This is a genomic window from Streptomyces sp. NPDC006174 (assembly GCF_040614075.1).
In the GTDB taxonomy this organism is placed as follows: Bacteria; Actinomycetota; Actinomycetes; order Streptomycetales; family Streptomycetaceae; genus Streptomyces.
Genome location: NZ_JBEXTJ010000007.1, coordinates 389,649 through 485,750, shown reverse-complemented (window position 1 = coordinate 485,750; position 96,102 = coordinate 389,649). Strand labels below are relative to the sequence as shown.

91 protein-coding genes, 1 rRNA gene and 5 pseudogenes (1 of these 97 cut by a window edge) are annotated in these 96,102 nt (G+C 70.8%); 61 read left to right on the top strand and 36 right to left on the bottom strand.

Annotated features, from left to right (window positions below; genetic code table 11):
• Window positions 1-151 precede the first annotated feature (151 nt).
• From rrf to ABZ267_RS19370, 9 genes and pseudogenes are all read left to right on the top strand, one after another.
• Window positions 152-268: ribosomal RNA gene (gene rrf / locus ABZ267_RS19410) — 5S ribosomal RNA — on the top strand.
• Between the two features lie 71 nt (window positions 269-339).
• Window positions 340-984, top strand: coding sequence for an HAD family hydrolase (locus ABZ267_RS19405; RefSeq protein WP_356746722.1), 645 nt, complete (start codon window positions 340-342; stop codon window positions 982-984).
• A 57-nt stretch (window positions 985-1,041) separates the two neighbouring features.
• Window positions 1,042-1,837, top strand: a pseudogene (locus tag ABZ267_RS19400) (hypothetical protein).
• The gene (locus ABZ267_RS19395; protein ID WP_356746721.1) at window positions 1,806-2,978 is read left to right on the top strand and encodes an acetoin utilization protein AcuC; all 1,173 of its coding nucleotides are present in this window, start codon (window positions 1,806-1,808) and stop codon (window positions 2,976-2,978) included. The pseudogene ABZ267_RS19400 and the gene ABZ267_RS19395 overlap by 32 nt, the downstream one beginning before the upstream one ends.
• Before the next feature lie 104 nt (window positions 2,979-3,082).
• Window positions 3,083-3,898 (top strand): phosphatase, encoded by an 816-nt coding sequence (locus ABZ267_RS19390; RefSeq protein WP_356746720.1) that lies wholly within the window; start codon window positions 3,083-3,085, stop codon window positions 3,896-3,898.
• A gap of 129 nt (window positions 3,899-4,027) precedes the next feature.
• Complete coding sequence (locus ABZ267_RS19385) at window positions 4,028-4,240, top strand: helix-turn-helix domain-containing protein (protein WP_015609302.1); 213 nt, start codon at window positions 4,028-4,030, stop codon at window positions 4,238-4,240.
• Between the two features lie 153 nt (window positions 4,241-4,393).
• Window positions 4,394-4,492 carry an AURKAIP1/COX24 domain-containing protein gene (locus ABZ267_RS19380; protein ID WP_003948845.1) on the top strand — a complete coding sequence of 33 codons (99 nt, stop codon included), beginning with the start codon at window positions 4,394-4,396 and terminating at the stop codon, window positions 4,490-4,492.
• Window positions 4,493-4,654: 162 nt separating this feature from the next.
• On the top strand, window positions 4,655-5,743 hold the full coding sequence (locus tag ABZ267_RS19375) for an NAD-dependent epimerase/dehydratase family protein (protein ID WP_356746719.1): 1,089 nt from the start codon (window positions 4,655-4,657) through the stop codon (window positions 5,741-5,743).
• A 15-nt stretch (window positions 5,744-5,758) separates the two neighbouring features.
• Window positions 5,759-6,835: a lysophospholipid acyltransferase family protein gene (locus ABZ267_RS19370; RefSeq protein ID WP_356746718.1), complete on the top strand. Its 1,077-nt coding sequence runs from the start codon at window positions 5,759-5,761 to the stop codon at window positions 6,833-6,835.
• A 64-nt stretch (window positions 6,836-6,899) separates the two neighbouring features.
• On the opposite strand, the gene ABZ267_RS19365 is transcribed toward ABZ267_RS19370, so the two are convergent.
• The 3 genes from ABZ267_RS19365 to ABZ267_RS19355 all read right to left on the bottom strand — a co-directional run bounded on the left by ABZ267_RS19365 (window position 6,900) and on the right by ABZ267_RS19355 (window position 10,374).
• Entirely contained in the window at window positions 6,900-8,129 is a 1,230-nt protein-coding gene (locus ABZ267_RS19365; RefSeq protein ID WP_356746717.1) for a DUF5667 domain-containing protein, read from the bottom strand.
• Between the two features lie 227 nt (window positions 8,130-8,356).
• Entirely contained in the window at window positions 8,357-9,133 is a 777-nt protein-coding gene (locus tag ABZ267_RS19360) for an ECF subfamily RNA polymerase sigma factor, BldN family (protein ID WP_356746716.1), read from the bottom strand.
• A gap of 296 nt (window positions 9,134-9,429) precedes the next feature.
• The gene (locus ABZ267_RS19355) at window positions 9,430-10,374 is read right to left on the bottom strand and encodes an HAD-IB family hydrolase (protein ID WP_356746715.1); all 945 of its coding nucleotides are present in this window, start codon (window positions 10,372-10,374) and stop codon (window positions 9,430-9,432) included.
• A gap of 136 nt (window positions 10,375-10,510) precedes the next feature.
• On the opposite strand from ABZ267_RS19355, the gene ABZ267_RS19350 reads away from it, so the two are divergent.
• The 6 genes from ABZ267_RS19350 (at window position 10,511) to hemB (ending at window position 17,093) form a co-directional block, all read left to right on the top strand.
• Window positions 10,511-10,801: a glutaredoxin family protein gene (locus ABZ267_RS19350; protein ID WP_356746714.1), complete on the top strand. Its 291-nt coding sequence runs from the start codon at window positions 10,511-10,513 to the stop codon at window positions 10,799-10,801.
• Between the two features lie 257 nt (window positions 10,802-11,058).
• The gene (locus ABZ267_RS19345; RefSeq protein WP_356746713.1) at window positions 11,059-11,826 is read left to right on the top strand and encodes a redox-sensing transcriptional repressor Rex; all 768 of its coding nucleotides are present in this window, start codon (window positions 11,059-11,061) and stop codon (window positions 11,824-11,826) included.
• A complete protein-coding gene (locus ABZ267_RS19340; protein ID WP_356746712.1) occupies window positions 11,823-13,310 on the top strand; it encodes a glutamyl-tRNA reductase in 1,488 nt (495 codons plus the stop codon). The genes ABZ267_RS19345 and ABZ267_RS19340 overlap by 4 nt, the downstream gene beginning before the upstream one ends.
• The gene (hemC, locus tag ABZ267_RS19335; RefSeq protein ID WP_356746711.1) at window positions 13,307-14,293 is read left to right on the top strand and encodes a hydroxymethylbilane synthase; all 987 of its coding nucleotides are present in this window, start codon (window positions 13,307-13,309) and stop codon (window positions 14,291-14,293) included. The genes ABZ267_RS19340 and hemC overlap by 4 nt, the downstream gene beginning before the upstream one ends.
• Window positions 14,290-15,960 carry a bifunctional uroporphyrinogen-III C-methyltransferase/uroporphyrinogen-III synthase gene (locus ABZ267_RS19330; RefSeq protein WP_356746710.1) on the top strand — a complete coding sequence of 557 codons (1,671 nt, stop codon included), beginning with the start codon at window positions 14,290-14,292 and terminating at the stop codon, window positions 15,958-15,960. The genes hemC and ABZ267_RS19330 overlap by 4 nt, the downstream gene beginning before the upstream one ends.
• A 119-nt stretch (window positions 15,961-16,079) precedes the next feature.
• Window positions 16,080-17,093, top strand: a complete 1,014-nt coding sequence (gene hemB / locus ABZ267_RS19325; RefSeq protein WP_356746709.1) for a porphobilinogen synthase — start codon at window positions 16,080-16,082, stop codon at window positions 17,091-17,093.
• 12 nt (window positions 17,094-17,105) lie between these two features.
• On the opposite strand, the gene ABZ267_RS19320 is transcribed toward hemB, so the two are convergent.
• The 3 genes from ABZ267_RS19320 to ABZ267_RS19310 form a co-directional block, all read right to left on the bottom strand.
• Entirely contained in the window at window positions 17,106-17,582 is a 477-nt protein-coding gene (locus tag ABZ267_RS19320) for a hypothetical protein (protein WP_161265336.1), read from the bottom strand.
• Between the two features lie 18 nt (window positions 17,583-17,600).
• Window positions 17,601-17,942 (bottom strand): hypothetical protein, encoded by a 342-nt coding sequence (locus ABZ267_RS19315; RefSeq protein WP_356746708.1) that lies wholly within the window; start codon window positions 17,940-17,942, stop codon window positions 17,601-17,603.
• Window positions 17,943-18,131: 189 nt separating this feature from the next.
• Complete coding sequence (locus ABZ267_RS19310; protein WP_356746707.1) at window positions 18,132-18,935, bottom strand: DUF4253 domain-containing protein; 804 nt, start codon at window positions 18,933-18,935, stop codon at window positions 18,132-18,134.
• Between the two features lie 116 nt (window positions 18,936-19,051).
• On the opposite strand from ABZ267_RS19310, the gene ABZ267_RS19305 reads away from it, so the two are divergent.
• On the top strand, window positions 19,052-19,630 hold the full coding sequence (locus ABZ267_RS19305) for a dihydrofolate reductase family protein (RefSeq protein WP_356746706.1): 579 nt from the start codon (window positions 19,052-19,054) through the stop codon (window positions 19,628-19,630).
• Window positions 19,631-19,674: 44 nt separating this feature from the next.
• Here the strand turns inward: ABZ267_RS19305 and ABZ267_RS19300 are convergent, their stop codons facing one another.
• Complete coding sequence (locus ABZ267_RS19300; protein ID WP_356746705.1) at window positions 19,675-20,379, bottom strand: DUF4232 domain-containing protein; 705 nt, start codon at window positions 20,377-20,379, stop codon at window positions 19,675-19,677.
• A 213-nt stretch (window positions 20,380-20,592) separates the two neighbouring features.
• Between ABZ267_RS19300 and ABZ267_RS19295 the strand changes: the two genes are divergently transcribed.
• The gene (locus ABZ267_RS19295) at window positions 20,593-21,927 is read left to right on the top strand and encodes a helix-turn-helix transcriptional regulator (protein WP_356746704.1); all 1,335 of its coding nucleotides are present in this window, start codon (window positions 20,593-20,595) and stop codon (window positions 21,925-21,927) included.
• A 43-nt stretch (window positions 21,928-21,970) separates the two neighbouring features.
• Here ABZ267_RS19295 and ABZ267_RS19290 read toward each other — a convergent pair whose 3' ends face one another.
• Complete coding sequence (locus ABZ267_RS19290; protein ID WP_356746703.1) at window positions 21,971-22,816, bottom strand: acyl-CoA dehydrogenase; 846 nt, start codon at window positions 22,814-22,816, stop codon at window positions 21,971-21,973.
• Between the two features lie 865 nt (window positions 22,817-23,681).
• On the opposite strand from ABZ267_RS19290, the gene ABZ267_RS19285 reads away from it, so the two are divergent.
• Window positions 23,682-24,932: a phospholipase D-like domain-containing protein gene (locus tag ABZ267_RS19285; RefSeq protein WP_356746702.1), complete on the top strand. Its 1,251-nt coding sequence runs from the start codon at window positions 23,682-23,684 to the stop codon at window positions 24,930-24,932.
• Between the two features lie 94 nt (window positions 24,933-25,026).
• Entirely contained in the window at window positions 25,027-25,467 is a 441-nt protein-coding gene (locus ABZ267_RS19280; RefSeq protein WP_356746701.1) for a hypothetical protein, read from the top strand.
• Window positions 25,468-25,539: 72 nt separating this feature from the next.
• Here the strand turns inward: ABZ267_RS19280 and argS are convergent, their stop codons facing one another.
• Window positions 25,540-27,312, bottom strand: a complete 1,773-nt coding sequence (gene argS / locus ABZ267_RS19275; RefSeq protein ID WP_356746700.1) for an arginine--tRNA ligase — start codon at window positions 27,310-27,312, stop codon at window positions 25,540-25,542.
• A 135-nt stretch (window positions 27,313-27,447) separates the two neighbouring features.
• On the opposite strand from argS, the gene lysS reads away from it, so the two are divergent.
• Window positions 27,448-29,211, top strand: coding sequence for a lysine--tRNA ligase (gene lysS / locus ABZ267_RS19270; protein ID WP_356746699.1), 1,764 nt, complete (start codon window positions 27,448-27,450; stop codon window positions 29,209-29,211).
• A gap of 76 nt (window positions 29,212-29,287) precedes the next feature.
• Here lysS and ABZ267_RS19265 read toward each other — a convergent pair whose 3' ends face one another.
• The 3 genes from ABZ267_RS19265 to ABZ267_RS19255 form a co-directional block, all read right to left on the bottom strand.
• The gene (locus ABZ267_RS19265) at window positions 29,288-30,802 is read right to left on the bottom strand and encodes a DUF2637 domain-containing protein (protein ID WP_356746698.1); all 1,515 of its coding nucleotides are present in this window, start codon (window positions 30,800-30,802) and stop codon (window positions 29,288-29,290) included.
• A gap of 181 nt (window positions 30,803-30,983) precedes the next feature.
• Window positions 30,984-31,814, bottom strand: coding sequence for a DUF3558 domain-containing protein (locus ABZ267_RS19260; RefSeq protein ID WP_356746697.1), 831 nt, complete (start codon window positions 31,812-31,814; stop codon window positions 30,984-30,986).
• Window positions 31,815-31,945: 131 nt separating this feature from the next.
• A complete protein-coding gene (locus tag ABZ267_RS19255; RefSeq protein ID WP_356746696.1) occupies window positions 31,946-32,758 on the bottom strand; it encodes a DUF3558 domain-containing protein in 813 nt (270 codons plus the stop codon).
• Window positions 32,759-32,941: 183 nt separating this feature from the next.
• Between ABZ267_RS19255 and ABZ267_RS19250 the strand changes: the two genes are divergently transcribed.
• Window positions 32,942-34,135, top strand: coding sequence for an RtcB family protein (locus tag ABZ267_RS19250; RefSeq protein ID WP_356746695.1), 1,194 nt, complete (start codon window positions 32,942-32,944; stop codon window positions 34,133-34,135).
• Between the two features lie 62 nt (window positions 34,136-34,197).
• Here ABZ267_RS19250 and ABZ267_RS19245 read toward each other — a convergent pair whose 3' ends face one another.
• Together ABZ267_RS19245 and ABZ267_RS19240 are read right to left on the bottom strand one after the other, a co-directional pair.
• The gene (locus ABZ267_RS19245; RefSeq protein ID WP_356746694.1) at window positions 34,198-34,380 is read right to left on the bottom strand and encodes a hypothetical protein; all 183 of its coding nucleotides are present in this window, start codon (window positions 34,378-34,380) and stop codon (window positions 34,198-34,200) included.
• A gap of 186 nt (window positions 34,381-34,566) precedes the next feature.
• A complete protein-coding gene (locus tag ABZ267_RS19240) occupies window positions 34,567-35,325 on the bottom strand; it encodes an SDR family oxidoreductase (RefSeq protein ID WP_356746693.1) in 759 nt (252 codons plus the stop codon).
• Between the two features lie 212 nt (window positions 35,326-35,537).
• On the opposite strand from ABZ267_RS19240, the gene ABZ267_RS19235 reads away from it, so the two are divergent.
• Complete coding sequence (locus ABZ267_RS19235; RefSeq protein WP_356746742.1) at window positions 35,538-36,023, top strand: hypothetical protein; 486 nt, start codon at window positions 35,538-35,540, stop codon at window positions 36,021-36,023.
• Between the two features lie 16 nt (window positions 36,024-36,039).
• Here the strand turns inward: ABZ267_RS19235 and ABZ267_RS19230 are convergent, their stop codons facing one another.
• Both ABZ267_RS19230 and ABZ267_RS19225 read right to left on the bottom strand, forming a co-directional pair.
• Window positions 36,040-36,774 carry a Mut7-C RNAse domain-containing protein gene (locus ABZ267_RS19230; protein WP_356746692.1) on the bottom strand — a complete coding sequence of 245 codons (735 nt, stop codon included), beginning with the start codon at window positions 36,772-36,774 and terminating at the stop codon, window positions 36,040-36,042.
• Between the two features lie 48 nt (window positions 36,775-36,822).
• Complete coding sequence (locus ABZ267_RS19225) at window positions 36,823-37,650, bottom strand: helix-turn-helix domain-containing protein (RefSeq protein WP_356746691.1); 828 nt, start codon at window positions 37,648-37,650, stop codon at window positions 36,823-36,825.
• A gap of 80 nt (window positions 37,651-37,730) precedes the next feature.
• On the opposite strand from ABZ267_RS19225, the gene ABZ267_RS19220 reads away from it, so the two are divergent.
• Entirely contained in the window at window positions 37,731-38,309 is a 579-nt protein-coding gene (locus ABZ267_RS19220) for a TIGR03086 family metal-binding protein (protein WP_356746690.1), read from the top strand.
• A gap of 123 nt (window positions 38,310-38,432) precedes the next feature.
• On the opposite strand, the gene ABZ267_RS19215 is transcribed toward ABZ267_RS19220, so the two are convergent.
• Complete coding sequence (locus ABZ267_RS19215) at window positions 38,433-38,870, bottom strand: hypothetical protein (protein ID WP_003968390.1); 438 nt, start codon at window positions 38,868-38,870, stop codon at window positions 38,433-38,435.
• A gap of 445 nt (window positions 38,871-39,315) precedes the next feature.
• Here ABZ267_RS19215 and hemL point away from each other — a divergent pair, with 445 nt between their 5' ends.
• The 8 genes and pseudogenes from hemL to ccsB all read left to right on the top strand — a co-directional run bounded on the left by hemL (window position 39,316) and on the right by ccsB (window position 48,479).
• The gene (gene hemL / locus ABZ267_RS19210) at window positions 39,316-40,623 is read left to right on the top strand and encodes a glutamate-1-semialdehyde 2,1-aminomutase (RefSeq protein WP_356746689.1); all 1,308 of its coding nucleotides are present in this window, start codon (window positions 39,316-39,318) and stop codon (window positions 40,621-40,623) included.
• Entirely contained in the window at window positions 40,620-41,312 is a 693-nt protein-coding gene (locus ABZ267_RS19205) for a histidine phosphatase family protein (RefSeq protein ID WP_356746688.1), read from the top strand. The genes hemL and ABZ267_RS19205 overlap by 4 nt, the downstream gene beginning before the upstream one ends.
• A 106-nt stretch (window positions 41,313-41,418) precedes the next feature.
• Window positions 41,419-42,735, top strand: a pseudogene (gene fes, locus ABZ267_RS19200) (enterochelin esterase); the annotation flags it as partial.
• A 108-nt stretch (window positions 42,736-42,843) separates the two neighbouring features.
• Window positions 42,844-44,118 carry a hypothetical protein gene (locus ABZ267_RS19195; RefSeq protein ID WP_356746687.1) on the top strand — a complete coding sequence of 425 codons (1,275 nt, stop codon included), beginning with the start codon at window positions 42,844-42,846 and terminating at the stop codon, window positions 44,116-44,118.
• A gap of 67 nt (window positions 44,119-44,185) precedes the next feature.
• Complete coding sequence (locus tag ABZ267_RS19190) at window positions 44,186-44,788, top strand: TlpA disulfide reductase family protein (protein ID WP_356746686.1); 603 nt, start codon at window positions 44,186-44,188, stop codon at window positions 44,786-44,788.
• A gap of 4 nt (window positions 44,789-44,792) precedes the next feature.
• Window positions 44,793-45,575: a cytochrome c biogenesis protein CcdA gene (locus ABZ267_RS19185; protein WP_356746685.1), complete on the top strand. Its 783-nt coding sequence runs from the start codon at window positions 44,793-44,795 to the stop codon at window positions 45,573-45,575.
• Window positions 45,576-45,579: 4 nt separating this feature from the next.
• A complete protein-coding gene (locus tag ABZ267_RS19180; protein WP_356746684.1) occupies window positions 45,580-47,406 on the top strand; it encodes a cytochrome c biogenesis protein ResB in 1,827 nt (608 codons plus the stop codon).
• Window positions 47,403-48,479 carry a c-type cytochrome biogenesis protein CcsB gene (gene ccsB / locus ABZ267_RS19175; protein ID WP_356746683.1) on the top strand — a complete coding sequence of 359 codons (1,077 nt, stop codon included), beginning with the start codon at window positions 47,403-47,405 and terminating at the stop codon, window positions 48,477-48,479. The genes ABZ267_RS19180 and ccsB overlap by 4 nt, the downstream gene beginning before the upstream one ends.
• Window positions 48,480-48,535: 56 nt before the next feature.
• Here the strand turns inward: ccsB and ABZ267_RS19170 are convergent, their stop codons facing one another.
• Both ABZ267_RS19170 and ABZ267_RS19165 read right to left on the bottom strand, forming a co-directional pair.
• Complete coding sequence (locus tag ABZ267_RS19170) at window positions 48,536-49,861, bottom strand: aldehyde dehydrogenase family protein (RefSeq protein ID WP_356746682.1); 1,326 nt, start codon at window positions 49,859-49,861, stop codon at window positions 48,536-48,538.
• A 139-nt stretch (window positions 49,862-50,000) separates the two neighbouring features.
• The gene (locus ABZ267_RS19165; protein ID WP_356746741.1) at window positions 50,001-50,396 is read right to left on the bottom strand and encodes a PLD nuclease N-terminal domain-containing protein; all 396 of its coding nucleotides are present in this window, start codon (window positions 50,394-50,396) and stop codon (window positions 50,001-50,003) included.
• Between the two features lie 158 nt (window positions 50,397-50,554).
• Here ABZ267_RS19165 and ABZ267_RS19160 point away from each other — a divergent pair, with 158 nt between their 5' ends.
• Both ABZ267_RS19160 and mqnP read left to right on the top strand, forming a co-directional pair.
• Window positions 50,555-52,012, top strand: a complete 1,458-nt coding sequence (locus tag ABZ267_RS19160; protein ID WP_356746681.1) for a menaquinone biosynthesis decarboxylase — start codon at window positions 50,555-50,557, stop codon at window positions 52,010-52,012.
• Window positions 52,009-52,932 carry a menaquinone biosynthesis prenyltransferase MqnP gene (gene mqnP, locus ABZ267_RS19155; protein ID WP_356746680.1) on the top strand — a complete coding sequence of 308 codons (924 nt, stop codon included), beginning with the start codon at window positions 52,009-52,011 and terminating at the stop codon, window positions 52,930-52,932. The genes ABZ267_RS19160 and mqnP overlap by 4 nt, the downstream gene beginning before the upstream one ends.
• Before the next feature lie 37 nt (window positions 52,933-52,969).
• On the opposite strand, the gene ABZ267_RS19150 is transcribed toward mqnP, so the two are convergent.
• On the bottom strand, window positions 52,970-53,602 hold the full coding sequence (locus ABZ267_RS19150) for a rhomboid family intramembrane serine protease (protein ID WP_356746679.1): 633 nt from the start codon (window positions 53,600-53,602) through the stop codon (window positions 52,970-52,972).
• A 121-nt stretch (window positions 53,603-53,723) separates the two neighbouring features.
• Between ABZ267_RS19150 and ABZ267_RS19145 the strand changes: the two genes are divergently transcribed.
• Window positions 53,724-54,407 (top strand): UbiX family flavin prenyltransferase, encoded by a 684-nt coding sequence (locus ABZ267_RS19145; protein WP_356746678.1) that lies wholly within the window; start codon window positions 53,724-53,726, stop codon window positions 54,405-54,407.
• Between the two features lie 19 nt (window positions 54,408-54,426).
• Here ABZ267_RS19145 and ABZ267_RS19140 read toward each other — a convergent pair whose 3' ends face one another.
• A complete protein-coding gene (locus ABZ267_RS19140) occupies window positions 54,427-54,573 on the bottom strand; it encodes a hypothetical protein (RefSeq protein ID WP_356746744.1) in 147 nt (48 codons plus the stop codon).
• A gap of 121 nt (window positions 54,574-54,694) precedes the next feature.
• Here ABZ267_RS19140 and ABZ267_RS19135 point away from each other — a divergent pair, with 121 nt between their 5' ends.
• The 6 genes from ABZ267_RS19135 to ABZ267_RS19110 all read left to right on the top strand — a co-directional run bounded on the left by ABZ267_RS19135 (window position 54,695) and on the right by ABZ267_RS19110 (window position 60,068).
• Window positions 54,695-55,150 carry an Lrp/AsnC family transcriptional regulator gene (locus tag ABZ267_RS19135; RefSeq protein ID WP_030803885.1) on the top strand — a complete coding sequence of 152 codons (456 nt, stop codon included), beginning with the start codon at window positions 54,695-54,697 and terminating at the stop codon, window positions 55,148-55,150.
• A 93-nt stretch (window positions 55,151-55,243) separates the two neighbouring features.
• The gene (gene mqnE, locus ABZ267_RS19130) at window positions 55,244-56,407 is read left to right on the top strand and encodes an aminofutalosine synthase MqnE (protein ID WP_356746677.1); all 1,164 of its coding nucleotides are present in this window, start codon (window positions 55,244-55,246) and stop codon (window positions 56,405-56,407) included.
• A 106-nt stretch (window positions 56,408-56,513) separates the two neighbouring features.
• Window positions 56,514-57,035 carry a GNAT family N-acetyltransferase gene (locus ABZ267_RS19125; RefSeq protein WP_356746676.1) on the top strand — a complete coding sequence of 174 codons (522 nt, stop codon included), beginning with the start codon at window positions 56,514-56,516 and terminating at the stop codon, window positions 57,033-57,035.
• A gap of 123 nt (window positions 57,036-57,158) precedes the next feature.
• On the top strand, window positions 57,159-57,452 hold the full coding sequence (locus ABZ267_RS19120; RefSeq protein ID WP_356746675.1) for a DUF4229 domain-containing protein: 294 nt from the start codon (window positions 57,159-57,161) through the stop codon (window positions 57,450-57,452).
• Between the two features lie 403 nt (window positions 57,453-57,855).
• Window positions 57,856-59,247 carry a dicarboxylate/amino acid:cation symporter gene (locus tag ABZ267_RS19115; protein ID WP_356746674.1) on the top strand — a complete coding sequence of 464 codons (1,392 nt, stop codon included), beginning with the start codon at window positions 57,856-57,858 and terminating at the stop codon, window positions 59,245-59,247.
• A 194-nt stretch (window positions 59,248-59,441) separates the two neighbouring features.
• Window positions 59,442-60,068, top strand: a complete 627-nt coding sequence (locus tag ABZ267_RS19110; RefSeq protein ID WP_356746673.1) for a TetR/AcrR family transcriptional regulator — start codon at window positions 59,442-59,444, stop codon at window positions 60,066-60,068.
• A gap of 15 nt (window positions 60,069-60,083) precedes the next feature.
• Here ABZ267_RS19110 and ABZ267_RS19105 read toward each other — a convergent pair whose 3' ends face one another.
• From ABZ267_RS19105 to ABZ267_RS19095, 3 genes are read right to left on the bottom strand one after another with little or no spacing between them, the layout of a single operon-like run.
• Entirely contained in the window at window positions 60,084-60,467 is a 384-nt protein-coding gene (locus ABZ267_RS19105; protein WP_356746672.1) for a VOC family protein, read from the bottom strand.
• A gap of 50 nt (window positions 60,468-60,517) precedes the next feature.
• Window positions 60,518-61,360 (bottom strand): MaoC/PaaZ C-terminal domain-containing protein, encoded by an 843-nt coding sequence (locus tag ABZ267_RS19100; RefSeq protein WP_356746671.1) that lies wholly within the window; start codon window positions 61,358-61,360, stop codon window positions 60,518-60,520.
• A 5-nt stretch (window positions 61,361-61,365) separates the two neighbouring features.
• On the bottom strand, window positions 61,366-62,700 hold the full coding sequence (locus tag ABZ267_RS19095) for a 3-oxoacyl-ACP reductase (RefSeq protein ID WP_356746670.1): 1,335 nt from the start codon (window positions 62,698-62,700) through the stop codon (window positions 61,366-61,368).
• A 169-nt stretch (window positions 62,701-62,869) separates the two neighbouring features.
• Between ABZ267_RS19095 and ABZ267_RS19090 the strand changes: the two genes are divergently transcribed.
• From ABZ267_RS19090 to ABZ267_RS19060, 7 genes are all read left to right on the top strand, one after another.
• A complete protein-coding gene (locus ABZ267_RS19090; RefSeq protein WP_356746669.1) occupies window positions 62,870-64,129 on the top strand; it encodes an acetyl-CoA C-acetyltransferase in 1,260 nt (419 codons plus the stop codon).
• A gap of 115 nt (window positions 64,130-64,244) precedes the next feature.
• On the top strand, window positions 64,245-66,152 hold the full coding sequence (locus ABZ267_RS19085) for an AMP-dependent synthetase/ligase (RefSeq protein ID WP_356746668.1): 1,908 nt from the start codon (window positions 64,245-64,247) through the stop codon (window positions 66,150-66,152).
• Between the two features lie 193 nt (window positions 66,153-66,345).
• Window positions 66,346-67,026 (top strand): hypothetical protein, encoded by a 681-nt coding sequence (locus tag ABZ267_RS19080; protein WP_356746667.1) that lies wholly within the window; start codon window positions 66,346-66,348, stop codon window positions 67,024-67,026.
• Window positions 67,027-67,041: 15 nt separating this feature from the next.
• A complete protein-coding gene (locus ABZ267_RS19075; RefSeq protein ID WP_356746666.1) occupies window positions 67,042-67,494 on the top strand; it encodes a phage holin family protein in 453 nt (150 codons plus the stop codon).
• Window positions 67,470-68,111 carry a DUF3618 domain-containing protein gene (locus ABZ267_RS19070; protein ID WP_356746665.1) on the top strand — a complete coding sequence of 214 codons (642 nt, stop codon included), beginning with the start codon at window positions 67,470-67,472 and terminating at the stop codon, window positions 68,109-68,111. The genes ABZ267_RS19075 and ABZ267_RS19070 overlap by 25 nt, the downstream gene beginning before the upstream one ends.
• 170 nt (window positions 68,112-68,281) lie before the next feature.
• Entirely contained in the window at window positions 68,282-69,343 is a 1,062-nt protein-coding gene (locus tag ABZ267_RS19065) for a YihY/virulence factor BrkB family protein (protein ID WP_356746664.1), read from the top strand.
• Window positions 69,344-69,794: 451 nt separating this feature from the next.
• Window positions 69,795-70,823: a MarR family transcriptional regulator gene (locus tag ABZ267_RS19060; RefSeq protein WP_356746740.1), complete on the top strand. Its 1,029-nt coding sequence runs from the start codon at window positions 69,795-69,797 to the stop codon at window positions 70,821-70,823.
• A 187-nt stretch (window positions 70,824-71,010) separates the two neighbouring features.
• On the opposite strand, the gene ABZ267_RS19055 is transcribed toward ABZ267_RS19060, so the two are convergent.
• Entirely contained in the window at window positions 71,011-71,829 is an 819-nt protein-coding gene (locus tag ABZ267_RS19055; protein ID WP_356746663.1) for a methyltransferase domain-containing protein, read from the bottom strand.
• A gap of 96 nt (window positions 71,830-71,925) precedes the next feature.
• Between ABZ267_RS19055 and ABZ267_RS19050 the strand changes: the two are divergent.
• Window positions 71,926-72,219: pseudogene (locus tag ABZ267_RS19050) on the top strand (TOPRIM nucleotidyl transferase/hydrolase domain-containing protein); the annotation flags it as partial.
• Here the strand turns inward: ABZ267_RS19050 and ABZ267_RS19045 are convergent.
• Window positions 72,144-72,515: pseudogene (locus ABZ267_RS19045) on the bottom strand (hypothetical protein); the annotation flags it as partial. The pseudogenes ABZ267_RS19050 and ABZ267_RS19045 sit on opposite strands and share 76 nt — an antisense overlap.
• A 167-nt stretch (window positions 72,516-72,682) precedes the next feature.
• Between ABZ267_RS19045 and ABZ267_RS19040 the strand changes: the two are divergent.
• On the top strand, window positions 72,683-73,525 hold the full coding sequence (locus ABZ267_RS19040) for a M23 family metallopeptidase (RefSeq protein WP_356746662.1): 843 nt from the start codon (window positions 72,683-72,685) through the stop codon (window positions 73,523-73,525).
• Window positions 73,526-73,613: 88 nt separating this feature from the next.
• On the opposite strand, the gene ABZ267_RS19035 is transcribed toward ABZ267_RS19040, so the two are convergent.
• Genes ABZ267_RS19035 through ABZ267_RS19025 form a run of 3 tightly spaced genes read right to left on the bottom strand, consistent with a single transcriptional unit; the run spans window position 73,614 to window position 74,790 of the window.
• Complete coding sequence (locus tag ABZ267_RS19035) at window positions 73,614-74,126, bottom strand: hypothetical protein (protein WP_356746661.1); 513 nt, start codon at window positions 74,124-74,126, stop codon at window positions 73,614-73,616.
• Window positions 74,123-74,377, bottom strand: coding sequence for a hypothetical protein (locus ABZ267_RS19030; protein ID WP_356746660.1), 255 nt, complete (start codon window positions 74,375-74,377; stop codon window positions 74,123-74,125). The genes ABZ267_RS19035 and ABZ267_RS19030 overlap by 4 nt, the downstream gene beginning before the upstream one ends.
• Complete coding sequence (locus ABZ267_RS19025) at window positions 74,374-74,790, bottom strand: ATP-binding protein (protein WP_356746659.1); 417 nt, start codon at window positions 74,788-74,790, stop codon at window positions 74,374-74,376. Before ABZ267_RS19025 ends, ABZ267_RS19030 begins: the two co-directional genes overlap by 4 nt.
• A 194-nt stretch (window positions 74,791-74,984) precedes the next feature.
• Between ABZ267_RS19025 and ABZ267_RS19020 the strand changes: the two genes are divergently transcribed.
• Together ABZ267_RS19020 and ABZ267_RS19015 are read left to right on the top strand one after the other, a co-directional pair.
• A complete protein-coding gene (locus ABZ267_RS19020) occupies window positions 74,985-75,839 on the top strand; it encodes a helix-turn-helix transcriptional regulator (RefSeq protein WP_356899716.1) in 855 nt (284 codons plus the stop codon).
• On the top strand, window positions 75,836-76,060 hold the full coding sequence (locus ABZ267_RS19015; RefSeq protein WP_356363510.1) for a DUF397 domain-containing protein: 225 nt from the start codon (window positions 75,836-75,838) through the stop codon (window positions 76,058-76,060). The genes ABZ267_RS19020 and ABZ267_RS19015 overlap by 4 nt, the downstream gene beginning before the upstream one ends.
• 29 nt (window positions 76,061-76,089) lie before the next feature.
• Here the strand turns inward: ABZ267_RS19015 and ABZ267_RS19010 are convergent, their stop codons facing one another.
• Window positions 76,090-76,836: an aminoglycoside phosphotransferase family protein gene (locus tag ABZ267_RS19010; protein ID WP_356746658.1), complete on the bottom strand. Its 747-nt coding sequence runs from the start codon at window positions 76,834-76,836 to the stop codon at window positions 76,090-76,092.
• Window positions 76,837-77,060: 224 nt separating this feature from the next.
• Window positions 77,061-77,363 carry a DUF6087 family protein gene (locus ABZ267_RS19005; RefSeq protein WP_356746657.1) on the bottom strand — a complete coding sequence of 101 codons (303 nt, stop codon included), beginning with the start codon at window positions 77,361-77,363 and terminating at the stop codon, window positions 77,061-77,063.
• A 204-nt stretch (window positions 77,364-77,567) separates the two neighbouring features.
• On the opposite strand from ABZ267_RS19005, the gene ABZ267_RS19000 reads away from it, so the two are divergent.
• The gene (locus tag ABZ267_RS19000; protein WP_356746656.1) at window positions 77,568-78,440 is read left to right on the top strand and encodes an AraC family transcriptional regulator; all 873 of its coding nucleotides are present in this window, start codon (window positions 77,568-77,570) and stop codon (window positions 78,438-78,440) included.
• Between the two features lie 92 nt (window positions 78,441-78,532).
• Here the strand turns inward: ABZ267_RS19000 and ABZ267_RS18995 are convergent, their stop codons facing one another.
• From ABZ267_RS18995 to ABZ267_RS18985, 3 genes and pseudogenes are all read right to left on the bottom strand, one after another.
• Window positions 78,533-79,660: a glycoside hydrolase family 43 protein gene (locus tag ABZ267_RS18995; RefSeq protein WP_356746655.1), complete on the bottom strand. Its 1,128-nt coding sequence runs from the start codon at window positions 79,658-79,660 to the stop codon at window positions 78,533-78,535.
• Between the two features lie 207 nt (window positions 79,661-79,867).
• A pseudogene (locus tag ABZ267_RS18990) lies at window positions 79,868-80,674 on the bottom strand (NAD(P)-dependent oxidoreductase); the annotation flags it as partial.
• A 243-nt stretch (window positions 80,675-80,917) separates the two neighbouring features.
• A complete protein-coding gene (locus ABZ267_RS18985) occupies window positions 80,918-82,231 on the bottom strand; it encodes an LPXTG cell wall anchor domain-containing protein (RefSeq protein ID WP_356746654.1) in 1,314 nt (437 codons plus the stop codon).
• A 386-nt stretch (window positions 82,232-82,617) separates the two neighbouring features.
• Between ABZ267_RS18985 and ABZ267_RS18980 the strand changes: the two genes are divergently transcribed.
• From ABZ267_RS18980 to ABZ267_RS18955, 6 genes are all read left to right on the top strand, one after another.
• On the top strand, window positions 82,618-83,565 hold the full coding sequence (locus ABZ267_RS18980; protein WP_356746739.1) for a TIGR03619 family F420-dependent LLM class oxidoreductase: 948 nt from the start codon (window positions 82,618-82,620) through the stop codon (window positions 83,563-83,565).
• A gap of 9 nt (window positions 83,566-83,574) precedes the next feature.
• A complete protein-coding gene (locus tag ABZ267_RS18975; RefSeq protein WP_356746653.1) occupies window positions 83,575-84,360 on the top strand; it encodes an SDR family NAD(P)-dependent oxidoreductase in 786 nt (261 codons plus the stop codon).
• Between the two features lie 122 nt (window positions 84,361-84,482).
• Entirely contained in the window at window positions 84,483-85,616 is a 1,134-nt protein-coding gene (locus ABZ267_RS18970; RefSeq protein WP_356746652.1) for an LLM class flavin-dependent oxidoreductase, read from the top strand.
• Window positions 85,617-85,970: 354 nt separating this feature from the next.
• Window positions 85,971-87,710: a D-aminoacylase gene (locus ABZ267_RS18965; protein ID WP_356746651.1), complete on the top strand. Its 1,740-nt coding sequence runs from the start codon at window positions 85,971-85,973 to the stop codon at window positions 87,708-87,710.
• Window positions 87,707-89,173 carry an aldehyde dehydrogenase family protein gene (locus ABZ267_RS18960; protein ID WP_356746650.1) on the top strand — a complete coding sequence of 489 codons (1,467 nt, stop codon included), beginning with the start codon at window positions 87,707-87,709 and terminating at the stop codon, window positions 89,171-89,173. The genes ABZ267_RS18965 and ABZ267_RS18960 overlap by 4 nt, the downstream gene beginning before the upstream one ends.
• Window positions 89,174-89,400: 227 nt before the next feature.
• Entirely contained in the window at window positions 89,401-90,981 is a 1,581-nt protein-coding gene (locus ABZ267_RS18955; protein WP_356746649.1) for an APC family permease, read from the top strand.
• 27 nt (window positions 90,982-91,008) lie between these two features.
• Here the strand turns inward: ABZ267_RS18955 and ABZ267_RS18950 are convergent, their stop codons facing one another.
• On the bottom strand, window positions 91,009-91,737 hold the full coding sequence (locus ABZ267_RS18950; protein WP_356746738.1) for a siderophore-interacting protein: 729 nt from the start codon (window positions 91,735-91,737) through the stop codon (window positions 91,009-91,011).
• 124 nt (window positions 91,738-91,861) lie between these two features.
• On the opposite strand from ABZ267_RS18950, the gene ABZ267_RS18945 reads away from it, so the two are divergent.
• Window positions 91,862-94,750: a GNAT family N-acetyltransferase gene (locus ABZ267_RS18945; protein WP_356746648.1), complete on the top strand. Its 2,889-nt coding sequence runs from the start codon at window positions 91,862-91,864 to the stop codon at window positions 94,748-94,750.
• 82 nt (window positions 94,751-94,832) lie between these two features.
• Complete coding sequence (locus tag ABZ267_RS18940) at window positions 94,833-95,093, top strand: hypothetical protein (RefSeq protein ID WP_356746647.1); 261 nt, start codon at window positions 94,833-94,835, stop codon at window positions 95,091-95,093.
• A 10-nt stretch (window positions 95,094-95,103) separates the two neighbouring features.
• On the opposite strand, the gene ABZ267_RS18935 is transcribed toward ABZ267_RS18940, so the two are convergent.
• A complete protein-coding gene (locus tag ABZ267_RS18935) occupies window positions 95,104-95,559 on the bottom strand; it encodes a tetratricopeptide repeat protein (protein ID WP_356746646.1) in 456 nt (151 codons plus the stop codon).
• A gap of 124 nt (window positions 95,560-95,683) precedes the next feature.
• Here ABZ267_RS18935 and ABZ267_RS18930 point away from each other — a divergent pair, with 124 nt between their 5' ends.
• Window positions 95,684-96,102 carry the start of an LLM class F420-dependent oxidoreductase gene (locus ABZ267_RS18930; protein WP_356746645.1) on the top strand. 427 nt of this gene lie beyond the right edge of the window, so only the first 419 of its 846 coding nucleotides appear in the window; it begins with the start codon at window positions 95,684-95,686; the stop codon falls past the right edge of the window.

The following is a 96,102-nucleotide window of genomic DNA, read 5'->3' as shown; positions in this document are numbered from 1 at the left end:
GTTGATAGGCCAGATGTGGAAGCCCTGTAAGGGGTGGAGCTGACTGGTACTAATAGGCCGAGGGCTTGTCCTCAGTTGCTCGCGTCCACTGTGTTAGTTCTGAAATAACGAACAGCCGTGATTATGCCCGGTGTTCACAGTTTCATAGTGTTTCGGTGGTCATTGCGTTAGGGAAACGCCCGGTTACATTCCGAACCCGGAAGCTAAGCCTTTCAGCGCCGATGGTACTGCAGGGGGGACCCTGTGGGAGAGTAGGACGCCGCCGAACAATTTTTCCGGGAAAGCCCCGCACCGTATGGTGCGGGGCTTTTCTGCGTTCTGAGCGTCTAGGGTCGAACCATGCGCTACGAACTGGTCATCTTCGACAACGATGGTGTGCTCGTCGACAGTGAGCCGATCTCCAACACCATCCTCGCCGGCTACCTCACCGAACTCGGTCACCCCACCTCGTACGAGGAGTCGCTCCGCGACTACATGGGGGCCGCCATCCACCGGGTGCACGACCTCGTCGAGGAGCGGGGCGGTGAGAAGCTCCCGGCGGACTTCGAGACCACGCTCTACGCCCGTACCTTTGCTGCTTTCCAGCAGGAGCTGGTGGCGGTGGACGGGGTCCAGGACGTGCTCGGCAAGCTCGTCGCCGACGGGGTCGACTACTGCGTCGCCTCGTCCGGGAGCCACGAGAAGATCCGGGTCGGGCACCGTAGGACCGGGATCGACCAGTGGTTCGAGGAGGAGTGGATCTTCAGCTCGGAGGACGTCGGGCGGGGCAAGCCGGCGCCGGACCTGTTCCTGCACGCCGCCGAGCGGATGGGCGTCGCGCCGGAGCGGTGCGTCGTCATCGAGGACAGCCCGCTCGGCGTCGAGGCGGCCCGGGCCGCCGGGATGGACGTGTACGGGTTCACGTCGATGATGCCCGCCGACCGGCTGACCGGAGTGACCGGCTACTTCTCGGACATGGCCCAACTTCCGGAACTGCTCGCCTGATCCATCTACCCATGGGTAGACCGTGGGCCTACGCTCGCGGCCATGACAGACGCGGGCATGACACGTCCGGGCGCGGTCGACCCGGGCTTGCGGCACGGCAGGATCTCACTGGCGTTGAGCTTCGGTGTCCAGGGGGTGGCGTTCGCGCTCCTCGTGACGCGTATCCCCGCCCTCCAGGACCAGTACGGGATATCCGACGGGCTGCTGCCCGTCTTCCTCGCCGCCGTCCCCATCCTGGCGGGCGTCGGCAGCGTACTCACCGAGAAGGTGGTCGCGCGGGTGCGGCCCGGAGTCGTCCTGCGGTGGGCGCAGCCGCTCGTCCTGCTCTCCCTGCTCGGCGTGGGGGCCGGCCGTCAGCTCTGGCACATCGCCGTGGCGCTCGGGGTCTTCGGGCTGGCGGTCGGGGCGCTGGACGCCTCGATGAACATGATGGGCGTCAGCCTCCAGCGGGCGTACGGGCGCTCCATCATGCTCGGCTTCCACGCCGCGTACAGCCTCGGTGGGATCGCCGGGGCGTCGCTGGCGTGGGCCGGTGCGCGGTGGGATCTGTCGCTGTTCGTGTCGTATCTGCCGGTCGTGGCGGTGCTGCTGCCGGCCGCTCTGGTGGGCAGCCGGTGGTACACGGAGGGGCGAAGTCCGGAGGGCGCCGGTGAAGAAGACCCGAAGGCTCCCGGCGGGGCCGTCTCGTTCAAGCTGCTGCTGCCGCTCTGCCGATGCGTGGAGCTACCGGGGTGCCATGCTCGTACCGATGGTTCTGGTGCTGGCGACGCTGGTGTATGCCCGCTCGTTCGCGCCGGAGTCCGACCGATACGGTGGCGGGCATGAGCGGGCGCGCACAGCTGATGTGGGATGACGCGGTTACGGGATACGACTTCGGGGAGAGCCACCCCATGGACCCGGTCCGGCTGGCCCTGACGATGGGGCTGGTGCGGGCGTTCGGGCTCGATGAGGCGGTGGACCTGCGGTCGGCGAAGCCGGTCGGGGACTCGACCCTGCGGCTCGTGCACCGGCAGGACTACGTGTCCGCCGTACGGGCCGCCTCGGCCGATCCGCGGGCCGCCGACCAGGAGTACGGGCTGGGTACGGTGGATGATCCGGCGTTCTCCGGGATGCATGAGGCGTCCGCGCTGATCGCCGGGCTGTCCGTCGGTGCCGCCGAGGCCGTGTGGCGCGGCGAGACCGCGCACGCGGTGAACTTCACCGGCGGGCTGCACCACGCCATGCCGGGCGCGGCCGCCGGGTTCTGCATCTACAACGATCCGGCCCTCGCCATCGCCCGTCTGCTGGAGCTCGGCGCCGAGCGCGTCGCGTACGTCGATGTGGACGTGCACCACGGGGACGGCGTCCAGGCCGCGTTCTGGGAGGACCCGCGCGTCCTGACGATCTCGCTGCACGAGCACCCGCGCACGCTCTTCCCGCAGACCGGATGGCCGGAGGAGACCGGGGCCGGGGCCGGTGAGGGCTCTGCCGTGAATCTGGCGCTGCCGGCCGGGACCGGGGACGCCGGGTGGCTGCGGGCGTTCCATGCCGTCGTGCCCGAGCTGCTGGCCGATTTCCGGCCCCAGGTGCTCGTCACGCAGCACGGGGCCGACACGCACTTCGAGGACCCGCTGGCCCACCTCGCGGTCTCGCTGGACGCGCAGCGGGCGGTGATGGAGTCCTGTCACGAGCTGGCGCACCAGTACGCGGAAGGCGGGCGGTGGGTGGCGCTCGGCGGCGGCGGGTACGCGGTGGTGGATGTCGTACCGCGGTCGTGGACGCATCTGGTCGGGATCGCGGCGCACGCGTCCGTCGACCCGGAGTCGGTGGTGCCGCCGTCGTGGCGTGATCTTGTCTACGCCCGTACGCGGCAGTTGGGGCCTGGCCGGATGACTGACGGGCGTACGCCGTCCTGGCCGTCCTGGGAGGACGGTTACGATCCGGCGGACCGGCTGGATCAGGCCGTCCTCGCGACCCGTAAGGCGGCGTTCCCGCTGCGAGGGCTGCTCGCCTGATCCGTGGCGTACCGGATGGGCATTGTGCCGTGCGGTTACGCCAACGGTGGGGTGTACGGCGAATCCGGCCCGCCCGGGTGGGCCGATGCGGCAGCATCCCGAGGGTGTTGAGCACCGGGGCGTTGCGCGCCCATCTGCTGGCGGCCCGGCTGGCCGGGCCTGTCGCCACGTCGCGTGAGAACAGTCTGCGCAGCTACCGGCTGTTCGCCGCGCGCGATCCGCGGGTGATGCTGGGGCTGACGCCCGAGCGGGCCTGGGGTGAGCCGGAGGTGTTGCGGCTGATGGCGGAGCGGTGCGGGGTCTCGGCCGATCCGGCGCATGTGTCGGGTCCGGACGCGATCGATCCGGAGCGGACGGTGGCCGGACTTGACGCGTTCGCGGAGCGGCTGGGACGGGTGGCGTCGCTGCGGGCTCCGGTGCTGCTGGGGACCGGGCATCCGCACCGGCTGCTGGGTTTCTACGCCGGGCTGGCAGACGCCTTGTCGGCGGCGGGATGTCCTGTCCTCACCCCGGCGCAGGGGAGATGTATCGACATGACGACCCGGTTCGGCGTACGCACGTACCACCTGGACTACGTACGGGGGGTCGCGCTGGTACGTGAGCCCGGGGGGCGGCCCTCGGGTGGTGAAACCGGCGCACACACGCATTCGCCGTTACCGGTCCGGGTGGCCCTCCAGGACGCGGCCGAGCGGTACGGGGTGCTTCCGGAGCTGGTGATCGGTGATCACGGCTGGGTCTGCGGCGCAGGTCAGCTCGGTATCGAGGCGATCGGGCCGGCGGATACGGACGATCCCGCGCTCTTCGTCGGCGAGGCCGAGGGGCGGGTTTCGGTCGCCGTGCCGCTCGACGACGGAGTCCGTTCGCACTACTACCGGCCACTGACGCGCTATGTGCTCCACCGGGCGGGCCTGCCCTCGTAAGTGGCCTGGTCGTCCCTCCTCTTCCCCACTCGCACCACCCGCCCCTAACCTGGGGAGTGAGCGCACAGCGACGAAGAGTCACCGGAGGGGAAGCCGGTGCGCGTCCGGTGCGGAAGGTACAGGTGGGTCATGGCTGCTGACAACGAAAGGCCTCTCAACGAGGTCAGGTTTCTGACCGTGGCGGAAGTCGCCTCGGTCATGCGAGTGTCGAAGATGACCGTGTACCGCTTGGTGCACAGCGGTCATCTGCCGGCGATCCGGGTGGGAAGGTCCTTCCGGGTGCCGGAGCAAGCGGTTCACGCGTATCTCCGCGAGTCCTTTGTGGGGGTGGAATCAGCCTGAGGCCGGCCTCCGAACCCTGAGGAAGGCCTCCGGGCCGCCTGGGGTTTGCCCTCGGATTACGTCCCTCACGCGGTGGCGGGTAGGCTAGGCCGACGTAGGTCGTGTGGGCCCAGACGCCCCGCACCAGTGAAGAAGAAGTGAGCGAGGGTAGTCGTGGGCTCTGTTATCAAGAAGCGGCGCAAGCGGATGGCCAAGAAGAAGCACCGCAAGCTGCTCAAGCGCACGCGCGTTCAGCGTCGCAACAAGAAGTAAGCGAACGCAGTTCGTGAGATCCGCAGCCCTCCCGCCGTCCTGGCGGGAGGGCTGCGGTGCGTTACACGGCAACCGTTCAACCGCTACGGTGACGGCCAGGGAAGTTACCGCGGGAAGCAGGGGAGCCGGGTCCGGCTTCCCGGGCCGACGGAAGGCGCTGTCTTGGGGAAGGTCGTCCTCGTCACAGGAGTGGCCCGGCAGCTGGGGGGCCGCTTCGTCCGGCGCGTCCAGCGGGATCCCGGGGTGGACCGGGTGATCGCCGTGGACACGGTCACGCCCGCGCATCCGCTGGGCGACGCGGAGTTCGTCCGGGCGGACATCCGGCAGTCCGCGCTGGCGCGGATCCTCGCCGAGTACGCCGTCGACACGGTGGTGCACCTGGACGTCTCCGGCAAGGCGCTCGGCACCGCCGGCCGGACGGCGATCAAGGAGACCAACGTCATCGGCACCATGCAGCTGCTCGGTGCCTGCCAGAAGTCGCCGACCGTGCAGCGGCTCGTGGTGAAGTCGAGCACGAGCGTGTACGGGTCGGCGTCCCGCGATCCGGCGGTGTTCACCGAGACCACTCCGCCGAAGTCGCTGCCGAGCGGCGGGTTCGCGAAGGACGCGGTGGAGGTCGAGGGGTACGTACGGGGCTTCGCCCGGCGGCGGCCGGACGTCGCGGTGTGCGTGCTGCGGTTCGCCAACATCCTGGGGCCGCGGCCGGACTCGCCGCTGGCGGACTATCTGTCGCTGCCGGTCCTGCCGACGGTCTTCGGCTACGACCCGCGGCTCCAGTTCGTGCACGAGGACGATGTGGTCGACGTCCTCCAGGTCGCCGCGCGCGAGCCCCGGCGCGGGACGCTGAACAGCGGGACGTTCAACATCGCCGGCGACGGGGTGCTGTTGCTCTCGCAGTGTTCGCGGCGGCTGGGCAAGCCGACGGTGCCGGTGCTGCTGCCTGCCGTCACGTGGGTCGGCTCGGCGCTCCGTACGATCGGCATGAGCGACTTCTCACCGGAGCAGATCCGGCTGCTGACCCACGGCAGGGTGGTCTCGACCGTGCAGATGCGCGACACGCTCGGTTTCCGGCCGGAGTTCAGCACGGCCGAGACCTTCGCGGAGTTCGCGCGGAGCCTGGGCCCGGGGCTGCTGCCGCCGGAGACGGTGGGCAGGGCGGTGGACCGGCTGGCGGAGCTGCCGCTGCCGGGTGGTGCCGGACCGCGGGAGCGCGGGACCGGTGCGGTACAGACGACTCACGGCGGCAGGTAGAGGAGCGCGGTCACGATGGCGGACGCCAAGGTCATTCCGTTCGACGACGACCGTTCGCGGTCCGGTGGCGGCTCGCGTCCGGCCCGGCGCCGGACCGGGAGCGGCAGCGGCGGGCGGAGCGACGGCTCCACGGCGCCGGTGAGCGCTCTGCCGGGCGGCCGGCTGCCCGATCCCTCCGAGGAGGCCGCGGCGGGGGCTCAGGAGCCTCAGGAGGCCCTGGAGTCGCCGGTGGGCGAGGCGCGTGAGGCCGGTGGCGGCTGGGACCGGCGGATCGCGGGCGGGCTGGCGTTCCTGCGGCGGCGGGTCACCGGCGACTACGAGGTCGACGAGTTCGGTTACGACAAGGAGCTCACCGACCAGGTCCTGATGTCGGCGCTCCGGCCGCTGGCGGAGAAGTACTTCCGGGTCGAGGTGAAGGGCATCGAGAACATCCCGTCGGACGGCGGGGCGCTCATCGTGGCCAACCACTCCGGGACGCTGCCGCTGGACGGGCTGATGCTCCAGGTCGCGGTGCACGACAACCACCCGGCCGGGCGCCATCTGCGGCTGCTCGCCGCCGATCTGGTCTTCCAGCTGCCGGTCGTCAACGAGCTGGCGCGGAAGGCCGGGCACACGCTGGCCTGTGCGGAGGACGCGCAGCGGCTGCTGGAGACGGGCGAGATCGTCGGCGTGATGCCGGAAGGGTTCAAGGGGATCGGGAAGCCGTTCGGTGACCGGTACAAGCTGCAGCGGTTCGGCCGGGGCGGGTTCGTGTCGACGGCGCTGCGGGCGGGGACGCCGATCGTGCCGTGCTCGATCGTCGGGGCCGAGGAGATCTACCCGATGATCGGCAACGCGAAGACGCTGGCCCGGCTGCTGGGCTTCCCGTACTTCCCGCTCACGCCGACGTTCCCGTGGCTGGGGCCGCTGGGCGCGGTGCCGCTGCCGACGAAGTGGACGATCCAGTTCGGTGAGCCGATCCCGACGGACGGCTATCCGCCGGAGGCGGCGGAGGATCCGATGCTGATGTTCAACCTGACGGACCAGGTGCGGGAGCAGATCCAGCACACGCTGTACAAGCTGCTGGTGCAGCGGCGGTCGGTCTTCTTCTGAGCGCCCGGCATACGGAGAGGGGGCCGGTACGCGGATCGCGTGCCGGCCCCCTCTCGCGTACGCCCTACGGCTTGGGCTTGAGGTTCTCTCCGTCGATCCCGAGGCCGGGGAGGAGCCCGGGGAGCAGCGGAGGGAGGGTGACGTCCGGGGCGGGACGGGGCGGGGTGCTGGGGCGGTCCTCCGGGGTCGGCTGGGTGAGCCCGTCGGTCGGGAGGTCGTCGAGCAGGCCGTCCGTACCGCCGTCGAGGAGGCCGTCGTCCGGGGTGGCGCCGGAGGAGCCGGGGGAGCGCGGTGCGTCCGACGGCTTCGGTGCGGTGGTGGAGTCGGGGCGGTCCTCGGAGGGGGCCGGGGGCGCGGGTGCGGGGCCGTCGGTCCGGGGGGATCCGGTCTCCGGGGTGGTGGTGCCGGTGCGTTTGGTGTCCTCGCTGCCGCCCGGCGGACGGGGGAGGAGTGACTGGAGCGGGGCGACGTCGTCCTCCATGGCTTGGAAGACGGAGCTGACCTGGTCGCGGATGTCGGTGAGCTGGACGGGGAGGCGGTCGCGGAGGCTGCTCCAGGTGGCGCGGTGCGAGCGGGAGAAGGTGTCCAGGGTCTGGATGGGGCCGATGGAGCCGTCGCGCTGGTAGGCGGAGTGGAGCAGGCGGTGTCCCTCGGAGGCGTCGTGGGACATGCCGTTGAGCGCGCGTCTGACCGCGCCGAGGGATTCGTGGTCCAGCTCGCCGGCGCGGCCGCGCTCCATGAGTCTGCGGGCCTCGCTGAGCCGGGTGGAGGCCTGGTCGAGGTAGGCCTCGCCGCGGTCGGCGTCGCCCTTGGCCATGCCGAGGCTGATGTCCTCCATCCCGCGCTTCAGCCCGTACAGCGAGTCACCGGGCAGGGCGTCGGAGCTGGCAGCGGCCACGCCGCCGAACGCTCCGGCTGCCACACCCACGGTGAGCCCACCGGCGGTGAGCCCCTTCGCCCAGCGGGAGCGGGGACGCAGTCTGCGCAGTGGAGAGGCCCGGTGGGCCCCCTTGCCCCGTTGCACGGGCACCGTAGGGCCCGTCGATGCGCCGCCCTCGGCGAACATGGCCTCCATGGCGGCGACGAGCTGGGCTCGCTGCACCACTTTGACCTCGGGGTCCAACTGCGGCTTCGGTAGCTCACCGAGGCCGTTCGCCAAGGCCAACAGCGGTCCGCGGTCGGCCTGGTCGGCCGGCTCCTCGGGCTGTACGGCCGCCGCACCCTGGGGGGTCTGCTCCTCCAGGGCCTGGGCGAAGGCGTTCGCCCGCCGGTGTGCCGAAACGTTTGCGATCACTGGCGGCACCTCCTCTCGTCATGACGGTCGACTCCCCTGGCGGTCCGGAAGGTTGCCCACCTTGAGCGCTTCCACTCGATGGAGTGAGTGGCGACGGTCAGGGCGTGACGACAGGGGGCCTGCAACCGGCACAACGAGCGCCTCGGCACTTGGGTTACGCACGAAAGATGATCGGACCAGTGCGTGAGGGGACGGTCACTTTCCGGCGTCGTACGCGCCGGTTCCGGTCAGCGGGCGTCGTCCGGCAGGAGCCGTGCGAGCGTCCGGACGGCGCGGTACTGCAAGGTCTTGATCGCGCCTTCGTTCTTTCCCATCACCCGGGCCGTCTCGGCGACCGAGAGGCCTTGCAGGAAGCGCAGCGTGACGCACTCCTGCTGCTGTGGATTGAGTCGGCGCACGGCCTGGAGCAGTGCGGCGTTGGAGAGGGACTCCAGGACGGAGTCCTCGGGTGAGCGCGCCACCTCGTTGGCGTCGAGCATCTCGCCGGTGGTCACTTCCAGTCGGAACCGGCTGGATTTGAAGTGGTCGGCGACCAGGTTGCGGGCGATCGTGACCAGCCAGGCACCGAAGTCGCGACCCTGCCAGGTGAACGTGGAGATACGGCGCAGCGCGCGGAGGAAGGTCTCACTGGTGAGGTCCTCCGCGGTCGCCTTGCCGCCCACGCGGTAGTAGATGTACCGGTACACGGTGTCGCTGTACTGGTCGTACAGGCGGCCGAATGCGTCGGCCTCGCCGGCCTGCGCGCGCTCGACGAGGTCCATCATGCGCGCGCTGTCGCTGTCCGCCGTGGGACGGCGGACGGTCGACGTGGTCGAGGCGGCGCGGGTGCTGCGTCTTCCGACCGCCGCACTGCGTTCGGCCATGGCGTAGCACGGGCCGACGGGTGCGGGGGTGGCGAAGGCGGGGACGGTGTACGCGGTGGGGACGAAGCCGCGCAGGCGGTCGATGACCGATGCACGCAGCGTAGCCAGGCCCGAGGCGTCAACCCCGACGTGTGGGTACACGGGACTCCCAGAGGCAGAGCTTCCATCACGAGCAGTTCGAAAAACGTCACTCGTCGTAGCGAGCGGCGGCCTTCGTGATGCGTCTGAGGAGAATAACGCTTCGTGCAGGCGGCGCTACACCCAGTTGTCTAAATCACCGATTACGTCGTTTCTTGTATCGCTAAGTGACGCATCGAGCAGCACATCGTGACCACTTATTGATCGGATTGCTTCGTGATCTGTCACTCTCCCGCTCGGGCGCCCGGTTGACCGGCACAGCGGGTGTTGACGTACGCGGCGGATCGCGCGGGCCGCGGTCAGCGGCGGCGGCGGTGCAGCGCGAGGGCGGCGGCGGTGCCGCCCGCCAGTGCGCCGACGCCGGCCGCGGCCGGGATGCCTACCTTGGCCGCCTTGCGGCCGGTGCGGTAGTCGCGCAGCCGCCAGTCCAGGGACCTGGCGTGCTTGCGGAGCTTGGTGTCCGGGTTGATCGCGTACGGGTGGCCGACCAGCGAGAGCATCGGGATGTCGTTGTGCGAGTCGCTGTAGGCGGCGCACCGCTCCAGGTCCAGGCTCTCGGCCGCCGCCAGCGCGCGGACGGCTTCGGCCTTGGCGGGGCCGTGCAGCGGCTCGCCCACCAGGCGGCCGGTGTAGACGCCGTCGACCGATTCCGCGACGGTGCCGAGCGCGCCGGTCAGGCCGAGGCGTCGGGCGATGATGGTGGCGGTCTCCACCGGCGCGGCGGTGACCAGCCAGACGCGCTGGCCGGCGTCGAGGTGGGCCTGGGCCAGGGCGCGGGTGCCGGGCCAGATGCGGTCGGCCATGTACTCGTCGTAGATCTCCTCGCCGATGGACATCAGCTCGGAGACGCGGTGGCCCTTGACGATGGAGAGCGCGCTGTCGCGGGCGTCCTGCATGTGCTCGGGGTCCTCGACGCCGGCCAGCCGGAACCAGGCCTGCTGCCAGGCGAAGCGGGTGAGCTCGCGGCGCTCGAAGAACCTCCGCTTGTACAGGCCCCGGCCGAAGTGGAAGATCGCGGCACCCTGCATGACGGTGTTGTCGAGGTCGAAGAAGGCGGCGGCGCGGTCGTCCCCGGCGACCGGGAACGCGGGCTCCTCGGGGGCATGGTCGGGGGCTCCGGTCAGGAGGGCGGACTCGTCCTCGGCCGAGGTCTTGCGTGCGGCCTCGGCCGCGGCCTCGCCTGCCAGGACGCTCCGTGCGGTTGCGGAACGCCTACGGGGTGTGAGCCATCCAAGTGCGGCCATGCGGTGAGCATAGCCAGTCCCTCCGTACGTGCCCGACCTGCCGGGATGCGGTGGCGTGAACTCTGCGGGGCCGCATCGTTAATCGGGTGATTCCGGGCGGTCCGCCGGTGCTGTGGACGGGCGCAGAATGAGAGGCATGAGTCCGCTGCTGCGTCGTACGAAGAAGAAGCCCGCCGAGCGGGTGGTGACCCTGGTCGGGAAACCGGGGTGCCATCTGTGTGAGGACGCGCGGGCGGTGGTGAGCGCGGTCTGTGAGGAGACCGGTGCGTCGTGGGTGGAGAAGGACATCACCGAGGACGAGGAGCTGTACAAGGAGTACTGGGAGCAGATTCCGGTGGTGCTGATCGATGGCGAACAGCACACGTTCTGGCGGGTGGACCCGGCGAGACTGCGCAAGGCACTGGGTGCGGACGTGAAACTCGGTTAACATCGTGGGCGTTTTGAGTGGTCTCGGGGGCGTAGACATGAGGAGTGTGTACCGCTTTGCCCCCTTCGAGGCTGCAACGGGCTGATGCGGTCCCTGGTTCCGGGATCGCGCGGGCAATGTGCGTGACCCCGGTCACTTTGACCGGACAAAACGGACACCATCTTTGTGCACGCGTTCACAAAGACATAGCCTGCATTCGACGGGGCGGTCTTGGGACATACGGCCGCCTGCAGCCCCGCTCATCCCGCAGGAGCACCGTGGCAACTGGCCGAACTCACCGACCGGCGACCCGTAGCCGAGGAATTCCCGAGGCCACCGTCGCCCGACTTCCGCTGTACCTGCGCGCCCTCACCGCGCTCTCCGAGCGATCCGTACCCACGGTCTCCTCCGAGGAACTGGCCACCGCGGCCGGCGTCAACTCCGCGAAGCTGCGCAAGGACTTCAGCTACCTGGGGTCCTACGGCACCCGCGGTGTCGGGTACGACGTCGAGTACCTCGTCTACCAGATCTCCCGTGAGCTCGGCCTCACGCAGGACTGGCCGGTCGCCATTGTCGGCATCGGTAACCTCGGCGCGGCCCTCGCCAACTACGGCGGCTTCGCCTCGCGCGGCTTCCGGGTCGCGGCGCTGATCGACGCCGACCCGGCCATGGCCGGTACGCCGGTGGCCGGGATCGCCGTCCAGCACACGGACGACCTGGACCGGATCATCAGCGACAACGGTGTGTCCATCGGCGTGATCACCACTCCGCCCGGCGCCGCCCAGCAGGTCTGCGACCGGCTCGTGGCCGCCGGTGTGACCTCCATCCTCAACTTCGCGCCGACCGTGCTCTCGGTGCCCGAAGGCGTCGACGTACGCAAGGTCGACCTCTCCATCGAGCTGCAGATCCTGGCCTTCCACGAGCAGCGCAAGGCCGGCGAGGACGCGTCCGCCGACGCCGAGGACCCCGAGGCGCCGCCGATGCGTGCCACGCCCGCGAGCCGGAAGGGACCCGACGGGGACATGCCCGCCGTGATGCCGGCATGAGCCTCCTCGTCGTCGGGCTGAGCCACCGCAGCGCCCCCGTGTCCGTACTGGAACGGGCCTCCCTCGCTGCCGACACCCAGGCCAAGCTGCTCCAGGACACCCTCGCCGCGGAACCCGCGACCGAGGCCGCCGTGCTGGCCACCTGCAACCGCATCGAGCTGTACGCGGACGTGGACAAGTTCCACGCGGGCGTCGCCGAGCTCTCCACGCTGCTCGCCCAGCACAGCGGCGTCGGACTGGACGAGCTCACTCCGTATCTCTATGTGCACTACGAGGACCGCGCCGTCCACCACCTCTTCTCGGTGGCCTGCGGCCTGGACTCGATGGTCGTCGGCGAGGGGCAGATCCTCGGCCAGATCAAGGACGCGCTCGCGCGCGGCCAGGAGCTGCACACCGCCGGACGGCTGCTCAACGACCTCTTCCAGCAGGCCCTGCGGGTCGGCAAGCGCGCCCACAGCGAGACCGGGATCGACCGGGCCGGGCAGTCGCTCGTCTCCTTCGGGCTCCAGCAGCTCGCCGCCGGCGCGGACCCGGGCCTCTGGGCCCAGGGCAAGCGCGCGCTGGTGATCGGCGCCGGTTCGATGTCCTCGCTGGCCGCCGCGACCCTGGCGCGTACCGGCGTCGCCGAGATCGTCGTCGCCAACCGGACCCGCTCCCGCGCGGACCGGCTGGTGGAGATCCTCCAGCGGGGCGACGACACCACCGTGCGCGCGCACGCCGTCGAGATGTCCGCGGTAGCCGACGAACTGACACGTGCCGACGTCGTCGTCTCCTGCACCGGTGCCACCGGCCTCGTCCTCACCGCCGACGCCCTGGCCGACGCGCTCGGCACCACCCTGGACGCACCGGCCGAGCCGGAGCCGCTCACGGCCGTCCCGGCCCCGGCCGACGTCGACCAGCACGCCGCCTGGGTGGAGAACGGCTCCGCGCCCGACGCCGCACCGCGCCGCGTCGCGCTGCCCGCGCAGTCCACCGGACCGGTGAAGCTCGCACTGCTCGACCTCGCCATGCCACGCGACATCGACGGCGCAGCCCACCGCATCGACGGTGTCCGCCTCGTCGACATCGAGTCGCTCGCCAACGCCTCCGCCGACGCGCCGATGGCCGCCGACGTGGACCAGGTCCGCACGATCGTCGCCGACGAGGTGGCCGCCTTCGGCGCCGCCCAGCGCGCCGCCCATGTCGCGCCGACCGTGGTCGCGCTGCGCACCATGGCCGCCGACGTGGTCGCCGGCGAGATCGCCCGGCTGGACGGCCGCCTTCCCGACCTGGACGAGAAGCAGCGCGCCGAGATCACCCAGACCGTGCGCCGCGTCGTCGACAAACTCCTGCACGCGCCCACCGTGCGGGTCAAACAGCTGGCCAGCGAGCCCGGCGGCGCCGGGTACGCGGACGCGCTGCGCGAACTCTTCGACCTCGACCCGCAGACGGTGGCCGCCGTCTCCCGGGCCGACCTGAACGACCCGAATAGAGGGCGGTCATGACCGACAACTCATCGCCGGGCGCGGGCAACGCCGCGCCGCTCCGGCTGGGCACCCGGCGCTCCAAGCTCGCCATGGCCCAGTCCGGCCTCGTGGCCGAGGCGGTCCGCGAGGTGACCGGGCGCGCCGTCGAGCTCGTCGAGATCACCACGTACGGCGACACCTCCCGTGAGCACCTGGCGCAGATCGGCGGCACCGGTGTGTTCGTCGCGGCCCTGCGCGAGGCGCTGCTGCGGGGCGAGGTGGACTTCGCGGTCCACTCGCTCAAGGACCTGCCGACCTCGCAGCCGGACGAGCTGGTGCTGGCGGCCGTGCCGCAGCGCGAGGACCCGCGCGACGCGCTGGTGGCTCGTGACGGGCTGACCTTCGAGCAGCTGCCCGACGGCGCCCGCATCGGCACCGGTTCGCCGCGCCGCATGGCGCAGCTGAACGCGTACGCCCGCTCGCACGGCCTGCGGATCGAGACCGTCCCGATCCGGGGCAACGTCGACACGCGGATCGGGTTCGTGCGCGACGGTGAGCTCGACGCGGTGGTCCTCGCCGCCGCCGGGCTCAGCCGCCTCGGCCGGACCGGCGAGGTCACCGACTTCCTGCCGGTCGACACCGTTCTGCCCGCTCCCGGCCAGGGAGCACTGGCGATCGAGTGCGCTGCGACCAGCGCCGACCTCGCCGCCGCGCTCGCCGAGCTCGACGACCCGTACACCCGGGCCGCCGTGACCGCCGAACGTGCCCTGCTCGCCGCCCTGGAGGCCGGCTGCTCCGCACCTGTGGGTGCGCTGGCCGACCTCCTGGTCGACGGACAGGTTGTCAACGAACTGCGCCTGCGCGGAGTCGTCGGTTCCACCGACGGTTCCTCGCTGGTACAGCTGTCCACCACCGGTCCCGTCCCCACGTCGCACGACGACGCGGCGGCCCTCGGTCGCGAACTCGCGGCCGAGATGCTCGCCAAGGGTGCGGCCGGTCTTATGGGGGAGCGAGCACTTTGAGCCCCACCGGCCCCGCCGCATCCGACTTTCCTGCCCTGTCCCCACGAGGTCAGGTCACCTTCCTCGGCGCCGGTCCCGGCGACCCGGGACTGCTGACGCTCCGCGCCGTCGAGGCGCTGGCGAGCGCGGACGTCCTGGTCGCCGAACCGGACGTTCTCGACGTCGTTCGCGGCCATGCGCGGGCAGGCGTGAGCACGCCTGAGCTGACGGTTGTTGACGTGGCGTCAACAGCCGCCGGAGTACCCGTTCTCAGGGACGCGGCCAATCTTGTCATGGAGGCCGCGAAGGGCGGCAGGCGGGTGGTCCGTGCTGTGGCGGGCGACCCGGGCCTGGACGGCGACGCGGGCGCGGAGATGCTCGCCTGCGCCGCCGCCGGAGTGCCCTTCGAGGTCGTCCCCGGTGTCGCGAACGCCGTTGGCGTGCCCGCGTACGCCGGAGTGCCGCTGCGGGACGCGCAAGGCGCCGACGTGCGCTTCGTCGATGCCCGTACCGCCTCCGACCGGTGCTGGAGCGAGGTCGGCGCGAGCGACGCGACCGCCGTCGTCTCCACCACGCTGGACGCGGTCGCGGCCGCCGCCGGTGAGCTGGTCTCGGCCGGCCGCAAGCCCGACACCCCGCTCACCGTGACGATCGCGGGCACCACCACCCGCCAGCGCACCTGGACGGCGACCCTCGGGACGATCGCCCAGGTCTTCAAGCAGGCCAAGGTGCTCCCGTCGCCGGAGGGACACCGGCCGGTCATAGCCGTGGTCGGTGAGCGCAGTGCCGCCGCCCAGCGCGACCAGCTCGCGTGGTTCGAGTCCAAGCCGCTGTTCGGCTGGAGGGTGCTCGTCCCGCGCACGAAGGAGCAGGCCGCGTCGCTCTCCGACCAGCTGCGTTCGTACGGTGCCGTCCCGCACGAGGTTCCGACGATCGCCGTCGAGCCGCCGCGTACGCCCCAGCAGATGGAGCGCGCGGTCAAGGGCCTGGTCACCGGACGCTACGAGTGGATCGCCTTCACCAGCGTGAACGCGGTCAAGGCGGTCCGGGAGAAGTTCGAGGAGTACGGGCTCGATGCCCGGGCCTTCGCCGGGATCAAGGTCGCGGCCGTCGGCGAGCAGACCGCCGCCGCGCTGGTCGACTTCGGTGTGAAGCCGGACCTGGTGCCTTCCGGTGAGCAGTCCGCCGCCGGACTGCTGGAGGACTGGCCGCCGTACGACCCGGTCTTCGACCCGATCGACCGGGTGTTCCTGCCGCGCGCCGACATCGCCACCGAGACGCTGGTGGCCGGGCTGATCGAGCTGGGCTGGGAGGTCGACGACGTCACCGCGTACCGCACGGTCCGCGCCTCGCCGCCGCCGGCCGACACCCGCGAGGCGATCAAGGGCGGCGGCTTCGACGCGGTCCTGTTCACCTCGTCCTCGACCGTCCGGAACCTGGTCGGCATCGCCGGCAAGCCGCACAACGTGACCGTCATCGCGTGTATCGGCCCGGCCACCGCGAAGACCGCCGAGGAGCACGGCCTGCGCGTGGACGTCCTGTCCCCGGAGCCGTCCGTGCACAAGCTCGCCGAGGCGCTCGCCGCCTTCGGTGCGCAGCGGCGGGACGCGGCGAAGGAGGCCGGCGACCCGGTGACCCGGCCGAGCGAGCGCCGCCCGGGCGCGCGCAGGCGCCGGACGACGACGTAGCGGCAGTACGACGGTGAGTGGGCCCGGTCGCTTCGGCGGCCGGGCCCGCCGCCGTTTTTGGGTCTTTTCCGGCGCCGGTGTCGGTAAGCGGGTGGTGGGGCCGGGTCTATCGTCGAAGGATGACTGCGTACGGAAACTTCCCCGGCTCCCGCCCCCGGCGGCTGCGGACGACCCCGGCGATGCGGCGGATGGTCGCCGAGACCCGGCTCGACCCGGCGAACCTGATCCTGCCCGCGTTCGTACGGGAGGGCATCGACGCCCCGGTCGCCATCTCGGCCATGCCCGGCGTGCACCAGCACACCTTGGACACGCTGCGGAAGGCGACCGTCGAGGCGGCGGTGGCGGGGGTCTCGGGGATCATGCTCTTCGGGGTTCCGGAGGACGCGAAGAAGGACGGCCGGGGCACGGCGGGCACCGACCCGGACGGCATCCTCCAGCTCGGGCTGCGGGCGGTGCGCGAGGAGGTCGGTGACGACCTGGTGGTCATGTCGGACCTGTGCCTGGACGAGTACACCGACCACGGCCACTGCGGAGTCCTGGACGCCGACGGCCGCGTGGACAACGACGCGACGCTGGAGCGGTACGCGGAGATGGCCCAGGTCCAGGCGGACGCCGGAGCCCATGTGGTCGGTCCCAGCGGGATGATGGACGGCCAGGTCGGCGTGGTCCGCGACGCGCTGGACCAGACCGGCTACGAGGACGTGTCGATCCTCGCCTACACCGCGAAGTACTCCTCCGCCTTCTACGGCCCGTTCCGCGAGGCCGTCGGCTCCTCGCTCACCGGCGACCGCAAGACCTACCAGCAGGACCCGGCCAACGCCCGGGAGTCGCTGCGGGAGCTGGCGCTCGACCTGGAGGAGGGCGCCGACATGGTCATGGTGAAGCCCGCCGGACCGTATCTGGACATTCTCGCCAAGGTCGCGGAGTCGGTGGACGTGCCGGTGGCCGCGTACCAGATCAGCGGCGAGTACGCGATGATCGAGGCCGCCGCCGAGAAGGGCTGGATCGACCGGGACAAGGCGATCCTGGAGAGCCTGACCGGGATCCGGCGGGCCGGGGCGCAGATGATCCTGACCTACTGGGCGACCGAGGTCGCCCAGTGGCTCGCAGGACGGGACGCCGGGCGGGGCTGAGCCCCCGCGTGATCACGGCCCACCCGCTCCGGTCTCCTGGAGCCGGTGGGCCTCCTTGATGGAGAAGCGGGCGCTGTCCCGTACGAGCGGGTCCTGGTCCGCGCGCGCCGTGGAGTCCAGGGCCATCGCGACGAGCGGGTCGGACGTGTACGGCGCCAGGGACATCGCCGCGTACTGGCGGACCAGGTCCTCCTCCGGCTCCCGCAGCGCGGTGAGCAGCGCGCGGCCCGCGCGGCGGCGGAGGTCGGGGTCGTCCGGCGGCCAGACGCGCAGGACGGTGGCGCTCTCGACGCGGGCGAGGCCGTACTCCTCCGCGTCGGCGACCACCGAGACGAGGAACGGCAGCGCCTGCGCGTTGGCGTCCAGCTCGGTGATGATCTCGCGCTTGCGGTCGCTTCCCGGAGGCAGTGCGCGGTACTCGGCTATCAGGCGTTCGGCGGCTTCGGCCGCTGCCGCAGCTGCCGTGGTCGGGGGGTGCGTGTCGTTCATGGGGGTGGACACTTTCTGTCAGGGCCAGTCGACCAGTGCCATGAATGCTACGAAAGTGACCATCGCGGTGGCAGGTGCGGCCAGTGCCAGGCCCACGCGCCGGGCCATGTTGCGCACCTGCCAGGGCACGGTCCAGCTGGCGACCAGCACCATCACGGCCAGCAGCAGGCCCACGCACAGGACGGTCCACGCCGGCGCGAAGCTCGCGTCGAAGCGGGCGGCTTCGGTGCCGTCGCAGGAGTCGCAGGCCATCGGAGCGAGCCCGCCGACGAAGAGGGCGGCGAGTCCCATCGGCAGGGTCACGAGCGTGCAGACCAGCGGGGCGATCCAGGCGCGGTGGTCGCGTGTGGTGTCGGGCATGGGGACGAGTCAACCTCGGAGGTCGGTCGCCCGCATGAGTACCAGGGCTCAGTCGGCCGCCGGTATGTCGGTCGGTCCGCCTGTCCTCGCGGCGCCACCAGATGTGGCTGCGCGGGGTCGGCCACGCCGATCAGGACCCGGTGCCGTCCCGTGCCGTGATCCGGGAGAGGTCGGAGTGCCGCCGCGCTTTCAGTCCCACCAGAACGACCACGCTTCCTGGTTCAGGATCGCCTTCTCCGCGTAGACGTCCAGGTCGTACGGCGGTGACTGGTCGATGTTGTCCGGGCAGAACGCGTAGTGCTCGGCGGCCAGCGCGCGGGCCTCGGCCAAGGTGGTCGGCGGGCGGCCCACGGAGACGGTCAGGGTGTCGAAGCCGAGCACCACCACCCGTACGTCGTACCGGTCCTCCCAGGAGCGGAGCACCGCGCAGAGCCGGGCCACGTCGTTCTCGTGGTTCACCGGGCCGGACCAGCCGATGGCCGCCGGTATGTCGGCGCTGCGGCGGGCCGGGACGAGGGCCATCCGGGTGCCGCCGAGCCAGCTGTCCGGGTCGGCCGTGATCACGCCCGCCAGTCCGGCGGCCGCCTCGTCCGGGTCCGCACCGGACCCCTGGGCCGGCGTCGGCGCGAGACCGGGCCGGCCACCGGTGGCGTCCTCCGCGCCGCCCACCTCGTCGGCCGCGTGATCCGTCCAGTACCCCGCCAGCACCTCGTCGGCGTCGTGGTCGCCCGGATACGTCGTCGCGTCCGGGCACAGGTCCCACTCGCCGGGCCACTGCTCACGCGAGCCTCCGCTGACCAGCACCGGCAACAGCCCGACCCGCCGCCCGGCCGTCCGCAGGGCCGTCCAGTCCCGGGGCGCGGCGGGCCCGTCCGCGTACCAGAGCAGCGGTTCGTGCCAGGGGCCGTCCAGCGTGGCGTCCACGAGGGAGCCTGGCGGAAGGTCCAGGCCGGAGGAGGCCAGGTCGGGCAGAGGATTCGGGAGCGTCGCCATGGTGGTGAGCCTAGGGGGCACCACTGACAACGGGCGGTGCGCCGACGGCCGCTGAACGGGCCTCGGAGGCGTATCGTCGCGGTGGCCTGTTCCCGGCGACCTCTGTGGGTGGTTCCATGAACAAGATCGTCTCGTCCATCTCGGTCTCCCTCGACGGTTTCTTCGAAGGGACCGACGGCGACATCGACTGGCATTTCGTCGACGAGGAACTCCACCAGCACTTCAACGACAGCCTCCGGACGGCCGGCGCGTTCGTCGAAGGACGCGTGACCTACCAGCTGATGGAGGAGTTCTGGCCGACCGCCGACCAGGATCCCGCCAACGCCGGGCCGATGGCCGAATTCGCCGGTATCTGGCGGGACATGCCGAAGTACGTCTGCTCCCGGACGCTGGAGAGCGTGGGGCCCGGAGCGACCCTGCTGCGCGAGGTGGAGCGGGACGAGATGTGCGCGGTGCGGGACGCGGTGGCCGGGGACCTGATCGTCGGCGGGGCGGATCTGGTGGAGACGTTCCGGCGGCTGGACCTCGTGGACGAGTACCGCCTCTACGTCCACCCGGTCCTCCTCGGCCGGGGCCGTCCCTTCTTCGGCGAAGCGGCGGACCGGCAGGGGCTGCGGCTCCTGGAGACCCGGACCTTCGGCACGGGCGTGGTGCTCCTGCGGTACGAGACGGCTCCGGCGAAGGCCGATGCGTGAACCGTACGTACGGTTCACGCATCGGCCTGTAGGGCGACGCGGCGTCAGTACATGAGCGCGTTCGCCCGGTCCGACTGCCAGTAGGTGACGAAGCCGTTGTCGTCCCAGTAGGTCTCGGCCGGGAGCTTCAGCTTGGCGGGCGTGTCGTACGTCGAGCCGTTCTTCTCGGCGAAGAAGACCGACAGGTTCTTGCTCTTGTGGAGCTTGCTCTGGCCCGGCTCGCCGCTGAGGCCGATGCCCGCGTACGCCTCCTCGCCGGGTGCCAGCGTGACCACGGCCTGCGGCTTGCTGTCCTCCAGGATCGGGAAGACGGACTGGGCGCCGTCGAAGCCGAGGTGCGGCGCGTAGTAGGCGTCGCAGAGGCCGGAGCCGGTGTTCTTGAGCGTCAGCAGCAGGTGGTTGATCGGGCGGTTCACCTTGGTGACCGTCACCTTGGTGTTCGCGGTCGTGCAGGTGGTGCGGGCGGTGGACGCGGCCTGCGTCGCCGTCTCGGTGCCGCTGTGCGTGCGCTGCCCGCCGTTGCCGCCCGCGTGCTTGCCCTGGGCCGGCGTGGAGGCGGTCTCGGCGGGCGGCGCGGTGGTCTGGGGCGTCTGGGGTGTCTGCGGTGCGGTGGACTCCGTCGTGGCGGCCGGAGCCGGAGCCGGGCCCGCGCTCTTCGTGCCTTCGTTCCCGCCGCAGGCGGTCAGCGAGAGGGCGGCCACCAGTGCGGTGGCGGCGAGCGCGGTGGTGCGGATGCGGTTGGTGCGCATGGCGGTGGTACTCCCCGTGTTCGGTACATCGGTCGGCACGTTGGTACGTCGGTCCGTGCCGCGGTCTGGTCCGAGCTTGTGGGGTGGCTGATTCCGGCCGCAACGCCCGGCGAACCATTGGGGATGCCGGAACGTCTACGCATACGGTGACCTGCGGGAATTCCGCGTCCCTGGAACGCCGTTCCGGGACGGACCAGGGAGGGGAACGCCGTCGTGGCGACGCCGGAGGCCGAGCATTTCGCGGCCCTGCTGAAGGAACTGAAGGACCGTTCGGGGCGGAGCTACGGCGTGCTGGCCGGGAGACTGCACGTCAGTACGTCGACGCTGCACCGGTACTGCAACGGTGACGCGGTGCCCAACGAGTACGCCCCCGTCGAGCGGTTCGCCCGGCTGTGCGGGGCGTCGGGCGACGAGCTGGTGGAGGTGCACCGGCGGTGGATCGTGGCGGACGCGGCCCGGCGGCGGCCGGCGGCGGGGCCGGAGCCGGTAGCTCCGGTTCCGGTCAAGGTCGCGCCCGCGCCTGTGCCCGAACCTCCAACCGCCGCCACGGAGATGCCCGCCGGAGCCCCAGCCTCCTCCTGGACCCGGCTCTCCCGGCGTACGCGGGTGCTCATCGCCGCCGTCGGCGCCGCCGCTCTCCTCGTGCCGACCACCGTCGTCGCCGCCGACCTCGTCGGGTCGCGGGCGGAGGACGGCGCCAGCGCACCGAGCCAAGGGGCCCGGGCGGACGACGACACCTTCACGCCGCCCACCTCCACCGACCTCCGGCCCTCACCGACACCTCCCTCCGCCTCTCCGCAGCCCTCCGCGTCCTCCGGCACGCCCTTCACCGCGCCCTCGGCCGAGCCGGCCGCACCCGGCGCACCCGGCGCACCCGCCGGTTTCGCTGAGAAGCAGCCCCAAGGCAGCCCCAGTACCGGCCTCGGCGCGCCGCCCGCCGTCACCATCTCCTCGTACAACTGGGACGAGCCCTGCGGGCAGTTCTACCTGCTGGACCGAGAGCCGGAAGGGGTGGCTCCGCCGCCTCCGCCGCAGGACCGGCGCGGCTGGGCCCGGTCGTACGGCGGGGTCGACGCCGGGAACATGCTGCTCCAGCTGACCGTCCAGGGCACCTCGCGCGAGGCGGTCGTCCTGAAGGGCCTGTACGTGCGGGTGCTCTCCCGCAAGGCGCCGCTGCCCTGGTCGGCGTACCTCATGGGCAACGGCTGCGGCAGCGGCATCGCGCCGCGGACCTTCGCCTCCGACCTGGACACCGGGCACCCGATCATCACGCCCGTACCGGGATCGCAGGGCGACCGTACGATCCCGGCCAAGCCGTTCCCGTACAAGGTGTCGTCCGAGGACGTGGAGGTCTTCAACCTCGACATGAAGGCGCAGGGGTACGACGTGACCTGGTACCTGGAGCTCAGGTGGAGCAGCGGCGGGCGTGAGGGGATGCTGCGGATCGACGACCACGGGAAGCCGTTCCGGACGAGCGGGATGCGCGGGCGGCCGATGTACACGTACGGCAACGACGAGGTGAAGTGGGAGCCGTACCAGGCGGGTTGAGGAAGGGGCCGGCCGCTGTCCGTGGCAGCGGCCGGCCCCCGTTTCAGGAGGGCGTCGCGCCCCGGCGGCGGAGGTCGAACGCCGGGTGCTGCGCGGCGGCGTTGGCGTCGCGCCAGATGCGCTGGACCGGCGCGTCGTCATAGATCACGGCCGAACCGGACGCCTCGTACACCGCGTTGACGTCCTCCCGGCACCGCGTCCCGGCGTACGCGATGTCCCGGCGGCATCCGGGCCCGCTCCTCGGCCGTGCCGCCCGGCGTGGAGGAGGCGGCGAGCCTGTCCAGGCCGGCCAGGAGCAGCGCCCGCGCGGTGTCGACGGTGGCGGTGTGCGCGGACACGTCGAGCCCGGAGCCGCGCGTTCCGGAGCCCGCGTACGTGTCCAGCGCGGCCCGCGCCGCGCCCAGCAGGACGCCCGCGAGCGCCACCGGCCGACGGCCGCGAACGCCATGCGGTACGGGGTTGTCCTCGGGCGGCCGTGCGGCGCCGGGTGGGCCGGGTCGAGCGCGGTGAGCGGGAGCACGCGGTGGTCGGGGACGAGGAGTTCGGGGACCGTGAACGAGCGGCTGCCCGTACCGCGCAGGCCGCTGGTGTACCAGTCGTCGATGGAGACCGCCCGCTCCCGCGGGAGGAGGACGAGGTGGGGTTTTGGTTCGGCGCCGGGTGCGGGCGGGGCGCTGACTCCGGCGACGATCCAGTCGGCGTGGTCGATGCCCGAGCAGAAGCGGCCCCACGTCCCGCGCAGCAGATGGCCGCCCGGGACGCGCTGGGCGGGCGGGCCGGAGAGGCCAAGTTGCTGGGCGATGCGGCTGGAGGGCGCGGCGAAGACCTCTTGGCGCGCCTCCAAGGGGAACTGTGCGACGGTCCAGGTGTTGCCGGTCGCGGCGGCCACGTACGGCCCGAGCGGGAAAAGAGCGCCGCCTTTGCCACGCTGACCCGGGCCGAGCGGACCGGTACGCCGCGCAGGCCGGAGAGGGCGGCGGCCAGCAGGGCCTGGGTGGCGACGGTCCCGGCGAGGGCGCCCAGGAAATCGGTGCCGAGCGGGCGCGGGCCGCCGTTGGCCCGGCCGTGCAGCGCCATGAGCCCAATCGCGGCCTGCGCGGTGGTCTCGTCGGACGGCGTCGGGTCTCCGGCCGGCCAGCCCCGCAGCGTCAGGTCCGTGCCGCGCGCCCGGTGCGGGCCGCCGAGGCCGATGACGGTCTCCGGACCGGCCGTGGCGTACCGGTCCCGCGCCACTCCCGCGCTCCCGCCCGGGTGCCAGGGCCCCGTGCCGGGTCCGAACCGGGCGCCGAGCCGGGTGAGGTGGTCGCGGACGACCTCGGTCGCCGTGGCGAGGCCGGCGGGGCGGGGCGGGGTCCAGGTGGAGCTGGTGGCCGTCGAGTGGGAGGGCTTCGCTGGTGGTGAGCTGCGGGAGCGGTGGCGCGGATGTCAACGGGTCCTCCGGGGTGGTCCGGTGGTGGGCGGCCCGGCGGGCGTGCGGTGTGCGGTCGGCCGGAGCGGGCGGCGCGTTTCGGACGACCGGAGACGAGCCGTTAGTTAGGTAGGCTAACCATAATCGCATCGAGCCCGACGGTGGAGGATCTCAGCCGGATCGGGCCGCACGGCAAGGGAGTTGAGTCCAGGAGCGGCGGAAGGGTGGAGCTGGGAGGAGTCATGCGCGTACTGGGGGGTACAGTCTCCGACGCCCTGGCAGCCCGCGCCGGTGCGGCCGTGCGCCAGGTCGCGGGCCGCCTCACCCCCGTACCCCCAGGTGACCGATGTCCGGCATAGCCGAAGCCTCCGAACGAGCCGAGCAGGACCCGACCGACCCCAGGCGGAGCGATACGCGGGAAGACCTTGACCTGGATGTCTGCGAGAAGCGCTCCCATCGGCTCAGACGCCGACTGGAGCGGCTGATCGGGATCGCCGCCACCGAAGGCAATTCCCTGATCCCCCTCCGCAACGGTGACCAGATCTTCGGTGCGATGCTGAAGTCGATCCGTGAGGCGGAGCACACCATCGACATGATGACCTTCGTCTACTGGCGAGGGGACATCGCGAAGGACTTCGCCGAGGCGCTCGCCGAGAGGGCCCGGTCCGGAGTCCGGGTCCGGCTGCTGCTCGACGGCTTCGGCTCCCGGCTGATCGAGAAGGGCCAGCTGGACATGATGGACGAGGCCGGCGTGACGGTGGCCTGGTTCCGGAAGCCGCTCTACCTCTCGCCGCTCAAGCAGAACCACCGATGCCACCGCAAGGTCCTCATCACCGACGAGTCCACCGCGTTCACCGGCGGCGTCGGGATCGCCGAAGAGTGGTGCGGCGACGCGCGCAACGAGCACGAGTGGCGGGACACCCATGTGCAGGTCCGCGGGCCCGCCGTCGACGGGCTGGCCGCCGCCTTCGCGCAGAACTGGGCCGAGTGCCAGGACGAGCTCTTCGACGAGCGCGACCGGTTCGTGGCGGGCGACCAGCACGGTGACGCGGTCGTCCAGGTCGTGCGCGGTTCGTCATCGTTCGGCTGGCAGGACATGCAGACCCTGATACGGGTCGTCCTCCAATCCGCCGAGGAGCGCATCCGCCTCACCACCGCCTACTTCGCGCCCGACGACTACTTCACCGGCCTGCTCTGCGCCGCGGCCCGGCGCGGCGTGGAGGTCGAGATCCTGCTGCCGGGCCCGCACACCGACAAGCGGGTCTGCCAGCTCGCCGGTCAGCGCTATTACGAGGAGCTGACGGCGTGCGGGGTGAAGATCTACCAGTACCAGCCGACGATGATGCACACCAAGACCCTCACCATCGACCGGGTCGCCTCGCTCATCGGCTCCACCAACTTCAACCGGCGCTCGCTCGACCACGACGAGGAGGTCATGCTCGCGGTCATGGACTGCGACTTCACCGACGCGCTCGACGCCCACTTCGACGAGGACCGCGAGAAGAGCGTGCTGATCGAGCGCGGCCGGTGGAAGCGGCGCGACGTCCTCCAGCGGGTGCGGGAAGCGGCCGTGGTGCCGATCCGCCGGTATCTCTGAGGCCGGACCCCTCGTCGGCCGGATTCGCGTGTGTGGCCGGAGGCTGACCGGGCAGGCGGGGAGAGCAGCGTCCGTCATGTGAAGGGAAGGGCCCATGAGCGTCTCAGCCGACACCTCGTCCGCACCGGCAGCCGCGGTGATCACCGAGCCCCTGCCCGACCTCCAGCTCCAGCTGCTCATCCAGCTGCTGGACGAGGATCCGCGCTCCAGCCTGCCCCTCACCCTCACCCACCCCGGCGGTCTGCTGCACGGTGATGTGATCGGCCACGAGCAGTGGAAGGCCGAGTGGTCCAGGAGCCTGCGCCAGGTGGAAGGCGAGGGCGCCAACCTGCTGGCCGAGTTTCCGGAGACCGTCGACCAGGGCGTACGGGAGATGCAGGGCCAGGAGTACGGCGCGGAGACGGCCCGGCTGCCGCGCTGGATCCATCTGCGGGACGTGACGCTCCTCGCCGGGTCCATGAGCGCGGTCTCGCTGCCGCTGTGGCGCGGACGGCTCTCGGACGTGTCGGGCTGGGCGCTGGGCCGCCCGCAGTGACCTGATTGCTTACGTGATCGGCCCCGGCACCTGTGAAGGTGCCGGGGCCGACGTACGTACGGCGGAGCGCGGTCAGAGGCGGCCGGGCGTCCGGATGCCGAGCAGCTCCATGCCCTGGTGCAGGGTCCGGGCGGTGAGGTCCACCAGGAAGAGCCGGTTCTCGACGGTCTCCGGCGCGTTGTCCGGGCTGAGGACCTGGCACTGGTCGTAGAACGTGGTCAGGTGCGAGGCCAGCTGGTAGAGGTACGCGGCCAGCTTGTGCGGCTCGTAGCCGGACGCGACCTCGGAGAGCACCTCGCCGAACTGGTCCAGGTGCAGGCCGAGCGCACGCTCCGCCGGGGCCAGCGCCAGCTCCGGATGGGCGGCCGGGACCGCGTCGCCGGCCTTGCGCAGGATCGACTGGATGCGCGCGTACGCGTACTGGAGGTACACCGACGTGTCGCCGTTCAGCGACACCATCTGGTCCAGGTCGAACTTGTAGTCGCGCACGGCCGAGGTCGACAGGTCGGCGTACTTCACGGCGCCGATGCCGACGTACCGGCCGTTCTCCACGATCTCGTCCTCGCCGAGGCCCACCTTGTCGGCCTTCTCGCGGACGACCGCCGTGGCCCGCGAGACCGCCTCGTCCAGGAGGTCCTCCAGCCGCACGGTCTCGCCCTCACGGGTCTTGAACGGCTTGCCGTCCTTGCCGAGGACCGTGCCGAAGGCGAGCTGCACGGCCTTGACGTCCTCGTTCAGCCAGCCGGCCCGGCGGGCCGTCTCGAAGACCATCTTGAAGTGCAGCGACTGCCGGGCGTCGACCACGTACAGCAGGGTGTCGGCCTTGAGGTCCTGGACCCGGTTCCGGATGGCGGAGAGGTCGGTGGCCGCGTAGCCGTAACCGCCGTTGGTCTTCTTCACGATGAGCGGGACCTTGTTGCCGTCCGGGCCCTTCACATCGTCGAAGAACACACAGAGCGCACCCTCGGAGCGGACGGCGACACCCGTCTCCTCCAGGATCCGGCAGGTCTCCTCCAGCATGGCGTTGTAGCCGGACTCACCGACGATGTCGGGGTCGCGGACCTCCATGTCGAGCTTGTCGAAGACCGAGTGGAAGTAGATCTTCGACTCGTCGACGAAGCCCTGCCACAGCTCCAGCGTCTGCGGGTCGCCGGCCTGGAGGGCCACCACCCGGTCCCGCGAGCGTGCCTTGAACTCCTCGTCCGAGTCGAACAGCGCACGCGAGGCCTTGTAGACGCGGTTCAGCGTCGACATGGCCGCCTCACCGTCGCTCGCGCCGCCCTCGTGCTTCAGCGCGTCCGGGTGCTCGATCAGATACTGGATGAGCATGCCGAACTGCGTGCCCCAGTCGCCGATGTGGTGGCGCCGGACGACGTCCTCACCGGTGAACTCCAGGATCCGGACCATCGCGTCACCGATGACCGCCGACCGCAGGTGGCCGACGTGCATCTCCTTGGCCACGTTCGGCTGCGCGTAGTCGATGACCGTCCTTCCGGCGTCCGCCGCCACCGGCACGCCGAGGCGGCCCTCGGTGTCGGCGGCCCGGGCGGCGAGCGTCTCGGCGATCGCCCGGTCGGTGAGCGTGATGTTGAGGAAGCCGGGTCCGGAGACCTCGATCTCCTGGATCAGCTCACCGGCCGGAAGAGCGGCGGTGACCTGGCCGGCCAGCTCACGCGGGTTGCCCTTGAGCTTCTTGGCGAGCGCCAGGATGCCGTTGGCCTGGAAGTCGGCCCGGTCGCTTCGGCGCAGCAGCGGGTCCGCGGTGCCGGCATCCGGCAGAGCTGCCGTCAGGGCGTCCGCCAGCTGCTGCTGGAGCGTGGAAGCGAGGGAAGGGACCGAGGCCATGGCTGGCTGCCGTTTCCGTAGGGGTACAAGGGATCTGCCCAGTATCCCACGGTGCGTAAAGCCGTTTTCGCGCTACGGCGGGTAGCTGGGAGAATGGTCGGTGACCCACCGGGAATCGACAGACGAGAGAAGGACGTGCCGACCGTGGCCGAGAGTCAGACCAGCACCGAGACCGACTGGGTCTCCCGCTTCGCGGACGATGTCATCGCCGAATCGGAGCGTCGTGCGCCTGGCAAACCGGTCGTCGTCGCCTCCGGCCTGTCACCGTCCGGCCCGATCCACCTCGGCAACCTCCGCGAGGTCATGACCCCGCACCTGGTCGCCGACGAGATCCGCCGCCGCGGGTACACCGTGCGCCACCTGATCTCCTGGGACGACTACGACCGCTACCGCAAGGTCCCGAACGGCGTCCCGGGCGTGGACGCGTCCTGGGCCGAGCACATCGGCAAGCCGCTGACCTCGGTGCCCGCACCGGCCGGCTCCGCGTACGCGAACTGGGCCGAGCACTTCAAGGCCGCCATGACCGCGGCCCTGGACGAGCTCGGCGTCGAGTACGACGGGATCAGCCAGACGGAGCGGTACACCGCCGGGACCTACCGCGAGCAGATCCTGCACGCGATGAAGCACCGTGCCGGCATCGACGCCGTACTGGACCGCTACCGGACGAAGAAGGACCCGGCGGCCGCTGCCAAGGCCGGTAAGAAGCCGCAGCAGCAGAAGAAGGTCGACGAGGCCGAGCTGGAGGCCGCCGAAGGCTCCGGTGCCGCCGACGAGGACGACGGCAGCGGCAACACCGCCGGCTACTTTCCGTACAAGCCGTACTGCGGCAACTGCGAGAAGGACCTCACCGTCGTCACCTCCTACGACGACGACACCACCGAGCTGAACTACACCTGCTCGGCGTGCGGCTTCGCCGAAACGGTCCGGCTGGGCGAGTTCAACCGCGGCAAGCTGGTCTGGAAGGTCGACTGGCCGATGCGCTGGGCGTACGAGGGTGTGATCTTCGAGCCCAGCGGAGTCGACCACTCATCGCCCGGCTCCTCCTTCGTCGTCGGCGGCCAAATCGTCCGCGAGGTCTTCGACGGCGTGCAGCCCATCGGGCCCATGTACGCCTTCGTCGGCATCTCCGGCATGGCCAAGATGTCCTCCAGCAAGGGCGGTGTGCCGACTCCGGCCGACGCGCTGGAGATCATGGAGGCGCCGCTGCTGCGCTGGCTCTACGCGCGCCGCAAGCCCAACCAGTCGTTCAAGATCGCCTTCGACCAGGAGATCCAGCGGCTGTACGACGAGTGGGACTCGCTGGGCCGCAAGGTCGCCGACGGCACGGTGCTGCCCGCAGACGCCGCCGCGTACGCGCGTGCCGTCCGCACGGCGGCCGGAGAGCTTCCGAGCACCCCGCGCCCGCTCCCGTACCGGACGCTCGCCTCGGTCGCCGACATCACCGCCGGCGCCGAGGACCAGACCCTGCGCATCCTCGGCGAGCTCGACCCGGAGAACCCGCTGACCTCGCTGGACGAGGCGCGCCCGCGCCTGGACCGCGCCGAGAACTGGATCACCACCCAGGTCCCGGCCGAGGCCCGCACCATCGTCCGCGACGAGCCCGACAAGGAGCTCCTCGGCTCGCTCGACGACCAGGGCCGCGAGTCGCTGCGCCTCCTCCTCGAAGGGCTGGACACGCACTGGTCGCTGGACGGGCTCACCACGCTCGTCTACGGCGTGCCGAAGGTGCTGGCGGGCCTGGAGCCGGACGCCAGGCCGACGCCCGAGCTGAAGGCCGCGCAGCGCTCCTTCTTCGCGCTGCTCTACCGCCTCCTCGTCAGCCGCGACACGGGCCCGCGTCTGCCCACGCTGCTGCTCGCGGTGGGTGCGGACCGGGTGCGGAGGCTGCTGGGCGCGTAGCCTCGTACGTACGGATGAGGGCCGCCGCCCGGGAACTCCTCCCGGGCGGCGGCCCTCTCGTCGGTACGGGGCCGGCTCAGGCGCTCTGGTCGGCCGTGGCCCGCTGCATGTAGTGGTTCCGGAACTGCGGCATCAGCTGCTGGAGCAGCTCGGTCGAGCGCGGGTGGTGCACATCGCGCCGGTCGGCCAGGTGGATGTCGAGGGTCTCGATGTTCGGGTACTGGCCCACCTCGTCCGTGTACGCGCTGAACTCCTCGTACGCGCGGTCGGCGAAGTCGTTGTCCTCCTGGGACCACTCCTCCAGCTGCGGCGCGTCCTCGGGGCCGGGTGCGGGCACGGCGGGCGGCTCCTCGTCGGCGGCCTGCTGGACGGGCTGTACGGGCTGTGCCGCCTGCTGGACGGGCTGCGCCTGCTGGACCGGCTCCGGCGTCTCCTGAGGCTCCTCGCGGCGAGGGTGCGGGACCGCGCCGATCGTGCCGACGTTGCCGAGCGGCCGGGTCCGGCCGGGGCCCAGCGGGACGGCGGCGGGCGTCGGCTCCAGGCCGTCGACGTGCTGCGGGTCGTACGCGCTCGCCTGCGGGCCCTCCGGAAGCTTCTGCGCGGCGAACCAGGGGCTGTCGTGCGTGGGCGGGACCTGCGGGTTCTCCAGCGCCTGCTGCTGGTCGAGTTGGGGCTGCTGCCGCGGTGCCGGCTGCTTCTGGAGCGACATCGGCCGAGGCTGTGGCTGGTGTTGCTGCTGCTGCGGGTGCTGCTGAGCCTGTTCCTGCTGCGGTCCCTGCGGCCCGCGCCCCTGCTCGTAGCCGTGCTCCTGCTCCTGCGCGTGTCCCTGGCTCGGCTCGCGGTCCTGCTCCCGCCGCGGTTCGTACGGCAGTTCGGGCTTCGGGGCGGGCGGCAGGAGGGCCGGCTCGATACCGGCGGCGGCGAGTCCGGCCGGCGCGGTCTCGGCGAGCGGGACGCCGTACTTCGCCAGCCGCAGCGGCATCATCGACTCGACCGGCGCCTTGCGACGCCAGTTGCGGCCGAACCGGGCCTGCAGGCGCGCCTGGTAGATCAGCCGCTCCTGTTCGAGCTTGATGACCTGTTCGTAACTGCGCAGCTCCCAGAGCTTCATGCGCCGCCACAGCTTGAACGTCGGTACGGGAGAGAGCAGCCAGCGGGTGAGGCGTACGCCCTCCATGTGCTTGTCGGCCGTGATGTCCGCGATCCGGCCCACCGCGTGGCGGGCGGCCTCCACGGAGACGACGAACAGGACCGGGATCACCGCGTGCATCGCGGTGCCGAGCGGATCGGGCCAGGAGGCGGCGCCGTTGAACGCGATGGTCGCGGCGGTCAGCAGCCACGCCGTCTGACGCAGCAACGGGAACGGGATCCGCATCCACGTCAGCAGCAGGTCCAGGGCCAGCAGCACGCAGATGCCCGCGTCGATGCCGATCGGGAAGACCAGGGAGAACTGGCCGAACCCCTTGGCCTCGGCCAGCTCGCGCACGGCCGCGTAGGAGCCCGCGAACCCGATCGCGGCGATGATCACCGCACCGGCGACGACGATCCCGATGAGTATCCGGTGCGTGCGTGTCAGCGGTATGGCGGCCACCGGCGCTCCCCTCCCCGACTTCTTCTCTCCGTCCGGCATCCGACGTCCGGCGCTGGCACAGCCTGGCACATGTGTACGAGTCGTGTTGCGCGGGGAGGGGCGGAGCCCGGCCCTCGGCGGAGGGTCGGGCTCCGGAAAACGGTGTGCGGCCTGGGAGTTCGGGGCTCCGGGCCGGCTCAGGTCACGACTTGGGCGAGGCCTCGGACTCGGGCTTGGCGCTGCCCTTCCTGTCGTCGTCCTTCGCGTCCTTCGTGGCGCCACCGGCCGACGGAGAGGCCTTCGCACTGCCGGAACCGGCGGTGGCCTCGACCTTGCCCGCCGCCTCCTCAGCCGCCTTCCGGGCGCCCTTGAGGATGTCCGCCGCGGCCGGGGTCTTCGCGCCCGCGTAGCCGGCGCCGTTGTACGTCAGGGAGAGGACGACATTGCCGGTACGTGCCACGACCGTGGCGTACTCGAAGTCCTCGTCCGTCTTGTTGACCTTGTACGTGATCGCCGTGGCCTCGTCGCCGATGCCGGGAGCGGCGGCCGCGGCGACCTTCTGCGCGCCCTCGCTCCCCTTCTCCTTGGTGACCTGCTTCGCGTAGTCCTCGGCGGCGCGCGCGGCGCCGCTGCCGAGCGACTGGTCCGAGTCGAAGCGGGTGAAGGAGACGGAGAGCCAGCGGTACTGCGAGCCCTTGACACCCTTGTCGTCCAGGCCGTTCCACGAGCAGCTGCCGCGCACCGAGAGGTCGCTGGAGCGGCCCGCCGTGCCGCCCTTCTTCTTGGCGTCGGGCACCAGGTCCTCGATCGTCTTCTTCGCGACCGAGGAGCAGGCGTCGGGCAGGTCGGTGAACTTCGCCGGCTCGACCGCGGGCTTCGTCGGCTCGGCAGCGGCGTCGGACGAGGCGGAGCCCGCGTTCTTCTTGGCGTCGGAGCCGGAGCCGGAGTCCGACGAGCAGCCGGCGGCTACGAGCATCACCGGTACGGCGGCGCAGGCGAGTATGCGGGACAGTCGCGGAGCTGATCGGTGCATGGTTCCTTCACTCGGACGGCACGGAGGTCTCGTTCGTGGTGCCACGGTACGACGGGCGGCGCCTTCGCTGCGCCTCGGTCACGGACCCGGACGACCGGCGGACCAGCCGTCCGGAGAGCCCGTACCCGGTCCTACTCGCTGATCACCTCGGCCAGCTTCTGGGCCAGTGCCTGGGCCTTGTCCTGCAGTTCCTTGCTGTCGGGCACCTTGGTGACGAGGGCCGGCTGCTCGCCGTACCGGACGGTCACGATGACGTTCGATGTGCGGAATACCACGCTCACGGTGCGGTGCTGTGCGGTGGAACCTGCCCGGGTGAGGAGATCGTCCAGAAACGCGGCGTCTCCGAGCTTGTCGAGCACGCGCGGCCGGAGGTCCTCGTCGCTGCCGCCGGACGTGCCGGGCGTGCCGGAGGGCGAGGGGCTCGCCGGACTCCGGCTGCCGTCGGGCTCCTCCGCCTCCGGGCCGGCCGGGCTCTGAGGAGTGCCCTTCTCCGGCGCCGTCCCCGGAGTGGTCCTCCCGGACAGGTCGGCCGCGTTCTCCTTCTTCACGTACAGCGCGCGGGCGCGGTCGTCGTCGCTCACGGCGGGGTCGTACGACACCACGCGCTCGAAGTCGATCGAGAGGTTCCGGGAGGAGTCCGGGGCGTCGGCCTTCCAGCTGCAGCCGACCTTGCGGTCGGTGTCGTACGTGACGGTCGGCGACCCGCGCAACGCCTTCTCCTGCTGCCGCCGGGACAGCTCGGCGACGCCCGGGAGCAGGTCCTTGAGCGTGGAGCCCGGCACGGCACGGCAGGGTGCGGGCAGGGTCCGGTACTTGCCCGGGGCGGCGGTGGTGACGGTGGGGCCGCCCGGCTTGCTGTCGGCGTCGCTCGCGCTGCCGTCGGAGCCGGCACTGCAGCCGACGGCGAGCGCTGCGAGGAGCGCGACGCCGGGTACGTACGCCATGTGTCGCACCGTCCCAGGCTCCCTTCGGTACGGAAAACATGTTGCCGCTCGGAGGCGGCCGATGGACACAATGTGTATCGCACGCGCCGCTGTGAATGCCGGTCGGCCGACCTGTTCGCCGACCTTGGCACCGGTTTTGCGCTTTCCGTCTTTTCGGGGGAATCTCGGGGGAATCGAGGAGTTATGTCGTACGTAGAGGTGCCGGGGGCGAAGGTCCCGATCCGGATGTGGACGGATCCCGCGTCCGTCGAGGACGTGGCGATGCAGCAGCTGCGGAACGTGTCCACGCTGCCGTGGATCAAGGGTCTGGCCGTCATGCCGGACGTCCACTTCGGCAAGGGCGCGACGGTCGGTTCGGTGATCGCGATGCAGGGCGCGGTCTGCCCGGCCGCGGTGGGGGTCGACATCGGCTGCGGGATGTCCGCGGTCCGGACGTCCCTGACGGCGAACGATCTTCCCGGTGACCTGTCACGGCTGCGCTCCAAGATCGAACAAGCCATTCCGGTGGGCCGCGGGATGCACGACGAGACGGTGGATCCGGGCCGGCTGCACGGGTTTCCGACGTCCGGGTGGGACGACTTCTGGGGGCGGTTCGACGGGATCGCGGAAGCGGTCAAGTTCCGTCAGGAACGTGCCACGAAGCAGATGGGAACGCTCGGATCGGGCAACCATATGATCGAGTTCTGCCTGGACAGTGACGGGAGTGTGTGGCTGATGCTGCACTCCGGCTCCCGGAACATCGGCAAGGAGCTGGCCGAGCACCACATCGGGATCGCCCAGAAGCTGCCCCACAACCAGGGAATCATCGACCGGGACCTGGCGGTGTTCATCTCGGACACTCCGCAGATGGCCGCCTACCGGAACGATCTGTACTGGGCGCAGGAGTACGCCAGGTACAACCGCGCGATCATGATGGGGCTCTTCAAGGACGTGGTCCGCAAGGAGTTCAAGAAGGCGAAGCCGGTCTTCGAGCAGGAGATCTCCTGCCACCACAACTACGTGGCGGAGGAGCGGTACGACGGAGCCGACCTGCTGGTCACCCGCAAGGGAGCGATCCGCGCCGGCTCCGGTGAGTACGGGATCATCCCCGGCTCGATGGGCACCAGCTCGTACATCGTGAAGGGCCTCGGCAACGAGAAGGCGTTCAACTCGGCCTCCCACGGCGCCGGTCGCCGGATGAGCCGGAACGCCGCCAAGCGCCGCTTCACGGTGCGCGACCTGGAGGAGCAGACGCGGGGCGTGGAGTGCCGCAAGGACTCCGGGGTCCTGGACGAGATCCCGGCCGCGTACAAGCCGATCGAGCAGGTCATGGAGCAGCAGCGGGACCTGGTCGAGGTCGTCGCGAAGCTCAAGCAGGTCATCTGCATCAAGGGCTGAGCGGCTGAGGTGAGGGACCCGTCGTCGTGGGTGGCGACGGGTCCTCACCGCTTTCCGGGCCTCTACGGGAGGGGCGGAACGTCCTCGGGGCGCCGCACCTGTCCGGTCTTCAGCCGCCAGAGCCGTACCGAGCAGGAGGCTTCGCTGCGGCCCAGCTCGGCGGCCGACGCGGTGGCGTCGTCCAGGGGCAGCAGGACGCGGTCCTCCCACGGTTTCCAGCGGCGACCGGGCGGACGGATGCTCATGGTCGCGGGACGCTCCCAGGATGCGAGGGCTGCGGCCGCCGTCCTCTTGCGGGCGAGGGAGAGGCAGCCCGGGTAGGAGAGGTGCTCGGCCAGTTGTGAACGACCCTAGGCAGCGCTTTCGGTGACCGGGCGGGTGATCGGCGCTGATCACCCGTACGAGTGGCCGACAGGGGCGGGGCGTTGCGCTCAGAGCACCCGGTGCACCTTCGTGTTGGAGGCCTGGGCCCGGGGCCGGACCACCAGGAGGTCGATGTTGACGTGGCTCGGGCGGGTGACGGCCCAGCCGATCGTGTCGGCCACGTCCTCGGCGGTCAGCGGGGCGTCGACGCCGGCGTAGACCTTGGCGGCCTTCTCGGTGTCGCCGCGGAAGCGGGTGGTGGCGAACTCGTCGGTCTTGACCATGCCGGGGGCCACCTCGATCACGCGGACCGGGGTGCCGACGATCTCCAGGCGCAGGGTCTCGGCTAGGACGTGTTCGCCGTGCTTGGCGGCCACGTAGCCGCCGCCGCCCTCGTAGGAGGAGAGCGCGGCGGTCGAGGAGATGATCACGATGGTGCCGTCGCCGCTCGCGGTGAGGGCGGGGAGCAGGGCCTGGGTGACGTTGAGGGTGCCGATGACGTTCGTCTCGTACATCTGGCGCCAGTCGGCCGGGTCGCCGGTCGCCACCGGGTCGGCGCCGAGTGCGCCGCCGGCGTTGTTGACGAGGAGGGCCAGGGAGCGGAACGCGGTGGCGAACTCGTCGACGGCCACGCGGTCGGTGACGTCCAGCGCGTACGCCGTCGCCTGGTGGCCCGCCTCGGTGAGCTCGGCGGCGAGCGCCTCGATCCGGTCCTTGCGGCGCGCGGTGAGCACGACCCGGAAGCCGGCGGCGGCCAGCGTACGGGCGGTCGCGGCGCCGATGCCGCTGCTCGCACCGGTGACGACGGCGATGGGGATGGCGGTCATGGCGGGTCTCCTCGGGCAGCTGATCGGTAACGGGGAAAGGATAGGCAGCCGTTGCCGACCCGGTACGGGTGTCCCGGGTCGGTGATACGTGAACTACATGAGCCGCGTGGGCTGTGCGGGTGGGCCAGAGCGCGTCGACTTCTTCTGTTGGTCGCTTTAGCTGTTTATGTCAGTATCTTCCGGTCATGGGACTGACGCTTAGAGGACCGCTGATGCCGCTGTCCGCCGTCGCGGCGATCGCGGCGACGACCGTACTGGTGGCGGCCGGACCGGCCGCCTCGGGCACCACCGCCACCCCGCTGCCCGCCCCCGCGCCCCGGGCCGACCTCTCCCACCACGGGTACGTCTCCCTCTGGGACGACCGCGTCGAGATCCGGATCCGGAGCGAGAACCGCGGACCCTCCGATGTGACCGCCTCGACCGTGCGGCTGCGCTTCTCCACGCCGCCGGCCGTGAACCAGGAGCTGCCGTACGGCTGTCTGCGGGCCGGAAAGGCCACCGTGCTCTGCGAGACGGGCGGGCTGCGCTCCGGTGGCGGGGCCCTGCAGACCGCGCTCGACCTGACGCTGGCGGACGGCCCGGACGAGGTCGTCGTACGGCTGGACACCGTCTGGAACGGCGGGGCGCGGGACACCGACCGCAAGAACGACGCGCACGAGGTGCTCGCGCCCGCCACCGGGGACGCGTACGCCTTCTGAGCCGGTGCGCCTCCGGCTACGCCGCCGCGTCGCCGAACTCCCGTACCGCATCGGCGACGATCGTCTCCAGGTGGCCGTGGTGCGCGCCGCGCCAGTACACCCGGGCGCACGCCGTGCACTGCGCGAACACGTCGTACGCCTGCTGCGTACCGTGCTCCAGCCGGTCGCTCACCGCGTGCTTGTCCGCGTCCGCCAGCGTGCCGTTGCAGGCGGTGCAGCGGGTCCACGGGGCGAGGGCCGGAGCGAAGCGGCCGAGGATGTCGCGGAGCTGCTCCTGCGGCCGGTCGCTGTAGACGTACGCCCCGGCCCAGATCTCCCGACGGCGCAGCAGTCCGCGGTCCCGCGAGAGCAGGACGCGCCGCTCGCGCGCGGAGAGGGCGGCGAGCGCGGGGTCGCCGATGTCCTCGCTCTCGTACGCCGCGTCCACGCCGAGGAGCCGCAACCTGCGCGCCAGCGTGCCGAGATGGACGTCGAGGAGGAAGCGGAGAGGTGCGCCGGGGACCTGTTGAGGGCGCTCTACGGCCTGTACGTGGATGTGTTCGTCCGGGCCCGGGATGTGCGAGCGGCCCGCCGGAGCGCCGTTCACCAGGAGCGTGCCGGCCTCGGTGAGCGGGATGCCGAGGGATTCGATGACATGGCCGAGCGTGGAGACGCCGTCGGTGGTGAGCGGTGTGCGGCCTTGCCGGCGCTCGTGCGGGACGAAGAGCCGCAGCTCAGGCGCTACTTCGAGGGTGATCTCGGGTCCGTTCACCCGGTCAGGATGCCACCGGTGCGGTGCGGGCTGCCAGGGAATTGGGGCTTACGGAGGTGGCGCGGCGAACGCCGTCGGCGGCACGCCCACCGTGGCGGTGAAGTCCCGTACGAGGTGGGCCTGGTCGCTGTAGCCGAGGTCGGCCGCCAGCCGCGCCCAGTCCACCGCCGGATCGGACTCGGCGCGCTCCAGGGCCTCGTGGACGCGGTAGCGGAGGATGACCCACTTCGGGCCCACGCCGACGTACGCGGAGAAGAGCCGCTGCAAGGAGCGCGGCGAGAGGCCCGCGTCCCGGGCGAGTGCTCCGGCCCGGCGCACCGAGCGGTCCGTACGCACCCGGTCGACCAGCTCCATCGCCAGCGTGGCCTGCGGGTCCGGCCGCGGCTCCAGAGCGAGCAGACAGGCGTCCAGCGCGGCGACCCGGTCGTCCTCGTCGGCCGGGTCCAGGACCGCGCCGACGGACGGTGGCGTACGGAGCACCTCGGCGGCGGCGGTCCGGCGTCCGGTCAGGTCGCTCAGGGCGTGCTCCGGCGCGAACGGGCGGAATCCGCCGGGCCGGAACTGCACTCCGCAGACCCGGCCGCGCCCGGTCAGCTTCTGCGTGAAGAGCCCGAGGCCGATGCCCGCCACCTCGGCGTACCCGGCGCGCTCGCGGGCGCTCTCGCCGTCCTCGTACCGCTGCACGACGAGGTTGACCGACGGGTGCGGGACGACGTGGGCGGCGTACGGCTGGTCGAGGTCCCAGTCGATGAGCCAGTAGTGCTCCAGGTACGGGCGGAGCGCGGCGGCGGGCTCGCGGCGGCGGAAGTGGACGCGCGTGAACAGGTCCGGGGCGTCGACGATGCCCCGGGTGTCGCGGCGAGGTCCGGCGGCCATGACATCGATCCTAGGTACGCCGTGGCGGGCTGTCGCGTTTGTTCAAGACGCGGGCGGTCCGGAGGAGGAGCGTGGGACGCATGACACAGAAGATCAGTGAACTGCTGGAAGCCGCCGCGGGCCGGGCCCTGCCCGTCGTGCGGAACATTGACGACGCGCAGCTGGACCTCCGTACGCCGTGCGCGGAGTACGACGTACGGGCGCTGCTGAACCACCTGTTCCTGGTGGTCGTGAACTTCCAGGCTCTCGCGGCCCGCAAGGAGGCGGATTTCGGCCATCAGCCGGAGTTCGTGACGGGTGACTGGCGGGCCAGGTTCGGTGCGGAGACCGCCCGGCTGGTGGCGGCGTGGGACGCGCCGGGTGCCGAGGAGGGCACGGCCGGACAGATGGGCTTGCCGGCCCGGACGGTGGGGCTGATGGTGCTGGGCGATCTGACCGTGCACGCGTGGGACCTGGCGCGGGCGACGGGCGGTGCGTTCGTGCCGGACCCGGCCGTGGTCGAGGAGGTGGGACCGGGCCTGGCGGCCCTGGCGCCGCAGGCCCGGCAGATGAAGGTGTTCGGCGAGCCGTTCCCGGTGGGGGCGGGGGCTACGGCTTTCGACCGGGTGCTGGCGGTGACGGGGCGGAATCCGGGGTGGCGGCCGGGGGCCGAGGCGTAGACGGGTGCGGTGGGCGGTGGGCGGTCGATCAGGCTTCGGCCACATCTTTGGCGCGAATCGACCGTCTGTCCGCCACATCGCCGGCGCGAATCGACCGTCCGTCCGTCGGGAGACCGGGCGCTGTCAAGGCCACACCAGGCAGTACGCCTGGTGTCCCGCGTCATGGAGCCGGTGCGAGAAGTCCTGCCACTCGTGGAGCAGCTGGTAGACGTTGAACGCGTCGCGCGGGCCGCCGCGGTCGGGGACCGTGGACCAGATGAAGGCCGCCGCGCCGACGGACTCCTCGCCGACGCCGCGCAGCGGGTCGACGACGGTCATGGGGAGCTTGACGACCGCGTAGTCGGGGTGGAGGACGACCAGCTCCAGCGGCGGGACCTTGTGCAGGGGTATGCCCTGGATTCCGGTCAGGACCATGGCGGCCACCGTCTCCGGCTTGATCTTGGTGAACATGCCGCCCATGCCCAGCTCGTCGCCGCCCAGTTCCTCCGGGCGCATCGAAATGGGCACGCGTGCCGCGGTCGCCCCGTCCGGAGCGCCGAAGTACTTGTAGGTCACCCCCATCCCGCCACTGCTCCTGCTTCCGGGAAGCGGTGTGCTCTCCGCGCCCCTGCTGCCCTGTGCGCGCTCGGCCCTTCGCCGGTGCCGCCCTCGCCGGACAGGCTCGGGCCCCAGGTCGTCGGTCCCTTCGCCCACTCCGCCACCGCGATGCATATCTCATCCACCCGACTACTTCTTAGGAGACACAGCCCCGGCCGCGCAACCCGATCATCGTGTCAGTGACCTCCCCCACGGGCGTGCGGTGAAACACCTGTCCGCAAGACCGTCCGTGCCTCTGACACCATGGCATGTGTGAGCTTTCCCTATGTCGCCCCAGTTTCGCAGACGTGAGGGTGCCGACGCTCTTCCGTGATACGAGGGGAGCGCGCTGACTGCTCACCGGTGGCCGGGATTACCTTGGATTCTCCGGCCCGGCCTCCCGACACCCGAATCGCAGATCAGGACCAAAGTGGCGTATTCATACGAAGCCCCAGTTTCGCAGTCGCTGTTCGACCGGGCGTCCGTCGTGACGCCCGGCGGCGTGAACTCACCCGTGCGTGCCTTCCGGGCCGTGGGCGGTACGCCCCGGTTCATGGTGTCCGGCACCGGTCCGTACCTCACCGATGCCGACGGCAGGGAGTACGTCGACCTCGTCTGCTCGTGGGGGCCGATGATTCTCGGCCACTCCCACCCCGAGGTCATCGCCGCCGTCCAGGAAGCGGTCTCGCGGGGCACCTCCTTCGGTACGCCGGGTGAGGGCGAGGTCGCGCTGGCCGAGGAGATCGTGGCGCGGATCGAGCCCGTCGAGCAGGTGCGCCTGGTCTCGTCCGGCACCGAGGCGACGATGTCGGCGATCCGGCTGGCGCGAGGCTTCACCGGCCGGGCCAAGGTCGTGAAGTTCGCCGGCTGCTACCACGGCCACGTGGACGCGCTGCTGGCCGCCGCCGGCTCGGGCCTGGCCACCTTCGGGCTGCCCGACACTCCGGGCGTCACCGGCGCCACGGCCGGCGACACCGTCGTGCTGCCGTACAACGACCTGGACGCGGTGCGGGCCGCCTTCGCCGCGCACCCCGGCGAGATCGCCTGCGTGATCACCGAGGCCTCGCCCGGCAACATGGGCGTCGTCCCGCCCGCCGACGGCTTCAACGCCGGACTCAAGGAGCTGTGCGCGGCCGACGGCGCCCTGTACATCTCCGACGAGGTCATGACGGGCTTCCGTACGTCGAAGGCCGGCTGGTACGGCGTCGACGGCGTCCGCCCGGACCTGATGACCTTCGGCAAGGTCATGGGCGGTGGCTTCCCGGCCGCGGCCTTCGGCGGCCGCGCCGACGTGATGGCGCACCTGGCCCCGGCCGGCCCGGTCTACCAGGCGGGCACGCTCTCCGGGAACCCGGTCGCCACCGCCGCGGGCCTCGCGCAGCTGCGGCTGCTCGACGACGCCGCGTACGCGAAGATCGACGCGGTCTCCGCCGAACTGCGCTCCCTCGTAGGTGACGCGTTCACCAAGGAAGGCGTCGCGCACACCGTGTCGTCGGCGAGCAACATGTTCTCGGTCTTCTTCACGGACCGGCCGGTGCGCAACTACGAGGACGCGAAGAAGCAGGAGTCCTTCCGCTTCACCGCCTTCTTCCACTCGATGCTGGAACAGGGCGTCTACCTGCCGCCGTCCGCCTTCGAGTCCTGGTTCGTCTCCACCGCCCACGACGAGCAGGCCGTCGAGCGGATCGCCGCCGCCCTGCCCGCCGCCGCCCGTGCCGCATCGGAGGCCACCGCATGAGCGAGAACGCGAGCCGCAAGGACATCACCGTGGTGCACCTCATGCGTCACGGCGAGGTCGACAACCCGGACGGTGTGCTGTACGGCCGGCGCTCCGGCTACCACCTCTCCGAGCTGGGCCGGCAGATGGCCGACCGGGTCGCCGACCACCTGGAGAAGCGCGACATCACCCACGTCGTCGCCTCTCCGCTGGAGCGCGCCCAGGAGACCGCCGGGCCGGTCGCCAAGACGCACGGCCTGGACCTGGCCACCGACGCGCGGCTCATCGAGGCCGGCAACGTCTTCGAGGGCAAGACCTTCGGCGTCGGCGACGGTGCGCTGCGCAGGCCGGACAACTGGAAGCACCTCACCAACCCGTTCCGGCCGTCCTGGGGTGAGCCGTACGTCGAGCAGGTCGTGCGCATGATGGGCGCGCTGGACGCGGCCAAGGACGCGGCGCGCGGCCACGAGGCGGTCTGCGTCAGCCACCAGCTGCCGATCTGGATCGTCCGCTCGTTCGTGGAGCGCCGGCGGCTCTGGCACGACCCGCGCAAGCGCCAGTGCACGCTGGCCTCGCTGACCAGCTTCACCTATCAGGGTGACCGGATCGTCTCCGTCGGCTACTCGGAGCCGGCCCGGGATCTGGTGCCCGCGCATCTGCTGGCCGGGGCGAAGCCGGTGAAGGGCAAGTCGAAGGCCTTCGGCGCGTAACCGCTCCGTACGCCGTGAACATACGGGACCGACCGCCACCGCGGTCGGTCCCGTTCTTCGTGAGAGGTGGCGGTGCGTTAGGTTAGGTTAGGGGGCCTTCTGGGCCGAGGCCGCCCGTACCGGCACGCCGCTCGTCGAGGAGCTCGACGACGACCCCGGCCACCGGGCCGTCACCTTCCTGTGGCGCGGCCACCGCGCCACCCGCCGGGTCCTCCTGATGGCCCGCGGCATCACCGACCGCGACCGGCTCGCCGACTCGCTGCTGCACCGGCTGCCGGACACCGACATCTGGTACCTCGGCCACCGGCTGCGCGCCGACGACCGCGGCTCCTACCGGATGGTGGCCGACATCTCCTCCGGGCCCGCTCCCGCCGATCCGGTGCTGCTCCAGCGACGGCTGCTGGCGCTGCGCGCGCACGCCGGCGCCGATCCGCTCAACCCGGCCCGGATACCGGCCCGTTGGCGCGACGCGCAGGACTCGGTCTTCGCGCTGCCGAAGGCCCCGCCGCAGCCGTGGACCGGCCGCCGTGCCGCCATCGCGCGCTCCACCGTCGAGCGGCACGCCGTCGCGGCCGGTGCGCTCGGCGCCGAGCGGGACGTGTGGGTCTATCTGCCGCCGGACGCCGTCCCGTACCGGCCGGCGCGCGAGCCCGGAGAGCGGGACGGCCGGCGGCTGCCGCTGCTGGTGCTCTGCGACGGCGACATGTGGTTCGACCGGCACGGCCTCAAGGACACGCTGGACGCGCTGATCGCCGACGGCGTCCTCCCGCCGCTCGCCGTCCTCGCCCCGGACGCCGTCGGCACCGCCACGCGCCGGCTGGAGCTGGGCGGACGGGAGAGTTACGTCTCCTTCCTGGCCGACGAGGTGGTGCCGTGGGCGAGTGCCCGGTGGCCGCTGACCGCGCGGGCGGACCGGACGGTGGTGGCCGGTCAGGGGCTCGGCGGGATGACCGCGCTGTACGCCGGTCTCACCCGGCCCGAGCGGTTCGGCGCGGTCCTCGCGCAGTCGCCGTCGCTGTGGTGGCGGCCGGGCCTGGTGCCCGGGGCCGCGGCGCCGGACGCGGTCGGGACGCCGTGGCCGGCCACGCTCGCCGCCGGACTCCGCGACGGGCTGCCGGCCGGAGGGACCGGGGCGCGCGGGGCCGTCGTCCACTTCGATGTCGGGCTGCACGAAGGCGTGCTGGCCGAACACACCGAGGCACTGGGGGCGGTGCTCCGAGCCCGGGGCCACCGGGTCACCCGCAACCTCCACAACGGCGGTCACGACCACGCCTGCTGGCGCGGGTTCCTGGCGGACGCGCTGGTGGAGCTCATGGGTACCGGCCTTGACGTGGACGCGGCAGATTTCCAGGGTGGAACGGGTCCGGCCCGCTGTCCGGCCGAGCGCTCCGCAGCGCTGACCAAAAGCCCCGCCAGAAGGTAAAGCGTAAAGAAAGTCCCCAATTGCACGGAACCGTCGCGTCGCTCAAGGCCTCTCACTGTCCAGCAGTTTGTATGGCCTTGAGATAAAACGACCGCAGATGGGGACGACATGCGCGACATCAATCGAAGGGGACTGCTCGGCGCGGGGCTCGGCACGGCGGCGGCGGTCTCACTCGCCGGCTGCGGCTTCTCCAGTTCCTCCGGCTCGGCGGAAGGCGGCGGTGACAAGGGTGACACCGGCGCCGGCGGCAAGGGCGAGGCCGGCAGCGGCGGCAACAGCGGAAACGGTTCGCCGAAGGAGAAGGTCCGGCTGATCGGCGACGGCTCCACCGCCGACACCGGAAAGCAGCCCCGCCAGCCCGCCGCGCCCGTCCCGCTCGAACCCGGCCAGACGCCGCCGCAGTTCGTGATCTTTTCCTGGGACGGGGCGGGCGAGGTCGGCAACGGGCTCTTCCCGCGTTTTCTGAAACTGGCGAAAGATCACGACGCCGCGATGACCTTCTTCCTCTCCGGGCTGTATCTGCTGCCCGAGTCGAAGAAATCCCTCTACCGTCCTCCGAACAACCCGCGCGGCGCCTCCGACATCGGCTATCTCACCGATGACCACGTGAAGGACACGCTCACGTACGTACGCCAGGCCTGGCTGGACGGCCACGAGATCGGCACGCACTTCAACGGGCATTTCTGCGGCGGCTCCGGATCCGTCGAACGCTGGACGCCCGCGCAATGGCGGAGCGAGATCGATCAGGCTGTGTCCTTCGTCACGGAATGGCGGACCAACACCGGCTGGGAGAACGAGGACCCGCTGCCGTTCGACTACCGAAAGGAGTTGATCGGCGGCCGCACCCCCTGTCTGCTCGGCCAGGACAATCTCCTGCCGACCGCGAGCAAACTCGGCTGGCGCTACGACGCCAGCTCGCCCGGCGGCCGCCAGACCTGGCCCGTCAAGCGCGGCGGCGTCTGGGATCTGCCGCTCCAGGCCATGCCGTTCCCGGGCCACTCCTTCGAGGTCCTCTCCATGGACTACAACATCCTCGCCAACCAGTCGCAGAATTCGACCAAGGGCATGCCGTCGCGTTATCCGGGCTGGCGCAAGCAGGCCACCGGCGCGTACATGAACGGTTTCGAGCGCGCCTACACGACGAATCGCGCGCCCTTCTTCATCGGCAACCACTTCGAACAGTGGAACGGCGGCATCTATATGGACGCCGTGGAAGAAGTGATCAAGAAGACGGCCGGTAAGAAGGATGTGCGGCTCGTCTCCTTCCGGCAGTTCGTCGACTGGCTCGACGTGCAGGATCCCGCCGTCCTCGCCAAGCTCCGCGCGCTGGAGGTCGGACAGGCGCCCGCAGGTGGCTGGAACTCCTTCTTTAAACAGGCTTGACAAGGGGCTTTACGGGCAGCGAGGGGGGTGCGGGAGATCGGCGGAACTGCCATGCGAAACTTTTCACATGAGCTTTGGCCGCGCGTCCCGACGCCGCTTCACCCTGCTCGCCGCCACCGCCGTGGCCGGTGCCCTGACGCTGACCGCGTGCGGGGACGGCAACAAGGCCCAGGGCGGCGGCAACACCAACTTCGTCACCGGCAAGGGAGGCATCTCCACGGTCGCGAAGGAGGAGCGCCCGGACGCGCCGAAGCTCCAGGGTGAGAGCCTGGACGGCACGCCGCTCGACCTCGCCGACTACAAGGGCAAGGTCGTCGTGCTCAACGTCTGGGGCTCCTGGTGCGGCCCCTGCCGGCTGGAGGCGAAGTACTTCGCCAAGGTCTCCGAGGAGACCGCCGACCAGGGCGTGCAGTTCCTCGGCATCAACACCAGGGACGCGCAGAAGGACCCCGCGATCAACTTCGAGAAGGACTACGGGGTCACCTACCCGAGCTTCTTCGACCCGATCGGCAAGCTCATGCTCCGCTTCCCCAAGGGCACCGTGAACCCGAAGGCCATCCCGTCCACCGTGGTGATCGACCGGGACGGGAAGATCGCGGCCCGCACGCTCCAGCCGCTGGACGCCGAGCAGCTGCACGAGATGATCGACCCGATCATCGCGGAGAAGTGACCCGGTGATCCCGCTCGCCGCGCACCACGACACGCTCACGCTGGCCTCGTACAACGACACCGTCGTCAGCGGGGCCCTGCTGCTGGCCGTGCCGATCGCCCTGCTGGCCGGGCTCGTCTCCTTCTTCTCGCCGTGCGTCCTGCCGCTCGTCCCCGGCTATCTGAGTTACGTCACCGGGGTCAGCGGCACCGATCTGGCCGAGGCCCGGCGTGGCCGCGTGGTGGCGGGCGCCTCGCTCTTCGTCCTCGGCTTCACCGCCGTGTTCGCCTCCACCGGAGCGCTCTTCGGCTACTTCGGCGACGAGCTCCAGCTGCACTCCGAGGTGCTCAACAAGGTCCTCGGCGGACTGATGATCCTCATGGGCATCTTCTTCATGGGGCTCCTGCCGGGCGTGACGCAGCGCGAGTTCCGCCTCCACAAGCGGCCGGTGGCCGGGCTGGCCGGCGCGCCGGTGCTCGGCGCGCTGTTCGGGATCGGCTGGACGCCGTGCATCGGCCCGACGCTCTCCTCGGTGCTGTTCCTCTCCGCCGAGAGCGCCACCGCCGGACGCGGCGCGATACTGACCGTCGCGTACTGTCTCGGACTCGGTGTCCCGTTCATCCTGGCCGCGGTCGCCTTCCGCAAGGCGCTCGGCGCGTTCGGCTGGGTCAAGCGCCACTACGCCTGGGTCATGCGGATCGGCGGCGGCATGATGATCGTGACCGGACTCCTGCTGCTGACGGGCGTGTGGGCGACGCTCATGCAGCAGATGCAGACCTGGTCCAGCGGCTTCGTTGTGGGGATCTGAGTTCATGAGCAAGGCGAACAGCAGCACGGACACCGGCGCTCGTGGCGAAGCCGCCGAGACCGAGACGGCGGCCGACCGCGAACAGCGCCGCGTCGACGACGCGGCCGGCGAGCGGCTCTCCACCGCGCCCCGCGAGGAGCGCCCCGAGACCGAATCCGCCAACGGCACCGGACTGCCCGCCATGGGCGTGGTCGGCTGGATCCGCTGGTTCTGGCGCCAGCTCACCTCGATGCGGGTCGCGCTGATCCTGCTCTTCCTGCTCTCCCTCGGCGCCATCCCCGGCTCGCTGATCCCGCAGACCAGCGTGGACGACCTGAAGGTCCAGAACTTCAAGGACCAGCACACCACCCTCACGCCGATCTACGAGAAGCTCCAGCTCTTCGACGTCTACAGCTCGGTGTGGTTCTCCGCGATCTACATCCTGCTGTTCGTCTCGCTCATCGGCTGCATCGTGCCGCGCACCGGCCAGTTCGTCGGCCAGCTCCGCAGCCGTCCGCCCGGCGCCCCGAAACGGCTGACCCGGCTGCCCGCGTACACCACCTGGCGCACCGAGGCCGAGCCCGAGCAGGTCCGCGAGGCGGCGCTCGGCGTGCTCGGCAAGCGGCGGTTCCGCGCGCACACGGTGGGCGACGCGGTCGCCGCCGAGAAGGGCTACCTCCGCGAGGCCGGGAACCTGGTCTTCCACATCGCGCTCATCGTGATGCTGGTGGCCTTCGCCGCCGGCCAGCTCTTCAAGTCCGAGGGCGGCAAGCTGGTCGTGGAGGGCGACGGCTTCGCCAACACGCTCACCCAGTACGACGACTTCAAGTCCGGCTCGCTCTACGACTCCGACACGCTGGCGCCTTTCAGCTTCGTCCTGGACGACTTCGTCGGTACGTACGAGGAGAGCGGCCCGCAGCGCGGCACGCCGCGCACCTTCGAGGCCCGCGTGAGGTACGCCGAGGGCGCCGACGGGCCCGAGCGCAAGAGCGTCATCCGCGTCAACGAACCGCTCGTCGTGGACGGCACCAAGGTCTATCTCATCGCTCACGGCTACGCGCCGGTCGTCACCGTCCGGGACGGCAGGGGCAAGGTCGTCTCGCGGAGCTCCGTACCGCTGCTGCCGATCGACAACAACATCACCTCCACCGGCGCGATCAAGGTGATGGACGGCTACCGCGACAGACACGGCGTCAAGACGCAGCTCGGCTTCAAGGCCTTCTTCGTGCCGACCTTCGCGGGCCACGGCAAGGGCCAGATGTTCTCGCAGTTCCCCGGCGCCGAGTTCCCGGTGCTGGCACTGAGCGCCTACAGCGGCTCCCTCGGCGTGGACTCCGGGCTGCCGCAGAACGTCTACCAGCTCGACACGTCCAAGATGAAGGAGTTCAAGGACGAGAACGGCGAGCTGCTCAAGAAGATGCTGCGTCCCGGCGAGAAGCTGGACCTGGCCGACGGCGAGGGCTCGATCACCTTCGAGGGCATCGAGGAGTGGGCCAGCTTCCAGATCTCGCAGCAGCCGGGCAACGGCCTCGCGCTCGGCGGTGCCATCGCCGCCATCGCCGGACTCGCCGCCTCGCTCTTCATCCAGCGCCGCCGGGTCTGGGTCCGGGCGGTCCGGGGCGCGGACGGGGTGACCGTCGTGGAGATGGCGGGCCTCGGCCGCAGCGAGTCCGCGAAGCTGCCGGAGGAGCTGGGCGACCTCGCGGCCGCCCTGGTCACGACGGCGCCGGTCGCGCCGGAGAAACCTGACGCCCCGGGAAAACCTGACGCGCCGGAGGAACCTGGCGCGAACGAGGCCGGGAGCCGGCCCGTACACCCTGCTGAAGCACCTGCCGAAGGGGCTGAGAAGTGAATCTCGCCGCCGCAACCAACGAGAGCCTGGCGCACACCAGCAATGTGCTGATCTATTCGTCGATGGCCGTCTACACGCTGGCCTTCTTCGCGCACATCGCGGAGTGGGTCCTCGGCAGCCGCAGCAAGGTCGGCCGCACGGCCGCCGCGCTGTCCGGCCCCGCGGCCGGTGCCTCCGCCCCGGCGGTCGTCACCCAGGCCGGCTCCACCGCCGTACTGGAGCGGCCGAAGGTCGTCACCCGCTCCGCCGCCGGCACCCGCGATGTGCCGGACGGTCCCGGCGCCGCGGGCGGCACGTTCAAGGGCGACCTGTGGGGCCGGATCGCGGTCTCGCTGACCGTGGTGGCCTTCGCCGTGGAGGCGGGCGGCGTCATCACCCGCGCGCTCTCCGTGCAGCGGGCGCCGTGGGCCAACATGTACGAGTTCTCCATCACCTTCTCCACCGTGGCGGTCGGCTCGTACCTGGTGCTGCTCGCACTGAAGAAGAACGTCCGCTGGATCGGCCTGCCGCTGGTCACCACGGTCCTGCTGGACCTCGGCATCGCGGTCACCACGCTCTACACCGACAGCGACCAGCTGGTGCCCGCGCTGCACTCGTACTGGCTGTGGATCCACGTCTCGACCGCGATCATCTGCGGCGCCGTCTTCTACCTCGGCGCGGTCGGCACGGTGCTCTACCTCTTCCGCGACAGCTACGAGAACAAGCTCGCCTCCGGTGGTACGCCGGGCAAGTTCGCGACCTCCGTCATGGAGCGGCTGCCGTCCGCGTCGTCGCTGGACAAGTTCGCGTACCGGATCAACGCGGCGGTCTTCCCGCTCTGGACGTTCACGATCATCGCGGGCGCGATCTGGGCGGGCGACGCCTGGGGGCGCTACTGGGGCTGGGACCCCAAGGAGGTCTGGTCCTTCATCACCTGGGTCGCCTACGCCGCCTACCTGCACGCCCGCGCCACGGCCGGCTGGAAGGGCCGCAAGGCCGCCTACCTGGCGCTGGTCGCCTTCGCCTGCTGGCTGTTCAACTACTACGGCGTGAACATCTTCGTCACCGGCCTGCACTCGTACGCCGGGGTCTGAGACCGCGTACGTACGAAGGCGCCCCGGGTCTTGGCCCGGGGCGCCTTCGTACGTCGTCAGCTCAGCGGCGTGTCCAGGACCGCCTTGCGGTGGCTGAACGTCTCCAGCGAGTACCGGCCGTGGTAGCTGCCCATGCCGCTCTCGCCGACGCCGCCGAACGGCAGGTCCGAGACGGTCAGCTGGGCCAGCGGCAGCCCGATGCCGACGCCGCCGGACGACGTCTCGGCCAGCAGCCGGTCCCGTACGGCGGCGGAGTCGGTGAAGGCGTACAGCGCCAGCGGCTTGTCCCGGTCGTTGATGAAGGCGATCGCCTCGTCCAGGCCGTCCACCGTGACCAGCGGCAGGATCGGGCCGAAGATCTCCTCGCCCATCACCGGCGCGTCCGGCACGACGTCGGCCAGCACGGTCGGCGCGATGTACTTGGTGTCGCGGTCGTGCGCTCCGCCGGTCACCGTACGGCCGGAGTCCAGCAGGCCGGTCAGCCGGTCGAAGTGACGCTCGTTCACGATCCGCCCGTACTCCGGGTGCTCGGCCGGGTCCGCACCGAACAGCCCTTCCACCGCGGCCGCCAGCGCCTCCGCGAGGGCCGGAGCGGTCTCCGGGTCGGTCAGCACGTAGTCCGGGGCCACACAGGTCTGTCCGGCGTTGAGGAACTTGCCGGAGGCGAGCCGTCCCGCCACCGCCTTCAGGTCCGTACCGCGGTCCACGAAGGCCGGCGACTTGCCGCCGAGCTCCAGCGTGACCGGCGTGAGGTGCTTGGCGGCGGCGGCCATGACGATCCGGCCGACCTTGCCGTTGCCGGTGTAGAAGATGTGGTCGAAGCGCTGTTCCAGCAGGGCCGTGGTCTCCTCGACCGCGCCTTCGACGACGCCGACCGCCTCCGTGTCCAGGTACTCCGGCAACAGCCGCGCCACGGCGGCGGAGGTGGCGGGCGCCAGCTCGCTCGGCTTGACGACCACGCAGTTCCCGGAGGCCAGCGCGCCGACGACCGGTGCGAGCAGCAGCTGCACCGGGTAGTTCCAGGGCGCGATGACCAGGACGGTGCCGAGCGGGTCGAGCACGGTGTGCGCGGTGGCTCCGGTGGGCGCGAGATGCGGCGGTACGGGGGCGGGCTCGGGCCGCAGCCAGTCGGCGAGGTGCTCCAGCGTGTGGTCGATCTCCCGGACCGTGAAGTCGATCTCGGTCCGGTACGCCTCCTTGCGGCTCTTGCCCAGGTCGGCGCGGAGCGCGTCCGCGAGGTCGTCGCCGTGTTCGGTGAGCAGGGCGCGCAGCCGCTCCAGCTGGCCGGTGCGCCAGGTGAGGTCCTTGGTGCGGCCGGTGCGGAAGGTGGCACGGAGGCGGGCGACGAGCTCGGCAGGGGTCTCGGTGGGGGTCTGGGACATGTGGGGGCTCCTCAAGAGGGTCACGCGTGCTCCTGAAGAGGGGCGCGTGCGTTACCCCTTCGAGGATGGCCGACGCCACCCCGCTGACGCGTCCACCGCGCCGGTCGGAAACATCACCCCTGCCGCGAGGAATAGTCCGTCAGGACGTGGGCGGGGTCTTGTCGTCGGGGCCCGTACCGCCGTCGCGGCGCCTGAGCTCCTCCTCGGCCTTGGCCTTCTCGGACTCGGTCTCTGCCGCGGCAGCCTCGGCCTTCTTGTCGTCCTTGTCGTCCTTGAGGGACTTCAGGAAGTCGGGGTTGTCGTCCGGAGCCACCCACTGCTGCCGCCTGCCCGGCTGCCACGAGGAGAGCCCCGCGCCTCCGGCCGCGCTGTGCCGCACCTTGCCGGCGAAGAGCCAGCCGATCGAACCGACGACCCAGAACAGCAGGATGATGAAGACCCAGGCGATCTTGGGCAGATGCTTGGTGTCCTCCTCCGGGGTGTTCAGGCAGTCGATGAAGGCGTAGATCATCAGCGCCAGCGGCAGGATGAACATCAGGGCTCTCATGGCGCGTCCCCCAGTGGAGCGGGCGGCGGGGCTCGGTGTTTCCCCGGTGTCGCCGCCAGGGTACCGGCTGGCCGCCGGCAATCCCGGGCCCGGAGCCGGGGGAGCCCCGACGGGGGCGCGGAGGCGGGGATGACAAACTGGACCGCATGGCTTACGACGATCTCCGCTCCCTGCTCCGGGCTCTTGAACGCGATGGTGATCTCAAGCGCGTCAAGGCCGAGGTCGATCCTCACCTGGAGGTCGGCGAGATCGTCGACCGGGTGAACAAGGCGGGCGGCCCCGCCCTGCTCTTCGAGAACGTCAAGGGCTCCTCGATGCCCCTGGCCATGAACGTCTTCGGCACCGACCGGCGCCTGCTCAAGGCGCTCGGGCTGAAGTCGTACAGCGACATCAGCGACAAGATCGGCGGGCTGCTCAAGCCGGAGCTGCCGCAGGGCTTCGTCGGCGTACGGGAGGCCTTCGGCAAGCTCGGCTCGATGGTCCACGTACCGCCGAAGAAGGTGAAGTCGGACGACGCGCCGGTCCAGGAAGTCGTGCTGAAGGGCGACGAGGTCGACCTGGAGCAGCTGCCCGCGCTCTTCACCTGGCCCGGCGACGGCGGCTCCTTCTTCAACCTGGGCCTCACACACACCAAGCACCCGGAGACCGGCGTCCGGAACCTGGGCCTCTACCGGCTCCAGCGCCACGACAAGCGCACGATCGGGATGCACTGGCAGATCCACAAGGACTCGGCCAACCACTACCAGGTCGCCGCCCGGCGCGGTGAGCGGCTGCCGGTCGCCATCGCCTTCGGCGCACCGCCCGCCGTCACGTACGCCTCCACCGCGCCGCTGCCCGGCGACATCGACGAGTACCTCTTCGCCGGGTTCGTCCAGGGCAAGCGGATCGAGATGGTCGACTGCAAGACCGTGCCGCTCCAGGTGCCGGCGCAGGCCGAGGTCGTCATCGAGGGCTGGCTGGAGCCGGGCGAGATGCTGCCGGAGGGCCCGTTCGGGGACCACACCGGCTTCTACACGCCGCAGGAACCGTTCCCCGCACTGACCATCGACTGCGTCACCATGCGGAAGCGGCCGCTGCTCCAGTCCATCGTGGTGGGCCGGCCGCCGACCGAGGACGGGCCGCTGGGCCGGGCCACGGAGCGGTTCTTCCTGCCGCTGCTGAAGATCATCGTGCCGGACATCGTGGACTACCACCTGCCCGAGGCCGGCGGCTTCCACAACTGCGCGATCGTCTCGATCGACAAGAAGTACCCGAAGCACGCGCAGAAGGTGATGAGCGCGATCTGGGGCGCGCACATGATGTCGCTGACCAAGCTGATCGTGGTCGTCGACTCCGACTGCGACGTCCACGATCTGCACGAGGTCGCCTGGCGGGCGCTCGGCAACACCGACTACGCCCGGGACCTCACCGTCACCGAGGGCCCGGTCGACCACCTGGACCACGCCTCCTACCAGCAGTTCTGGGGCGGCAAGGCCGGCATCGACGCCACCAGGAAGCTGCCCACCGAGGGCTACACCCGGGACGGCGGCTGGCCGGAGATGGTCGAGTCCGACCCGGAGACGGCGGCGAAGGTCGACCGCCGCTGGAAGGAGTACGGGCTGTGAGCAGCGCGGCAGAGGCGGCGGCGTCCGTGCCCGGGTCCGCGCCGTCGGGCAGCAAGGTGAGGTCCTTCCTGCGGCTGGTGATGATCGAGCACTCGGTCTTCGCACTGCCTTTCGCGTACATCGCCGCGCTGACCGCGATGTTCCAGCTGGACGGCACGATCCACTGGGGCGTCCTGCTGCTCGTCACGCTCGCGATGGTGGGGCTGCGGACCTTCGCGATGGCCGCCAACCGGATCATCGACCGGGAGATCGACGCCCGTAACCCGCGCACGGCGGGCCGCGAGCTGGTCACCGGCGCGGTTTCGGTGAGGTCGGCGTGGACCGGTGCGCTCGTCGCGCTCGCCGTCTTCCTGGGCGCCGCCGCGCTGCTCAACCCGCTCTGCCTGATGCTGGCGCCGCTCGCGGTGGTGCCGATGGTGGTCTATCCGTACGGCAAGCGGTTCACGAACTTCCCGCACGCCATCCTGGGACTCGCGCAGGCCATCGGGCCGATCGGCGCCTGGCTCGCGGTGACCGGCAGCTGGTCGTGGGACGCGGTGATCCTGGGGCTGGCCGTCGGCATCTGGATCGGCGGCTTCGACCTGATCTTCGCCTGCCAGGACGTCCAGGCCGACCGGGCCCACGGCGTGCTCTCCTTCCCGGCGCGCTTCGGTATCCCGGCGGCGCTCTGGGGCGCGCGGGTCTGCCATGTGGTGACCACCGGACTGCTGGTCTGGTTCGGCCTGGCGACGGACGCCGAGGTCTTCTACTGGATCGGCATGGTGATCGTCGCGGTGGCGTTCGTCTACGAGCACCGCGTCGTGCGGCCGCACGACCTGTCCCGGCTGAACCGCGCCTTCTTCTCCGTCAACGGCTTCATCGGCATGGCGCTCTTCGCCTGCGCGCTGCTCGACCTGCTGGTGCGCGGCCTGACTCCGTAAGGCTCCGGCGGTCTTTACACCCGTAAAAACCCGTGGCTCAGACCGTGACCAGGTTGTCCGGGCCGCGGCGCGCGGGCGGCCGGCGGAAGAAGAAGGCCGCCGCCACGCCGCCTATCAGCCCGAAGAGGTGGCCCTGCCAGCTGACGCCCGAGTCGGTCGGCAGTACGCCCCAGAGCAGCGAGCCGTAGACCACGGCGACGCCGATGCCTATCAGGACGTCCCAGGGCCGCCGGTCCACGAAGCCCCGGATCAGCAGATAGCCCAGCAGCCCGAAGACGACACCGGAGGCGCCGAGCGTCACGGTGAAGGCGGGAGCGGTCAGCCAGACGCCTGTGCCGCTGATCAGGATGATCGTCACGACGACGGCGGCGAATCTGCGCAGCCCGCCGAGCGCGGCGATGAAGCCGAGGACCAGCAGCGGAACGCTGTTGGAGGCGACGTGCTCCCAGCCGCTGTGCAGGAACGCGGCCGGTATCACGTCACGCAGCTCGGCCACCTCGCGCGGGCTGATGCCGTAGGTGTCGAGTGCGTGGCCGGTCGCCACGTCGATCCCTTCGAGGATCCACAGCAGCGCGACCCAGCCCACCATCAGGATGCCGGCCGTGAGCGCTCGTGCGCTGCCGGTCGTGGTGGATCCGGTGGTGCGGTCGGTGCTCCAGTGATCGCCCATGGTCTGCCCCTGCCCCCCGGTTGCCCGTCATCCGTTGAACGTCCGGGGCCGCCGCCCGGTTCCGGGTGCGGGGTGCCGGGGCGTGCCGGATAGGCTCGCAGATGTGGAATCCGGGACTTCAGTGACTCATCAGCAGCGGCGGCCTTGGATTGTCGGGGTGTCCGGTGCTTCGGGGACCCCGTTCGCGGCCGCCGTCCTACGCGGCCTGCTGGCGGGCGGCGAGAGCGTGGACCTGGTGGTGAGCCGGGCCTCGCGGCTCACCCTGCTGGACGAGACCGGCATCGCGTTCCGGGACGGGCACTGGCGCGATGACCTGCGCTGTTGGCTGGAACGTGGCGCCGACGGGAAGCCGGACGCCTTCGCGGTGCGCGATGCGGAGCTGGAGCGCGTACGGCACTGGCCGGCCGGTGATCTGGCCGCCGGGCCGTCGTCCGGGTCGTACCCGGCGAAGGGGATGCTCATCGTGCCGGCCTCGACGGCCTGCGTGGCCGGAGTGGCGCTCGGGCTGTCGAAGGATCTGCTCCAGCGGGCCGCGAGCGTGACGCTCAAGGAGCGCCGGCCGCTCGTCGTCGCGGTGCGCGAGACGCCGCTGAGCGGCCAGACGCTGAAGCAGATGGTGGCCCTGGACGAGGCGGGCGCGATCGTGCTGCCCGCCTCTCCGGCGTTCTACGCGGGCGCGACGCACATCCAGGACCTGGTGGACTTCGTCGCGGGGCGGGTGCTGGACGCGGCCGGGGTGGAACACCGGCTGTACCGCCGCTGGGAGGGAGAGCTCGGTGGCGGCTCCCGCAGCCCGGAGGACTGAGCGGACCGAAAGGTCCCGGTCAGCGCTTCTTGGTGGTGCGCGGGGCGCGGGTCTTGTCGACGCGGTGCGCGGCGGCGGGCTGGTGGGCACGCGAGCGGTTGGCCAGGTCCTGCAGCTCGCGCATCCGGGCGTGGGCCATCTCGATCGTGTACACGGTGAAGTTCACTCCTGAAGATTCGAAAGCGTTTCTTGGATGTTCTAGAAGATTTGCAGGGTGTGGGCCCTGCATGCCTTAGATTCTACACGTAGACTCGCGGTACTGCTGAACAATGGAAGGTTTCAGTCACATGGACGCGGTGGACAGGCAGCTCATCCAGGCCCTCAGAGAGAACGGCAGGGCCTCGTACGCCGAGCTGGGACGGCTCGTCGGGCTCTCCGGGCCCAGCGTCACCGACCGCATCAACCGGCTGGAAACCGCCGGTGTCATCACCGGCTACCGCGCCACCGTCGACTCGGCCTCGCTCGGCCTCGGCGTCACCGCGCTGATCGGCATCTCGCTCTCGGACGCCGCCGACCACGAGGACGTGGCGCACCGGCTGAAGGACCTCGCGGAGATCGAGGACTGCTGGTTCATCGCCGGCGACGACTCGTACATGCTCAAGGTCCGGGTCGGTGACGTGGACGGCCTGGAGAAGACGATCCGGCGCCTGAGCGGTACGAAGGGCGTCTCGCGGACCCGTACCACGATCGTGCTCTCCACCAAGTGGGAGAACCGGGTCGGGGAACTTCCGGAGGAGTCGTAGGCGCGGAGCGCCGTAAAGGGGGCCCCTCCCGCCCGAAGGGTGGGGGAGTACGGTTGGCGGGGTCTGTTGTACGGAGGAATGGGAGGCGGCCAGGTGGACGCGGGACTCAAGCGCGAGCTGGAGCAGAAGGTCCGGGCCGGCGAGCGGCTGACCCGCGAGGACGGGATCGCGCTCTACGCGTCCGACGACCTGGCGTGGCTCGGCGGGCTGGCGCACGAGGTGCGCACCGTCAAGAACGGTGACGTGGTGCACTTCAACGTCAACCGCCACCTCAACATGACCAACGTGTGCACCGCCTCGTGCGCGTACTGCTCGTTCCAGCGCAAGCCGGGCGAGAAGGACGCGTACACGATGCGGATCGAGGAGGCCGTCAGCCTGGCCAAGGCGATGGAGGGCGAGAACCTCACCGAGCTGCACATCGTCAACGGCCTCCACCCGAGCCTCCCGTGGCGCTACTACCCGCGCTCGCTCAGCGCGCTGAAGGAAGCCCTGCCGGACGTGGCGCTGAAGGCGTTCACGGCGACGGAGATCCACCACTTCGAGACGATCTCCGGCCTCAGCGCCTCCGAGATCCTCGACGAGCTGATCGCGGCCGGTCTGGAGTCGCTGACCGGCGGCGGCGCGGAGATCTTCGACTGGGAGGTCCGCCAGCACATCGTCGACCACCGCACCCACTGGGAGGACTGGTCGCGCATCCACCGCCTCGCGCACGAGAAGGGGCTGAAGACCCCGGCGACGATGCTGTACGGGCACATCGAGGAGCCCCGTCACCGCGTCGACCACGTGCTGCGGCTGCGCGAGATGCAGGACGAGACCGGCGGCTTCCAGGTCTTCATCCCGCTGCGCTACCAGCACGACTTCGTGGACATGAAGGACGGCAAGGTCCGCAACAAGCTCCAGGCGCGTACGACGATGGCGACCGGCGCCGAGGCGCTGAAGACCTTCGCCGTCTCGCGGCTGCTGTTCGACAACGTGCCGCACGTCAAGGTGTTCTGGGTGATGCACGGCGTGCAGACCGCGCAGCTCGCGCTCCAGCACGGCGCGGACGACATGGACGGCTCCGTCGTCGAGTACAAGATCACGCACGACGCCGACGACTTCGGTACGCCGAACAAGCTCGGCCGCGAGGACCTGCTGGACCTGATCCGCGACGCCGGTTTCCGGCCGGTGGAGCGGAACACGCGGTACGAGATCCTGCGCGAGTACCCGGGCCCGGACGCGGACCGGCGCGAGTCGCCGCAGCCGATGCGGGTCTGACCACCCCCGTACGCATGAAGAAGCCCCGGCCGATGTCCCCGGCCGGGGCTTTCTCGCGTTCCGAACGGAGTGGAGCCACAGTGAAGGTAAGGGTTAATATTCCTCTATGGCGCTTACCTTCGAGCTGGATCCCTCGTTCTCGCCCGCTCTGCGCGACGGCATCACCACGCTGTGGGCCGATGTCACCAACGCCGGCGGTGCTGTCGGCTTCGTCCCGCCGGTCACGGCCGAGGACGTTCGGCCCGACCTGCTCAACCACCTCGTCGCCATGGAGCGGGGCCGCACCCGGCTGCTCGTCGGCCGCGACGAGGACGGCGAGGTCGCCGCCACCGCCTTCCTCACGCTCAACGACCACCGGCTGCTGCGCCACTGGCTCTGGCTCTACACCGTGATGCTCCACCCGCGCCACCAGGGCCAGGGGTGCGGCCGCGACCTCATGGCCGCCACCGCCGACGCGGCTCGCTCCATCGACGGCATCGAGGCGATCCGCCTCACCTGCCGCGGCGGCACCGGCGCCGACCGCTTCTACGCCGCCTGCGGCTACAAGGAGGTCGGCCGGGTCCCGGGCGGCATCCGGGTCGCTCCGGGCGACGACCGCGACGACATCGTCATGCTGCTCCCGCTGTGACCGGAAGCCCTCGCCCGTTACGACCGGGAACCCCCTGAACCCTGAGAATTCGGGCCATGCTTCACTGGACGGGCAGGAGTGTGTGAAGAGACCGAGAGTCCACGGGAAGAGAGAGGGCCTGCCGTGTCCGCTGCCAAGCCGAGCGCGATGATCCGGTACACGGCGTTGCGCCTGTTGATCTTCGTAGGCTGCTTCTTCATCGCCGGGGTCGCCGTCCACTTCGGCCTGGTGCCCTCCGGCCTCGGCGGCTCCAACATGGTCTGGGTGATCCTGCTCGGCCTCATCCTCTCCGCGCCGCTCAGCTACGTACTGCTGCGCAGGCAGCGCGACGAGATGTCCGAACAGATCGTCTCCACGGTCGACCGGACCAAGGCCCGCCTCGACGCCAACCGCACCCGCGAGGACGCCGTTCAGTAAGGTTCCTCACACTCGCCGAAAGCCCCGGACCGGAGCGCACCGCTCCTGTACCGGGGCTTTCGCCGCTCCTCCGGCCGTTTTCCGGGCCGTTTCCCGCCGTGCGGACGGTTTGCTCCATGTCTCATGGTCAAAGAAAGACTTTGAGCTTCTCAAAGTTCAAGTGTTAACGTATTCGACATGAAGACAGCAGTGCGCCTCCGTCATGTCGCGAGCATCCCGCTCGTGGCGCGCCTGCATGTCGATCTCTGCCGCTGTATGTCCGCGGTCTGTTGCCGCAACGTCTGATACGGCATCATGCAGCGGCGCCGCCCTTGACGCGGGCGCCGCGACCCCGTCCCCGTTCCACCGCACGACCGTACGGCTGTCCTCGTACGTCCCGATGCGTCCCCACTGGAGTGTGTCCGTGTCCGCGAATTCCGCGTCCGCCGCCCCCGAGGCCGAGCAGCCGTCCACCGGCTCCGGTTCACGTATACCGAAGGTCCCCTTCTGGGCTCAGATCGTCGCCGGTCTGGTGCTCGGCGTCCTGCTCGGCTGGCTGGCCCGCAGCCAGGACGTGTCCTGGCTCGTCACCACGCTCGACAAGATCGGATCGATCTTCGTCCAGCTGCTGAAGCTGGCCGTCGCCCCGCTGGTCTTCTTCGCGATCCTGGTGTCGATCACCAACCTGCGCAAGGTCAACAACGCCGCCAGGCTGGCCACCCGCACCCTGCTCTGGTTCATGATCACGTCGCTGATCGCGGTCGCCATCGGCCTCATCATCGGCCTGGTCACCAACCCGGGCTCCGGCACCGGCCTCACGCCGAAGGACGGCGAGCTGCCCGAGCGCACCGGCAGCTGGATCGACTTCCTCACCGGCATCATCCCGAACAACGTGATCGAGCCGTTCACCGAGCTGAACGTGCTCCAGATCGTCTTCATGGCGGCCGTCGCCGGTATCGCCGCCCTCAAGCTCGGCGACAGGGCCCAGCCGATCCTCACGCTCAGCCAGTCGATCCTGGAGCTCCTCCAGAAGGCCCTGTGGTGGGTCATCCGCCTCGCCCCGATCGGCACCATCGGCCTCATCGGCTACGCCATCGCCGGCTACGGCTGGGACCTGATCGGCAAGTACGCCACGTTCACCGCCGACATCTACATCGGCTGCCTCCTGGTGATGTTCGGCGTCTATCCGCTGCTCCTGGCGACCGTCGCCAAGGTCAGCCCGGTGCAGTTCTTCAAGGGCGCCTGGCCCGCGATCCAGCTCGCCTTCGTCTCCCGCTCCTCGGTCGGCACCATGCCGGTCACCCAGCGGGTCACCGAGCGCCTCGGCGTTCCGAAGGAGTACACCTCCTTCGCCGTCCCGTTCGGTGCGACCACGAAGATGGACGGCTGCGCCGCGATCTACCCGGCGCTGGCGGCGATCTTCATCGCGCAGATCTTCGACGTCCAGCTCGGCATCGGCGACTACGTGCTGATCGCCTTCGTCTCGGTGATCGGCTCGGCGGCCACCGCCGGTCTCACCGGTGCGACGGTCATGCTGACCCTGACCCTCTCCACGCTGGGCCTCCCGCTGGAGGGCGTGGGCCTGCTGATGGCCATCGACCCGATCCTGGACATGATCCGCACCGCCACCAACGTGGCCGGCCAGGCGCTGGTCCCGGTCATCGTCGCGGCCCGCGAGAAGATCCTCGACCACGACAAGTACAACTCGGCCTCGGGCTCGCCGGTCGACGGCTTCGGCTCGTCCGACGACGAGGACCGCGACCGCGACCGCGACCGCGCGTCGGAACCGAAGGACGCGGTTCCGGTCTCCGCCTAGCGGCAGCCTGTACGGCATCGAGCGCTCCTGGTCCACCTCGCGAGGTGGACCAGGAGCGCTTTCGCGTCCGGAGGTGTGAGCGGGCCGGCCCGGCCCGCCGTACCCTTGGGCCGGGGATCAGGAGAGCGGGACCGTGGGGCGGGGAGGAAGCCGGACGTGGGTGCAGTGACGTGGGTGCTGTGAAGAGCAAACGGATGCCACGCGCCGTGCGTGAGCGGCAGATGATGGACGCCGCGGTGCAGACGTTCGGGCAGCGCGGATACCGGGCCGCCTCGATGGACGAGATCGCGGAGCTGGCAGGCGTCTCCAAGCCGTTGGTCTACCTCTACCTGCACTCCAAGGAGGACCTCTTCTCCGCCTGCATCCGGCGCGAGGCCGAGGCCCTGGTGGCGGCGGTGCGGGCCGGAGTGGATCCGGAGCTGCCGGCCGACGGCCAACTCTGGTCGGGGCTGCGGGCGTTCTTCACGCACACCGCGGAGAACCCGGACGGCTGGGCGGTCCTGCACCGCCAGGCGCGTTCGCACGGCGAGCCGTTCATCAGCGAGGTCGTGGTGATGCGCGACGAGATCGTCGCCTTCGTGACGGGCCTGATCGGCGCCGCCGCCCGCGAGGCGCACCGCGATCCCGCTCTCGCGGACCGCGATGTGGCGGGCCTCGCGCAGGCGTTGGTGGGCGCCGCCGAGTCGCTGGCGGGCTGGGCCAACGACACGCCGGGCATCTCGGCGAAGGAGGCCGCGGCGACCTTGATGAACTTCGCCTGGGCCGGCCTGGAGAACCTGATGCACGCCAGGCCGTGGCAGCCGCCGGTGGACGCCGCCTAGCTCGTACGGCGTCGGTCAGAGCGGCTGGATCCGGGTGCGCAGGAGGCAGAACTCGTTGCCTTCCGGATCGGCCAGGACGTGCCAGCTCTCCTCGCCGGTCTGGCCGACGTCGGCGGGCCTGGCGCCGAGGGCCAGGAGCCGTTCCAGCTCGGCGTCCTGGTCGCGGTCGGTGGCGCTGACATCGATGTGCAGCCGGAACTTCCCGGTCCTCGGCTCGCTGTTGGGGCTCAGCACGATGGTCGGCTGCGGGCCGCCGAAGCCGGTGTCCGGTGGCCCGATCTCGATGGACCCGTCGCTCTCCCGGCCGATCTCGGCATAGCCGAGCACCTCGCTCCAGAAGGCGGCGAGCCGCTCGGCGTCGGCGGCTTCGATGACCAGTTCACTGATGCGGCATGCCATGGCGGCCAGTGTAGGAGCGGAGCCGGCGGCCGGTGCGGGAGCGGGCCGCCTCAGGAGGCCCGCGTCACCGTCCCCGTCAGGTGCACCCGCCCGCCCGCGCTCCGCAGGCCGAAGGCGTTCCCGGCCGCGTCGGCCGCGTACGTCACGGTGGCGGGCAACAGGACGGGAGCCTTGAACTCCGCTCGTACGGTACGGAGTTCGCCAGGCTGTCCGTCCGCCTCGGCCAGGCAGCGGGCCACCGTCCACATGCCGTGCGCGATGGCCCGCGGGAAGCCGAAGAGGCGGGCGGTGAGCGGGTGCAGGTGAATCGGATTACGGTCGCCGGAGACGGCTCCGTACCGCCGGCCGAGATCGCCGGGCAGCCGCCACTCGGCGACGGCGGGAAGGTCGGGATGCCGGGCCTTTTCCGCGCTCTCCTCGGTGGCTTCCGTCGCGTGCCGTGACAGATAGCCGCTGCGCGACTCCCACACCAGCTCGCCGCCGACGCGCGCCTCGGTCACCATGGTGACCTCCGTGCCGCGCCGGTGAGGCGTCAACTCAACTGCGTAAACCGTTGGTTCGAGCGGCTCATCGGCCTGTACCGGCCGTCGGACGGCGATCTCGATCCAGGTGTGGACGAGCCCGGCCACGGGCAGCGGGAAGTCCCGTCCGGTCATCAGCCGCATGGCGAGCGGAAAGGCCAGGACGTGAGGGTAGGTGAGCGGGAGCGGCCCGGAGCCGTACGCGGTGGTCGGGAAGGAGCAGATGCTCCGGTACGCGGCCAGTGGGCCGGGTGCGGCGGGTGCGGGCCGGAGAGTGAGGCGGGTGGTGGGCAGGGTGGCGTCCGGGCGGCCGGCGTGCTTGAACGGTGAGGTGACGGCACCGCGGATGAGCGAGGCGCTGAGAGAGGTCATCGCGCTCACGCTCCCAGCAGGCTCTGGCCGCAGACCCGCAGCACCTGGCCGTTGACGGCGCCGGAACCGGGCTGGGCGAACCAGGCGACGGCCTCGGCGACATCGACCGGAAGGCCGCCCTGCGAAAGGGAGTTCATGCGACGGCCCGCCTCACGGATGAGGAACGGGACGGCGGCCGTCATCTTCGTCTCGATGAAACCGGGCGCCACCGCGTTGACCGTCACGCCGTGGTCGGCGGCGGCGCGCGGGCCGAGCGAGCGGACGAGCCCGATGATCCCGGCCTTGCTGGCCGCGTAGTTGGTCTGCCCGGTGTTGCCGGCGATGCCCGCGATGGAGGCGGTGGCGACGATCCGGCCGCCGCGTGTGAGGACGCCCGCCTTGAGCAGCTCGTCCGTGGTGCGGAGCACGCTGTCCAGGTTGACCTCGATCACCGAGGCCCAGCGGTCGGCGGGCATGTTGGCGAGGCGGCGGTCGCGGGTGATGCCGGCGTTGTGGACGAGGACGCCGAGCCCGTCCGGCGCGGCTGCGGCGATGCGGTCGGCGGTGTCGGGTGCGGTGATGTCCAGCGGGAGCGCGGTGCCGCCGATGCGGGCGGCGGTACGTTCCAACGCGTCGTGAGCCTGAGGAACGTCCAGCGCGATGACCTGCGCTCCGTCCCGGGCGAGCACCGAGGCGACGGCCGCGCCGATGCCTCGGGCGGCGCCGGTGACCAGGGCGGTGCGGCCGGCGAGCGGTGCGGCGGCGTCGGCGGGCGGAGTGGCGGAGCCGGGTGCGGCGGCGGTGCCGGTCAGCTCGATGACCTGGCCGCTGACGTAGGCGGAGCGCGGCGAGAGGAGGAAGCGCAGCGTGGACTCGGCGGCCTGAGCGGTCACGTGGGCCGGAATCCGTACGAGCTGAACGGTGGAGCCGCGCCCGACCTCCTTGCCGAGCGACCGCACGAAACCTTCCAGCGCCTGCTGCGCGGCGGCCTGGTGGTGGTCGTCGGCCGACGGCACCGCACCGAGGACGACGATCCGTCCGCCGGGCGCGAGCGAGCGGACGACGGGATGCAGGGCGGCGTGTACGTCTCCGAGCCCGGCGGCGGTGGCGACGCCGGTGGCGTCGAGGACGATCGCGCCGGGCCGGCCGGCGCGGCTGACGACCGGCAGCCCGGTCGCGGTCAGCACGTCCGAGAGACCCGCGACCGCGCCTGCCCCGGCCGTCAGATGCAGCAGCGGCCCTTCCAGATGCGGGGTCTGCGGAGTCCGGCGGCGCAGCGGCGCGGGCTGCGGCAGGCCGAGCCGGCGGGTGAGGAAGCGGCCGGGTGCTGTGCCGGTGAGGTGCAGATAGCGATCGGCCATTGTCCTGACTCCCTGCTCGGTCGTAGATTTACTCCGGAGTAAGGTTACTCAAGAGTCAGGAGCTGGTCGAGATGAGCCGCGCAGGATGCACCGATCCCGGAACCATCGACCCCGGAACCATCGACCCCGGATACACCGATCCCGCACGGCCCCGCCCCGGACGGACCGCATGAACGTCCACGCTCCCCGCCGCGTAGCCGTCATCGGCGGCAGCCGCACACCCTTCGCCCGCTCGGACGGCCCGTACGCCACCGCCTCCAACCAGGACCTGCTCACGGCCGCGCTCGGCGGCCTGGTCGAGCGGTACGGCCTGGCCGGGCAGCGGGTCGGCGAGTTCGTGGCGGGCGCGGTCCTCAAGCACAGCCGCGACTTCAACCTGGCCCGCGAGACCGTCCTCGGCTCCGCGCTGGACCCGCGCACACCGGCGTACGACATCCAACAGGCCTGCGGTACGGGCCTCCAGGCCGTGATCGCCGCCGCCAACAAGATCGCGCTGGGTGCCGTGGACTCGGCTATCGCGGGCGGCTCCGACACCACGAGCGACGCACCGCTCGGGGTCAACGACGACCTGCGCCGCATCCTGCTCGCGGCCCGCCGCGCGAGGACGACGCCCGCCCGCCTCAAGGCCCTCTCCGCCGTACGTCCGCGCCACCTGGTCCCGGACATCCCGCGCAACGCCGAACCGCGCACCGGCCTCTCGATGGGCGAGCACGCGGCCCGTACCGCCCGCCACTGGGCCGTGAGCCGCGCGGATCAGGACCACCTGGCGGCCACGAGCCACCAGCGCCTGGCGGCGGCGTACGAACGCGGCTTCCTGGACGACCTCGTCGTCCCGTACCAGGGCCTGACCCGCGACCAGAACCTGCGCCCGGGATCGACGGTCGAGAAACTGGCCACGCTGAAACCGGTGTTCGGCACGTCCGGACCCAACGCCACCATGACAGCGGGCAATTCGACGCCTCTCACGGACGGCGCGGCGACGGTCCTGCTGGCGAGCGAGGAGTGGGCGCGGGAGCGCGGCTTCGAGCCCCTGGCCTTCCTCACGCTCTACGAGACGGCGGCGGTGGACTACGTCGACGGCGACGACGGCCTCCTCATGGCTCCGGCGTACGCGGTGCCGCGCCTGCTGGAGCGAGCCGGCCTGGGGATCGAGGACTTCGACCTGTACGAGATCCATGAGGCGTTCGCCTCGCAGGTGCTGGCGACCCTCGCCGCCTGGCAGAAGCAGGGCCTGCCGCCGCTGGACCGGAGCCGCCTGAACGTGGCCGGTTCATCGCTGGCGACGGGCCACCCGTTCGCCGCCACGGGCGCACGGATCGTCGCCACGTTGGCCAAGCTGCTGGCGGAACGGGAGGCTCCGGGACGGGGCCTGATCTCGATCTGCGCGGCGGGCGGCCAGGGGGTGACGGCCATTTTGGAGCGTCCATGAGAACTTCGGACCGCCGCTGAGGACCTTGGAACGCCCTTGAGGACCCTGGTTGATCTGCCGGACGGACGACCCGGCGACGAAGACCCGCCCGACCCCCGCTACCGAGGAGCCGCACGTGTCAACGCCTTCATCCGCCTCCGCGCCCATCCTGGTGGAACCGACGAAGAAGAGAGGCCCGGACGGCCGGGTCCAGGAGGTCTCCGTACCGGCGCTCGCGCCTCCGGTCCTGCGGGGCTCGCTGGCGGAGATCCCGTTCGACAACGCGCGCGAGGCGCCGGACGAGGCGGTGCTGAGCCGGAAGGACGCCGAGTCCACCTGGCACGACGTGACGGCAGCCGAGTTCGCCGCCGAGGTGCTGGCGGTGGCGAAGGGCCTGATCGCGGAGGGGCTGCGGGCCGGGGACCGGGTCGCGATCATGGCCCGTACGACGTACGAGTGGACGCTGCTGGACTTCGCGTCCTGGGCGGCCGGCCTGGTGACGGTCCCGATCTACCCGACCTCCTCCGCCTTCCAGACCCGCTGGATCCTCCAGGACTCCGGCGCGGTGGCGTGCGCGGTGGAGACGACGGAGCAGGGCCGCCTGATCAGCCAGGAACGCAAGCAGCTGGGCGACTTGGCGCACCTGTGGCAGTTCGACACGGGAGCGATCGGCCACCTCAAGTCGCTCGGCAAGCACATCCCGGACGAGGCGGTGACGGCCCGCCGAGCCACGCTGGAACCCGACACGCCGGCCACCTTGATCTACACCTCGGGCACGACGGGCCGCCCGAAGGGCTGTGTGACCACGCACGGCAACTTCTTCGCCGAGGTGGACAACGCGATCGAACTCCTCCACCCGGTCTTCAAGTCGGTCTCGAAGGACCCGGCGTCGACGCTCCTCTTCCTCCCGCTCTCACACGTGTTCGGGAGGATGGTGGCGATCGGCTGTATGCGGGCGCGAGTCCGCCTGGGCCACGCTCCGTCCCTCCAGACCGATGACCTCCTGGCCGACCTGGCAGGCTTCCGGCCGACCTTCCTCCTCGCCATCCCGTACGTACTGGAGAAGGTCTACAACACGGGCCGGGCGACGGCGGAGAAGATGGGCCGGGCGTCGTCGTTCGACCGCGCGGCGCGCATAGCGCAGCGCTACGGCAAGGCGGTCGAGGCCGCCGAACACGGTACGGGCCCGGGCCCCGGCCTGGGCCTGCGAGCGGCCCGAGCCCTCTACGATCCGCTGGTCTACCGACGCATCCGGGCGGCGCTGGGCGGCAAGGTGCGGTACGTGATCTGCGGCGGCTCTCCACTGGGCCGCCGGCTGGCGTCGTTCTACGAGGGCGCGGGCATCGGCATCTTCGAGGGCTACGGCCTGACGGAGACGACGGCGGCCCACACGGTGACCCCGCCCCTCAAACCCCGCCTGGGCACGGTGGGTTGGCCGCTTCCTGGCACCTCGGTACGCATCGCGGACGACGGCGAGGTGCTGCTGCGCGGCGGCCAGGTGTTCCGGGGCTACTGGGACACGGAACGCGCGGAGCCGGTCCCGTACCTCCTGGACGGCGACTGGTTCCCGACGGGCGACCTGGGCGCGTTGGACGAGGACGGCTACCTGACGATCACGGGCCGCAAGAAGGACATCATCATCACGTCGGGCGGCAAGAACGTCACGCCGGCCCCTCTGGAGGACTGGCTCCGCGCACACCCCCTGGTCAGCCAGTGCATGGTGGTCGGCGACAACCGCTCGTACATCACGGCCCTCCTCACCCTGGACCCGGACGGCCTCCAGCACTGGCGCCAGATGGTGAGGAAACAGGACGTGCCGTTGAAGGAGCTGGTCCACGACGAGGAGCTGCGCGCGTTGCTCCAGAAGGCGGTGGACGAGGCGAACCGCCTGGTGTCGAGAGCGGAGTCGATCCGCCGGTTCACGGTCCTGCCGGTGGACTTCACGGAGGAGCGGGGCCACTTGACGCCGTCGCTGAAGCTGAAGCGGGACGCGATCGCGCGGGACTTCGCGGGGGAGATCGAGGGGCTGTACCGGGGGAGGTGAGGGGGCGTCCGGCACCTGCGAGCGAAAACCGTGGGAAACGCGGTGCTCCCGCTGTGCGTGCGGGGGTGGGGGGTGCTGAGCTCTGCCCGTATCGCGCATGTTCTCAGCATTTGCAACCATTAGGGGGGCGTCGACAGCGGGGACGACGCTGCACTTCTTCCACCGAGCAGGGCCGACCGACCTAGGAGGAGCTTTGAGCGACTTCGAGAGTTCGAGCCGTCCGGACAGCGGAACGACGGCGACAGCGGCGCAGACCGCACGGGACAAGGCGAGCGAAGGCACCGATCTGGTGGCCGACAAGGCCGGCGACGTGGCGGGCACCGCCAAGGAACAGGCAGCTGATGTAGCGGGCGAGGCCACGGCACGGGCTCGTGACGTCGTGGGCGAGCTGCGGAGCCAGCTGCAGGAACAGGCGCGCTCGCAGACACAGCGCTTGGCGGACAACGTACGGCGGCTGGCCGACGAACTGCATGACATGAGCCGCAACAGCGACGGCGACTCGTCCGCCGCGAGCGCGGTGAAGCAGGTGGCGGACCGCGGGCACCAGGCCGCCTCCCGCTTGGAGGACCGGGGCCCGGACGGGCTCCTCAGCGATCTGCAGGACTTCGCCCGCCGTCGCCCCGGGGCCTTCCTGGCGGGCGCGGCACTCGCGGGCTTCGCCACCGCCCGGCTGGCCAAGGGTGCCAAATCCGCGGACGGCGGAGGAGAGCGGCCCGGGAGCGCGACGGACGGCGGTACGGGACGGGAGGTGCCGGGAGCCCCGGCCGCCTCCACGACGCCGCCTTCACCCGGCCTCACCCCGTCCTACGGGGGAGACATCGCACCGGGACCGGTCCCGGTGAGCGACCCGTATCCGGATCCGCATCAGCGGTAGAGGGGAAACCGAGCCGTGGTCACACCATCTTCGGAACACACCACCGCCCAGCCGGACGCCCCGTCCGCCGGTTCCACCCGCGCACCGTCGGCGGACCCTTCCATCGGAGAGCTGGTCGGTGAGATCAGCGAAGACCTCACGCAGTTGGTGCGCGAGGAGGTCGAGCTGGCCAAGGCCGAGGTCAAGGAGAGCGCGACCCGCGCGGGCAAGGCGGCGGGCATGCTGGCCGGCTCCGGGTACGCCGGCCACCTGATGCTGCTGATGGGCAGCCTGGCGGCCGTCTTCGGACTCGCGCACGTCGTCGACCTGGCCTGGGCCGCGCTCATCGTGACGGGGTTCTGGGCGCTTCTGGCGGCCGTTCTCTTCGTGGTCGGCCGCAAACGCCTCAAGACGGTCAGCGCCAAACCCGAACGCACTGTGGAAACGCTGAAGGAGGACGCGCAATGGGCACGCAACCCGACGAGCTGAAGTCCGACGTGGAAGACACCCGGGCCCACCTCGCCCACAACGTGGACCGTCTCGCGGACAAGGTCACCCCGGGAAAGGTCGCCCGGCGCAAGGCGGACGCGACGCAGCGGCGGTTGACCCGCGTGAGGGAGCGTGTGATGGGTGCGGCGAGCGACACCACGGCCTCGGGTGCGCAAGGCGTCGCGGACACCGCCGAACAGGCGGGGGACGCGGTCAAGCACACCGCCGACCAGGTGGGCCGCTCCGTTCGCCAGGCTCCCGACCGGATCACGCGCCAGACGCAGGGCAGCCCCGTCGCAGCGGGCATCATCGCCTTCGGCGCCGGCATGCTCGCGGCCGCGCTGCTCCCCACCACAGAAGCCGAGGAACGCGTTGGGGCGCAGCTCCGAGAACACTCCGACGAACTCCTCGAACCCGTGAAGCAGACCGCCCAGGACGTCGCTCAGGACGTCAAGGAGGAAATGCGCGAACCTGCCACGGAAGCCGTGGACGCGGTGAAGAGCACCGCACAGGACGCGGCCCAGGCCACGAAGCAGAAGGCCCAGGACGCGGGGCAGGAGGCGGGGACGGGGTTGCGCGAGGTCGGTCAGGACGCCGCCCGGAAGGCGGGCAGCTGACCGCCGCCCGGCACCGAGAGGCGTCCGGCGACGGATGTGGCCCCTCCGCTGTGGGGCTCCTGCGCTGTGGGGCCCGCCTGCCGGGCGCCTCTTCCGACGCCTCCTCCGTCCGGTGGCATTCAGCGGCCGTAAGGTCGCCTACCCGACACCCCTGAGGTTGTGTGCTTCCTATGGCGAACGAACAGCACGATCAGGACAGGCTGGGCCCGGAGGAAGGGCGGCCAGGAGCCGGCTCGCACGCGCGGGCGGACCGTGACACGCCCGACTCGCCCACGAAGCTCGGCAAGGGGTCGTGGGGCGCGGTACTGAAGCGCACGCTGGGAGAGTTCAAGCGGGACGAGCTGACCGACCGGGCCGCGGCACTGACGTACTACGGCATCCTGGCCCTCTTTCCGGCCCTGCTGGTCCTGGTCTCCTTGCTGGGCCTCGCGGGCAAGGAGACCACGCAGACCGTCCTGGACAACATGCAGAAGCTCGCTCCGGGAGCGGCGCGTGACGTTCTGACCAACGCGGTGACCCAGCTGCAGTCCAGCGCCGGGACCGGCTGGGTCATGGCCATCGTGGGTCTGCTGGCCGCGCTGTGGTCCGCGTCCGGCTACATCGCCGCGTTCATCCGGACCTCAAACGTCGTGTACGACGTGCCCGAGGGCCGCCCGGCCTGGAAGGTGCTCCCGGTCCGCGTCGGCCTGACGTTGGTACTGATGGTGCTGGCCTGTGTGAGCGCGCTGATCGTCGTGCTCTCGGGCGGGATCGCCCGCCAGATCGGCACCGCTCTGGGGGTCGGCGACACGGCCATGACCGTCTGGTCGATCGCCAAATGGCCCGTCCTGGTGTTGCTGGTGACCATCATGCTGGCGCTCCTGTACTGGGCGGCGCCGAACGCCAAGGGCCGGGGCTTCAAGTTCATGTCGCCGGGCAGCCTGCTGGCGCTGCTGATCTGGATGGTGGCGTCGGCGGCCTTCGCCTTCTACGTCGCCAACTTCGGTTCTTACAACAAGACGTACGGCGCGCTGGCAGGTGTGATCATCTTTCTGGTCTGGCTGTGGATCACGAACCTGGCGATCCTGCTCGGCCTGGAGTTCGACGCGGAGATGGCTCGTGAGCGGGCCGTCATCGGTGGCCACCCACGGACGGAGGAGCCGTACGTGGACGCCCGCGACACCCGCAAGTGGACCGACGAGGACCGCAGGTCCATGGGTGACACCGGTCCCTCCGACCCACGTTCCGAGTGAGGGAGCCACAGGCGAAGGCGGGCTGGGGTGCAAGTCGCCCGGCCGGGGCTCGGGGCCCAAGCTCCGGGCCCCGGGCTTCGGGGTAGGTCGGTTCACTCTTCTGGGGTACGTGGGTGGGGTCCGGGCCCGAAGCTCGGGTTCCGGGACGCGGGCGTCGGGATGCGGGCTTCGAGGTTCGAGCGCCTTCTTTAACCGGCGGGCACATGCTGGGGGTCGGGAAAACCTCCCCTACCTCCCTGACCTGTTACGGCGAGCAAGTATGACTAATCGTGACAGCTTGCGGCGGAGCGTCACGACTGCTTACGGTTCGAGAACCAATCGACCCCGACACGGTGTTGCCACACCAGGCCGGGGTCTGACCGCAAGATCGAAACCCTAGAAAGACGATCCCGTGGCTACACAGCAGCCTAGTCCCGCCCTGGACACCCCCGCACTTCCCGGCGCGTATCCGATGGCCAACCCCGGCTACGGCAAACGCTCAGCACCTGACCAACGCCCGCGCAGTCCACAGGACTTCGCGCTCCTGCCGGTGCGTGAGCGGTACGTTGCCGGGTTCATCGACCACCTGCCCGAGGGTGCGGCGATGAGCGTGAAGCAGCTAGCCAAGCAGGTGCCGCTGTACGGCCAGCAGGCGATCGGCAGCGCTCTGAACGCCCTCTCCGTGGCCGGGCATCTGCGGCGCGTACGGTGCGCGGTCGGCGCCGGCAAGGAGATGCGCTGGGCGTTCCGCACGTTCTGGTCCCGCACGGCCCGCGACAACGAGTGGTGGAACACCTACCTCGCCGCCGAGAACACCGCGCAGGAGGCGGGCCCCGCGCCGGAGACGGCTCCCCCGCCGCCGTGGGTCCCGGACGAGGAACCCCCACCGCCCGCACCGGAGGACCCCGGTACGGAACAGGGGCCCGAAGCCACCGCAGTACCGCAGCAACGCACCCCGGATCAGGCTCCGGACGCAGAACCCGCGCCTCCCGCCACGGACACGGCCCCGGCAGCACCCCAGGCTCCCGAAGCGGGCCCGTCCACCGCCTACCTGGCCTTGGCCCGCCTCGGCCTCCAGGACCGCCGCCTCACCCTCTCCGCCCACGACTGCACCGCCCTGGAAGCACAGGCGGCCCAATGGCTCGCCCGAGGCGTGAGCGTCGACCACCTCACCAGCGCCCTCACCGCAGGGCTCCCCGCCGAGATCGGCTACCCCGCCGGCTTCGTCCGCCGCCGCCTCACCGACAAAATGCCACCCCGCCTCCCGGCCGAGAACACCGCACCCGACACCCCGGCCCCGGCCCGCCGCGTCCTCATGGAATGCACCGACTGCGGCCGCCCCGGCCAACCAGAAGCCCTCCCCGACGGCCTCTGCCGCCCCTGCCGCGAAACACACAGCCAAGGAACCGCCGAAAACCCGGACCACACCACCGAAGGTGACGAAGCCGCTGACATCAAGACCCACATGACCAACCTCCGCGACCTACTCAAAACCGTCTGACACCGATCACCACGGATCTCCTGGCAGAGTGCGTGCACCGAGTGGTCCTCGCGCACGCGGGGTTGTCCCCATCGGGATCTTCGGCGTCCTGAAGAAGGGCATGTGGTCCCCGCGCACGCGGGGGTGCGCACACACTCACGACGAACAGACGCAACCCCCGGCATACGCGCGCGAGCCGACACCACCCTCACCCCAGTCGGGCAGTCACCACGTGGACCTTCATCCCGCAAGGGACAACCCCGTTCGGCATCGCCAGCCCCTCCACCCGCTCGAAGAACGCCTCGCGCAACAACGCGACCGTGCGCGGATCGAGCGGCCCCACGTCATAGATGCCGGACAGGGCGGCCCACACCTGCTCCGCAGGGCCGCTCAGGTCAAGTGCGACGGTCTCCCAGTCGACCGGCGCGAAGCCTGCCGGGCCGAGGAGGCTGTCGAGTCCTTCGCGGCTCCGTGTCCGGCTGTCTCCCAGAGCGGGGATCCGCTGCTCGGCAGGCGCGGCCCTGATCGTTTCCTTCAGCAGCCCGAGGAACACCTCGTACGCCTCGCCGCCCACCGCTCCGCCTCCGATCACGCAGGCCAGCGTGGATCCAGGAGAGAGCACGCGGACGACTTCCGCGACGACCCGTTCGACCTCTCCCATCAGCATCAGCGCCATGTGGGACACGCAGGCATCGAAGCTGCCGTCGGCGAAGGGGAGGTCCTGTGCCCGGCCCGCCAGCACGGTCGCGCCGCCCAAGCCCCGGCGGCGACGCGCCAGCGCCACGGCTTCGGGTGACAGGTCCACGCCGGCGAGGTGGCGGCCCTCGGTCCGGGCCAGGAGCTCCAGCAACAGGCCGTCGCCGCAGCCGAGATCCAGTACGCGCCTGCTCTCGGCGACCCGGTCGCACAGGATCTCGTAACTGGACCGTCCGTCCGCCGCCTTGGCGCCGCCGAAGGCATCCGCCGTCACGGTGGGGAGTTCGGCGTGGAAGGCCCGGAGGAAGGACTCTTGCGATGGGGTCGTCATGAGCGCGAACCTACGTGGCCCGCCGTCAACCGGTCCGACGCTTCGCCCAGCACAGATCCAGCCTCGGCCTCGGAAGCCGTCGACACGCTCCGTACCATGGGTGCGTTCCGTGAGGCGGTCACCGCATGGGCGGCCGGTGGGCCCGGCGGCCCCGCCCGTGAACTGGCCGAACAGCTCTCCGTACGGACCGCCGTCCTCCTCGAAGGCCCGAGCGACGCCGCCGCCGTCGACGCGCTGGCCGAACGGCGCGGCCGGGACCTCGCCGCGGAAGGCGTCTGCGTCCTTCCTATGGGCGGTGCGATGAGCGTCGGCCGCTACGCCGGGCTCCTCGGGCCCTCCGGACTCGGCGTCCGCCTCACGGGTCTGTGCGACGAGCGGGAGCGCGGCTTCTCGAGCGGGGCGGGCACGCGGTCGGTGTCCAGCGCTTCGACGAGGACGCGGCCGTAGTGAATCTTGCGCCCCTTCTTCATACCGAGAAAGCGCCTCAACTGCTGCTGCGGAGAACGGCCTTGCTGCGCGGGCTGGCGCAGGAAAATCTGGAGCGCGCGCAGATCGCCTTCCGCCTGGACCAGCTCCTCCACCCGTGGCACGCCGAGGGCCCGGATCAGCTCCTCCTCCAGGTCGGCCGCGCAGACGAAGAACTCCTGCGTCGCTCCCGCACCGGCCCGCTCCCATCCTCGTTCGTAGGACGACCTGCTCGCCGCCCTCTGACGCGAGACGGGCAGGTCGCGGGGTCTGTCCGGCGGCCCCGACTTACGGCACTCTGGAGTCCGTTCAACTCGCGTAGATTCCACGGCACTTCGCACACCCAGCACCCCACTGCCCGGTTGTCGACCCGGAGGATTCCCCGCTCATGCGATCGCCCAGAACCCGTACCCGTACCCGTACGAGCCTCCTCGCGCTGCTGGCACTCCTCGGCGGCCTGCTCACCGTCACCGCGTCTCCCGCCGCTGCCGCACCCAACTTCAAGGCGCCGTACGCCTGCGGTCAGCAGTGGACGTACAGCCACCACTCCGCCGAGGTCAGACGGGCTCTCGACTTCGTCCGCACGGACGGCGGCGCCACCGCCGGCTCTCCGGTCCTCGCCTCGGCCCCCGGCACTGCCTACCGCCACTCCCAGCCCAGCGGCGCCGGCAACTACATCTCCATCGACCACGGCGGCGGCTGGCAGACCTACTACTTCCACCTCAACGCGTTCTCCGTTGCCAACGGGTCCCGCGTCGCCCAGGGCCAGCAGATCGGCACCACCGGGTCCACCGGCAACAGCTCCGGCGCCCACATCCACTACGAGCAGCTGCTCAACGGCGTCGGCCAGAACATCGTCATCAACGGTCATTCGCTGAACCCATATCCGGGCTCGTACTACAACAAGTACCTCACCAGCGACAACGGTTGCGGTGGTGGAGTCGGCAAGTACTGGGTCGACACCTTCGCCAACGCCACCGGCTACGCGGCACCCAACACGGCTGACGCGCAAGGCATCCTCAACGCCGGTACTAATTACGTCTATTGCAAGGTGTGGGGCGCCCGCGTCGGTACGGCGACCCAATTCAACCACTGGTGGCTGCGCACCGACCTGGACAGCGTGTACGCGGGCAAGAACGGCCGCAATGCGTACGTCTCCGCCTACTACCTCTCCCGCTGGGGCAACGACGAGGCCCGCGACAACAACGGCGCGGTGATCCCCAACTGCTGACCGCACCACCACCCGCATGACCCCGTGCACGGGAGGGCCGCGGCGGCTGCCCTGCCGTGCACGGCCTGCGGCGGGTGCGGACGCGCGTTCAGAACCGCAGCGCCCCGATCAGCCGCCGCGCCGCCCGAGCATCGACGGCCCCCAACTCCACCACCCCCGAAGCGTCTTCCCGTACGGAGACGTCGAGTACTCCGCCTCCTGTGGCGGCCGCGAAGGACTGCACCAGCAGGTCCCGTACGGCTGTGGCTTCCGGGGCGTCCGGCCCCGGCATGGACGCACCGAGCAGCCGCGCGAGCCGTACGGCGTCGTCGAGCCGGCAAGCGCCGAGCGTGATGCGGCCCTGCCGTACGCGCAGCTCAGGGAGGCCGATCCGGTGCGCCTCGCAGATCTCCCGCAACGCGCGGGCGGCCTTGAGCGTGCGCTTGGTCCCGGTGCGCAGGAGCCGCGCCAACTGCCGCGCGTCGGCGGCTTTGAGAGGCCCGAGCTGCACGTGGTCCCCGGCGCCGGCCGTCGCACCCACCTGCAGCCCGGCCTCCCGGAGCGCGGCGCGCAGCTCGGCGGCGGCCCCGGGTGAGGAAGGGGTCGTGGTGATGGCGGTCATGGGTGGCTCCTGACGGGATGCGCGATCGGTAAGTGGTGCGGAGGAAGCGGGAGTACGGGGACGGGGTAGGCGGTCCAGCGCCAGTGGGCTGCGGGTGCGTCGAGCTCGTACGCGTACGGCTGTCCGCGCCGCAGCGTCTGCACCGCCGCCTCCCTCGCCCGGTGGTCGCCGAACCAGGCCCGGGCCCGGTGGAAGGCGTCACGGTCGAGCCGCGGCTTGGCACCAATAGGCCGGGGGAGAAGGGAGTTCATGCCAGGGCGGCCGGGCGTGAGGTCAGGATCTCGGCCCACACGTCCTTGCTGTCCTGCCGGATCACCGTCCCGAAGTGCTCCGCGACCCCGTTGATCAGGGCCAGCCCGCGCCCGCTCTCGGCGGTCCAGTCGGCGTCGCTCGGCTCAAGCGGATCGGTGTTGGTGTCGGTGACGGTGACCCGTACGCCGTTGGGCCGGCGGCGCAGCGTGATCGTGCAGTGCGGCGACCCGGTGTGCCGGTCCACGTTGGCCAGCAGCTCATGGGCACAGAGCGTGACGGAGTCGGCCAGTTCGCGGAAGCCCCAGAGGTCGACGTGGGCGCTGACGATGCGCCGCATGATCGCGAGGGATTCGGGGTGGGCGACCAGGTCTTGGCGGTAGTCGGGCGGGTCCGGTTCGGCGGTGACGGGCATGGCTCCTCCAGAACGAAGTGCGTGATACGTCGGTTGATCGACAGTTCGTGAACACGCGGACGCTGTCGGTCACGAGAAGGATGGTGTCGCGTGAAGCATCGCTTAGGCAAGTATTCCTTCGCGACTTCATCCGTGAGGGTGCAAGTTCCCGAAGTCTGTGGTTCGCGAGTGAACTTGGGCGCCATCATGGCGCCATGGCCCAGAGCGACATGCCCACGATGCGGAGCCGCCGACTCGGCGGCGAACTGCGACAGCTCCGACTGAACGCCGGCCTCAAGGTCCAGGACGCGGCGGAGGCCCTGGAGTGTGGGCAGCCGAAGATCAGCCAGATCGAGAACGGCAAGCGAGGCATCCGCCCGCTCGATCTGACGACGCTGCTCAATCTGTACGGGCTGGAGGACGAGCGGCAGCGGGCCAGCCTGAAGCGGCTGGCGAAGGAGATCCACAAGGTCGACTGGTGGAGTGGTCAGGGACCGTTTCTCCACGATGCCCTGAAGGACTACTTGATGCTGGAAGCGGACTCTCAGGCGGTCCGCACGTTCGAACCGATGGTCATTCCGGGATTGCTCCAGACCAAGGCGTACATGCGGCAACTGTACGAAGTCGCTTCTCCTGCGGATCAGGTCGAGTTCTTGGTGGACACTCGGATGAAGCGTAAAGAGCTGCTGGACAACAAGCTCGGATTCAGGCTCCGTGCGGTGATCGACGCTCCAGCCCTGCACCGGATCGGCGGCGGAGAGCAAGTGGCTCGCGAGCAGCTGCATCACCTGCTGGAAGCGGGCTCCTCCTCGAACATCAGCATCCAGGTGCTTCCGCTGAAATCCGACCTGCCCATGGAGCAGTACGCACCGTTCACCGTCTTCGGGCTGCAAGCCGATCCACCAGTGGACGTCGTCTGGTTGGAGCACATCACCGGTGGTACGTTGCTGGAGCAGCGACCTGATGTACGGGCATATACAAAAGCCTGGGATGAGCTGACGGCCGCTGCCCTGTCTCCGACGACGTCCAGCCAGTACATTCGCGAGCTCATCGAGGAAACCAGATCATGATCGAGAAGGCGGCTTCCCGAGCGATGGAGCCCGAATTCGAGGGCGCGTCCTGGCACAAGAGCACGTACAGCGGCTCGAACAACGGCTGTGTCGAGCACGCCTCCCTCACCTCCGGCCGCCACGCAGTCCGCGACACCAAGGACCGTTCCCTGGGCGCCCATGCTTTCGGCCCCACCTCATGGCAGGCCTTCGTCACCGCCGTACGGAACGGCTCGCTCTAAGAACCCCTGGCCATCAGGCCCGCGCGGCCTCACATGCGGGATCTCATCACGTCGACCTCGCAGCCCGGTGCGAAGGGGTCGAAGCCGTGCTCGGTCAGCCAGCGAACCGCCAGCAGGCTGCGCACCGACCACCACGCGTGGATCACGTCGAGGTCGACGTAGGTGCCGTAGCCGGTGAGGACGTCGGCGAGGTGTTCCTCATGTCCGAGGGTGAAGGTGGCGAGGTCGTACAGGGCATCACCTCGGCCCGCCTCGGACCAGTCGATGATGCCCGTGACCTCGTCGCCGTCGACGAAGACGTGCGCGATCTGCAGGTCGCCGTGGGTGAACGCCGGAGTCCACGGCCGGAGCGCGGCCTCGGCGACCTGACGGTTGCGGATGACCAGGTCGGCGGGCAGGACACCGTTCGCCATGAGCAGCTCGCACTCGGCGTCGAGTTCCGCGGTCAGCGCGGCGGTGCTCCTGCCGGCCCGGCCGGGCCGGTGCGGCAGCGGTGCGTCGTGCAGCTTCCGGATGGCCGCGCCCGCCGCGGCCCATGCCGCCGGCGACCCGGTCGACGGCCCGCCGAGGCGCCCGAGCGTGGTCCCCGCAAGCGCGGCGATCGCGAGCACGGGCGGCTTGCGCCACAGCACCTGCGGCGTCGGGACCGGTGCCAGGGACATGGCTTCGACCTCGGCGTCGATGCGCGCCTGATCGGCGTCCACCTTCAGGAACACGTCACCGACGCGCAGCGTCGCACGCTGGGCATGGGCGACGACGACTTTGACCTCATCCACGGGCGACCAGTATTCCGGGGGTGATCCGCGACGTCGTCGGCTTTATGGCGTGCGCTCATGTGGCCGACGCGATTAGGCGGACACGGTAGGAGGACTGGCCCCCGGCTCGCCGCCACGGTCGGCGACCGTGTGGATCATGCTTCCCTCCGCGCATCGATCAGTGCCGCCCGAAGGCGCCTCGTCCGGTCCGCCACGGGCGAAGGCGGACTGATCACTGCCCTGCATCATTCCCCCGGCCGGGGCTTACGGTGCCTGCCGCGACCGGCCCGCAGCGGCTGAGGCGGCAGGTCCGTCACCGTCGGCGGTTCCTCGACGCGCGGGTACAGGAGGCGCCGGGCCTCGGCCAGGTTGGCCACCGTGCCGTACGGCTCCCAGGCGTAGCCGTTCCAGCGCTGGATGGCGCGGGGTGCGTCCGGGTTGAGGTGTGCGGCCTTCGGGCCGTCGCCGGAGACGAGGGGTACGGCTCGGAGCAGGCCGATCTTCGCGTCTCGGCGTTCCGCCCAGTCCGACAGAGGTTCGTCGTCCATCGTGCTTCCCTGTGTTCCGGCGGGCTCTTGCCTCCGCAGCGTAGTGGCCCCTGTGGTGCCGCCGTGGGCGTTTCGAACCGCCGGTGGTGGCGGCGAGCGATCCGACCGGGCCGAGGCGACCCGACCGTACCGGGCACAAGATGTCGGGTCCGGCACAGTGGCGTCCACCTAGCTTGGAGATCGGTAAGGGAAGGACGGCCAGGAGTGCTGGAGCGGCTGAATCAGGCCATGGACCACATCGAGGACCGCCTCGATCAGCCCATCGACGCGGCCGAGCTGGCCCGTATCGCCATGACGTCGGAGTACCACCTTCGGCGGATGTTCTCCGCGCTGGCGGGCATCCCGCTCTCCGAGTACATCCGTCGCCGGCGGCTGACGCTGGCCGGGGCCGACGTGCTCGCCGGGGAGCGGACGCTGCTCGATGTCGCGGTGCGGTACGGATACAGCTCGGGCGAGGCATTCGCGCGTGCCTTCCGTGCCGTGCACGGGGTCGGCCCCGGCGAGGCGCGGCGGACGGGGGCGGTGCTGCACTCCCAGCCTCGGATGTCCTTCCGGCTGATCGTAGAAGGGAACAGCAGCATGCGGTACCGAGTGGTGGAGAAGGACGCGTTCCGGCTGGTGGGCAGGGGGGCGCGGGTTCCGCTGGTCTACGAGGGGATGAACCCGGCCATCGTGGAGTTCGTCAAAGGCATCGGCAAGGAGACCTTGGCGCGCTGGGAGGAGTGCGCGGCCGGAGAGCCCGGCGGTGTCCTGGCCGCCGTCAGCAACCACTCCGCGGACGACGCCGAAGGCACCGAACTCGACTACTTCCACGGGGTGGTGAGCGACGCGGAGGTACCAGGAGCCTCGGAGATCCTCGACGTCGGGCCGGGGACATGGGCGGTGTTCGCGTCGTCCGGAGAGTTCCCGTCGGCGGTCCAGTACCTCTGGCGGGACGTGTACACGCAGTGGTTCCCGTCCAACCCGTACCGCAGCCGGCCCGGGCCCTCACTCTCCCGTACGCGGGTGTCCGATGACGGTGCGCACGCGGACGCGGAGCTGTGGATCCCGGTGGAGCGAGCCGGCGACGGCGGCTGAGCGCCGACGCCGGATTCCGCCTGCTTCAGGTGGCTCGGAGCGATGGGAGGTGCTGGGTCGCTCCGAGCCGTCCTCAGGGGCTCCCTGAAGCCTCACTCGAAGAACTTCAGGCTCCACCCCGTGTCCGCGTTCGGCCCCGGCACGTTGGCACGCGAGTACGTCGTGCTGCCCCACCACGCGAACGTGCCCGTGTACCAGTGGCGGTTGGCCCACTCGTACGGTGTGCCCTTCGGGACCGCGTGGAACATCGACGGGAAGCGCCGGCCCGCCGGCGGACTCGTGTTGATGTCGCCGTGGAGCAGGACGAAAGTGTGGTGGCCGGGGCCGTTCACGTACAGCGTCGGGTCCCAACCTGCCATCATCGTCGACCGGTTGGAGCCGAACAGGCAGCCGTTCGACTTGTACCAGTCCCATACGTGCGTCGGGTCGCCGCCCGCTCGCAGGCGCAGGTCCGCCAGGCAGTACTGGTCGCTCCAGCTGCCGTTGGCCGAATACACGATGTGCAGCTGGCCGTTCGGGTCCTTGATGGCCTCCGGGCTCTCGTTGATGAACGGGTTGCCCACCACCCGCTCCCAGCTCTCGCGCGGCTGCGAGATGATGTGCCGGGCGCCCGTGGGCTGCGTGGGGCTGCTCATGCGGGCGATGTAGAGGTTCTGCTCCACGTTCGTGTCGCCTGCCCAGCCCGACCAGACGAACCAGCGCTGGCCGCCGAACGTGAACAGCGTGCCGTCGATCGCCCACTTGTCGTCCGGCAGCGCGAGTAGCGTCTCCGCGCCGTAGCCGCTGTCGGAGGCGGCGGAGCTGATCACGAACATCCGGTGCGCCGCGCCACGGCCGGCCGTGAAGTAGATGTAGTACCGGCCGCCGTCCATCACGATCTCCGGCGCCCAGACCTCGCCCCGGCCGCGCGTGTCCGACCAGACCTGGCGCGCGGGGGCCGTGGCGAGGCCGTCCGTCGACGAGGCCTGGCGTACGACGATGCCTCCGCCCGTCGACTGCACGCCGATGTACGTGCTGCCCACCCTCAGCACGCTGGGGTCGGCCGCGCGCAGGCTCGTCTGGCCCCGAGCACCCAGCTCCGCTGCGGACGCGGCGCCTTGGGCCGGGTCGGGTGAGGAGAGGAGGAGGGTGGCGGTGAGGGCGCCGGTCAGCGCCAGAGCGCCGAGGGCTCCGAGAGTGCCTCGGGTGCCTCGCGTGGAAGAGCGGCGGAACAGTCTCATGGCTGGCTCGCTCCCGTCGTGCCTCCGGTGGGGTGGTGCGCGGCGGTCAAGGGCCGGGAAGGTGCGGTGGAGGCTGCGGGGGGTGTTGGGAGGCCCTGGCCGGTGCGCACTCCCGGTGGGGTTTCTATCGTTGGAAGAGCGCTCTCACAGCATCCCGGTGGGGTGCGGGGGTGTCAACGAGCCAGGCGGAGATGAGTCCTTGTCCTGGTGCGGCCACATCGGCGGGTCCGTGACGAAGTGCCCGCCCACCCGCGCGTCCGCCGGGTCGTCCGGGTTCAGCTCGCCCTGCTCGGCCACCAGCTTCGCCGCGTACGGTTCCGAGTCGTCCTGCGGGTCGTAACCCAGCGCGCGCGCCGACGACAGGTCCCACCACAGCCGGGTGTTGGCGGACGAGCCGTGCACCACCGTGTGGCCCACCGCCTCGGCGGTCAGCGCCGCGTGGAAGAGCCTGGCGCCGTCGGCGGGGCTCAGCCAGACCGACAGCATCCGTACGGAGGTGGGTTCCGGGAAGCAGGCGCCGATCCGGACCGACACCGTCTCCACGCCGTGCTTGTCCCAGTAGAGCTGCGCCAGGTCCTCGCCGAACGCCTTCGACAGGCCGTAGAACGTGTCCGGCCGGCGCGGTGTGCCGACCGGGATCAGCGGGTCGCCGGGTCGCGGGCGCGGGGTGCAGCCGATGGCGTGGTTCGAGGAGGCGAACACGATGCGGCCCACGCCTTCCTCGCGCGCGGCCTCGTAGAGGTGGTAGGTGCCTTCGATGTTCGCGTGCAGGATCTTGTCGAAGGATGACTCCAGGGAGATGCCGGCCAGGTGGATGATCGCGTCCACTCCGCGTACCGCCTCGCGTAGTGCCTCTCGGTCTGCCAAGTCGGCCTGTATGGCGGTTGGTTCGCCCTTGACCGGCACCAGGTCGAGGAGCCGCAGCTCGTAACCGTACGCGGGCAGCAGGTCTCTCATCAGTGTGCCCACGCCGCCTGCGGCGCCGGTCAGCAGGAGGGTGCGGCGGGTTGGCATGGGGCCTCCTCGGTGTGGCTCCGGCCGTCCGGAGAGGGAGAAGGTAAAGATCCCCGGTGGTGGGGTCAAGTCCCCGTCCTCGCCTGGCGGGCCGTGCGGCCGTCGCCGCCATGGTGGGCGATGGCGATGGAGGCGGGTCTGGGCTTGTGGACGTGGGGGCTCCGAGGGACGACTGGTCGGCGTACGCCGAGGAGGCCCCGCCGCAGCGCGTGGCGGGGCCTCTCCTGGTCACACGCGTACGCCTCAGGCGTCGGTGGTCGCCTTGCGGCGGCGTACGAGGAACATCGCGCCGGCCCCGAGCGCCACGGCCGTGCCGCTCGCGAGGGCGAGCTGCGTGGTGCTGTCGGACGAGCCGGTCGCGGCGAGGGTGCCGTTCGTGGTGTTCACCGGGACGCTCGAACCCGAGCCCTGCGGCGTGACCCCGTTGCCCGCGGCGGGAGCGGTGGTGCTCGTGCTGGGCTTCGGCTCGGGCTTGCCGGCCGCGGCCTTGATGTCGAACTCGTCGACGGCGGCGTCCTGCGTCAGGCCGCAGGAGCCGTCCTTGTTGAAGTAGTCACCCGCGACGAAGGTGAGGCCCTGACCGGCCGGGGTCTTGGCGTCGACGTCCAGGCGGAGCTTGATGTCCGCCTGCCTGCCGTCCTCCAGCGCGCCGACGGCGTCGATGTAGAGGTCGCCGTCGACGTTCTGCCACTTCGGGGACTTGGCGGTCGACCACTTCAGCTTCAGGTACCTGGCGATGTCCTTGGCGCCGTTCTTGTCGGTCGCGTGGATGCTCGCGTACGTGAGGACCTTGTCCAGGTCCTTCCCGGTGTCGTTGGCCACCCGGACCGAGAAGAAGGTGGAGGTGCCGGCGGTGACCGAGGAAGGCAGGCCGGTCACGACGGTGGTCAGGCCGGGCTCGTCGACGCACTCATCGTCTCCGTCTCCGTCCCCGTCACCGCCGCCCTGGTTCTCCTCCTCCTTCTTGGCGCGCTCCAGGGCCGCCTCGGCGGCCGTGACGGCGGCGAGCGCCTTCTTCGTGGCGTCCTGTGCCTTGGAGAGGGCCTTGAACGCGTCGACCCTCGCGTCGTCCGCGAGCTCGTCGGCCGCCGCGGCCTCGGCGTCGGCGGTGGTCTTGGCCGTCGCCGCTGTGGCGGCGGCCGTCTTGGCTTCGGCGAGGGTCTGCTCCGCAGCGGTCCGCTCCGCCTCGGTGGCCTCCTCGGTCAGGCCGTCGAGCGCGGTCTGCGCGTCGGTGACCGCCTGGTCGGCGGTGTTCTTCGCGGTGGCGGCGTCCTGCGCGGCCTTCCTGGCGGCGTTGGCCGCCACGGTCGGCGGCGCGGTGTCGGAGACCGCCGCCTCCACCGCCGCGTAGGCGGTCTTCTCGGCCGCGAAGGCGTCGTCGTACGCCTTCTGCGCCTCGGCCAGCGCCTTTTCGAGCTCCTTGACGGACGGCTTGGCGGGCGTCTGCGCCTGCGCGGGAGGCGCGGTGTCGGCGTGGGCGGGGGTGACGGAGAGCATGACGGCGGGCGTCGTCACGGCGACGGCGACGGCCGTGGCGAGAATGCGGCGAATCTTCACATGGGCCCTTTGAGTCCGGAGCGACGAAGGAGAGCGGCCGTGCCCGCGACGCCTGCGGCGAACACGGTGCCGACGGTGCGCGAGGCGTCAGCGTGGGTGGAGCGCGCGAGCGGCCCGTGGCGATGGTAGGGCGGGAGTCCGGACGCGCGGTCGGTTTTTCGGCGGCGGACGGGCCGTGCAGACGCGGTGACGAACGGACACACCGCGCGAAAAAGGGCAGTTGCTCTCTCCTGCTCTGCTTTTCCTGTGATCAACGCCATGGCCGGACTTCCGCGCCTCTTGTCTGATGGGTCGTCAGGTATGACGATGGCGGCCGTCACCCGGGCGGCGAACGCCCGGGTCCGAAGGGGAAGGAGGCCACCGTGCCGCTTGCGTTGCCAGGACCGATGCCGCTGCCGTCGCCCGATGGGCCGTTGTCGTACGGAATCCAGCTCCCGGTCCAGTCGCAGAGCGCCCTCTACGCCGAACCCTGGGAGGCGGCGGCGACCCCGGCCGACCTCGTCCGCATCGCCGGGGCCGCCGACCGCGGCGGCTTCGCCTACATCGCCGGCTGCGACCACATCGCCATCCCGCGCCCGCTCGCGGAGGGTATGAGCACGGTCTGGTACGACCCCGTCGCCACGCTCGCGTTCCTCGCCGGGGTCACCGGAAGCGTCCGCCTGATGAGCCATGTCGCCGTCGTCGGACTGCGCCACCCGCTGATCACCGCCAAGCAGTACGCGACCCTCGACCACCTCAGCGGAGGCCGGCTGATCCTCGGTGTCGGCGCCGGGCACGTACGGGAGGAGTTCGAGGCGGTCGGGGCCGACTTCGACGGGCGCGGCGGTGTGCTGGACGAGAGCATCGACGCGCTGCGGGCGGCGCTCGGACCGGAGGAGTACCCGGAGTTCGCCGGTGAGCGGTTCTCCTTCGCCGGCCTCGGCCAACTGCCGCGCCCCGCACAGGAACGGGTGCCGATCTGGGTGGGCGGCTCCTCGCCGGCCGCCGTGCGCCGGGCCGCCGTACGCGGCGACGGCTGGCTCCCGCAAGGCGATCCCCGCGACCGGCTGCCCGCGCAGATCGCCCGGGTGCACGCGCTGCGGGAGGAGGCGGGCGTCGAGGCGCCGATCGTCATCGGTGCGATCACCGAACCGCTGTACGTCGGTGAGCCCGGCTGGTCCGTCGGGCGGCGGACCCTCGCCGGGAAGCCGGAGGAGCTGGCCGCGTCGCTGCGGGAGTACGCGGCGATCGGCGTGCACCAGATCCAGGTGCGGTTCCGGAGCCGGAGCGTGGACGAACTGACCGATCAGATGGCGGCGTTCGGGGCGGACGTGGCTCCGCACCTCAACCAGTAGGAGCGTGGCATGGGCAAGCTGGACGGGCGGGTCGTCCTGGTCACCGGGGCGGCGCGCGGACAGGGCGAGCAGGAGGCGCGGCTCTTCGCGGCGGAGGGTGCGCGGGTCGTCGTCGCGGACGTGCTGGCCGAGCAAGGAGAGGCGCTGGCGCAGGAGTTGGGGGCCGAGACCGCTCGGTTCGTGCGGCTGGACGTGGGGAGCGAGGAGGGGTGGGCCGAGGCCGTCGGTGTGGCCAGGGACGCCTTCGGGAAGATCGACGGGCTGGTGAACAACGCGGGCATCCTCCGTTTCAACGAGCTGGTCAACACACCGCTGGCCGAGTTCGAGCAGGTGGTGCGGGTCAACATGACCGGCGCGTTCCTCGGGATCCGTGCCGTCGCGCCGGAGATCGAGGCGGCGGGCGGCGGGACGATCGTCAACACGTCCTCGTACACCGGTCTGACCGGCATGCCGCTGGTCGGCGCGTACGCCGCGACCAAGCACGCCGTGCTCGGGCTGACCAAGGTGGCCGCGATGGAGCTGGCCGGCAAGGGCGTGCGGGTCAACGCCATCTGTCCGGGCGCGATCGACACGGCGATGAGCAACCCGGCCCTGCCGGACCCGGACGCCGACCTGAGTACGTCGGACGCGGCGCTGGACGCGTACTACCGCAAGCTCGTGCCGATGGGGCGGATCGGGCGGCCGGAGGAGGTGGCGGCGCTGGCTCTCTTCCTGACCGGCGAGGACTCCTCGTACATCACCGGGCAGCCGTTCGTCATCGACGGCGGGTGGCTGGCCGGAGTGAGTCCGTTCTGAGCGCGGCGCCGTCCACGCACCTGACGAAGTGTCAGCTATTGACGGGTCGCGGTGGCGGTGGAACAGTCGGCCGCATCACAATCTGACGGAGCGTCAGAAAAACTTGAGGACGGTGAACCTCCGTGGAATTCGGGCTCTTTGTTCAGGGGTACGTGCCCGCCGCGCGTGCCGAGGTGGACCCCGAGGCAGAGCACAAGGCGCTGATCGAGGAGACCGAGTACGTCATCCAGGCGGACAAGTCCGGCTTCAAGTACGCCTGGGCCTCCGAGCACCACTTCCTGGAGGAGTACTCGCACCTCTCCGCCAACGACGTGTACCTCGGCTACCTCGCCCACGCCACCGACCGCATCCACCTCGGCTCGGGCATCTTCAACCCGCTCGCGCCCGTCAACCACCCGGTGAAGGTCGCGGAGAAGGTCGCCATGCTCGACCATCTCTCCGGCGGACGCTTCGAGTTCGGCACCGGTCGGGGTGCGGGCAGCCACGAGATCCTCGGGTTCATGCCGGGCATCACCGACATGAACCACACGAAGGAGCTGTGGGAGGAGACGATCGCCGAGTTCCCGAAGATGTGGCTCCAGGACGAGTACGTCGGCTTCCAGGGCAAGCACTGGTCGCTCCCGCCGCGCAAGATCCTGCCGAAGCCGTACGGGGCCGGGCATCCGGCCATGTGGTACGCGGCCGGGTCGCCGTCCTCGTACGCGATGGCGGGGAAGAAGGGGCTCGGGGTGCTGGGCTTCAGCGTGCAGAAGGTCTCCGACATGGAGTGGGTCGTCGAGTCCTACAAGAACGCGGTCAAGGACGCGGAGCCGGTCGGGGCGTTCGTCAACGACAACGTGATGGTCACCTCCACGGCCATCTGCGCCGAGACGCATGCGGAGGCGGTGCGGATCGCGGTGGGTGGCGGGCTGAACTACCTGCAGTCGCTGCTGTTCCGCTACCACGACACGTTTCCGCGGCCGGAGGGGATTCCGGAGTGGCCGGAGCTGTTGCCGGAGTACACGGAGGAGATCGTGGAGCTTCTTATTGCTGAGGAGTTGATGATCTGCGGGGATCCGGACGAGGTGCTGAAGCAGTGCCGGCGGTGGGATCAGGCGGGGGCGGACCAGTTGAGCTTCGGGTTGCCGATCGGGGTGAGTCCTGAGGACACGATGACGACGATTCGGCTGATCGGGGAGCATGTGATTCCGAAGATCGATACGGATCCGGTGCATCGGACGTCGCGGTTCCGGGCCGCCGCCGCCGCCGCGGGCTGAGCCGGACCGTGGCCGTCGGGCCCACGCCGGGGCTCCGCCCCGGGCCCCGCGCCTCAAGCGCCGGCGAGGCTGAATGTGGCCTCCCGAGGCTGGATGTGAGGCCGCGCAGCTCAAGCCCCTCCGGCGATTGAGGAGCGGGGGTGCGGGGGCGGAGCCCCTGCCCGCAGGTGCGGCTGAGCCTGGGCTCGGGCCCGCCTCCAACGCCGGTGGGGCCCGATGGACAGGCGGCGTCTTCCCGGATCGTCGCCCTGGTGAGCCGGGGTACGTACCGCGGCCGAAAGCGTACGTACCCCGGCTGTCCCGACGAGCCGGAGCAACCGAGCCGAAGAAAGAACCCCCAGAAGGGACACCGTCATGCTCGACCACCTCATCCGCCGCGCCACCGTCGTGGACGGCACCGGCGGCCCCGCCTACACCGCCGACATCGGCCTCCGCGGCGGCCGCATCGCCGTCATCGCCGAGCCCGGCACCATCGCCGAAGAGGCCGTCACCAGCGAGGAAGCCCACGGCCTGGTCCTCGCCCCCGGCTTCGTCGACCCGCACACGCACTACGACGCCCAGCTCTTCTGGGACCCCTACGCCACCCCCTCCATGAACCACGGCGTCACCACCGTCGCCGGCGGCAACTGCGGCTTCACCCTCGCGCCGCTCCATCCCGACCGGCCCGAGGACGCCGACTACACCCGGCGGATGATGTCGCGGGTCGAAGGCATGGCCCTCGCCGCGCTGGAGGAAGGCGTCGACTGGTCCTGGTCCACCTTCCGCGAGTACCTCGACGCCCTGGAAGGCCGTATCGCCGTCAACGCCGGCTTCATGGTCGGCCACTGTGCTCTCCGCCGGCATGTGATGGGCGCCGAAGCCGTCGGCGGCCGGCCGACACCCGCCCAACTCGACGCCATGCTCGCGCTCTTCCACGACGCCATGGACGCCGGCGCCTGGGGCCTCTCCACCACGCAGTCCTCCACCCATGCCGACGGCGACGGCGAACCCGTCGCCTCCCGCCACGCGCGACCCGAAGAACTCCTCGCGCTCTCCCGCGCGGTCGGCGAGCACGAAGGGACGCAGCTGGAGGCGATCGTCGCCGGGTGCCTGGACCAGTTCTCGGACGAGGAGATCGACCTGTTCGTCACCATGAGCGCCGCCGCCGGACGCCCGCTCAACTGGAACGTGCTCACCATCGACGCCGCCGTCCCCGAACGCGTACCGCGCCAGCTGATACCGAGCGAACGCGCCCGCGCGGCCGGAGGGCGGATCGTCGCGCTCACCATGCCGATCCTCACGCCGATGAACATGTCGCTCGGCACCTTCTGCGCCCTCAACCTCATCCCGGGCTGGGGCGAGATCCTCGCGCTCCCGGTACCCGAGCGCATCGAGCGCCTCCGCGACCCGGCCACCCGCGCCGAGATGCTCCGCCGCGCCGACAGCAAGGAGGCCGGCGTCTTCCGGCGCCTCGCCGACTTCGGCCGGTACGTCATCGGCGACACGTACAGCACGGCCAACGAAGGCCTCGGCGGCCGGGTCGTCAACGACATCGCCGCCGAACGCGGCCAGGACCCTTTCCACTGCCTGGTCGAGATCTGCGCCGCCGACGACCTGCGTACGGTCCTGTGGCCCATGCCCACCGACAACGACCCGGCCTCCTGGGAGCTGCGCCGCCGCACCTGGGAGCACGAGGACGTGATGCTCGGCGGCTCCGACGCGGGCGCGCACCTGGACCGGATGTGCGGAGCCCCGTACACCACGCGCTTCCTCGGTGACTGCCTGCGCGGCCGCAAGCTCGTGCCGCTCACCACCGCCGTCAAGATGCTCACCGACGATCCGGCCCGCCTCTTCGGGCTGCGCGAACGCGGCCGGATCGAGGAGGGCTTCCACGCCGACCTCGTCCTCTTCGACCCCGAGCGCATCGACGCCGGACCCGCCACGCTCGTCCACGACCTGCCCGGTGACAGCCCGCGCCTGGACTCCAAGGCCATCGGGATCGTCTCCGTACGCGTCAACGGCGTCGAGACCCTGCGCGACGACAAGGTGACGGGCGCGGTGCCGGGCACGGTGCTGCGCTCGGGCCGGGACACCCGGACGGTGAGTACGGCGTGAGCGACGGCAGCCCCGGGAAGCTCTTCATCGGCGGAGAGTGGGTCGAACCCGCCGACGGTCACTACGAGGTCGTCGACCCCGCCACCGAGCAGGTCGTCGGCCTCGCACCGGAGGCGAGCCGCGCGCAGGTGTACGAGGCGGCCGCAGCGGCCCGTGAAGCCTTCGGCGCCTGGTCGCGCACCCGTCCCGAGGAGCGCGCCGCCATCCTGGACCGCACCGCCGACCTCATCCAACGCGACTTCCTCGCCCACGCCGACCTCGCCCGCGCCGAGAGCGGAGCCACCGCCTCCACCGCCCGTGGCATGCAGGTCGGCGTCGGCGTCGCCCGCTTCCGGCGGTACGCGCGCGGCGCGCTGGAACCCGTCGAGGAGGCCATCGCGCCGCAGGTCAACGAGGCCGGGCCGATGGGCCGGGCCGGGGTCTTCGGAGCGGTGGCCGTGCGCCAGCCGGTCGGCGTGGTCACCTGCGTCACCTCGTACAACAATCCTTGGGCCAACCCGGCCGGCAAGATCGCGCCCGCGCTCGCGATGGGCAACACGGTCGTGGTGAAACCCGCTCCGCAGGACCCGCTCTCCGTCTACCGGATGGCCGCCGCCCTCGCGGAGGCGGGCGTTCCGCCAGGCGTCGTCAACGTCGTCACCGGGTCGGGCGCGGAGGCCGGTGAGGCCGCCGTGGACTCGCCGGACGTCGACATGGTCAGCTTCACCGGCTCCACCGCCGTCGGACAGCGGATCGCCGAGGTGTGCGGGCGCTCCATGAAACGGCAGCTGATGGAGCTGGGCGGAAAGGGCGCCGCGCTGGTCCTGGAGGACGCGGATCTGGGCTCCGCGACCGCCGGCATCGGGACCACCTTCTCCTTCTACAGCGGACAGATCTGTACGGCTCCGACCCGCGTCCTGGTCCACCGGTCCCGCCAGGACGAGATGATCGCCATGCTGGCCGCGTACGCGAACGCGCTCACCGTCGGCGATCCGGCCGACCGGTCCACCGTCGTCGGCCCGGTCATCTCCGCGGCTCACCGCGACCGTGTGGAGGCGTACGTGGAGCTGGGCCGGAAGGAAGGCGCGCGGGTCGTGGCCGGCGGCACCCGGCCCGGCCACCTGGACCGGGGCTTCTACGTGGCCCCGACCCTTCTCGCCGACTGCACGCCCGACATGCGGGTCGTCCGCGAGGAGGTCTTCGGCCCGGTCGTCGTGGTCGTCCCCTTCGACGACGAGGAGGAAGGCATCGCGCTCGCCAACGACAGCGACTACGGCCTCATCGACTACGTCTGGTCCGGCGATGTGGCCCGCGCCTTCCGCGTGGCCCGGCGCCTGCGCGCCGGCGGGGTCGGCGTCAACACGGTCGGACGGAACATGGAGGCACCGTTCGGCGGGTTCAAGAGGAGCGGCGTGGGCCGGGACGTGGGCTCGTACGCGCTGCACGCGTACAGCGAGACGCAGGCGATCGTCTGGCCCGGATGAGATCGCTCCCACACGGCGCGGGAAAATTTTGAAACGGGATAAAACGGACAGTGCTGCGATTACCGTACGTGGTCATCGTCGCGCGACCGGCATGCATTGCAAGGCTTCATGCCTGTGTGACCTTGAATTGATGCGGTGTTCATCCGTTTGCGGCCCTGGTAATCAAGGGTGAGACGTTGGAGTCTCACGCTCCGGATGTGGATATCGCAGCGCATAACGTCCTTCTCATGACTCAGCTGGACGCGCGGCCTCGGGCCGGAGACACGGTACGGGGACGCGCCTCGGCCGACGGTGGTGACGGGGGCGTACGCGACAAGGGGCTCGGCGGGAACTCCGTCGGCCTGATGGGCAGCGCCGTCATCGGTGTCTCCACCGTCGCGCCCGTCTACTGCCTGACCTCGACGCTCGGCTCCACCGCCGGTGAGGTCGGCGTGCAGATGCCCGCCGTCTTCCTGGCCGGGTTCCTGCCGATGCTGCTCGTCGCCTTCGCCTACCGCGAGCTGAACAAGGTCATGCCGGACTGCGGCACCTCCTTCACCTGGACGGTGAAGGCGTTCGGCCCACGCGTCGGCTGGATGTGCGGCTGGGGCCTGGTCATCGCGACGATCATCGTCCTGTCCAACCTGGCGGGCGTGGCCACCTCGTACTTCTGGCTGCTGGCCGGTGAGGTCACCAACAGCGCCTCCGTCGCCGCGCTGGACGACAACAAGCTCGTCCACATCGGCACCTGCCTCGCGCTCATCGCCGCCGCCACCGCGATCAGCTACCGCGGGATGACGGCCACCAAGGGCGTCCAGTACGCCTTGGTCGGGCTGCAACTCGCCGTGCTGGCTCTCTTCGTGACGATGGCCCTGAGCAAAGCGGGCAGTGGCGACGCGGGCTTCGCCGGGTCGCTCGACTTCTCCTGGTCGTGGATGAACCCGTTCGCCGTCCAGTCCTTCGCGGCCTTCACCGCGGGCCTCTCGCTCTCGATCTTCATGTTCTGGGGCTGGGACGCCTGTCTCACCGCCAACGAGGAGACCACCGGCAGCGAGAAGACCCCGGGCCGCGCCGCGCTCATCGCGATGGTCGTCCTGGTCGGCTCCTACCTCGCCACCGGCATCGCCGCCCAGATGGCCGTCGGCTCCGGCACCTCCGGGCTCGGCCTCGCCAACCCGGAGACCTCCGACAACGTCTTCGCCGCCCTCGCCGGACCGGTGATGGGCCCCGGCCTCGGCGTCCTGCTCTTCGTCGCCGTCCTCGCCTCGGCCGCCGCCAGCCTCCAGACCACGTTCATCCCGGTCGCCCGTACGGTCCTCGCGATGTCCACGTACGAGGCGATGCCGGCCTCGTACGCCAAGGTCCATCCCCGCTTCAAGACGCCCGGCCGGGCGACGGTCACGGCCGGCGTCGGGACCGGCGTCTTCTACACCGTGATGACGCTGATCAGCGAGCACGTCCTGATCGACACCATCTACGCGCTCGGCCTCATGATCTGCTTCTACTACGCGCTGACGGCCTTCGCCTGCGTCTGGTACTTCCGCGCCGAACTCACCCGCTCCGGACGGGACCTGGTCTTCAAGGGCCTCTGCCCGGCCGTCGGCGGCCTGCTGCTCGCCGCCGTCTTCGCCAAGACCCTCTACGACATGTGGGACCCGGCGTACGGCTCCGGCTCCTCGGTGTTCGGCGTCGGCTCGGTCTTCGTGATCGGCGTGGGGCTGCTGCTCCTCGGCGTGGTGCTGATGGTCGCGATGGAGCGCCGCAGCCCGGCGTTCTTCCGGGGCCAGGTACTGACGAAGGAGACCCCGGCCCTCGTGGTAGAGGACTGAGGTCTCCGGGTCTTTCCCGCGGTGCCGTTACGGCCGCCAGTAACCCAGCGCGTTCACCCGGTCCTTGGGCAGGCCCAGCTCCTTGCGGAGGTACGCCGACAGGGTCCGGGTGGTCGACGTGTCGCAGGCCACCCAGACGTACGCGTCCGAGCGGTTTTCGCCCAGCAGCCCCGGCAGCGCCGCCTTCACCTCGGCGACCAGGTGCGCACCGGCCTCGCGGCGCTCGACGTGGTGCAGGGTGTGGTGGGCCTCGTCGAGGCGGAACGGCAGTTTCCGGTCCTCCTCGTCGGAGGACTCGAACCAGATGGTCGCCGGAGTCCGCGGGATCGCCTCCAGCAGCGAGTTGATCGCGGGAAGTGCGGCCGGGTCACCGATCACGAAGAGCCGCTTCGGCGCCGGGCCGGGCAGCGTGAAGCCGGTGCCCTGAAGTGTCGCGTCGATGGTGTCGCCGGGCTTCGCCGCCTTCGCCCAGTCGCAGGCCGGGCCCTCGTGAAGGGCGAATTCCAGACTGAAGGTGCCAGCCTCCGGATCCGGGTCGACCAGGGTGTAGGCGCGCTGATGCGGTTTGCCGTCCTTCTCGAACCAGAGCCGCACCCACATCGTCGGGTGCGCGCCGCCGGTCGCGGCCAACAGCCCACCGTCGGTCACCTGCACCCGGCGGAACCGGTCGGTGACCTGCTCGGCGCCGGTCACGGTGAACGTGAAATCCCGCCCCCGGAACAGTTTGAGAACGACGCCTTCCCAGCCATGACCCACGGTGTCTCCCACCCTCCCTTGGTGCCCCGGCCCACTGCCCAAGGGTCACTTTGGTTAGGCTAACCTAAATTCCGAGGGCTGGGGAGTGGCTGAAAACCACTGGGAGCAGGGGATGGGCAGAGCGATGACGACCGCTGACGTCGACAGCGAGAGACCGAGTGCGGGCGCCGAGAGCGGTCTGAAGGACTCCGAGAGCTTCGAAGTCTTCCGGGACGACCGGGGGATACCGCACCTGAGGGCCGGTGGTGCGCTCGCGCTGGCCCGCGCTCAGGGCCACAACGCCGCTCTCGACCGTGCCTGGCAGCTGGAGACCGAGCGCCACCGGCTGCTCGGCACGACCGCCGCGTACCTCGGTGCCGAGGCGCTCGACTGGGACCTCTTCGCCCGGCGGGCCCGGCTCGCCGACACCGCCCGCCGCTGCTACGAGCGGCTCGCGCCCGAGACCGCCGCCTGGGTGCGCGCGTACGTGGACGGCGTGAACGCGGGCCTGGCCGAAGGCGCCGCCCGTACACCGGAGTTCGCCGCCGCCGGGCTCGTCCCGGGCCGCTGGGAGCCCTGGACCCCGCTCGGCGTCTGGCTCTCCACGCACATCCTCTTCGCCGGGTTCCCGACCAAGCTCTGGCGCGAAGAGGTCGCCCGCAGGCTCGGCGACGGCCGCGCGACCCTCTTCGCCACCGACGGCCCCGGCACCTCCGGCTCCAACGGCTGGCTCCTCACCGGCGCCCGCACCACCACCGGAGCCCCGGTCGTCGCCGGTGACCCGCACCGCTTCATCGAGGACCCGGGCGTCTACCAGCAGATCCGGCTCGCCTGCCCCGAGTTCGACGTGGTGGGCCTCGCTGTGCCCGGCGTCCCGGGCATCGCGCACTTCGGGCACGCGGGCGGTGTGGCCTGGGCGATCACCAACGCGATGGCCGACTACCAGGACCTCTACCGCGAGCAGCTGCGCCGCGCGGCGGACGGCGGCGTGGAGGCGCTCGGGCCGGACGGCTGGTACCGGGTCCACGCCCACACGGAGACCGTCGAGGTGGCCGGTGCCCAGGCCGAGACGGTGGAGGTCGTGGAGACGGACCGGGGGCCGGTGATCATCGGAGACGTACGGGATGGTGCGGACGCCGACGAGGCGCCCGACGCTCCTGTCATCAGCCTCCGTTGTCCGCCGCGCGTCACCGGCGACCTGGGCTTCGATGCGCTGCCCGCGCTGCTCCGGGCCCGTACCGTCGCCGATCTCGACACCGCGCTCGACGGCTGGGTCGAACCCGTCAACGTGGTCCTGGCCGCCGACACCACCGGCGCCACGCTGCACCGCGTCGCCGGACACGTCCCGGTGCGCCCGCACGAGAACCGGCTCCGGGTCGTCCCGGCGCACGATCCCGCGTACGCCTGGCGCGAAGGCGCCGAGCCCACGCCACGTACCGAGGTCGACACCGCCACCGGCACCGCCGTGATGGCCAACGAGCGCGGGCTCGCCGCACCGCTCGGCATCGAGTTCGCACCGCCGCACCGGGCCGACCGCATACGGGAGTTGCTCGGCAAGCCGCCGGGCGCGAGCGCGAGCGAGGCCACCGGCGCGTCCCAGGGGACAAGGACGCTCACCGGTCCGCCGTGGTCCGCCGCCGACATGGCCGCCGTCCACACCGACACCCGCCTCGCCTCCTCCCGCCAACTCCTCTCCCTGCTCGCCTGGGCCCCGGACCTCGGCCCCGCCGCCGAACGCCTGCGGGACCGGCTGCTGCGCTGGGACCGTCACATGGACGCGGACAGCACCGACGCCACCCTCTACTCCCGGCTCCGCGCGGAGGTCGTCCACCGCCTGGCCGGCCACCCGGCGCTGCGGCCCGTCACCGGCGACGCCGACCCCTGGCGCTCGCCCGCCTACCCGTCGCTCTTCCGCCCCTGGCTCGCCGCCGTCCCGCGGATCGGCTACGCCCTGGAGACCCTGCTCACCGTCGGACTCCTCCCGTACGAGGAGAGGCTGGCGATCGTCGCGGCCTCGGCGGAGGCGGTGGCCGCCACGTACGCGGAGGGACCCGGCCCGAGCCCGTGGGGCGAGGTCCACGGGGTCTCTCCGTGGCAGGCGCTGCCGGGCGCGACCCCCGAGGAGGTGTGGCCGGGGCTCGCGGGCGACCACGACTGTGTGCTCTCCACCTCCAGCGTCCCCGGCATCACCGACCTCTTCGCCCGAGGACCCGCCGCCCGCTACGTCTGGGACCTGGCCCGCCGCGAGGACAGCCTCTGGGTCGTGCCGTTCGGCGCGTCCGGCGTCCCGGGCTCCGCGCACCACCGCGACCAGGCGGACCTGTGGGCGAGCGGCCGCCTGGCCCCTGTCACCACGGACTGGAACCTGCTGCACCGCACCGAGGAGAGCACCACCATGACCACCACCACCGTCCCGGCCCTGCGTCCCGCCGTGCACGAGCAGAAGGTCGAAGGCTTCGGCGTCGTCCGGCTCGTGCCGGTCGACCCGGCGGCCGACGCCGACCTGCTGCACGGCTGGGTCACGCAGGAGCGCGCCCGCTTCTGGGGCATGGCCGACCACACCCGCGAACAGGTCCGGGAGATCTACGAGTTCGTCGGCTCGCTCTCCACCCACCACGCCTACCTGGCGCTGCGCGACGGCGTACCGGCCGCGCTCTTCCAGAGTTACGAACCGGACGCCGACCCGGTCGGCGAGTGCTACGACGTCCAGCCCGGCGACTTCGGCATCCACCTGCTGATCGCGCCGGCCGAAGGCGACGGAGCGGTGAAGGGCTACACGGAGGCCCTGCTGACCGCGTTCATCGGCTATGTCTTCAGCGACCCGGCCCACCTGAGGGTCGTCGTCGAGCCGGACGCGCGCAACGAGAAGGCGCTCGCGCGGATGGTCCGGGTCGGGTTCGAGCTGGGCCCGGAGATCGAGAAGCCGGAGAAGACGGCCCGGCTGGCGTTCCTGTCGAGGACGGTGGCGCTGAGCCTGGTCCGAGCGGCGTTTCCCGTGGTCCGCAGCGCTCAGGGGCCGTTCCGGGAGCGCTGACGGCGAGTGCCATGATGAGGAAGGACGGGAAGATGTTCCCGTCGCGCCACCTCGGGCGATGCCTCACGACAAGGGACGCGACATGGCAACCGGAACCAGCGAAAGCCCTGCCACTCTCTACGCGCCCGTCTCGATCGGGCTGGGCGTCATCGCGCTGGCCTCCACGTTCTTCCTCGGCATTCTCGCCACTCTGGCCGGCCTCCTCGCGATCACCTTCGGCATCCTCGGCCTGGTCAGCCAGGCCGAGGTCAACCGGATCCAGTGCGGCATCGGCCTCGCCGCTGGTGTCGTGGGTGTGCTCTTCCCGGTCTGGTTCCTCTTCGTCTACAGCGGCGGCTTCTGAGCCTCCGTCCCTACAGAGGGCTCGTCCCGTCCCGGTTCAGCTCGCCGCCCGTCCGGAAGAGCCGCCGCGCGACGACGTGACCGCGCCCGGCGGCCATCCGGTACCACGGCTCGGCCGCCGCCAGCCCCTCGCGCTCCTGGACCAGCCGGCCCAGCTCCCACATCGACTCCACGTCCCCGGCCTTCACCGCCTGCCGCAGCATCCGCTCCGCCGCGTCCGGCCGACCCTGGCTCCGCGCGTCCAGAGCGAGCGTCCGCAGCCCTCGTACGGCACGGGCGTCGCCGGCGGCAGCGGCGGCGGCCAGCCGTCGCGGGTCCGGCGGGCGGCGGTAGCGCCGAGCGATCAGCAGCAGGACACCGGCCGGCCACATGATCCAGCTCAGCTGGACCAGCGTGCTGTTGCCGAGGAACACGCCGGTCAGGCTCAGCACACCTCCTGCGGGCAGCAGGAAGAACCCCAGTCCCATTCCCATTCACGTCCTTCCCGCGGATCCGCCGTTCCGTACTCTCGCAGCCGCCTCGGATTTCACCGGCGTACGGCTTACCTTGGCTCCCCGTGGAAACGACTCGTAGAGACGACGGAGGTGTTCGATGCGGATCGCCACAACCATCTTCCTCACCGACGAGACGGTGACGCCCGTACGGCTGGCGCGCGAGCTGGAGCAGCGCGGATTCGCCGGACTCTATCTGCCCGAGCACACCCACATCCCGGTGAGCCGCCGCACCCCGTACCCGGCCGGCGGTGACCTGCCGCGTGAGTACGGACGGACGCTGGACCCGTTCGTGGCGCTCGGCCAGGCGGCCGCCGTCACCGAGCGGATCGCGCTCGGCACCGGGATCACGCTGGTCGCCCAGCACGACCCGGTCGACCTGGCCAAGCAGGTGGCGACCCTGGATCACCTCTCCGGCGGCCGGTTCACGCTCGGTGTCGGCTACGGCTGGAACGTGGAGGAGGCCGCCGACCACGGCGTCGCGTGGTCCACGCGCCGGGAGCTGGCGCGTGACCGGAT

What these genes read in the sequence shown, in the direction of transcription:
- ABZ267_RS19405 (WP_356746722.1), top strand. Translation starts at nt 340, where the DNA reads ATGCGCTACGAACTGGTCATCTTCGACAACGATGGTGTGCTCGTCGAC.
- ABZ267_RS19395 (WP_356746721.1), top strand. Translation starts at nt 1,806, where the DNA reads ATGAGCGGGCGCGCACAGCTGATGTGGGATGACGCGGTTACGGGATAC.
- ABZ267_RS19385 (WP_015609302.1), top strand. Translation starts at nt 4,028, where the DNA reads ATGGCTGCTGACAACGAAAGGCCTCTCAACGAGGTCAGGTTTCTGACC.
- ABZ267_RS19370 (WP_356746718.1), top strand. Translation starts at nt 5,759, where the DNA reads ATGGCGGACGCCAAGGTCATTCCGTTCGACGACGACCGTTCGCGGTCC.
- ABZ267_RS19355 (WP_356746715.1), bottom strand. Translation starts at nt 10,374, where the DNA reads ATGGCCGCACTTGGATGGCTCACACCCCGTAGGCGTTCCGCAACCGCA.
- ABZ267_RS19350 (WP_356746714.1), top strand. Translation starts at nt 10,511, where the DNA reads ATGAGTCCGCTGCTGCGTCGTACGAAGAAGAAGCCCGCCGAGCGGGTG.
- ABZ267_RS19340 (WP_356746712.1), top strand. Translation starts at nt 11,823, where the DNA reads ATGAGCCTCCTCGTCGTCGGGCTGAGCCACCGCAGCGCCCCCGTGTCC.
- hemC (WP_356746711.1), top strand. Translation starts at nt 13,307, where the DNA reads ATGACCGACAACTCATCGCCGGGCGCGGGCAACGCCGCGCCGCTCCGG.
- hemB (WP_356746709.1), top strand. Translation starts at nt 16,080, where the DNA reads ATGACTGCGTACGGAAACTTCCCCGGCTCCCGCCCCCGGCGGCTGCGG.
- ABZ267_RS19320 (WP_161265336.1), bottom strand. Translation starts at nt 17,582, where the DNA reads ATGAACGACACGCACCCCCCGACCACGGCAGCTGCGGCAGCGGCCGAA.
- ABZ267_RS19315 (WP_356746708.1), bottom strand. Translation starts at nt 17,942, where the DNA reads ATGCCCGACACCACACGCGACCACCGCGCCTGGATCGCCCCGCTGGTC.
- ABZ267_RS19310 (WP_356746707.1), bottom strand. Translation starts at nt 18,935, where the DNA reads ATGGCGACGCTCCCGAATCCTCTGCCCGACCTGGCCTCCTCCGGCCTG.
- ABZ267_RS19305 (WP_356746706.1), top strand. Translation starts at nt 19,052, where the DNA reads ATGAACAAGATCGTCTCGTCCATCTCGGTCTCCCTCGACGGTTTCTTC.
- ABZ267_RS19300 (WP_356746705.1), bottom strand. Translation starts at nt 20,379, where the DNA reads ATGCGCACCAACCGCATCCGCACCACCGCGCTCGCCGCCACCGCACTG.
- ABZ267_RS19285 (WP_356746702.1), top strand. Translation starts at nt 23,682, where the DNA reads ATGTCCGGCATAGCCGAAGCCTCCGAACGAGCCGAGCAGGACCCGACC.
- ABZ267_RS19280 (WP_356746701.1), top strand. Translation starts at nt 25,027, where the DNA reads ATGAGCGTCTCAGCCGACACCTCGTCCGCACCGGCAGCCGCGGTGATC.
- argS (WP_356746700.1), bottom strand. Translation starts at nt 27,312, where the DNA reads ATGGCCTCGGTCCCTTCCCTCGCTTCCACGCTCCAGCAGCAGCTGGCG.
- ABZ267_RS19260 (WP_356746697.1), bottom strand. Translation starts at nt 31,814, where the DNA reads ATGCACCGATCAGCTCCGCGACTGTCCCGCATACTCGCCTGCGCCGCC.
- ABZ267_RS19255 (WP_356746696.1), bottom strand. Translation starts at nt 32,758, where the DNA reads ATGGCGTACGTACCCGGCGTCGCGCTCCTCGCAGCGCTCGCCGTCGGC.
- ABZ267_RS19250 (WP_356746695.1), top strand. Translation starts at nt 32,942, where the DNA reads ATGTCGTACGTAGAGGTGCCGGGGGCGAAGGTCCCGATCCGGATGTGG.
- ABZ267_RS19245 (WP_356746694.1), bottom strand. Translation starts at nt 34,380, where the DNA reads ATGAGCATCCGTCCGCCCGGTCGCCGCTGGAAACCGTGGGAGGACCGC.
- ABZ267_RS19240 (WP_356746693.1), bottom strand. Translation starts at nt 35,325, where the DNA reads ATGACCGCCATCCCCATCGCCGTCGTCACCGGTGCGAGCAGCGGCATC.
- ABZ267_RS19235 (WP_356746742.1), top strand. Translation starts at nt 35,538, where the DNA reads ATGCCGCTGTCCGCCGTCGCGGCGATCGCGGCGACGACCGTACTGGTG.
- ABZ267_RS19225 (WP_356746691.1), bottom strand. Translation starts at nt 37,650, where the DNA reads ATGGCCGCCGGACCTCGCCGCGACACCCGGGGCATCGTCGACGCCCCG.
- ABZ267_RS19220 (WP_356746690.1), top strand. Translation starts at nt 37,731, where the DNA reads ATGACACAGAAGATCAGTGAACTGCTGGAAGCCGCCGCGGGCCGGGCC.
- ABZ267_RS19215 (WP_003968390.1), bottom strand. Translation starts at nt 38,870, where the DNA reads ATGGGGGTGACCTACAAGTACTTCGGCGCTCCGGACGGGGCGACCGCG.
- ABZ267_RS19205 (WP_356746688.1), top strand. Translation starts at nt 40,620, where the DNA reads ATGAGCGAGAACGCGAGCCGCAAGGACATCACCGTGGTGCACCTCATG.
- ABZ267_RS19195 (WP_356746687.1), top strand. Translation starts at nt 42,844, where the DNA reads ATGCGCGACATCAATCGAAGGGGACTGCTCGGCGCGGGGCTCGGCACG.
- ABZ267_RS19190 (WP_356746686.1), top strand. Translation starts at nt 44,186, where the DNA reads ATGAGCTTTGGCCGCGCGTCCCGACGCCGCTTCACCCTGCTCGCCGCC.
- ABZ267_RS19180 (WP_356746684.1), top strand. Translation starts at nt 45,580, where the DNA reads ATGAGCAAGGCGAACAGCAGCACGGACACCGGCGCTCGTGGCGAAGCC.
- ABZ267_RS19170 (WP_356746682.1), bottom strand. Translation starts at nt 49,861, where the DNA reads ATGTCCCAGACCCCCACCGAGACCCCTGCCGAGCTCGTCGCCCGCCTC.
- ABZ267_RS19165 (WP_356746741.1), bottom strand. Translation starts at nt 50,396, where the DNA reads ATGTTCATCCTGCCGCTGGCGCTGATGATCTACGCCTTCATCGACTGC.
- ABZ267_RS19160 (WP_356746681.1), top strand. Translation starts at nt 50,555, where the DNA reads ATGGCTTACGACGATCTCCGCTCCCTGCTCCGGGCTCTTGAACGCGAT.
- ABZ267_RS19150 (WP_356746679.1), bottom strand. Translation starts at nt 53,602, where the DNA reads ATGGGCGATCACTGGAGCACCGACCGCACCACCGGATCCACCACGACC.
- ABZ267_RS19135 (WP_030803885.1), top strand. Translation starts at nt 54,695, where the DNA reads ATGGACGCGGTGGACAGGCAGCTCATCCAGGCCCTCAGAGAGAACGGC.
- ABZ267_RS19125 (WP_356746676.1), top strand. Translation starts at nt 56,514, where the DNA reads ATGGCGCTTACCTTCGAGCTGGATCCCTCGTTCTCGCCCGCTCTGCGC.
- ABZ267_RS19110 (WP_356746673.1), top strand. Translation starts at nt 59,442, where the DNA reads ATGCCACGCGCCGTGCGTGAGCGGCAGATGATGGACGCCGCGGTGCAG.
- ABZ267_RS19105 (WP_356746672.1), bottom strand. Translation starts at nt 60,467, where the DNA reads ATGGCATGCCGCATCAGTGAACTGGTCATCGAAGCCGCCGACGCCGAG.
- ABZ267_RS19100 (WP_356746671.1), bottom strand. Translation starts at nt 61,360, where the DNA reads ATGACCTCTCTCAGCGCCTCGCTCATCCGCGGTGCCGTCACCTCACCG.
- ABZ267_RS19095 (WP_356746670.1), bottom strand. Translation starts at nt 62,700, where the DNA reads ATGGCCGATCGCTATCTGCACCTCACCGGCACAGCACCCGGCCGCTTC.
- ABZ267_RS19090 (WP_356746669.1), top strand. Translation starts at nt 62,870, where the DNA reads ATGAACGTCCACGCTCCCCGCCGCGTAGCCGTCATCGGCGGCAGCCGC.
- ABZ267_RS19070 (WP_356746665.1), top strand. Translation starts at nt 67,470, where the DNA reads ATGGGCACGCAACCCGACGAGCTGAAGTCCGACGTGGAAGACACCCGG.
- ABZ267_RS19065 (WP_356746664.1), top strand. Translation starts at nt 68,282, where the DNA reads ATGGCGAACGAACAGCACGATCAGGACAGGCTGGGCCCGGAGGAAGGG.
- ABZ267_RS19060 (WP_356746740.1), top strand. Translation starts at nt 69,795, where the DNA reads ATGGCCAACCCCGGCTACGGCAAACGCTCAGCACCTGACCAACGCCCG.
- ABZ267_RS19055 (WP_356746663.1), bottom strand. Translation starts at nt 71,829, where the DNA reads ATGACGACCCCATCGCAAGAGTCCTTCCTCCGGGCCTTCCACGCCGAA.
- ABZ267_RS19040 (WP_356746662.1), top strand. Translation starts at nt 72,683, where the DNA reads ATGCGATCGCCCAGAACCCGTACCCGTACCCGTACGAGCCTCCTCGCG.
- ABZ267_RS19035 (WP_356746661.1), bottom strand. Translation starts at nt 74,126, where the DNA reads ATGACCGCCATCACCACGACCCCTTCCTCACCCGGGGCCGCCGCCGAG.
- ABZ267_RS19030 (WP_356746660.1), bottom strand. Translation starts at nt 74,377, where the DNA reads ATGAACTCCCTTCTCCCCCGGCCTATTGGTGCCAAGCCGCGGCTCGAC.
- ABZ267_RS19025 (WP_356746659.1), bottom strand. Translation starts at nt 74,790, where the DNA reads ATGCCCGTCACCGCCGAACCGGACCCGCCCGACTACCGCCAAGACCTG.
- ABZ267_RS19020 (WP_356899716.1), top strand. Translation starts at nt 74,985, where the DNA reads ATGGCCCAGAGCGACATGCCCACGATGCGGAGCCGCCGACTCGGCGGC.
- ABZ267_RS19015 (WP_356363510.1), top strand. Translation starts at nt 75,836, where the DNA reads ATGATCGAGAAGGCGGCTTCCCGAGCGATGGAGCCCGAATTCGAGGGC.
- ABZ267_RS19005 (WP_356746657.1), bottom strand. Translation starts at nt 77,363, where the DNA reads ATGGACGACGAACCTCTGTCGGACTGGGCGGAACGCCGAGACGCGAAG.
- ABZ267_RS18995 (WP_356746655.1), bottom strand. Translation starts at nt 79,660, where the DNA reads ATGAGACTGTTCCGCCGCTCTTCCACGCGAGGCACCCGAGGCACTCTC.
- ABZ267_RS18980 (WP_356746739.1), top strand. Translation starts at nt 82,618, where the DNA reads ATGCCGCTGCCGTCGCCCGATGGGCCGTTGTCGTACGGAATCCAGCTC.
- ABZ267_RS18975 (WP_356746653.1), top strand. Translation starts at nt 83,575, where the DNA reads ATGGGCAAGCTGGACGGGCGGGTCGTCCTGGTCACCGGGGCGGCGCGC.
- ABZ267_RS18965 (WP_356746651.1), top strand. Translation starts at nt 85,971, where the DNA reads ATGCTCGACCACCTCATCCGCCGCGCCACCGTCGTGGACGGCACCGGC.
- ABZ267_RS18955 (WP_356746649.1), top strand. Translation starts at nt 89,401, where the DNA reads ATGACTCAGCTGGACGCGCGGCCTCGGGCCGGAGACACGGTACGGGGA.
- ABZ267_RS18945 (WP_356746648.1), top strand. Translation starts at nt 91,862, where the DNA reads ATGACGACCGCTGACGTCGACAGCGAGAGACCGAGTGCGGGCGCCGAG.
- ABZ267_RS18940 (WP_356746647.1), top strand. Translation starts at nt 94,833, where the DNA reads ATGGCAACCGGAACCAGCGAAAGCCCTGCCACTCTCTACGCGCCCGTC.
- ABZ267_RS18935 (WP_356746646.1), bottom strand. Translation starts at nt 95,559, where the DNA reads ATGGGACTGGGGTTCTTCCTGCTGCCCGCAGGAGGTGTGCTGAGCCTG.